The organism is Pseudonocardia hierapolitana, assembly GCF_007994075.1.
Classification (GTDB): Bacteria; Actinomycetota; Actinomycetes; order Mycobacteriales; family Pseudonocardiaceae; genus Pseudonocardia; species Pseudonocardia hierapolitana.
Genome location: NZ_VIWU01000001.1, coordinates 1,463,832 through 1,579,174, shown reverse-complemented (window position 1 = coordinate 1,579,174; position 115,343 = coordinate 1,463,832). Strand labels below are relative to the sequence as shown.

Genomic DNA, 115,343 nt, shown 5'->3' with positions numbered 1-115,343 from the left:
TGGTTTGGAAACAGTCTGTCGACGAAATCCGTCGGCGCGGTGGTGACCTCCTTATAGTGACTGGAGATGTCAAGGAAGATTGGTGGTGGCGGTACCAATCAGAGGTTATCGGTCCACGCCCGGAGCTCGTGTCAGAGCTGTTCGGCGCATGTAATGCTCAGCTATTCATGATGCGACCCACTGATCTCCTAAGGCGTTCTCACGTACTTCACGTCCACGTGAACGAGGAGTCGATTGACGACGCGGAGCGGGTCGGCCGCGAGGTGTCTGGCTCTTGGACGCCCGTCGGGGTCATCTCCTTGCTGGAACGTCTCGATGCAGAGGGGTGGGAGCACGCAGATGTCATCCGCGAAGCCGCCACTCTGGGCGGCCGCATTCCCCGTGAAGTAATCTATGAGGTATGCGGGTACGGTGACGACCGAATGCTTCGAGGTTTCACGCGGCCGGCAGCGCGAATCACGCGAGATCTGCAAATGGAAGGAATTGTTGCAGAGGGGGTCCCGCCTGTCCTAACTCCATTGTATGAAGGTGGCGTCAAGGCGATCGCCTTTGAGATTCCTGCCGAGGTAGTGACTATTGTGCGTGACATGCGCAAACGAGTCAGATGCAGGCTTTCAATGAATCTGCGTCCGACTTCTCCAACGCTTGCCTGCGTGCCAATAATGCGGGTGGTGCGCATTCGCGGGTCGGGCGCCCTGTTCACTGATTCCAGTCGGGCCCTTGTCCGCGTGCAGCTCGATGACCGGCTAATGGCGCTTCGCCATCGCCTCAGGCAAGCCGGCCTTTATCGGCTTCTTCAGCAGGTCGTGGTTCTCCTGAATTTGTGCGCGAAGGCGAGTTGGGGCATGCGCCACTTCTTCCGGATCGGTATATCGATCCCTTTGCGGAATCGCTCGTGATCTGTCGGGCCAGGGCTCGTAGGCCTACATTGTGACCGCTTTGGAGTGGCTGTAGTCGAGGAGGTCGACAACACCATCAGGTTAGATGAAGACAGTCGGGGCGATTGACACTGCCGACTTGACTCCAGCTGGTAAGCCGCAGCTTACGTGCGAAAAGAATATCATGTCCCGCAGTATGACGGCGCGGTGTAGCAGCGGGTGCAGTTGACTCCCGCCTCGCTCCCGCTTTCCGGGCATTTCCCGCAGCTGGTGCAGATGTAGCGGGCACCGACGGTTCGCGCCCAGCAGGGCGACGCGAGTGCCTCGTGGCCGAAGATGCGTTCGACCCATCCGGGACCGCGTACTTCTGGATTGAGAGGCTCGCGTTCCGGCTCGATGATCGGGACGCGGGCCTGGCAGGCCCCACATCGTTCATGGCCCCAGCGCGTGCCGCACGAACGACAGGTGATCGAAAAGAGGTCCTTCTCCCGACCCACCTGCTCAGGGCTCGCCTCGTTGCCGCATCCCGGACACGTGAGGAAGGTATTCACGGCCGACTCGGCGTTAGCGAAGCCTGACCGGAGGCGCAAGATCTCGTCGGCGATGTCACGTTCCCAACCAGGAGCCTTAGCCCTCCTGCTGATGTCGCGTAGGAGCGTGTCCAGCTGGGTGGACTCCGATGCGATCATCGGACGTCGCAGGTGGAGTTCGTCAGGGGTCGGTCGGTGGAAGATCGGGCTCATCCCGAGGCGGGGAGGGCCGAGGTCCATGAGCCGCTCGATGAGGCGCCGCGGTACGGGGCGACCGTCCAGCGAGACGGCCGGTGGGTAGCTCAGCAATGCCGGCGCCATTACCGCAGTAGCGACAGCGCGAGCCACTCGTTCCAAGCTGGTCGTCTCCAGCGGTGAGACGGGGATCGCCGTCGCGTCGCGCCGTCCCGCAATGTCGTCCTTGGCGGCGGAGATCAAGGGTGCCGCCAGCCGGGGCGGCAGCGCGCGGAGGGGTTCGCTTGCGGAGAGGTGCACGACAACCGTGGGCTTCGCCACCGCCCCGATCACCGACTGCCATCTCGCTTCGACCGTCGTCGGGTCGTCGTCCGGCCCGACGAGATCGATCAAGGGAACGAACCGCGTCGCCGTGCCGTGTGACTCAAGGGTGAGCGTGCCGTCGTCGTCCTTGCGGATGGTCGCCGTGCCCCACGCTCCGGTGAGGGTGACAGGGTGGCCGGGGGACGGGATAGTGTCGCCGTCAGGCGAGTAACCGAGCTCGGCGAACGCGCGAACGAGCAATCCCAGCGCGTACCGATCGAACGCCAGATGGCGTCGTCGTAGCCGCTCACTGCGTTCTTCGGGGTCTTCCTGAAGATCGGGCTTGCGGTCGAACGCCGACCACACGAGACCGGCAGCACGATAGTGGCGGTCATTGGCGATGACGTTCGTACGCCGGAGCGTCCGCAGTCCAGTTCGGCGGCCACGAAGCAGTCGTCCGAGGGTGCTACCGCGCAGGTTCTGCAACCGGGCTCCGAGCCCTTCCAGCTCCTCAAGTGTCCGCTCGGCGCGATCGGACGATTCCCCAACCCGGGCGGCGTCACCTCCCCAAAACCGGTACAGCAGGTCCCGGCGTCGATGCGTTCCCTCGTCGCGGGCACGTTCGAGATCGGCCAAGTCGGCGCGTATCCGTCGAAGGCGCTGAACACGGGCTGAGATCGCCGAGGTGAGGATCGGATGGACGAGCTCGATCACCATCCGGTTCTCGTAGAGGTCCGCGTCCTCATCGCGGGATACGGCGAGGGCTCGCCGTGGGATCGGGCCGCTCAGGGTCCTGGCCGCCCAGTCCTCGGTGTGCGCGGCCAGGCGGGCGAGTGCCTTCCGGGCAGGCCGCTTGACCTGGGCGACCGGGCGAAGCTCCACGAGTTCACCGAGCCGCGTGACGAACCGTTCACAGACCTGGGCGATCGAGGAGATGTTGTCCCGCAGGACGATCTCCCGCCGGTCGAGTTGGAGGCTCTCATCATCCAGCCCTGCGAGCAGCTGCGCGTCTCGTACGGCAGACCAGGATCCGGTGCTCACGGCCGCATGCAAGCCGGCCCCCAGCGTCGCGAGGGCGTCGAGATCATCCGAGGTGCTGTCGTCCCGAGAGGCGTTCCCAGCGTCGCGTCGATCGTCGAGACAGGGGATTCCCCCGGCTGCCCATCGCCCGGTCCAGTTCGGAAGTGGTTCGCTGGCGCGGCCCGACACACGGTCCCGAGGGGGAGTCACGAGCCGTAACCGCCCCGCAGCCGGGATGCCTCCCGCCGAATCCTGTCGAGCGTCTTCACCGGTTTTCCGCCGTCGAGGCTCCAGCGCTTTTCGATGTCGTCGGCCAACTCGGCGAGCTGGTCGGGAACGACGCCGAACCGATCTTCGAGCTTGCGCACCAGCTTGGTCGCCACCAGGTGATCCACCGCTTCGGTCATGTCTCCACCCGTCGCGAGGATGACAGGTACGAACCGCTCGGCCTGGCGTTCGAACCGGTTGCCCCAGCTGACCCCAAATCGGGCGAAGCGCTCGTGAAGGTGATCGTTCAAAAACTGTTTCACTGTGTCGGCGTCGGCGCGATGATCACGCATCGCCGCCTCGAACGCCCCTCTCAGCTCGCTGAACGCGATCGGAGCGGCAGGGGCTTGCTTGGATGCCGCGAATGGTTCGTGGCGGGCCGGGAGTTCTTGGACGTGGGCGCGATCGTAGGTCTTGTCCGCGAACGCGACCGTCGTCTCGTCGTGGTTGGCAGTACCCACGAACCAGACGTTGCGCGCAAGTGGGAGACGTGAACCCTCGAACCGCTCGGGCACCCCCTGCAACTCGTGCGTCAGGAGGTCGACATAGCCTGGCTCGCTCACCGCGGTCTCCAGGATCGAGAGCATCGACCCGAAGTACTGCTCAGGATGGGCGAGGTTCATCTCGTCGAGCACGATAACCATGGGGCGATCCTCGTTTGCCGGGAGCAGGGCCCGGTAGAGTGCCTTCGTGAACTCACTCTCCGCGAATCGCTTCTCGAACGCATTATAGTAGCCGAAGAGATCGTCCTTGTCTCGCCAGCCGGCCTGCACCTCGATCATCTGCGCGGCACCATCGCCGCTGAGTGCTTGGAAGAACTCGCGGGGAAGGCTGGTCTTGCCGGTTCCGGACATCCCTTGCAGCAGATGCAGGCGGCTCGCAGCAAGTCCCGCCATAAACAAACGGACGTCCGACTCGGTGTAGTAGAAGGCGACGGGCGACGCGGTCGCCATCCGGGCGCGGATGTCTACAACGAGATGGGCAAGCGTAAAGTCCGCGCCGAGATCGGAGAACTCCGCAGGCCACTGCTGCAAGCCGGAGTCACGATCGTAGGCGGAGCATGCCGGGAACGGCTCTGTAACGTTCTGGCTCGCCTGTAGGTCCTCCCATTCCTTGCGCTGCTGTGCAAGAGCTTGCCGGAGCGTTTCCCGTTGCGCGGCCAGCGTGTCGCGCTCGTCCCGGAGAACCTCCAGCTCGCCGACGTTCATCAGCTGGTACCGAAGCTGGCGGTCGATGCGGTCGTGTTGTTGCCGCCAGTACGTCTCCTGCTCTTGTGCCTCCTCGGCACGCTGCGCGCGCTGGCGCAGGTCGTCGACCTGCTCCTGGGACGGTCGACGGCTGAGTTCATCGCGCAAGTTGGCCACCTGGGACCGCAGCGCGTCGTTCTCCTCTTGGAGGATCTGAGGGTCGTCTCCATAGGTGTCAAGCTGGTTCCGCAGGTCGCGTAGTGCCTGGTCGCGGGATTGGCGGAGATCCCGCTCGATCTCGAGCATTTGCCGGGCCTCGTCGAGGTCCGCGCGGATGAGGGTGACACGCTCCTCTGTGCGTCGTTCCAGGTGCTCCGCGGCCATCGCCTCGCGGGTGCGCGCCCATTCGATCTCGTGCTCGAGCTGGGCCTTTTGCATGTTGAGATCCGCCTGCAGGTCGCGTAGCCGGACCGTCTCCGCGGTGATGCGTTCGCGTTCGCGCTGCACTTCGTCGTGGGCCGCGGATCTGATCGCATCCGCGCGTCTGCGGGCCTCGTCCTCGATCGTCGCGGCCTCGGCGAGGAGCTCGTCGCGGCGGCAGGCGGCGTCTTTCGTCATCGTCCGAAGCTCGTCGGCGAACCCCGCTTTCGCGGCTGAGCGCTGCGACTCGATCTCGGCCTCAGCGCGTGCGAGCGCGGCCTCACGTTCGGCGGCACGTTCCTCCCGCTCCGCCAAGGCTGCCCGGTCGGCCTTCAGCCGTTCCTGTTCGGTCGCGAGGTCGGCAAGGGCCTTGTCCGCTTTGTTCTTCGCATTAAGCCACTGCGTCTCTCTTTGCTTCACGTTGTTCCAGAGGTTTCGCAGCTTCAGAGCGGTGGTCACCTCGGCGTCGGCTACGTCGAAGCGGGGTGTTTCCGCCGCGATCTCATCCGGAACCGGTGTCGTCGAGGCCAGGCCCTTCTCGACCTCGGTGAGCAAGGCCGCTTCCTTCGCGGCGGGGTCCTTGCCCCTACCCGGCTTCGCGGCCATCGACTACCTCCGATGTCTGCAGGATCTCGTCGCACAACGCGACCACGTCGCGCGCGAGGGGGATGACGGAATTGGGGGGATCGGTCCGGGAAGCGGCCAGCCGCGTCCAGCGCGACGCGGCGCGTGCCAGCCTGCCCAGCACCGATGAGGGATGCGACACCATCAGTCGTTCCGCGGCAAGGAGACGGTTGACGGTGCCGTCGAGGCTGCCCGGCTCGGCTTTCACGAGCTGCGTAAAGGTCTCGTCGTCCAGCCCCAGCCGGCGCGCCACGGCCGCTCCGTCCGCCGGCTGGGCAGTGGGCCGGTTCGCGTCCCGATTCGTGTTGTACTCGAGGTGGTCGCACAGCCGGCGGAGCGTGAACTCGATACTGCCGAGAAGCGCGTGGGACGTCGCTGTGCTGATCTCGCGCGGAGCAGGCCCGGCACGGCGCCGCAGCTCGTCGAGCAGGTCGCGCAGCTCGTCCGCGGCTTCGCGTAGGGGTTCGGTCAGAGTGAGATCGGGCGCCGACCGGGGAATCTTCCGCAGCCAGTGGTCGATGTTCCGGTGCTCGGTCGCCAGCGTCATCAAGCGCCGGCTCAGGCCGACCTGTGGGGTCCCGAGCGTGGTCTCGACGACGAAACCGGCAGAGGTCGACCGGACAGGGCTGGCGACCAGGCAGCTCTCGTCGGAACCGACGATGACTGTGCGGCGGTGCGGGTCATCGGATGCCCGGCTAAAGCGCGCCAGCTCGACGTGCGTCGGCGCGACGGGCTTGCGATCGTCGACGGTGACGAGCAGACCTTCGACCCTGACGGGCCGGCCCGCGCTTCCCTGCGCCCACGAGCCTATGTGGCCGGCGAAGCGTACGGGCAGCGGGGGCCGTTCGTCGGCAGGCTGTGGCCAGAGCTCGCTGGTGGCGATGTCCCGGTACACCCACGCGACCCGCGTCCCGGCAGACGTCGTCCCGCCGTCGGGTGCGATGTTCATGCGCTCGGCCGCGACACGCGCGAGCAGGTGGCGAACGAGGTCGTCCGGCAGTTGCATCAGGTCGCTGATCCGTGCCGATGACTGCTCGCCCGCCCGGCGGAGCCTGAGCACGGTCTCGAGCAGGATGTCCTTCCCGGTGGGGACGGTCCATTCGATCACAACGCGCCACCGGTGGGCCGGTGTCAGCACGACGTGGTGAGTGCGGTCCGGCAGATCGGCCAACGTGAAGATCGGGAGGTCATGCGGATCGCCTGCAGCCATGCTCACCACCCGTCAGGCCGTGGAAGGCAGCCAGGGCTGGAACAGCGACCCGGCCGGACTCCGAGGTGAACATCGCGGCGTCGCCGACCGCGACGAGCAGCCGTCGCTGCCGGCTCATCGCCACGCACAGGCGGTTCGGCAGGACGAGGAAGCCGAGGTGGGGCGCCTTTCCTGGGCGGGGTCGGTTCGAGCGCACGGTGGACAGGTAGACGACGTCGAACTCGCGGCCCTGGAACGCGTCGACCGAGCCGATCCGCACACGGGGGAGCCCGCGGGCGTCGTGGAGCCACGGAACCGACGGGTTGAGGCGGTAGTCCGCGCCGTCCCGGATCGCCATCCCCTCGGCGTACATCGCTTCCCAGATCGCGGTGACCTGACCGGAGTAGAACGTGATGACGCCGAACGTATGCGCGGCCGAGGCCTGCAGACCGTCGGCGAGCTCGCGGACGATGATCTCGGCTTCGCGACGCCGCCGTATGCTGCTGCCGACACGCTCTTCCCGGCCGCGGTCGTGCGGGACGTCGATCCAGCCGCACACGGCCGTTCCATAGCCCGGAAGATCGTGCGCGAACGCTGTCCCGTCCGCCCGGCCGTTGGCGACGTGCTCACCGTGCGGCGCGTAGAACTGCTCGCTGACGAACGAGCCCAGAACCGGATGCATGCGGAACTGGCGGTCGAGTGTGATGACCCGCTTGGTGCCGTCGCGCCGTTCGCAGTCGCGCAGCTTGGTGAAGAGGCGTTCGAACAGGGACCGATTGAGCACGGATTCGACCACTGCAGAGTTGTGCCGGGACGAGAGCCGCGGAACGAGCTGGTCATCGAGCAGCTGAGGAAGCTGCCGGTGGTCACCGACGAGAACCACCCGCTCGCTCGCGAGGCTGATCGGGATCATCAGGTCGAGCGGGTTCGCGCGGGCCGCCTCGTCGACGATCACCGTAGCGAACGGCACCGACTGGGTGGCCCGCATCTGCCCGGAAACCGCCTGCTGACAGGTAGCCGCGAGTGCGCGCGTGTGCGCCACGATCGACGCCCGGAGCTCGTGCGGCTGGGTCTCGATGACCTTCCGGAACTGCTCGATCGCGAGATCGATCGGGCTTGCAGCGAGCATGACCTCGCGCTCCGCGTGGGCTGCGGCACGGTCGAGCAAGGCCTCGACCGCCGGGATAGCGGCGATGATCCCGGCCCGGGCGCGACCGTCGAGAAGTCGATCGATCACATCCTGTTTGACGGCCTTGAGCCTTGGCGCGGCATCCCGGGGTTCGACAGTACCGCGGGCTGCCTCTTCGACCGCGATCCGCTGGGCGTCGTCGAGGAGGTCGACGAACTCCCCGTCGTGTAGGACCCGGATGGCAGTGAGCGCGCCGTCGTCCGCGTATGCCTCGGGCGTCTCGCGGAGTGCGCGGGCGAGCCGGAGAAGGCGGCCCTGGGCGGCCTGCTGAACGTGTGCCCCTAGGGTATGCGCGAGCGTCTTCGCGAGCTTGCGGGCCTCGAACGCGACATCCGTTCCGACGAGCCCTGCCTGTTGCGCGACCCAGTTCAACAGGTCGACGGTGGCACTGACGTCGAAGGGCTGCTCACGATAGGCGGTCGTCCGGTCGAGCAACGCCTGCTGGGCCCGAACTTGTTGGTTGGGCCGGGAGTTGTCGTGACGTTGGGCCAGCCGTGCCGCGAGGTCCATGGTCCAGGCGTCGAGATGCGTCCGGTCCTCTTGCTCGTGGGTGCGCCCAAGCTTCACCGGCGGCAACGTCCCATCGTCGGCGGCCTGAACGAGGTTGGCGACGGCGTCGTGCTGGTAGCTGGTCAGTAGCACCCGCTTGCTGACCGCGGGCGCTTCCTTGTTGATCTCCGCGAGGCGCGCCTGGATCGCTGCGATGACACGGGTCTTACCGGTGCCGGGTGGTCCCTGGATGAGCACGACATCGCGTGAGTTGATGGCGAGGTCGATGGCTGCGACCTGGGCCTCGGTCGGCAGGCCCCCCAGGATCTCCTTCACCCGCGCCGACAACGGTGGGAAGCGCCGGGCTCGGCCGACCGGCTCCGGTCGCTGATCGCCGAGAATCAGCCCGACCTGGCGCGCGGGGAACGTCGCTCCCGTCATCATGGCGACCTGTGCCCGGTTCCGGCGGTCGATGCGGACCTTGTCGAGCGTGTAGGCGCCGGCGAGGTAGCCCCGTTGCGGCACAGCGTCGCGATCGACCTGGCGGGCGGGTTCCAGGATGATCGTGCCCCGGGGACCGACGACCGCGTCGCCGATGACAACGCGGTCCTTGGCGTGCGAAGGATCGGCGGAGCCGTCGAAGGCCACTCGGGAGCCGGCCTCGAGCCCCACCTTCTCCCTGCCGATGCTGTCCCGTAACACGTCCGAGCTGCGGTGCCGTACGAGCTCGAATTCCATGCGGCCGTCCGGGAGCAAGGTCCACCGGTCGTAGGGTGCCGATCCCATTGCGCGGGCCGCGGCCCGCGCGGCCTCCCGTTCGAGGTCGTTGTACTCGTTCCAGATGCCCAGATAGGCATTGTCGGCCTCGGCGAGGCGCTTGAGTTCTTGCTGCTCGCTGAACGACAGCTTCCCGAGCCGGGTCGCGTCGACGAACGAGACCGAGCCGTGGACGAGCGTGAGCCGCGACTCCTGGCCCTGGTCGCGCCGGGTGATGCGCTCCACCAGCAACATGTCGTCCACGAGCCGCACATCCACGACGACGGAGGCACCGACGAGGCGGAAGGCGTCGGCGCGCATGGCGGCCGATCCACCGGTGCCGATGACGCTCACCGGTCCACCACCACCGTCGAGCCGGAACTCGCCCGCGAGCCAGGCGGTGACGTCCGCGACCGTGCTGGTGGCGCGGGTGAAGCGGCGTGCGTCCTCGACCGCCTGATCGTCGACGCCGACCTGCCTGCCATCGGGCCACCGCTCGTCGCCGTCGTAGGTGAGTACCCGCACCGCAGCGGCGGGATCCGAGACCAGCAACTCGGCGAGGTACGCACCGGACGGGACAACCGCGGCGAGCCATTCATGGTCGTCGTGGTCCACGAGCCGACCGGCACCGACCCGCGCGCCGTGCCGGACCGTGATGCCGGCCTCCGAGACGTCGAGGCGCACCGGAGTGCCGTTTTCGATCGGCATCGGTCTGACGGGTTCGATGCGGACGACACGCTCGTCGCGGTGGGCGATGTCGTGGATCTTCACGCCGCCCCGATCGACCGTAGCGCCAGGACACGATCGGGCAGGCCGGGTGTCTCCAGACGGACCCGGACGACCTCCTTCGCACGGGGTGTCGGAAGACGCCGCACGTCCCTCCCCGACGCGTCGACCACGCGCGACTCCCCGTGTGACAGGACCGCGAAGCCCTCTCGCTCCGGGCGAAAGGTCACCACGGCGTCATCCGAGGTGTGCCGCCCCCACGCATGCCGCGGGAGGAGATCGACATCCATCTGCGGGGAGAGGACGAAGGAGTCGCGCGCGGCCAGCGGTTGCTCGAGGTCGCCGCCGTAGACGGTGACGAGCACCGTCGATCCGGCTGTGGCGCCGCAGTTCGGGCACTGCGGCCGCGACCGGTAGAACGTCCAGCCACACCCGTCCCGGCATTCGACGACGTTGTCGAGCGCGGTGTGCAGCACGTCCCGCCATCTGCTCGACCCGGGGCGCTTGGCCGGGGCGAGCCTGCCCGGGCCGAACGTGTCGCGGCAGAGTTCCTTGAGTCGGCCGCTGAGCACCAACTCGAAGAGCAGCGCAGGCAGACTGCCATCCGCCAGGCGGTTCGTGTCGTCGAGCGGGTCGCCGATGTAGGGCAGTTCGCCACGGTCGGCTGCCTTCTGTGCTTCGTTACCGTCCATCTCGTCGGCGGCGAATCCCATCAGCGGATGGGTCAGCACGAGCATCCGGAAGACCAGGACCCCGAGGCTGTAGGCATCGGCCAACGTCGACGGCGGCGACGCCTTGCGGGGGTTTCGTTCCGGTGCTAGGTAGCCGGGAAACCCCAGGATCTCCGAGCGGGGATCCGACAGCGAGGTCAGGTTGTCGGTGTCGATCAACCACGTGTTGTCCCGCTGGAGATCGTCCGACACCATGACGTTGTTCGGGTTGAGGTCGACGTACGCCAGCCCCCGGGCATGGAGTTCCGCCAGTGTCCGCGCGACGTTCGCTGCGATCGCCAGCCTGCGCCGAAGACCGCCCGTCCTGAGATACCACGCTGGGTTGTCCCCTCGGCCGAACTCGCGAGGCAGGTACTGCTCCCGCAGCGGCTTCATGTCGCCAGCGAGTCGCATGACGTATCCGGCCCCACCTTCGCGGATCAGCGTGAGGGGAGCGGCGACGGCGAGATCGTCGAGCGGCAGCCTCCGCACTGTCGCAATGCGCTTGAGATCCTGCTCGCGCTCGAGCAGTTTGATCGCGTAGTCCGGGTGGCGCACGACGCGGTAGACGGTGCCCTGCGCGCCTTTCGCGATCCGCTCACCCAGCGTGAACTCGACACCCGCCACGTCGGTCACGCGCACCGGATCAGAAGGCATCATCGCTCTGCAGCCGGCGCAGGGAGTCCGCGCTGTCCTCATCGGGCGCGACGTCGGGTTCGGACGCGGACAACGTCAGCTGCGAGACGGTGGTCGTGACGAACCGGAGGAAGTTGCGGATCTCGGCCGCCTCGCTCGCCTCGTGCGGTCGGTCACCGCTGAACGTTGCCAGCATCTCGCGGTCGGCGTCGGCGCCGATCGCGAGCGCGAACCGGGTGCTCTTCGCGCCCCGTTCGCTCGTGAGGAGGGCTTCGAGTTCCTTCCTCCATTCGCGGTCGGTGGGGATGCCGTCGGAGACCAGCGCGATCGTCGGCCGGTAGGAACGCGAGGGCAGCGCGTTGCGATCCTCGACCAGCTGCCGGGCGATACGGAAGGCCTCCCCGAGCGGTGTCCGGCCACCCGCGCGCAACGAGGAGAACTCGATGTCGCCGATTGGGGTGTGGGCAAGGACGATCTCGGCGGAGCTACCGCCGAAGGTGATGATGCTCAAGGTGATGTAGCCATGGCCGGCGTCAACCTCGGTGAGCTCCTCGATCATCTCCGTGACGCTGTCGTTCAGTACCTCGATCTTGCCGTCTTCACGCATGCTGCCGCTGGTGTCGAGCAGCAGGACGACCGGCAGGGTTCGGGCCGCCACAGGGGCATAGGAATCGAGCAGGGACATCCGCGATCCTTACGTATTGTCGCCGTGCTGACCGGTGAGCCACGGCGCGGTGGTCAGGTCCGGCGCGTACCGGCGGCGAACGCGCCGACGCCCGGACAGCCGAATGTGCAGGGTGTCCTTCGCGAGGCTGATCCGGTCCTCGTGCCGCAGTGCCTGTTCGACCCGAGGCGGCAGGCGCGACGGCGCGCTGCCGTCCTGGATCAGCATCGTGCCGTTCTTGGAGCCCAGCTCCTCGACGAAGAGCCTGCCCCTGCGGTTGGAGAGGCGAAGATGGTTGCGGCTAACCCGGGCCTGTTGACTCTCGTCGAGGATGTCGCGCACGTCGTAGCGGTCCTCACCTCGGCCCCGCCCCACCGTGAGCGACGCCCCGTCGGCGACGGGAATCCGATCGACCTCCGCGTCGTCAAGCAGCACGACGACCTCGCGCGTGTCTTCACGGGCACCGACCCGTCGCGCGGGTTCGTGGCATTCCGGACACACGACCCGGCCGTCACGGTAGGCGGGATCGGCCTCGATGATCGGGGACGCGGCCCAGTCGCACGCGGCCCGGTCGCGGGTGCACGCCCATTCGCTGTTCAGAGCGGCCTTCGCCTCCGGGGTGGTGACGCCCTTCGGCTTCAGCTCGGCATCCTCGATGCGCCAGGACACCTCGTGGTCCGGGATCGGGGGAAGCTCGAGCTTCTCGAACGCCACCGACGCCCCGGTGAACACGGGCTTGATGAAGCGGTCGCTCCCCTGAAGCCAGGGATGCTCCTTGCGGTGGTCCCGGAAGAGGTCCGTGGTGATGATCGTCGCGTCCGCGTACTTCTCGGCCATCTCCAGGATCGCCGGATCCGCCCAACTGACGGTCCGAGCCCGGCCCTCGCGCTTCCACTTCTTGAGGCACTGCTTGCCGTGGTCATTCAAGTGGTACGTGAGGCTGTTGTCGGCGATCCCGTAGAAGACGGCGTGCGGGTCGACCTGCTCGCGCCAGCTCTTCACGATCCACTCGACGTGCCGCCAGTCGTTCGCCTCGTCCGAGCGGACGACGGGCGAGAGATCGATGATCACCGTCGGCGACGAGCGGGTCACGGTGCCGCGCCTCCCGCGCCGAGCGCTCGGAACCCGTCCATCGGTCGTCCTCCCTCGGAACGGCGTCGATCGTGGCGTCGTCCACATTGGTACGTCTGTTTCTCTGCGTTTCGTTGCACTGCGTGTGTGGTGGGCTGCCGGCCGTGCTTGCCGGTACGCGCGTCCGGCGGAACGTGCGGTCTCTCATCGGCGTACTCATGCCCTGGCGGGGTGGCGGGGCCCGTCGCCTGCGGGGATGGCGGCGAGCGGCGTCCACGGCACGGTGCCCTCGATCGCGGCGGACATGCGGTCGTAGGCGTCGAGGACGAGGCGCTTGGTGCGGTACTCGCCGAAGTCGCGTTCCTCGTACTTGCGGACGACGAAGAACGAGTCCAGGACGTGTTCGGCCTCGGGGCGCGTGAGGCCGTAGACGTGGAGGAAGGCGGCGTCGAGATCGGCGCGGAGCAGGGCGCGGCGCTCGGGATTCCAGCGGAACGGGGGTCCGTTGTCGCCCATCTCGTTCGCGTAGGGCAACAGGCGCCAGGAGGTGTAGGACAGCTCCAGCACGTACGGGATCACCCACTTGGCCAATGACATCGATGGCTGCCACGGCGCTGGCTCGGCGAACGTGGCCGGGATGGGGCAGGCGAGCTGCTTAACCGTGAAGTACTTCATGTGGGTGCCGCTGAGCTTCTGGCGGGCGACATAGTCGAACCCCAGCGACGACCAGACAGCATGGAGTAGCGGCCCGTGGTCCGGCCTGGTAGGGAGCGCGAGGAGGAACGGATCGCCGACCGCGGCGGTGGGGAACACCGATGGGACGAACGTGCGCATGTCGCTAGTGCGGGCGATGTCGCGCCAGCCCAGCAGCCAGTCGCGGTCCCAGCGAGTGGCGAGCTGCTTGCGGACCTCGGAGCGGGCGACCCAGTAGCGGGCGAGTGGCTCCATGTCCGGGTCGTCGTGTTGGGTGTCGGTGGGGCGGGGCAAGGAGCCGACGTTGAGCTGCGCCTGCGTGGCGTCGCGGTAGGTCGAGAAGCGGTGATCGAAATGGCCCAGCAGCTTCGCCTCGTATAGCGGGAGGAACTCGGCGTCGCCGCGGTGACAGGACCAACCGTCGAAGTGGGCGTCGGCGAGGTCGTCGGGCTGGTGGAACAGCCCTGAGTCGTTCGCCATGTCGAACAATCGAGTAAACGACAGGCCCCACAGGTTCCGGCCATCACCGGTGTCGCGAACCAAGACCGGGTGGCGGCGGTAGATGTCGAGAGTGATCTCGGCGTCCGTGCGCGTGCGGAACATCGGGAGGGTGCCGGTGTTCGGGTTGATCGCGAGCACCTCATCGGCGGCGAGCTCGAACTGGCGCTCGGGCACGTCCTCGACGTGTCGGGTGAGGAACGCGAATCGGGTCTTGTCCGCGACCCAGTCAGTCCCGCTGAGCGCGGTGATCGCGAACCGCACTCGGTGATCGACTCCAGGGAAGATCTTGGCCTCGTTCTCGAAGTCGTAGAACGCGAGCAAGCGTTTCGAACCAAGGGTGTCGGCGAAGAACGGGGCGGTCGTCTTGTCGGTGGCGATGCCGGTCGGTGTGATGATTCCGCCCGTGCCATCGGCGGCGATGATCGTCCGGATGGTTTCGGCAAAGACGCTGTAGGTGTTGATGTCGCCCTGGCCGGTGAGCGGGTAGCGACCGCTGTTGCGCAGCAGGTGGCTGATGCCGTCGGACGTCCGCAGCGCGTCGAGGTAGGCGTCGTGCAACGGATCGCCGTCGTCTGCCAGCGCGCGAATCATCTTGCCGCGGATGGCGGCTGTCTTCGCGTTGACGATGTCCTCCCGGCCGTGGGCGCCGAAGAACTCCTTGTCCTGGATCTTGACGCGATCCCAGGGCGGGTTGCCGACGACGCAGGAGAAGCCGCCCACCCATCCGCTGCCGGGGTCGCCGTCCGCGCCCTCGGGCACGGCGAACACCTCAGGGAACTCCAGGTGCCAGTGGAAGAAGCGGTGCTGCCTTGCGAGCCGGTCGATCTCGTAATGGGTGCGCTCGGAGGCGGCGTCCACGTCCGGGTTCTGCAGGTTCCGGAAGACCTCCTCGGTGGGCGCCGCCGGCGCGTCGACGGTCTTACGCCAGAAGAACGCGGCGCACCAGGCGTTGGCGACATGCCGGGCGCGGGCGTACTCGGCGGAGTCGACGAAGTCCCGGTACTCGGCCTCCTGCTTGCGCACCTCCGCCAGGGTCCCGGCCGGGGCAGCGGTGATGCGGCGCAGCCCGGTGGCGAACGCGGCGTTGGCGACCTTGACCTCGGTGTCGAGGTCGAACATGCCGAGCTGGCCGTCGCGTTCCTGCGCGTTCTGTCTGGCCAACGCGCTCGCCCAGGCACGGTCGTCGCCCTCGATCGGTTTGAACGCCGCGTCCGGGATGCCATCGCGCAACAGCTTCGGCGTGGCGCCGACCAGCGCATTGCCGCAGTGCACGTGCGCGTCGAGGAAGCTCAGCGGTTTGCCGGGTTCGAGGGCCTCCAGCCATAGCGAGACCTTGGCCAGCTCCACCGCCATCGGGTTGAGGTCGACGCCGTAAACGCAGCGGGCGATCACCTCGTGCAGGGCGGTGCGGACGGCGGGGAGGGTCGGCTCGGGGTTGCCCTCGCGGACGGCGGCGACGCGCTTGGCGATGCGGCGGGCGGCGGCGACGAGGAAGTGGCCGGAGCCGCAGGCGGGGTCGCAGACGGTCAGCGACAACAGCTCGCCGGCTATCGACTCGGCCGGGTCGGGTATTCCGGCGGCGGTCGCCTTCAACTCGCCTCGCTTGACGGCGTCGTCGATCACCGGGTCGAGCGCCGAGTCGAGCAGGAGCTCGATCAGGGAGGATGGCGTGTAGTAGGAGCCGGTGGTCTTGCGGGCGTTGCCTGCGGCCGTGACGAGCTCGAACTCCAGGTCCACTGCGCTGTGCCGGGGGATCAGCTCCAGCAGCGACTCGTAGATCGAGCCCAGTTCCTCGGCGTCCAGGTGCTGGTAGTCGACGGCGCGCCAGCGCTTGGCGTCGGTGTCGTACACCTGGGAGAGGTGACGCACCGCGGTCAGCAGGTGGTCGTTCGACAGCCGCAGGTTTCGCAGTGGCTCGTCGGCGGGGGTCGGGTCGAAGATGCCGCCGAGGCCGGGCAGGCCCAGCTCGGGGCGCCCGTTGACGTCGCCGAGCGCGTTGAGGACGACCTGCAGGGACTCGTAGAGGTCGTGGTGGCCGGTGCCGCGACGGCGGCGGGCGTGGGCGCGCAGCTTGGCCGTCGAGAAGTAGGTGGCGTAGCGGGCGCGGGCCTGCCCGTCGGCATCGGGGTGGTGCAGGGCGTCGCGGTCCTCGGCGACGAAGGCGAACAGCATGCGGTACACCAGCCGCAACAGGGCCTGGTGCAGCGCGGCGACGTCGACGTCTTCACGCAGCGCCGTGTTGTCGGGATGCCGCAGGAACCCGGTGCCGAGGATGGTGATGGCCTTTTGCACGCCGTCGCGGAGCTGGTCGAGGGCCCGGGTGCCGGAGGCGATCGCGTCGACGCGCCACTTCTCCAGCCAGCACGTCGAGGGAGCAGCGTTCTCGGCGGTCGCGAAGCGGGAGACGTGCAGCAGCCGGTAGAGCAGCACGAACTCGCTGAACAGTTCGCCGTCGAAGATCGCTTCCAGGTCGAACTCGACGTAGGAAGCGGTGGCGAGCGCGCTGGAGTCGCGCAGCAGCCGCAGTTGGCGGCCGTTGGTGACCATGCCCCACAGGTGGGCATCGGTGCGGTTCAGGCATTCCTGCACCAGCGACTGGGGTGGCACGCTGCCTGCGCCGCCCGGGCGCTTGTCCAGGTCGGCGTTCCACGCGGTCAGGTGCACGGGCACGTGGTTCCAGCGGTGGCTGATCGGGAACGTCTTGCTGCCGTCGTCGGACGTGACGCCCGATGCCCCGATCGCGGTCAGCACGCCGAAGCCGAGGGTGTCGAACAGCGGCGCGAGCCAGTGCGTGGAGGCTGACCTCGTCGGGTCCGCAGGCAGGTCGTCTTCCGGCGCTGCGGGCAGCGTCTCGCGCAGCTCCGTCCACAGCGACCGGAGGTAGGCCCAGTGGCGTTCTGCCTCGTCACGGACGGAGCGGGAGCCGGCGATGCGGTAGTCGGCGGGCTTGCAGCCGCTGACATCCTTGCCTTCGGAGATTCGGACCAGCATGTCGGCGGGCAGCAAGCCGCCGACGGTGTGGACCGCGGAGAACACCTGGTTGCGGGCAATGGCAGACATCAGGCGGACCCTCCGGAAACCGGCAGATAGACGTAGGCGCCGAGGATGTCGGCGGGCTTCTGGGCGGTCACGGCCACACCGCGGACGATCTCGCCGGAGGCGACGCGGACCCGGCGGTGGGAAGCGAGCAGCTCGTCGGCGAGCTCGTCCCCGTATGCCTCCAGGTGCTGGTTTGTCGCGGGCAGCGCCTCCAGCACACGCTGCATGGTGCGCTCGCCGAACGCGCGGTCGGTGTTCTCGTCCGCGGTCAACTCGAGCAGCCGCAGCGCCTCCTCCGACGGCAGCCAGACGGCGTTGCTCGGCGCACCTCGGAAGGCGAGCAACCGGGCGTCCTCGGCAACCAGCTGCCGCTGGCCCAGCCGGGACGGCAACGTGAGATGGAACCGGTAGCGGACCAGTAGCAGCGTCGTGCGAGTGTCGACGCTCCGCGTGCGGATCACCCCGCACCGGCGCGCGGGCCGGGGACCGGTCGCCTTGCCGTCGAGTGCGGCGTTGAGGACGTATCCGGCGAGTGCGCCGACCACGGGGTCGGTGCGGACCAGGGCGACCTCGCCGCGCGCCACCGCGGCGGTTCCGCGGAACGCCACCGGGCGTCCCGCCTCGACGGCGCTACCGGCGAGCAGGGGTGCGACGGCGTCCCGGAGCCCGACGGGCGTGCCGCTCAGGTCCGCGGTGAAGCCGTTCTCGTCGCGGCGCAGGACGGCGTCGAGCGACGTCAGTGCCTGGCGGACGAAGTCGGTGGTCTCGCCCGCACGGCCCAAGGTGTCGCGCACCGCTGCGACCTCGCGGGCGACCTCCTCGGGATGGATGGCGCGCTGCGCGAACCGCGAACGGGACGCCCGCTCGCGCTCGGCCGCCGACTTCCACTCCAACTCCAGCGCCTCGGCCTTCTCGCCGGTGACCTGGTCGAGCTCGAACAGCCCTTCCTGCTCCGGCCGCCCGCCACGCAGCAGCAGCCACTCGACGATCGCATCGGTCACCGCGGAGGAGGCGGAGTCGGGGACCGAGACTGAGATGCCCAGGTCCTTCTGGATCTGGCGGTGCTTCTTGATCAGGACCTCGAGCACCTTGCCGTCGATGCCGTTGTCACTGCCGTACAGGGTGATGACCTTGACGACGTCGCGCTTCTGGCCGAAGCGGTCGACGCGGCCCTCGCGCTGGTCGTGCCGGGTGGGGTTCCAGGCCAGGTCGTAGTGGATGACGGCGTCGAAGTGGTGCTGGAGGTTCACGCCCTCCGAGAGGCAGTCGGTGGCGACCAGCACGCGGTGCGCGTCCCCGGCCGCCTCCTCGGCCAGCTCCTCGATGCGCTGCAGGCGCTGCTGGGGGGACAGCGTGCCGGTCACCGCGCGCATGACGGCCTTGCGGCCGAGCTTGCCCTCCAGATGGTCCGCGACGTACTCCGCGGTGGGGATGTAGCGGCAGAAGACGATCGGGTGGTAGCCCTCGGCGAGGAGATCCTTGAGGTGCTTGACCAGCGTCGCGAGCTTCTTGTCCTCGGCCGGGCCCTCTAGCTTCTCCGCCCGGTCGGCCAGCTCGGCGAGCCGGGCACCGGCGTCGTCGGTCTCGGCGCCGGGGGCCACGTCGAAACCTTCGAGGGTGTCGCTGTCGGACGAGTCACGGGTCAGCGGGGCACCGAGCTGGTCGGCTTCCTCCGCGGTCGCGGCGATCGCCGCGGCGGAGCGGGTGCGCAGCGTCTGGGCGGCGGCCCGCGGCGAGGAGACCAGTGAACGCAGCAGCGCGATCGCCGACCACCAGGCAATCCGCGCATCGCGCTTCCCGCGGTCGCCCGCCGCCGTGACGCGCTCGCTCGCGTAGGCGATGGCGTCGTCGAGCAGCGCACGGTAGGCCGGCGACAGCCGGTAGGTCAGGTCTGCGAAGTTCCGGTCCGACGGGAACGACGTGTCCTCGCGGAGGCTGTTGTCTGCCAGCCCGTCGTCCACGGTGAGGAACCGGCGCACGTCGGCGCGCTTGCGCTGCACGAAGTGCCGGGCGAGCAGCTGCCGGCCGGAATCTGTGTCGAAGTCTGCGGATTCCAGCTCCGGACGGACGAGACCGAGCAGGTTGCGGAACGCGCTCTCCTTGCCGCTGTGCGGGGTGGCGGTCACCAGCAGCAGGTGGCGCTCGGCGTCGGCCGCGATTCGCCGCAACAGCTCGTAGCGCAGCTGGCTCTGCGTGGACGAGGTGTCGTCGGCGGCGACGCACGTGTGCGCCTCGTCCACGATGACCAGGTCGGGGCAGTGCTTGACGAAGTCGTCCCGATGCCGGGTGGACTTGATGAAGTCGGTGGAGACCACAACGTGCGGGTACCGGTCGAACAGGGACTGTCCGAGGTCGAGCCCGCGTTCCAGCCTGCGCACCGTGGAGGCCAGCACCAGCTCGGCGTCGATGCCGAACTTGGTGCGCAGCTCGTCCTGCCACTGCTCGGCCAGGGCCGGCGAACACAGCACGGCCAGCCCGCGTGCGCTTCCCTGGGCGAGCAGCTCGCTCGCGATGAGGCCGGCCTCGACGGTCTTGCCGATGCCGACGTCGTCGGAGATCAGCATCCGCACGACCCGCTGCCGCAGGGCCATCAGCAGCGGGACGAGCTGGTAGGCGCGCGGTTCGACGGCGATCCCGGCGAGCGAACGGAACGGGCCGGCACCGGACCGGAACCCGATCCGCAGGGCGGACCGGAGCAGGCCGGCGGCCTGCGCGTCCCCGAGGTCGTCGGGCGACGGCGGCGCGAACTCGGCGGCGCGGATCTCCTCGATGCTCGGGAAGACCGCCGCGACGTCGTCATCGGCCCCGCCCAGTGGCCGCAGGACGAGCATGTCGTCGGAGCTCTCGGGCAGCACGACCCAGTCGCGCCCCCGCGCGGACACCAGGGAACCCACGGTGAAGGTGGTCATCTCAGCTCTTTCGTTCCTCACACACGGGTTCCGAAGCAGTACGAGTTCTGCTCGATGATCTTCGACCAGTCGGCGTCGTGCGGGAACCGCACCACGTCCCAACCGCTGTCCAGCAAGCGGTCCTCCGCATCGCGGTCACGGTTGGCGACCGACTCGTACTCGTGGACGGGGCCGTCGACGAAGATCGCGACGTTGGCGCCGGGCAGGCGGTAGACGAAATCGGGCTTGGCGAGCGCCTCGGGGATGAATGCCTGCGCTTCGTCAGGCAGCCGCAACCCGCGTTCCTTGAGCCAGGAGATGAGGTTCCCCTCCAGCTTCGTATCGGACTGCTCGGCGAGTCGGGTCAGCTGCTCGGTACGGGTCTCGCCCCGGCCGGTCTCGACGACGTCCGCGCCCGCCAACCGCAGGAGCAGGTCACGGACGGAATGGCGGTCGATCGCGCCGTGGTGGGTCTGGTTGCCGTAGGTGAGCAGGCAGTCGTAGCAGCCCCGCGCGCAGGGACGGTTGGGGTGCGGGCCACCGAGGTCGGTGCCGTCGGCAGCGAAGTGACAGATCTCCAGTGCCATCGCGGCCGCCGTGCGCAGCGCGGTCCGGTCCGACTGCAGCAGCCGCAGCACACCCGCCCCGCCCTCGGCGGCCTCGGTGAACAGCATCCGGTCCCGGTCGCCCTCGTCCGGCGGCAGGAGCTCACTCGTCAGCTCCGAATCCTCCAGCTCGAAGGCGGCCTCGATGCCCCGCTCCAGCGCGAACATGACCGACAGCGCGACTGGCTCCGGCAGCGGCTTCGCGAGCGTGAACACCAGGATGTTGCGGCGGTCCTCGACGTAGGGGAGCACCCGCTTCTTGCGGCGCCCCTCGTTGCCGTCGGCGTCGACGAGGGGCAGCTCGCTGGAGTCACCGGACGCCTCCGCGGCGTCGCGGTTGTTCATCCAGCGGCCGTCAGCGGGGTCGAGCCAGAAGCCGGGCGGCTCGTTCTCGGCCGCTCGCCACCGCCCGACGTTGGTGATCCGGACGGTGGCCGAGTCGCCGTAGGTCACCGCTGCGAACCGACCTCCGCTGTCGGAGACGAGGGCGTCCCGCCGGCCCGGACGCGCGCCGTGGTCGTGGAATCGGTACGAAGTCACCAGCCGGAACCCGGCCCGCCTGCGCTCCTCCTCGTCGGAGGAGATCCGCTCGCGGCGTTGGGTGTAGACGGTGTGCAGCTTGAGGAGCCCGACCGTCTTCTCCGGCAGCGGCTCCTTGCAGAACTCGCACTTGTCGGCGTTGTCGTTCACGTCGTGGTGGTAGCCGCAGGCTGCGCATCGCTTGGCCTCGGTGGTGTGCACGTCGCCGGTGACGTCCGGCGGCAGCTGGATCCGATTCACCACATAGCGGGAGCCCTCGTGGTAGATGAGCGCTCCCGGCCCGAACTCGCGGATCGCTAGGAACCGGGGTCGCTGCAGGTAGTCGCCCTCGTCGAACCGGCGGGACGCCGCGGGAATGTAGGCGGCCAGCGGCAGCCGGGGGAACGAGTAGCCGGGTAGGAACCCCTCGCTGGCCAAGTAGCGGTACGGGTTGAAGTCCGACAGCACCGACTTGCTGTCCACGCTCTCGTTCTTCAACAGGTTGAGCTGGGTCTCCGCCTCCCGCCGGCGTCGCACGGCGGCGTTGCGGTCGCGTTCGGAGAGCGTGTGGTCGAGCACCCGGCGGTTCTGTTCGGCCTGGTCGATCAGCGCGGCCTTGAACAGCTCGCGCCAGCGGTCGAACCCGCGGTCGAACTGCTCACCCGCAGCGCGCACGGCGTCGTCGATCCACCGATCGTGCCACCAGGTCGTCCGCGCGAAGTCCTCGATCAGGCCGCCGAACACCTCGCGGGCGGCGGCGGCGGCCCGGCGCTGCACGTCGGGATCGCTCAGCGTGTCGGTGATGTGCTCGTGCAGCCGCAGCGCCGGCGCGGGCGTGCGGGCGTCCTCCGGGTAGGAGATGTCGATGATCTCGGGGATGGCTCTGCCCAGCTTGAGCCGGGACTCGGCGAGCCAGACGGCCTGTACGTGGGAACGCACCAGGTCCTCGTTGGCGAGGTCCAGCCGCGGTGGGGCGACGACGCCGGCGACCATGCGATCGGAACGGCGGAAGTAGTACTGGTCGTGGCTGTTGCCGGTGGCGCAGTAGGTGGTGACGAGCGCCGGCTGGCCCGACCGGCCCGCCCGGCCGCTGCGCTGCGCGTAGTTGGCCGGCGTCGGCGGGACGTTGCGCATCATGACGGCGTTGAGCTCGGCGATGTCGACGCCCAACTCCATCGTCGGTGAGCAGTAGAGCAGCTTGAGCGCTCCCTTGCGGAAGTCCTCTTCGCGCTCCTCCCGCACCTTGGGGTCGACCTGGGCGGTGTGCTCGCGCGCCGCGAGGCCGCCGAGCACCCCGGCCGTGCTCTTGTAGAGGTCACGGAAGAACGGGTTGACGCGGGGACCCTCGCCGCTGCCGTAGGTGCGGGTGAGCGGATCGTGGGCGCCCCGCTCACCCGGGCCGGCCCGCCACACCAATGTCCGGGCGGCGATGCGGTAGCCCGTGATCGACTGCCCGGTGCTGCGCCGGTACTGCCGTGCGCGCTCCGGGACGTGCTCGACCCTGGTCACCAGCTCGGCCTGCGCCAGTACCTCCAGGAGGCCGGCGATGACGAGCTGCAACTCGTCCTTAGTCAGCTTCGGGAAATGCGTCCGGCGCAGGTACTTGCCGACCTTCCCACCGCCGGAGAGGAACAGACCCGAGCGGTCCATCCCCGGCTTCGAGCTCCGCGGATAGGCGGTGCCCACCTGTGGGCGGTCGTTGGTCGAGAGCCTCCACGGCTCGACGAGCCGTTCCTCGCTGGCGCGCTGCAGGGCGTCGAAGTCGTCGCGGAAATGCTGCACGTCGATCGCGAGTCCGCGGCGCATCTCGTCCAGCAACACCCGCATGATCTCGACCCGGCGGCCTGGCTCGGCGTCCCGCAGCTCCGGCTGGGCCTTGGCCCACCGGCCCTCCTGCGCGGCGAGCCAGTCGAGGTCCTCGTAGTCGACCACGAGCAGGCCGGTCTGCTCCAGGTTGGGCATGGTGACGCGCCAGCCGCGCTGCAGGTCGACGTAGAGCCGGAAGGCGATCACGTCCCGCAGCGTCTTCGCGGCGTTGCGGGCGAGCGAGGGGGCCACGTCGGCGGAACCGGTGTAGTCGGCTACATCCAAGCCGAGGGCGTCCGTCACGCGCGACGCGAGCTCCTCGTGCCGGAGGCCCTCCGGGCCCGCGTCGACCATCGCCCGGTACAGGGCCGAGCGCAGCTGGGTGATCTGCACGAAGTCGTTGAAATGGCCCGCCTGCAGTGAGGCGTCCTGCCGGTTGTCGACAAACGTGAGCAGCTTGCGCGCCTTCGGGTCCAACGCCTCGACGTTCTTGAGCGAACGCACGATCGAGGCCGACACGAGCGACGTCGCGGAGGAACGGCCCTCGTGGTTGAGGGAGGCCAACATCGCGAAGTCCTTTGCCCGGACCCGCTCGCTGCTGACATTACAGTTCAGGCAGAACAGGAACGGGGCCGGGATGAACGCTGCCTCGAGCTCGCCGCTGCCCTCGTCGCCGTAGGGGTCGACGGTGATCGCCCGAGGGAGCCGCTTCCGGTAGCTGTCCCGCACGACCTCCCGGTCGTGGTCGTCGGTCTCCAGCCAGGACTCCGGGAGCCTCCGGTCGGTGATCGCCTCGTCGAGGGTGCGCGGCCAGGGCCGTTCGCGGTCGATGTAGAGGTAGCCGTCGTCGCTCTTGCCGCCCGTGGCCACGGTGTCCTGCCGGGGCTCGTAGACGACCGTGCCGTCCTTCGTCGTCCGCCAGACGGCCAGGTACTCCTGCCCGCAGTCACGGCAGAAGGCGAGCGGCAGGAGGATCTTGCCGTCGGAGCCCGGCTGGACCCGCTGGTAGTCGCGGGTCATCTGGCGGGTCGCCTTGTCCTCGAGGGTGACGTAAACGGTGTCGCCCTTGGACAGGAACTGGTGGAGTCGGAACGCGAAGAGGGGGCGGTTCGTGACCGGGTGCCGCGCCTCCGAGCCTGCGCGCAGGGTCCGCCGGATCGCCTCCCCGCAGACCTCCGCCGACAGACCGGAGCTCACGGCGAGCTCCGCTGCCGCTTCCTCGATCTTGGCAGGCCGCTGGCGGACCAGGCGACCGTCGACCGTGGTGAGGCCGAAGTGCGTCTCGATCCACCGCGCGAGCGGATCGTTGCGCAGGTCGTCGTAGGACCGCGGGGAGTCGAGTCCGGCGAGCCGCTCGACCGGCACGGTGTCGGGGGTGTCGGCCGTGGCGCGGACCAGGGTCTCGCCGATGACGTTCGCCGGATCGACGGTGGTGCCGAACAGGATGGACGCGACCGTGGCGACCACCTTCTGCTGGTCGGCGAAGGTGCCCTCGCTGGACATCGTGGCCGACGTGCCCACGCACTGCAGCCGCTCGGCCTTGCAGGCTTCCCGGACCCGGCGGATCAGCAGTGCCACGTCGGCGCCCTGGCGGCCGCGGTAGGTGTGCAGCTCGTCGAAGACGAGGAACTCCAGCCCGCTCGCCATCTTGATCAACGAGCGCCGGTCGTCCGGTCGCGTGAGCATCAGCTCCAACATCACGTAGTTGGTGAGCAGGATGTCGGGCGGGTTGTCGCGGATCCGCTTGCGGTCCTCGTCGTTCTCCTGGCCGGTGTAGCGGGCGAAGGTGACCGGCTCGCGGCCCTTCCCGTAGCCGTCGACGAGGTACTTCTCCAGCTCCTTCACCTGGCTGTTGGCCAGCGCGTTCATCGGATAGACGATGATCGCGCGCACCCGCTTGCGGGCGTCCGGTCCCTCGCTCTCGCGGTCCCGGAGCACCTTGTCGACGATCGGCACGATGTAGGCCAGCGACTTGCCGGAGCCGGTGCCCGTCGTCAGCACGTACGACGCCCCGGACTTTGCGACGTCGACGGCCTCGCGCTGATGGCGGTGAAGCGTGAGCGGCCGCCCGTCGCACACCTGGCCGCCCTCGGTCTTCTTGGCCTGGAAGATGCGGGTGCACTCCTCGTGTAGCACCCCGGCGCTCGCCAGCTCCAGCACGGTGCCACCGGAGGCGAAGAACGGGTTCAGCGAGAGCCACGGGTCGGGCCACTGCGACTTCTCGTCGAGGTCTTTCTCCACGAACGCCCGGACGTCCGCGTCGCGGATCACGGTGCCGCTCTCGGTGAAGTCCCGGTAGTCCCGGATGAGTTTGCGGTGCACGTCGAAGACGTCCATGCCGGCCGCGGGCTGCCGGGCGACGAGCACCGGCTCGGTGTCGGGCTCGCGCGCGGGGGCGGTGGTGGCGAGCGCGGTGACCGGGTTGAGGTCCTCCCAGCCGTCGATCGTGTCGTCGCCCACCGCGAGGGGACGGAGGGCGTCCCGAACGGTGGCGGCGTCGACCGGCCGGTTCGCCGGATCCTTCTGCAGGAGACGCTCGATGAGCCGGTTCAGCTCCGGCGGGATGCCCGGACGCTGCGGCGCCAGCGGGGGCGGAAGCTCCTTGATGTGCTTCTGCCCGAGCTCATGAGGGGAGGCGTCGGTGAACGGCGGAACCCCGGCGAGCAGCTCGAACAGCACGCAGCCGAGCGCGTACAGGTCCGCGGCCGGGCCGACGGCAGCCCGGTGGAACTGCTCCGGCGCCATGTAGCGCGCGGTGCCCACGGTGACCCCGGTGCTGGTGAGGTGGGAGCCGTCGGAGTCACCGAGGATGCGGCCCATCCCGAAGTCGAGCACCTTCACAGTGCCGCTCCTCAGCAGCATGACGTTCGACGGCTTGAGGTCCCGGTGGATCACGTCGAGACGGTGGGCCGCCGCGAGGCCATCTGCGATCTGCGCGCCGATCGCCGCGACCCAGGAGAACGGCAGCTTGGCGTGCTCGTCGGACAGGTCCTGCAGCCGGCGACCGTCGAGGTACTCCATCGCCAGGTATGGCAGTCCGTTGCCGTCCACCCCGCCATCGATGGTGCGGGGCAGGTGCGGGTGGTCGAGCTTGTGCATGATGCGCACTTCCCGCTCGAACCGCTCCACCGCCTTGTTGTCCGCGGAGGTGTTGATAGGTGCCCCCGAGCGGCTGCGCAGGATCAGCTTGACCGCGACCACGCGGTCCTTGACGCCCTCCGCGGCCCGCTCGTCCACCGCCTGGTGGACCTCACCCATGTTGCCCTTGCCGATGGGGCCGAGCAGCCGGAACCGGTCCGCCACGACGTTCACGTTCGGGGACACTCGTTCCTCCCGGCAGGATGATCAATCGGTTCGGTGTGCTGCACGCCTGAAGCGGGCAAACGGCAGTGTACACACGGACAGGTGTCGAGCAAGAACCGATCTGTTAACCTCGTCAACGCGAAGCCCGACTCGCGGCATGCCTCACCGACGGCGTCTGGTTCAGTGATGGGAGCACCCGTTGTCCCCTGCTGATGTTGTCGTCCGGTCACATGTCGTTGTTCGGAGGCTCGGTGCTACAGCGACGACACGACGTCGGAGCTCCGGCTGGGAAGCGCTCACCCCGGCAGGCCCTGTGCAGAGAGATGCAACGCCTGCGCTCGCTGTAGCGAAGTGTGGCGTGGACCCGTACGAGGGCACAACCACTCGGCCGTCCGGCCGAGCGTGAACAGGGAGCAAGGGTGACAACAGCACAGGACCCGCCAGCCGTTTCGATCACCCTTGAAGCGCGGTCCGTCCTCAGCTACGCGATGGCGCACAACGAGATCCCCGTGATCTCTCGCCTCGCCATCGACCACGTGGTCCGGGACGTGCCGCAGGCCCGTCTCCAGCTGGAGGTGGCCGATGCGAGCGGCCTGATCGGGGTGGCGCAGGAGATACTCGTCGATCTGGAGGCCGGGCGCCCCACGGTCCTCACCGACGTCACGCTGCGGCTCGATCCGGCGGCGATGCTGCGGGTCGAGGAGCAGCGGCCGGCGGTGATCCGGGCACGCCTGGAGACCGATGGCCAGGTGCTCGCCGAGCAGGTGGTGCGCACGCGGGTTCTTGCCGCCCACCAGTGGCTGGCCGCGCCGCCGACGCTGGCACTTGAGATGCTGGCCGCGCACGTCATGCCGAACCACCCAGCGGTAACGGCGCTGATGAACGACGTGGCGCAGCGGCTGCAGATGACCACCGGCAGCCCCTCGCTGGAGGGCTACCAGTCCGGCGCGGAACGCGTGGACCAGATCGTCGCCGCCGTCTACGAGGTGATGCGGGCCCGCGGCATCCGCTACGCCGAACCGCCCGCGAGCTGGGCCGATACCGGGCAGAAGGTGCGGACCCCCGGCGAGGTGCTCGACGGTCAGGTCGGGACGTGCCTCGACACCGTCGTCGTGATGGCAGCCGCCCTCGAACAGGCCGGAGTTCGTCCGCTTCTGTGGCTCGTGGACGGCCACGCCTTCCTCGGCTACTGGCGGGAGGCGTCGTCGCTGGGCACCGTTGCCGAGTTCGACACCGCGGGCGTGGTGAACCGGATCGACCTCGGGCAGATCGGCCTCGTCGAGACGACGCTGCTCACCGAACGGCAGGGGCCCGTTCCCTTCGACGATGCGCAGCGCGCGCCGTACGTCGCTCACCTCACCGGCGACCTGGCAAAGGTGATCGGGGTCGTCGATGTGCACCAGGCGCGCGTCGACCGGGTCGTCCCGCTGCCCGCACACACCCGCGGCGCGGACGGGCAGGTCCTCGTCACGGTCTACACGCCTGCGACGGCCCAGCCTGCCGGGTACGTCGCGCCGGCAGCATCCGACCGGTCGCCGACGGGGCGGACGACGCAGGAGCCGCAGCGCGTCACGACGTGGAAGAACGCACTGCTGGACCTGAGCCTCCGCAACCGGCTCATCAACTTCACGGAGCGCTCCGCCCTCTCGCTCGTCGTCCCGAAGGAGCGGCTGGGGCAGGTCGAGGACCTCCTCAACGCAGGAACTGTCCTCACGCTCCGTCCGTCGGACGAGGTGGCGGCCGTCGAACGTGAGCGCGGGATCCGTCATGGACGCGACCTTCCGCAGGCGCAGCTCGTCGACCTGCTGGAGGGGAAACGCACGCTGCACGCCGACGTCACCGACGCTGCCTACGCCACGCGCATGCGCGGCATCGCGTACAAGGCCAGGACCGTCGTCGAGGAGACCGGCGCCAACAACCTCTACCTCGCTCTCGGCTCGCTGGTCTGGGAGCTGGACGGGCGCACGTTGCGATCTCCGCTGATCCTCCTGCCCGTCGTCCTGAAGGCGGCAGGCCGTGGTGGCCCGTACCGGCTCGGCGTCGACGAGGCGGGCACCTCCACCCCGAACTACTGCCTCATCGAGAAGCTGCGCCAAGTGCACGGTCTGCAGATCCCGGGCTTGGCCGAGCCCCCGGAGGACGGTGCCGGCATCGATCTCGACGCGGCCTTCGAGTCGATCCGGCGGACGATCGCTGCCCGTGGCCTGCGGTTCCGTGTCGAGCCGACCGCGGATGTCGCGATCCTGCAGTTCGCGAAGTTCCGACTGTGGAAGGACCTGGACGAGAACTGGGCGAGCTTTGCCCAGAACCCGCTCGTCGAGCACCTGATCCACTCTCCGGCCGAGGCATTCGCCGACCCGGTCCCCGAACCCGAGATGGGCAAGCTCGACGAGCTCGACGAGCAGTGCCCCGTCCCTGCGGACGCGTCCCAGCTGCGGGCCATAGCCGAGGCGACGGCTGGTCGCACATTCGTACTCGAGGGTCCGCCCGGCACCGGCAAGTCGCAGACGATCACGAACCTATTGACGCACGCGGTCGCCCAGGGCAAGTGGGTGCTCTTCGTCGCGGAGAAGCGGGCAGCGCTCGACGTCGTGCAGAAGCGCCTCGACGCGGTGGGCATGGGCCCGCTCTCGCTCGACCTGCACGACAAGGGCAGCAAGCCGGCCGCCGTCCGTGAGCAGATCAAGCGCGCACTCGAGCACGTCGCCGAGGCGGACCCGCAGGACCACACGATCAAGACCGAGGAACTGCGGTCGGCTCGCCGCTCCCTCACTCGATACGTCCACAACCTGCACCACCCGAACGCCGCGGGCCTCTCGCTGTACGCGGCACGAACCGCCGAGCTCGCCATCGGCGACGACGTGCTGCCGATGCCGATCCCCGAGTCGCTGCTCACCGGCGGCGACCCCGAGAGCGTGGCCCGGCTACGGCAGCTGTTCAGCACGTTGCCCGACCGGACGGACGCCGCACGCCCCCGACCCGAGCACCCCTGGGCGTTCATCGACTCGGCCGCGGGCATCGACGTGGAAGCCGTGCTGCACGCCGCCCGCCGCTTCGACATGGCGCTGCACCGGCTGCCCGGGGTCCTCGCCCCGGCTCTCGACGCGGTCCGGACCCCGGCGGACCTCGATGTCCTCGCCGAGCTCATGGATGCCGACATCCCGCTGCCGGTGCTCCACGAGTCGCGTTCCGCGAGGTGGGACGGCGCGGTGCGGGCGATCGTGGCCGAGGTTGCCGAGTTCGCCTCGACACCACATCCCGGGCTCGACGTCGTCACGCCTGACGTTCTCGGCCTGCCGATCACCGAGATCGACGCCGACGCGCGGACGGCTGCCGCCTCCCGCTACTTCGGCCGGAAGAAGCGCCTGATCGCCGTGCGCGACCAGTTGGCGTCCGTCGTGCGGCCGGAGGCGAAGGTCGTCAAGCCGAAGCGGCTGCCCGAGCTCACCGGGCATCTCGTCGACCTCGACAACGCCGTGCAGGAACTGGTGCGGAAGGTCGAGAAGATCCCGGGGCTGCTCCTGCCGCCGGGATGGACGCCGTTCACGCACGAGGGGCGCGGGGTGCTCGCCGCGCGCATTGACCGCGTACGCCGGGCCGGCCAGATGGTCGACCCGGGGAACCCCGACCCCTACCGAGCCCGGTTCGCGCCGGCCCTCCAGGCCGTCCTTTCCCGGGGAATGCAGGCCGATCCCGGCCCGCTCCGCGAGGCGGGCGCGGCCGCGCACCACCTGCTCCAGGTGTGCGCTGTGACGCCCGACGCCGTTGTCGAGTGGGCCGGCCCACTGGGGCTCCTGGTCCGCTGGCAGCAGACCGCCGCCGAGCGGCTCCTTGCCGATCCGCGGCTGGGTTCGCTGCGCCGCTGGCTCGACCTGCTCCATCACCTCGAACCCCTGCGGGCCGCACGTTTCGACGAGGCGCGCGCCGGGATCCTTGCGGGCACCATCAACCCCGACGACGCCACGAGGTCGTTCGAGCTCGGCCTCGCGCGGACGTCGCTGCGTGAGCGGCTGCGGGACACCGGGCTCGAGTCGTTCGACGTCACAGGCCATGAACGCTCGATCGCCCGGTTCGTCACCGCGTCGCAGGCGGTGCGCGGCCACCTGACGGGCGTCGTACCGCAGCAGGTCCTCGCGGCCCGGGGGTTCAACCCGCAGGCCGCCGGTGGTCAGGTGGGCCAGCTGCAGCGCCAGCTGTCCGTCCGCCGCGGCGGGATGAAGGTCCGCGAGCTGATGAGCCGGTTCGGTGACGTGATCACGCGCGCGCTTCCGTGCGTGCTGGTCAGCCCGGACTCCCTTGCCCGCTTCTTCCCGGCCGCCGCCGGGCTCTTCGACATCGTCGTGTTCGACGAGGCCTCACAGGTGCGCGTGGCGGACGCGATCGGTGCGATGGGCCGCGCCCGGTCGGTGGTCGTCGTCGGCGACAGCAAGCAGATGCCGCCGACATCGTTCGCCGAGAGCAGCTTCCCGGCCGACGACCTCGATATCGACGGCTCCGACGACGCTCCCGTCGAGGACGAGGAGTCGATCCTCACCGAGTGCGTCCAGGCGCGCGTCGGACGCCACCGTCTCTCCTGGCACTATCGCAGCCGGGACGAGTCGTTGATCGCGTTCAGCAACCACCACTACTACGACGGCGGGCTCTCGTCCTTCCCCGCGCCGACGGCAGCCGGAACCGGAGTCTCCCTCGTACGGGTGGATGGGCACTTCCACCGGTCCGGGCCGCGCAAGACGCTGCGCACCAACTCTGTCGAGGCCGAGGCCGTCGTTGCGGAGATCCGACGCCGGTTCGATGCGTCGCCGGATCGACCGCCATCGCTGGGCGTGGTGACGTTCAACCAGCAGCAGCGCGCGTACATCGAAGGCCTACTCCGCGACGCCGATGACCAGCGGCTGATCGACGCGCTGGAGGACCCGGACGGGTTGTTCGTCAAGAACCTCGAGAACGTGCAGGGCGATGAGCGCGACCTGATCCTCTTCTCGACGGCGTTCAGCGTGAACGACAAGGGCGTGTTGCCACTGAACTTCGGCCCGTTGAACCGCGCCGGTGGTGAACGTCGGCTCAACGTCGCCGTGACCCGAGCGCGCCGACAGGTGATCGTCTTCTCCAGCTTCGACCCGGGACAGCTGCGCACCGAGGAGACCTCGTCGGTCGGTCTCAAGCACCTGCGCACCTACCTGGAGATGGCGGCAAAAGGACCGGAGGTGCTGCCCCGGGACACGTCGAGCCGGATCCGCCGCGACCGGCACCGCGAGGACATCGCCGCGCGGCTGCGGGAGCGTGGGCTCACCGTGCGGACGAACGTCGGTCTCTCGGACTTCGTGATCGACCTGGTTCTGGGGGAGCCGGACGAGCCGCGCGTCGCCGTCCTCCTCGACGGGCCGGCGTGGGCGTCACGTCTGACGGCGCGGGACCGGGATGCTCTGCCGCATGAGGTCCTGGTCGACGTGCTCGGCTGGCCCGCGGTCGAGCGGGTCTGGCTGCCGACGTGGCTCGCCGACCCGGATGCCGTCGTCGCACGACTGGCGACCGTGGCCGCGCAGGCCGAGCGACGTGCGCCGGTCGACAGCGGACCACCGGCGCGCGTCGAGGCCGCGCCACCCGGGCCCCGCCACGCAGCGAAGGACGGGCCGACCCCGCAACCCGAGAGGCAGGCGGCTCCGGTGTTTGCCGCGGCGGCCCCCGCCAGGCCCGACCTGATCTGGCCCACCGATGCCGAGATGTTCGTCCCCTGGACCCCACGCCCCCTCGGCACCCGCGACGTCCTCGACGCACTCCCGTCGCGCACCGCGGCGGGCGCCGTGGCCGCCGCACTCGACGAGGTCGTGGCCGCAGAAGGCCCTATCCACCTCGACCGGCTCGCCCGCCTCGTCGCGAACGGCTTCGGGCTGAGCCGGGTGGCGGGTCCCCGAAAGGAAAAGATCCTGCGACACCTTCCGCGCGGGCTGCGCCGAGACGCGTTCGAACCGGTCGTGTGGCCGGCGACCCGGATCCCCGAAGAATGGACCGGCTACCGGCGATCGCCCGAGGGACTTGGACGCCCACTCGAGGAGATCCCGCTGCGCGAGATCGTCAACGCGATGGCCGGGGTGGCCCGAGCGGCGGCCGGGGCGGAGCGCGGGGACCTCCATCGGGAGGTTCTGGCGGTCTTCGGGTGGAAGCGACGGACCGCGGGGGTGACCGAACGTCTCGACCTCGCCCTCGATCTCGGCGTGCGAGCCGGGCGGCTCCGGTTCGATGGCGAGATCGTCGTTTCGGCATCCGACCAATGATCTAAGGATCCATCGGCCCGCCCGGCGCCGCCGTCGTCGCAGGCCTTTAGCCTGGCGGATCAGCGATTGACTAATTCGAAGGAGTGCAGATGGCGCGTGTTCGATTCCTAGGCCCGTCCAACCAGCGCTTGAAGCCGCACCCGACTGAGGTGGACTGCGAGTATGCCGTCGTCGACGACAACGGCATACGGCTGCTTCATCTGAGCACGTTCGGCAGCGATGATCGGGCAAGTGAGAGGAAGTCGAGCCAGAGCCTCCAGTTCGACGCGGAGCGTGCTCGACAACTCGTCGAGATCATCCAGCGCACATTCCCACACCTGAGCTCGAGGCCGCATTAGCTGCATCGTTAGTGGCACGGCACGCAGCGTCGGCCAGATAATTGATCTTCGTGCTTCCTCCGAGAGGCTGCTCGCGCGTCGAGTGCCGGAGGTGGGTATGGCTCGCAGACCGAGCGTGTTCGTGCGGCCGTTGTGGATGGACGAGGCGGCCGCAGGCTGGCGCGCATCCCGGACCGGCAAGAACCCGGTCCGGATGCGGCGATCGTGGTCTTGATGTCGGCCCAGGGCGCGGCGGTGCGCGACATTACGTCCTTGCTGCAGATCGGCGAGGATCATGTGCGGGATGTGATCCACGCGTTCAACGAGCGGGGTTCGATGCACTGGACCCAACCGGGCGGGGGGACGACCGAAGAAGATCGGTGAACGGGTCCACGCGTGGATCTGTGCGGTCGCTCGGACGTCCCCGCCGGCTGGGGCATCACCGGGTTCTCCACCCGGTCGCTGACCAAGCTGCGCGAACACCTGCTCGCCGAGGGCATCGTTGCCGAGGTCAGCCGGGAGACACTGCGCCGGATCCTGCGCGCCGGCGGCGTGTCCTCGCAGATCACGACCACCTTGAAGCCCTCCACCGACCCGGACGTCATCGGAAGAGATGGGCCGGGTCCTGACCTCATGACCACCTACGCGACGACGGCCGCAGGTCCGCGTCGACGCCCCCTGAACACGCACTCTCGCAAGGACACGGCCTGGCGGCCCAGGGCCGGCCGCGTCGACAGCGAGCGACCTACACCCGCACCAGCTGGGGGATGACATGCTTGCCGCGCTGGATCTGGCCACCGGCCGGCCTTTTCTACCGCGTGCGGGGGCGATCTACGTCAGCGGGTGTACCGAGCTTTGTCCGTGCCGCAGCGACCGGGTGGCCAGCGGCAACCGATACCGGACGAGAACCGCGTGGCGAGCGGTGGAACCGGCAGGCGTGCGGGATCGTCCATGCCGGCCATGGAGAACCCCCACCGTTCAACCTGCCACCCACTCCTCGTCGAGGCCGCCGGCAGGGGGATTCGACCGGGCTCGGCGGCGTCGAGGTCGGCGCCGAGGGTGAGCGCGGAGCCGCTCATTCCCCTGTTGGCGCAAGGCGTTCCGGCGCGACGGCAGACCCGAGTGCTGTCGTCCTACGCGAAGGGCCGGCAGGCCTGGCCGACGGGCATCGATCCGCAGTTGCTTGGTCACGCGGCCATGAGTGCGGGCGTGACCAGCTGGCGGACACGGCATCTCTCGCACGCCGCCCACATCGACTGGGCCGAGGGCGCTAGCCTGATCACCGTGAGCGAGGCCGGAAGGTGAGAACTGATGATCCGATCCTGAGCCTGTTCTCGGGCGTTGGGGGCGTCGAACACGGCCTGTCGGAGGCCGGCCTCCGCAACACCGTTGGGTTCTATGAGTCGTGGGAAGCTGCTCAGGCGGTGTTGAAGGACAGGTTCGAGGACATCCCCCAACATGGGGATATCTCGTCGATGAAAAACTTTCATGGGGCTCGGCTTGTCACAGCAGGATTTCCCTGTACTGACCTTTCGCAAGCGGGTCGAACCGTAGGCTTGGACGGCGCAGCTTCCGGATTGATCAGACGCGTCCTGGAGCTCCTTCCACAAGAGAAGCCTGACTGGCTGCTGATCGAGAACGTTCCTAACATGCTTCACCTGGGATCGGGGCGGGCGCTAGGAGAAATCACTCTTGCGCTTCAGCAAGCCGGCTACGACTGGGCCTACCGAGTGATGGACTCCAGGGCTTTCGGATTGCCGCAACGCCGCCGCCGCGTGTACCTGCTCGCCTCGCATGTGTACGATCCCGCCGCGGTCTTGTACCGCTCCGACTGTCCATCGCTTCGGAAGGATGGCGGCGTCACGGGGGCGCGATCGGACGCGTTCGGGTTCTATTGGACAGAAGGAAATCGTGGCATTGGTTGGGCAATCGACGCAATTCCGGCGCTCAAGGGATCGACAACAGTTAGTATTCCGAGTCCACCCGCAATCTGGCTGCCCCGAGCAGTCGTCGGCCACAAGATCGTTCGACCTTCGATAACGTCCGCGGAACGCTTGCAGGGACTGCCTGAAGGTTGGACTGCAGCCGCTCCGACACGTGACCGCTGGAAACTGCTCGGGAATGCCGTCAGCTCTCCTGCCGCACGATGGATCGGCGAGGGCCTTGTGTCGCTCCCTGACCCCAGCCTGGTCGATGGACTCCAACGCTATTTGCAGGTAGAGGGGGCGCGATGGCCACTTGCAGCCCATTATCGTGACGGGAAGACCTGGCGAACGGACGTGTCTGAGTGGCCTACTCAACCATCCGGTCGGCACCGGCACCTCTCAAGTCTGCTCCGCACGTATGGATCCGAACCGCTGTCGTTGCGTGCGACGACTGGCTTCCGGAATCGCCTCGCACGAAGCACTCTCCGTTATTCGGAGGACTTCATGCGCGACCTCAACGAACACATCGCCGCGGTGAGCGTCTGACAATGATGCCCTCTGCCTCCTCTGAGACGATCCGGCGACGCATGGCGATGCAGCGTCGCAGGGACACAAAGCCTGAGATGGAGATCCGCCGCCGGCTCCACGCGGCGGGACTGAGGTACCGCGTCGACGTACGCCTTGAGGCGGATATGCGCGTGCGTGGTGACATCGCGTGGAGGCGCGATCGCGTTGTTGTGTTCGTCGACGGGTGCTATTGGCACGGATGTCCGCTTCACCGAACCACGCCGCGTGCGAACGCGTCTTGGTGGCGCCAGAAGCTCGATGACAACATCGCCCGAGACCGCCTAGTCGATGGAATCCTCGAAGAGCGCGGCTGGCTCGTCCTTCGGTTCTGGGAACATGAGGACCCTGAACAGGCCGCAACCACGGTTAAAGATCAACTCGCTGCGCGGAGGAAGTCGACCCGCCAGCCTGCGAGGCATCGCGCACGTCCTTCACCTGGTCGCGGTTGCGGAGCGTGAGAACCCAGGCGCCGTTCCTTTTGATCAAGCTTATCCTGTCGGACCTACGCGATGAGGGGATCCCAACTCATGTGCGCTGAGCCGGGTTAGAAGTCAAAATATGCGACCTGGAGTCGCTTCATTCCCCTAGCAGTGCGGAGGAACGCATCCCCTTGGCCGGCCAGGGTCTCTGCCCCGGTCTCATCCAATATGATCCGGCTGTCTGTTGCCGTCTTGACTCTTAGGGCAAGCTGAGCCGGAAAGTTTGACCGAATCGTGGTCGACACGACGTCCGCACTTGGTCGTTGGGTCGCGACGATGATGTGGATCCCGGCTGCGCGCGCCTTCTGTGCCAACCGCCGTAGCAGCCTTTCGATCGAGGTCTTGTCGTCCGGGTCGCTGGTCAGGTCCGCGTACTCGTCTAGGACGACCACACGCCACGGCAGAGGCTGCTCGGTCGACACCGACCGGTTGTAATCTGCGAGGCTTCGGGCCCGCACCGTCCGGAACAGCCCGTAGCGGCGCTGCATCTCCTCGACCGACTCCTCCAGGATCGCGATCGCGTCCTGTGCGTCCATCCCGATCTGCCCCACCACCCGCGGGTCGTCGGCGAAGTCGAGCAGCTCGGTCCCCTTTGGGTCGACCAGGAACAGCGAGATCCGCTCGGCCGAGTAGCGGCAAAGTGCATGCAGGACTGCCTCTAACGCGACCGACTTCCCCGAGCCCGTTGTACCGGCGACCAAGAGATGCGGCGAGTCGGGCGAGGAGAACTCCAGGGTGACCGGTCGCCCCTGGATGTCCTCGCCGAGTGGAACCACCAGTGCCTCCTCGACCAGCGGCGAGCGCGGCCACAGCAGCGAGGTCAGGACCGGATAACGCTCCTCCGTCGCCTTCGGGACCTCGAAGACAATCGCGCCGCGGTCCTGGATCGCCCGTACCCTTGACTCAGCGGGCAACGACAGCGCGAGCTGGATCTCGCTGACCCGGTTCATCACCCGGTCCACCGTCACCCCCGGACGGGGCACGACACGCAGTACGTAGAACCCGGGGCCCTCATCCCAGGCGCCCACCTCGGGGGGTGCGACCGGGACGTTGTGCTGGCTGAAGACATCCAGCAGCCGCTCGTAGCGACCACGCAACTCCAGCTCGCCGAGGCCGCGCCCGGCAGGCGTGTCGCCCGAGCCCGTGGGGACCACCGCGGCGGCCGACGTTCCACCAGATCGCCTCTCCGGCTCTGACTCCTCGCGCCACCCGGCCGGGCTGTCGACGATGGCGAGGTCGGCCGGGGTCGCCGTGTCGGCGATGGTGCCGGACAGCTCGATCTGGGACGTCTCCTCTCCGGTTGCGGGCGCCTCATGTGCGAGCAGACACTTGAGGATGGCGAGGAGCTCCATGTGGTGGACGCGGTGCAGCACATGCCGGCCCAGCCGCGTGGGTCCGGGCGCCGGCCCTGGCAGGTCCGAGCTGATCGCCACGGCGACACCGCCTATGTCGGTGAGTTCGACCTGGCCGGCGCGGATCGCCTGAAGAATCACCGCGCCAGCGCCCTCCGCGGCCGGCCCGAACAATGAGCGCGCAGGCAGCTCGCTGGGCGGCAACCCGATCTTGCTTTCCTGCTCGACCGCAGCCGCCAACTCACGCCACCAGAACTTGGTGTCTGCCGCGCGCTCGCGGCCGAACGCGTTCGCGCACAACTCGACCGTGCGGTCGAGCTGGCTCTCGGCCGCTCCAAGGTCCTCTGTGCGGCGGAACTTCGATTCGACCACCAGGATCGCGAGCCGCACCGCGCCGTCGGGCTCTACCGTGAACACGAACCGGCCGAGGTCCGCCCGCATCCGCTGCGTGCGACCGAACCACCCGAGGTGCTCGTCGAAGCTGATCCACACTTCCATGCCCGACGTCGCCCGGTCCACCGGCGCGGAGCGCGCGACATCGTGACGGCTCACGACCAGCCCGAGGATCTCGTGCGCCGCCCGGCCCAGCCCCAGCGCCCGCAGCACAGCACCGGGCACCACGTTGCGGCCCACCTCATATAGCCGCAGCGCCAGCTCGTCGATCGGGAGCTCGTCGCCCAGGCGCAGGTCGTGATGCAGCTTGCGGCGCAGCCGATCTACGACGAACCGCCGACCTGTCATCGAACTGACGATCAGGGTGTAGGCCTCGTTCTTGCCCACTCCGGTGCGAACAAGGATGACGTCGGGGCGGTCGGGCAGGGCATCGATCTGGTCCCGTCCGATGAACGAGTCGAGCGTCACCACCCAGTGCGCCACCTCATGTAGCCCGGTAAAGACGCGCTGCTGCCGATCGAATCTGACCTGTAGCGCGAAGTAGTCCGTGTTCGCATCCTCCTGCGGCGCCACCGGGGAATGCGCCTCGTGCCGTACACACAGTGTCGACCATGCCTCCAGGACTGGGTCCTGCTCGGTGGGCAGCAGGACCCGCACCACGTTCTCGCTGCTCTCGGCGAGATCGTGGAAGGGTGAGCTGATCCACGCGTCGAAGCCGCCCGACAGCGAGGCGTTGGGTGATCTTGTGAGGTTCTTCAGCGACGTGCGGGTGCCGAACACCGCCGGCGCCAGAGCGATGTCGACTCGGTCGCGCAGCTCTGCCAGCGGCGGATCCTCATCGGGGGCCCAGCCCTTCAGGACCAGCTGGACGTCGGGGAAGAGCCGGTCGGGGGCGGTCTCCTCGTCCCCGAAGGTGTCCTCGAAGGCCTGCACGATGTCGTGGTGAGTGGCGCGCGGCGCGCACAGGTTCAGCTCGACGCGGACTCCGCCAACCCGGCCGCGCAGCCGCTGCACCAGCCTCACCGGCAGCCGGGCCGAGCCGTCTCGCGACAGTAGCAACACTACGACCCCGTCGCGCTTGTGCGGATACGAGTCAAGGTAGGCGACGATCACCGACACCATCTCGTCGACGGCCGTGTCGTCGACATTCGCCAGCCAGTCCCGGTCCTCCCCGCCGTCCCGACGGACCGCGGCGTACTCCTCGTGCCACCCGTACTCCCGGACCGCGACCGCCACGACCTCGTCGGCGCCGACGACGAACGGGGGCAGCCCGTGGGGGGAGACGCGATCGAGCCAGTCGAAGAACAACTCGGTGTTCTCCGGGTTGAGGCTCAGTCCGTCGGCCAGCGCCCGGACCAGCAGCTCGGTCATTCGGTGCAGGTGGCTCACGATCCACCGCAGGCGCAGCGGGTGGGTCGCCAACATGACTAGGCGATCGCCCGGCAACTCCACGACGTCGGTGAGCACGACCTCCTTCAGTTCGGGCAGCGGCGAGTTATGGGGGACCAGCACGTCGCGCGCCTTGCCGAGGAAGACTTCCCACTCGTTGAGATAGTCGTCGAGGGTCTCCGGGGCGAACCCGTCCCGCAGGTCGCGCAGCCGGCGGGCCCGGATCTGCGCGAACTCCTCAGCGGTCGGGCCAGACATGGCGGAGACGCCGCCATCGCCGAGCCTCCCCCAGCGCCGGGGGTCGAGCAGGGACTCGCACCACGTCTCGAAGTCGGTGTCGAGCCGGTAACCGCAAACGAGGTTGTCGTCAAATATCACCGCGGCCAGTGCGACCAGACCCGGGTCGGACTGCGGGTCCCACCGGAACCGTCGGATCCCCGACTCGGGGATACTGACCGCCAGCCGTAGCGGCGCCCACTCGACGGACGGCTCGAACTCCTCGTTGTCCTCGGGGTCAGGTGGGCGCTCGGCCTCGCGCAGCACCTGGTCGATCGTCAGCGCCAGCCCAATGCCGGACGAGGACTGTTCTACGACGTCATCCAGGACTCGCCCGTACAGGAACCGGAACAGCCACCGCGTCCACCTGCCCTGTTCGGGCGGGCCCTCCATGACCAGCGAGACCTTTGACGCAACAGGTTCGGCCTCGCCGTCCTGCGAGGTCGGAACCTCGTGCAGGACGTGCAGGCTGTGCAGGAGCGCGCGGAGCGGATCCGGCTCGATACGAGCGTCGGGGTATGCCAGCTTCTCGACGCGGCGCCGGAGGGGCGCCGGGAGAAGTTCGACGATCGAGGGGGCGGCGTCCGCGGGCTCAGCGTTGACGAGCCGCTCGGCGGCGTCCTGCTCACTGCGGTCCAGGCCGGGCTCGACCTCTAGCTCGTCGAACTCCTCGAGCCGGGTCGGATGGTGGGAGGTGATCCTCGAGCGGATCTGGGCGCCAAGACCGTCCTGCGCCCGGCGCTCGAACAGCTGCAGCCAGACCTCGAGCTCGATTCGCTGCCGCGCCGCCTCGCGTTCCCCCCGCACGACCTCCCGCATTGCCTCTCGTACGGCGGCCTCGGACAACTCGCCGGTCAGCTCGACTAACCGCTCGTCGAGTCGGACCGACTCGATGCGCATCAGCAGGTCGTCCTCGGTGATCTGGGCACCGGTCGGTTGGCGAAGTGCGGCCGATCTGAGGTTCTTCACCAGCCTGCTGCGAGATGATCGCTCGTCAAGGAACAGCAGCGAATCGGGAAACATCCCGACCACCGCCAGGCGACGACCCACAACGCGGTCGATCTCGCCCGGTGTAAGGAGCGCGACCCTCGAAAGATCTGTGCAGATCGACCAGACGAACCGGACCCAACGCCGCAGCGATATGCCTTCGTCTTGGGTGACAGCCTGGCGGATCACCTCAAGGCCAGATTCCAGACGATGCTGCGGCCTACTCTGCCGGCCGGCCATCCGCCAGGCGTGCCGCAGGACGATGTCGTCGCCCATCCCGTCGGTATCGCCTGGGGAACGGGTGAGGACGTTCTGGTCGTTGAGCTGATGCAGGGAGCCACGCAGACCGGCCTCGTCGCCCTGCGGGTCGAGGTCGATGATGATCAATGCCGAGACGTCTGCGTTGCGCCACTTCGTCAAGGTCTCGTCTGCAGACAACACGGCGTTCGCCGGCAGGCCCTCGATCGAGCGGCGCGTGCCCACCTTCACGGTGGCGGGCGCAGCACGCCCGGGGACCTGAAGACCGTCGAGTCGCGCGGCGATGGCGACGACCTCGCGCTCGGAGAAGCCGCTGATCCGCAGCCCCGGCCTGCCACCTCCTGCAGACGATCTGTTGATCTCGGTGCGGGCGATGTCGGCGACGATCTCGCCGATGAGCAAGTCGGTGTCTGTCACCGGATCTCCCCGTGCACGAGGTCGGTCGCGTCTGAGTATCGGGTCAGCAGTCCCGAAGCCTCGAGCCGTTGCCGGAACCCGATGAGGTTGCTGGTGAACGACTCGCCGTCGATGTCGTTTGTGAGCCGGGCTGCGCGCGCCTCCGCTGGACCGATGACGAGGCCGAGCTTCTCATGGAGCGACCGGCAGTAGGTCTCGAACTCGGGCTCCTCGCCAGGAGGCGTTGTCGCGGCCAGCAGGGCCTCCAGCATCTCCGGCTTGAACGTGAAGTGCCGTCGCCCCGCCGTCGCGTTCAACGCGCCCACCGCGGCCAGCGTCTCAGTGAAGAACGCGCGAGGGCTGGCCGCGAACGCCGGGTTAGAGCCTGTGAAGCGACGCCAGATCTCCGCGGTGGGATCGCCGGACGCTTCCGCGTGGCGTCTGGCGACCTGGGCAAGCGCCGACACGATATTCCACCGGAACTCCGTTAGGGCCTCCTGTGAGCGCTTGCGGATGGGGTTCGCCGCGTAGGTCATGTCGATCGGGCACAACCCCTCTGGCAGCCCGAGTTCCAGGCGGGCCAGACTTAATTGATGCCGAGCCAGGCAGTACGGAACCCAATGCAGGAGCTGTTCGATGCGCTTGGCACGCGGCACCCCGGTACGGCGCCCAATGTGGTCACAACCTGCGCGGATCAGCTCCGGCCACGGACTGTGCTCGTCGTCGACCTCTGCAGTGCGTTCGGACTCGTCGACGAATTCGCCGTCGGGCTTCGCGACGTCGTGGGCGCGCAGCGCAGCAGCGACCCGACCGAGCGCCGTGCCACTGTCCTGGACCAGGTCGCGCAGCGCCTCGCGCACACGGGCTCGTCGCTTCTCGTCCGGGTCTGTCCGCAACGTTCGATAAACGAATCCACCGCCATCGCGGAACACGTAGCGTTCGATCGCAGGCACGCCGCGTCGCTCGACGGCGTCGTAGTGGACGAGCTCGCCAACGAACGGATACAGATGCGCTGCGAACCACCGCGGCTCGACGCGCCTGCCCGGGATCTGCACCACGAGCGAGGAGAAGAGCGCCTGCAGGGTGGCGGCGGTTCCCGTGCCCTCGACCGCACCGCTGAATTGAACTGCCGGTATCGGAGTCCCGGTCGCCAGTCTGCGTGCCAGGTCGTGCGAACGACGCCGGTAGCTGACCGTCTCCTCGGGATCCGCGAGGAGCTCCCCGCCGGCCTCGATCACCCCCTTGCAGATTGCCAACAATTCCAAACCGACATACAGGCCCCTGCCCTGCTGTTGGAGGTTCGAGCCGAACAGATCGAGCACGATCTCCGCGCCTCGGCGGTCTCCCCGTGTCGCCGTCACCGCTGTCCCGTCGTTGTTCTTCCCGTCACTGCTCTCCTCGGATCCGATCGCCGAGGTCGATCGAAAGTGTTCTCCGTTCGCCGCCGACGAGCACGGCGATCTCGTCCTCCTCGCGTGACTCCGGCACGAGCGAGGCGAGCAGCCCATTGATGAAGCGGATCGCGGCCGCGTGCTCGGTCCTCGCTGACAGACCTGTCGCCCATCGGTGCAGGAGCTCGAAGCGAACCAGATCAACCGGTATTGCCGCCGCCTCTCCAGTAGGCGCCACGATCCGCACGATCGCGGCCCGACTTAGCCAGTCGACGGCGGCCGGCAGCGTTGGTTGCCTGTCTTGACGCCGCCAATGGGCGACCTGCCCCTGAACGACTACGTTCCGGCTCGACAGCCGTGCCCCTACGACCGCTGCCCTGCTTCGGTGGTTCGCGAAGGCCGGATCCAGGATCAACAAGTCTGCGGGGTTCCCCGACCGGCGGACCCCCTGGACGGCCTCAAGCCCGCGGATCAGCACATCGCGGGTGTGAACTCCCCGCTGATCGCTCATTTCCCCCGTCGCGGCGGCCCGGAAGTCCTCGCCTGCCCGCAGCCCCATGCGCTCGAAGGAGCCGACTGCCTCGGAGCCGTCGAAGTACCAGCGGCGGCGCAGATAGGCGAACAGGTCATGCATCGTCGCGCTCTCCCGTTGAGCGTCCCGGCGCGACTGCGGCGTCCCACCGTCCATTATCGGGAGGGCGGGAAGGAACTTCTCCCCGCCGTCCAAGGGGTCCAGCAGGTCGTCGACCGCTCTGATCGCCGTCGCGCCCGGATCCAGCCGCCGCAGCGCGGCGAAGGTGGGTACCTCGCTCCGTTGCCGCGGGGTGAGGCGATCGCCGAAGAGCGCCTGGTGAAACAGATGCCGGTACTGCCAACCGCGATCGGCACGATTCCGCGTGTACCGCCGGTGCACCTCGGCGCATCGGATCCCCCCGGTCACCGCGTAGGCGACGGTCGCCAGCGCATGCCGGATCGTGATCACCGTCCCCGATCGCTCCGCAGTGGCGAACAGCTCCTTGATCGCGCTTCTGCGGCTGGCGCCACGCTCGGTGTCCGCGAGCAGGACATGGTTGCGAAGGATCGGACAGACCTCGCGGGCGTCACATCTCTGGCAGCTGCGCCAGCGACGGCGGTCCATCGCCCACGAGCTGACCGCCCACTCCAGCAGCCCGTCTCCCTCGTCCTTCACGACCGACTGATAATTTAGGTTGACGACGTGAACGGCTGGGGTCACAGAGGAGCAACTGCCGTTGTCGATTCCGTCCTCAAGCGTGCGGATGAGCGCTGTGGCGAGTTCCTTGTCCTCGATGACGCCCACGGCGCGCCGGAGCCGGCCCTCGTTCGCACAGACGATCCCGACAGCGGTGTCATCTGCGGCGAGCCGCTCGAACAGGTCCGCGCCCGTCTCGACCGAGAAGTCGCTGAGGTCTTTCACGATGCGAAGCGGGCGAGACCTGCCAGGTGTGCGCGCGAGCACTTCATCGCCACGCGCACGGTTGCGAACCATGTCCTGGACGATCGCGGGGGGCACATCACACGCATGCAGCACCTGGGCGCATAGATGGGTCTTGCCATGGCCGGCGTCGCCAGTCAGCACGACCAGCCGCACCGAAGGGTCGTCGATAACCTGGAGCACGTACCGGAAAGCTGCGGTCTCGAAACCAGACTCGCTCGAATCGGCCTGCTCGTGGACAAGCTCGGCAGCGTCTGCGTTGAATGGCTGGAAGCGGCTCAGTCGCTCCACATGAGCGTTTCGCTCCAACGCCATCATGCCTCCGTGCGTTCGTTCGCCGTGCGCGGGCACTTCATGGCGCACCGTAGCAGCGCGCGCCTGAAGGGTCACCCTCCTGGAGGACGCTGACCTCGCACCTCTGGATAAGTAGTCAGTGCAACGAGTCGACAGTCGATCGGCAGCGACGACATTAACCCTCTAGTGGGATCCGACCTGCCGCCGATGCGCGGGCTGCGTGATGGAGTGCTACTGCCCCGGCCGCTGTGTCACGATGGAAGTCGCGACTGAGCCGATCGGCCCCGCATCGCCCTCCACCGGGGCTGCCGTGGCCTCGGTCAAGCTGCCGTAGCCGGGCTGGTCGGCCGATCGGAGTCGTGGCTATCCCAGGTCGAGCGCGGCCGACCGCCTCGGGGTGGACGCCAACCACCGTTGGACGGCCTTCGTCGTCACCGACGCGGCACGTCAGTGGTTCGCCGAGCCGTCCGAGCACGATCGGCCGCGGCCTGATCTCGTCGTTGCCTGACCGCTTACGTCCACCACGGCCAACAAGGTCGCAGCGGGGATCGTGGACACCAGCGCGGTGGGCGCCCTCTGCGACGCGCTCGGGCCAGCGTTCCGGTCGTCGCGGTGCCGATTGTGAACAACCGGCTCTGGGGCACCACATGTGGTCGTCGACGCTGCCAGACCCTGGCAGCTGCGGGTGCCCGATTAGTTGATTCCCAGGCGGGCGAAGTAGGTGCGCCCAAGCCCGTGCAGTCGGGTTCTGGTCCGGAGATCGCCGCGCTCGCGCGGTTGCGGCCGGACGAGGGTCCGCTCGCGGTCGTCGCCATGGTGTCGTACGTCGGCGAGGGCTTCGACTGCCCGGCGCTCGACACGCTGTTCCTCGCCACGCCGATCGCGCGTTCAAGGGGCGGCTCGTGCAGTGCGTCGGCCGGGTGCTGCGGCCCCACCCCGGCAAGACGACCGCCGAGGTGCACGACTACCACGACGTCGGGACCGGGGTGCTGGCGTCGTCCCTGGCGAAGCGGGCGCCGGGCTACGTCGGCATCGGGGTTTCCGGACCCGCGCACCATGCGGGCGGTGCCGGTCTGAGCTCAGGCGTAGTCGTACAACCGCCATGCCGGATACCGGAAGGCGGCATGGCCGGGCCCAGCGCCGTCCAGCAACGCCCGGCGGTGCAGGGCCAACCGCAGGTGTCGGGCCTCGTCGGAGCCCGCTCGGGCCCCTCGGTCGAGAAGGACCGCGGTCGTGGTGCCGTTGCCGCCTCGTACGACGGCCTCGACGGGGTGGCCGTTGACCCGCTCACCGAGGGACACCGCGCTCCCCGGCTGCATGGTCAGAACGTGGTAGAGCCGCTGCAGCAGGTCGTCTCCCATACCCGGGCCGGCGGTCGGTACGGCGCCGGTGGAGGCCTCCAACAACGCGGCCGCGACCCCTCCTCGCCTTCGCCAGAGGTCCTTGTCACCCACGACGATCAGATTGCTCCTGGCTCGGGTGATGGCGACGTTCCAGAGGTTGAGCTGGCGATCGACCCAATCGATCGCCCCGCGATGCATCCCCGTCGCCGCGACGAGCGAGAACACCATGACGTCGCGTTCGCCGCCCTGGAACGTGTGCACCGTTCCGACCCTGATCCGCTCCTGGCCGTGTCGCCCCAGGCGACGTCGCAACGCGTCGGCTTGGCCCGTGAAGGGCGTGACCACGCCGATGGTGGCTTCGGCCGGCAGGCATTGCAGCATGCTCGCGACGATGTCGTCCACCCGGACGATCTCGTCCCGGTTGACCCAGGAGCCGCCGCCCGCCGGGCGCGCTGCCCGCCCCGCGACGTGCTCCCAGACGATCGGTCGCGAGGCGAGCGACGGGCGGTTGCGCATGTCGGTGAGGACCGTGAGACCGCTGTCGTAGAAGAGGTCGTTGGAGACGGCTGCGATGTCGGGGTGGCAGCGGAAGTGCTCGTCGAGCAGCAGCGTGCCTCCCGCGGAGCGGGCGGCGGCATGGAACGCCGAGTGCCTGCGGTAGGCGAGATGATGTTTCTCGAGCCAGTCGGCGCGCACGCCGCTCCTGTGTCGGCTGGCGGCCTCGCGCTCGGCACCGATGTTCGCGATGTGCGGTAGCTGCATCGCATCGCCGATGACCAGGGCTCGTCGGGCCCGGAAGAGCAGGGGCAGGACATGCGGAATGCCGCACTGGCTCGCCTCGTCGATGATCACGAGGTCGAAGAGACCCGGTTCGGGCGGGAAGCGGCGGGCCATGAGACTGGTGACCGCCCAGCCGGGCACCGTGGGCGACGTCCGCCTTCCGTGGCCGCCGCCCAGAATGTCCTTCACCGCGGGCCAATCGCTGCGATCGTTGTCCCGCGCGGTCAGCAGGGCGAGGATGCGCCTGCGCCCGAGGCGGGCGTTCGTGCGGAGAGTGCTCTCGAGCAGATCACGGGACGCCGTTCGGACGTCCGCCTGCGCGTGCTCGAGGGCCGCCGCGATCGCGGCGTCCTGGTTGCTCATACCTCGTTCCCGCAGTGCTCGCCACGTCGTCTCCGCCGAGGCGAAGCGGGCGAGCGTGTGGCATCGATCGGCCAGGTCGCCACCGTCGAGGTGAATCCCGACCTTGCGCAGCAGGGAGGCGCGGCGCCATCGCCCGAGGAAACGGGCGCGAGCCAGCCGCGTCGCCTTGAGAGCCATCCGATCCCACGCGGCCGCATCGGCGAGTCGGTGGACGAGCTCGGCCACCGGCACCCCGAGCTGCCCGGCGTGGTTCTCCCGCGCCTGGCCGGCCACGAGCAGCGCTCGTTCGTCTGCACTGACGCGAGCCATCTCCTGGCGAATGCTCTGCAGGCGGCCGTCCGCTGCGTCGAGCTGTGCAGCGGCCGTCTGTGGGTTGCGGGCGGGCTCCGGGGCCGCTCGAAGCGCATGCAGGGCAGCGTTCTCGGTCTCGGTGTAGTCGCGGGTCCGGGACCGGGCCGAACCCGTGCGCACCAGGCTGCCGGGGACGAGTTGCTCGCAGCGACGCCAGACCTCGTCGACCGCTTCGTTGTTGTTGGACGCCACGAGAACGGTCTGCACGTTCGCGATCGCGGTCGCGACGACGTTGGCGACGAGTTGGCTCTTCCCGGTACCCGGCGGCCCGGTCGCCACCGTCAGTCGTCGGGTCATGGCCGAGCAGATGACCGCTCTCTGCGCCTCGTTGCAGCTGAGCGGAGTCACCAGACGGGCTGGTGTCGGCTCGGCCTGTGCCGATGCCTGCGCTCGTTCCGCAGCATCGGGCGACAGGACGGCGAGTGCAGTGGACCGGATGTGCGCGGCCCGCGCCATGATCGTGTCGAGATCGTCGACGAGCTTCTTCGTGAACTTCGAGTTGCGAAGCGCGGTGAAGAGGACAGCCACGTTCCGTGCGCCGTGGCCGGGTGTGCGGACGTCGATGCGTTCGGCGAGCCGATCCGGCCGGAGCTCCTGCACGCAGGGCAGTTCGAACTCGTTCGTGATGAGATTGCGGATGTCGACCGCCATGCGATCGTGCTGTCCGCTGTGCCAGGTGTGGTGGTACGACTCCGTCAGGTTCGCGGCCTCTTCCGCGCCCAGCCACTCCCGGGCCAGGCCCGGGTGCGGCTGCACCGGGCCGTAGGGCTTCAACCGCACCGTGCCGTCCGTGTCGACGATCTCGACGCGGCGCACGAGAAGGGGTGCGAACTTCGGGTGGCGCCACGGCTGTCCACCGCGTGGTCCGGTGAGGACCACGGCGGGAAACCCCGCCCAGAGCTCGGCGTCCTGTTCCGTCGCCGCCGCGACGAGCGAAGCGGCCTCAGCCGGGAGGTCCGCGCAGCCGTTGTCGTCCACCTCGCCCGCCAGGAATCGTTCCTGGCCGGTCAGGCAGACGTAGGACCGGGCATGGTCACCAACGGACATGAGCGGCATCTCGGTGCCGTCGGAGAGCACGCAGTCCTTGTAGTAGGCGAGGAGGTCGGTCCAGGTCGGCTGCCGGTGTGAACGGGGAAGAGGGCGGGCCGCGCCGGGTGCGGCAGCCGGGTTCGCGCTCACCGGCACGAGGACCGGCGCAGCGCCCAGCGGGCAAGAGGCGATGACGATGCGGTCGTCGACCCCCAGCGCGGAGTGCACCGGGATCTGGCGGGCTCCGTTCTCGCGCATTTTCCGATTGACGTAGTGGAACAGGTCGGACACGGACACTTCGCCGCTGCCGTCTGTGCCCACCCGCCCGGTGCGGAGCGCCTCGATCACTTCTCCCGTGAAGGCGGACGGGCGAACCTCTCCGGGGCCGGCATGGGCGTAGGAGTCCTCGCCTGCGCGGGACGAGGAGAGCACGTAGACGGCCCGGCTGGTCAGCAGGGCGTCCTCACCCGACTTCGCCACCATCCGCGCGAGCTGCTGATCTGACGTGCGCAGGCCCACCGCGAAGCCGCCGCTGCGGCAGCAGTCGATCATGACTACCTTCTGCGGGGCCCAGCACGCCTCGAGCCGCTCGTTGATGAACCCGGCGGCTACCCCGGTGTCCGCGATACGGTCGAAATCCGTGTCCCGCGCGACGAAGTAGAACTCGCCGCCCGTCTGGACGAGCCGCGTTCCGTGTCCCGACACGTACACGAGGGCGAGGTCACCCTCCCCGCAGTCCTCCAGGAACTCGCCGATGGCTTGACGCATGTCATCGGCCGTCAGATCGGACATGGTCGTCGCGGACCAGAAGTTGCCGATGCTGGGGTGACGCAAGACCTGACTGAGTCCCGCGATGTCCGCCCGGGTCGACGGCAGCGGCGGAAAACGGTCGTCATCGTGGTGTTCGTTGCCGATGAGCAGCGCCTTGCGTCGGATCAAGGGGCTCATTCGGCGCTGCCGTCCCCGTCGCTCACAGTGTCCAGGAATTCCTTGACCATCCGTTCCTGGCCGGGGTCTGGCCGTCCGCTGATCGTGATGGACCTGCCGCGGTAGGAGATCTTCACGGATCGATTCCGCTCCTTTGCCGCCCACTCCTTGATCAACGTCGTGGCGACGCGAGCGGCGGGGACAGATGCCGTTGCCACCCAGAGGGCTACCTCAGCGGCGGCACCTTTGCGGCTGAGGTCAACGGATGCGTTGTCCTCGTGGAAACCGACGTCGAGATCGTTTCGCTGTCGCAGCGTCTCGTGCAGGTCTCGGGTCAGCCGCTCTTGCCGCAATGCGTCCCCGCCGGTGGACACGACGAGCCGCCACCGGTTCCCTCCGTTCTGCATCGATCACTCCCTGCCGATGTGCGAGTGGGGCCGACCGTAGGAGAGCGAGTGGAGGCGTGGCGGGCTTCGGAACATCGTCACCCGATCGGACGTGCATGACGCCCGATGCGTCAGCGGTTCCGGTACGTCATCAGCGCCGTCCGCGAAGGCCTTCTCGTCGTCGACGCGCACCCGCACGAGCCCGCGGTCTGCCAGTTGGCTGATGCTGGCGATCTCCGGCCCCAGTTCCAGTTCCGGCAGATCACGCCGACGGCGCTCGTGGGGCGGGCGTGGACGGGGTGCTGTCGAAGCTCCGCTCGGCCGGATTCGCGCCGATGCCGGAGGACGACGATGGCGCCGTGATCGTTGCGCGCCGGACGGGCCCAACCCCGGCCCGAGCGCGGAAAGTTCTGGTCCGGTGCCGGGTGCCGGCCGCCGACCTCGCCGCGCGGCTGCTCGCCGCCGGGACTGCGCTGCCGGCCAACGATGCGCGTCGCCGGTCCGCCACGGCGTGGGATCGGGGCAGTTGAGCCAGCTCTGCCTCGCCTGCAGCAGCGTTTCCAGACTGCTGATCGCATTCCTGCCGGGCTGCCATTCGGCACGAGCCGCACGATGGTCAGGCTGGTCGAACAGCCATTCGCGAACGTCTGGGACAATCGTGGCGCCACTCGATCGAGCATGGCGGGAGGGTGGCGAAACCCATCGACGGATGCCGGAGACCAGTCCGAGCGGTGGTGGTCTGCCGAGCCGAACTTCGCGGACGTGCAGACCGGAGCGTGATCGGGCCGCTACGGTCGGGGCGTGACTCGGATCGTGGGGGCGATGCTGGTCGGAGTTGTGTTGCTCGTCGGGGGGTGCACGACGATTGCGGGGCAGCCCTCCCCGGCGAACCCGACGGGCGGCGCCTCGGCGGAGGCGAACGGGATCGACCTCCCGCCCCGGCCGCGGGAGGTGCGGCTGGACGGGGTGGATCCGTGCGAGCTGCTCACCGAGGAGCAGCGGGCCGAGATGGGGTTGGACGGACGGCCGTCGTTCAGCGTGGCGCCGTCGCAGCTGTACGGCGGCGAGGTCCCGGCCTGTGTGATCAGCGGGTCCGAGCCGCAGGAGGTCGTCGTCGGCATGAGCGTGGTGACGTCGGCGGGGATCGAGCGGTTCACCACGTCCCGAGAGCTGGCGGCCGAGTTGCGGCCGGTCCAGGTGCGGGGGTTTCCGGCCTTGGTCGTGGTACCGGCCCAGTTCAACGATTCCTGCACGGTGGTCGTGGACGTCGCCCCTGGCCAGCTGATCGACGCCCAGTTCGGCGACGGTGGCGGCCGACCAGCCGTCCCGCAGCCGCAGCTGTGCCAGGGCGCCGAGGCCCTGGCCAATGCGGTCGCCCCGACCAGCTCCAGGTGATCTCTACCGTCGCCGGTGGGGCTCACGGAGGTGAGGGAGTGGTCGATGCCCGATCAGTTCTCGTCCGGCACGTTTCGCGTCGTGGATATGGGCAGATCCCGGCCGTGCGCGCCGCCGTGGAGGAGTCGCTCATCGAACTTCGCGATCAGCTCTTCCGCCTGCGGCAGGAGGGGTGATCCAGCAGTGGCTCGGCGATCCGGTCGGCGAGGACGTCGTCCTGCACGACGATCAGCGACCTGGCCGAGATCGCGGATCTGGTCGAGGAGTTCGCGTTGCGGCCGGTGTGGGTCGTGCCGCACGCGACGACGCCCGGCGCCGTGCTCGACGGTCAGCAGCGCCTGGCCGACGTGGTGTTGGGCCGGGGCTGGAACCTGAGCCCCCGGCTGCACATCGGGTCGTGACCAGCAGCCCGGCCTGCGTTCCGCGGAACGCGAGTTCACGGTGTCCGGGATCGAGTCGGTGAGCCCGGTCGGGTAGGAGCCATGTTTCGTCGGCGGCCTACGGCCAGGTGCGGAGCGCAGCGCGCGCGAACGTGACCCCGTCCGGGGTCGATCGTTCGTCGCTCGAGTCCCCGGTCAGCGCGTCCAGCCGCCGGAGCACGGCCCTGGTGTCCCAGGCCGCGTTGGCGGCGTCGAACTCGGTGAGCGGTTCGCCGTCGCCCCGCACCCAGCCGATGGCGGTCAGCGTCCTGGTGATGATCGCGTCGACGTGCTCCATCGCGCCGGCTGCGACGGCGATCAACAGGACGACACCCGCCTGGGATTCGATGCCCTCCCGGGAGCCGAGGGGAGTGCGCTCGGCGACGTGCCACCACAACGCGACGGGGTCGGCGAGCAGCCGGCGCCCGCGGGCGGTGAGCTGCAGCTTGCCGCCGTGCTTGCGGAGCAGTCCCAGCTTCTGCGCGGACTCCCGCAGGCTCAGCACCGGCATGGCGTGGTTCTCGCGGTTGAGCTTTCCAATCCCGTCCTTCGCCATTCCGAGCTCGGCCACCGCGGCCTCCACGTGCACGGGCGGGAGGTAGCCCGCCCCGGTGAGCGTGATCCCGTCGTCGCCGACCCGGTCGAGCAGCCAGGTGTACGGACGGACCATGCGCGCCGCGGTGTCCGCGTCGATCACCGTGGGTTCGTCGAGCGCGGCGGCATCGATCAGCTTGCGCAGGCGGATCTGCTCGCCGCTGTCGCGCATGACGTGGACGAGGTCGGCGAGCGGTCCGGGCAGCCGGCCCGTCGACCGGGCCGGAAGGCCGGCCAGCGCCTCGTTGATCTCGTCGATGGCGAACGGTGTGGGCGCGAGTCGTTCGACGTCGAGGTCGGATCCGTAGGTGTGGATGATCTCGGCGCGCGCGGCGGAGTGGTGCGGGTGGGTCGGATCGGTTGCCGCGTCGAACAGCTCGTAACCGGGAACGCCGCCGCAGTCCTCCGGTGGGCCGGGACGTCGCCCGGCGGTGCACGCCGCCCGCGGCGCCGTGTCGTCGCGCGGCAGGACGGCTTCGAGCTTCAGGCTGTGCAGCCAGTCGTCGCCGAAGTCGTAGACGTAGTAGAGCGTGTCGCCGACGTCGGCGAGCACCTCGTCGATGCGGACCTCGCTCTCGGGGGTTCCCCGCTCGCCCTCCTCGACCTCGAAGGGCGACAGGTAGTGCTCGGTGTCGGGGTCGTAGGTGCTCGGACCTGCGCTGAACCGGTGCAGGTGGCTGTCCGTCCAGCCGAACGCGATCTGGAGGACGTCGTGCAGCTCGTCGAGGTGCATGTCGGAGGCGAGTTCGAGGCGACGCCACAGCGGCGGTTTGGTGCCGGTGAGGTCGACGCGAACCCGGTAGGTGACGACGTCGGTACGGCGCTCGCGTCGTAGTGATCGACCCGTGAGGAGGCGGCCGGGTTCGTCCATGGGCGAGCCGGGGCGCGACATGGCCCAACGCTACGAGCATCGCTCCCGTCGCGAACGGGCTACCACTCGGCCCGCCGCACGACCTGCTCGAACGCCGCCCGCTCGGGCACGGCCTGCGCCGGGTCGTCGGGCCAGTGCTCGACCTGCCCGGCCGCCCAGTCCGCCCACTCGGCCACCATCCGGTAGAACTCCGTGAGGAACGCGCCGGCGAGCAGGTTCTGCGCCGCCCGGTGCTGGAACGGTCCGCGGCCTTCGAGGTAGGCGCGCCCGGCGGCGAGGTTCTCCACGTTGCGCTCCTCCGCCCACGCGCGCGCGGCCGTGAGTGTGGCGAGTGCGTCGGCCTTCGTCCCGTTCTCCGCGAAGGAGATCTTCAGCAGCTGCTCGAACTCGAGCACCGGTCCGGCGCCCGGCGACCGCAGCCACTCGGCGAGCGCCCGCCTGCCGTCCGGGGTGATCGAGTAGACGGTGCGTGGCCGCTTGCCCACCCGTTCGGTCGTCGACTCCGCCAGCCCGTGCTCGACCAGCTTCTTCGGCTCCTCGTAGAGCTTGCTCTGCGCGCGGGGCCAGAGCCGGCCCAGGCTGCGGTCCATCTGCCGGGTCAGCTCGTAGGTGCTCCACGGTTGCACCGCGAGCAGCCCGAGGATCGCGAAGGACGTCGTCGTGAGCGGACCCCTTGACACATCTTCCCCTTGGGAGTACCTACGCATAGTCCCAAAGGGAGTATAGGGAGGTGGGCCATGGCCGGCACCCACCAGGTCGACCCGGCGAACGCGGAACAGCTGCGGGCGTGGGACGGGACCGAGGGGGCCTACTGGGCCGCCCACGCCGAGCGGTTCGAGCAGGCGCTCCGGGAGTACGACCCCCCGTTCTTCGAGGCCGCGGCCATCGCGCCCACCGATCGCGTCCTCGACATCGGATGCGGCACCGGTGGGAGCGCCCGCGCCGCCGCGCGGCTCGCGATTGCGGGTTCGGTGCTCGGCGTCGACCTGTCCTCGGCGATGCTGGACGTGGCGCGCGGAGCGGCGGAGCGCGAGGGGCTGGCGAACGTCTCGTTCGAGCAGGCCGACGCGCAGATCCACCCCTTCGACGAGGGGGCGTTCGACGTCGCGATCAGTCGGGCGGGCGCGATGTTCTTCGGCGACGCCCACGCCGCGTTCACCAACATCGCCCGTGCGCTGCGTCCCGGCGGGCGGCTGGTGCTGCTGGTCTGGCAGCCGTTCCCGCGGAATGAGTGGGTCGTCGAGATCATGGGCGCGCTCGCCGCCGGCCGTGACCTCCCGGCACCCCCGCCCGACAGGCCGGGCCCGTTCTCGATGGGCGATCCCGACCACGTGCACGCCCTGCTGACGTCGGCCGGGTTCGGCGACGTGCGCGTGTCCGGGCTGGAGGGGCGGACGTTCTTCGGCCGCGATCCCGACGACGCCCACCGGTTCGTCGCCGGCCTCATGCCGTGGATGCTCGACGGGCTCGACGACGCGGCCCGGGCCGGCGCGCTGGACGCCCTCCACCGCACCATGCAGGCACACCACACGGCGGAGGGCGTCGCCTTCCGGTCCGCCGCCTGGCTCGTCACCGCACACGCACACCCGGACCCGGCCTAGGAGCGCCCTGAACAACTCAGGCCTACTGCGCGACGCCCAGGCGGCGCCCTCGCCGCGTTGGACGATCGCGCCGATACAACAGCGGTATCGGCCCGATCGTCCGCCTTGCGAGGACACCACCTGGACGCCGCTCGCTACGGCCTGAGTTGCTCAGGACCCTCCTAGATCGTCGGCCTACTGTTGCCCCATGGAGTGGACCTTCAGCGCAGACGTCTTCGCCTGGGGCGAGGACGGGCCGTCGTGGCGGTTCCTGCGGCTCCCGCTGGACGTCGCCGACGAGGTCCGCGACCTCGCGGGTGAGCCGGCCGGATTCGGGTCGGTGCGCGTGCACGCGCGCATCGGCCAGACGGTGTTCGCGACGTCGGTGTTCCCGGAGAAGGCCAGCGGCAGCTACCTGTTGCCGGTCAAGAAGTCCGTGCGTGAGAGGGAAGGGATCGACGACGGCGACCGGGTGACGGTCCGGCTCGACGTGGCGAGCTGACGAGCCCGGGCTTCGGTGTTCCGATCAGATCGACGGGCTCGCGTGCTTCATCAGCGCCTTGCGCGCGGCCTTCGCCACCGTCTTGGACGGGTGGTGGGAGCCGATCGCCTCGAGCACGTCGGGCAGCCGGGGGTGGTCGAGCCGCCAGATGCCGTCGAGTATCGCCGCGCCGCCGTCCGGGGCCCCGTTGCTGAGGACGGCGACGACCTCCTCGGGGCCTGCGGTGTCCAGGCCCACGGCGAGGAAGTCGACCAGCCCGGCCGCGAGCCGGGTGGGATCCACCGACCCGGGGTCGAGCGCGTCCTGGTCGATCAGCCATTGCAGGACGAGCCCGTCGTGCGGGCCCTCCAGGTGCGGCCGGACCGCGTCGACGGCGTGGTCGGCGGCGAACCGGCTGACCAGGGCGATGCCGGTCATCGCGGTGACGGTGTCACGGTGCGCCGCGAGGCTCTCCGCGATCAGCTCCGTGGCGGCGGTCCGCCGCTCCGGCCGTGCCGCCAGCCACTCGTCGACCTCGCGACGGAGCTCCTCGTCGCCGAGGTGGGGGAACAGGTCGACGATCTCCGCGACGCCCGCGTCGGCGGGTTCCGGGCGGATCGGCACGTCGAGGCCGGCCTGCCGCAGCAGCTCGACCGCGACCGGCACCCCGGCCGGCGTGAGCGAGATGTGCCCTGCCTCGCGGCCGAGCACCCCCAGGTCCAGCAGCTCGTCGAGCTTGCCGTGGGCCAGCTCGGCCACGGCAGTGGTCATGAAGTCCGACATGCCGGGTGCGACGGTCTGCGCGAACTCGCCGGTCAGCGCGTCGACGAGGCCTGTCTCGATGCCGTTGCTCCCGTGGCGGAGCATCTCGACGAGCAGGGCGATGGTCCACGCGTGGGCGACGGCGTCGAACTCGGCGAAGGCGCCGAGGAGTGAGCTCCTGGGCCGTTCGTCGGAAACGGCGGCGAGCGCGACCTTCTCGTGCGCCGCGCACTCGTCCAGGGCAGCGAAGCTCGCCACGGCGACCAACCGGCCCTGGTGCCGGCGCACCACTCCGGCCTCACACGCGAGGTCGAGCAGCCGGCTGAGCTCGGGCAGCTCCTCACTGGACCGCAGGTTCCCGGCGCCGCCGAGCTCCGGGTCGTCGCCGGTCCCGAGCGCGGCGACGAGGTGCCGAGCATCGGCGAGCTGCGGGTTGCCCTTCGGCGTGAGCTTGCGGCCGGGCGGGGCGCAGTACTCGGCGAGGTCGCGCAGCTGCCGCATCACCGGGACCGCGCGCACCGCGGCGAGCCGCTCGCTCTCGGGAGGGATCCGGACCGGCGGGATGTCCGGCATCTCCGACTCCTCCGCCGTCTCGAACACGTCCTCACCCGCCAGCAGGTTCGCGGGATCGCTCATCTCGGCGACGAACCTGTCGGTGGTGCGCGCGCAGTGCGCCCGGACGTCAGCCGGCGTGGCGCTTCCCGGCGCGAGCAGCCCGGCGTCGGCGAGGAACCCCACGAACGCGGCCACGGAGATCGGGATCTCCACGCACTTCTCGGCCGGTGCCACGACCTTGGCCGGGCACCATTCGAGCAGGAACTCGTCCACGTCGGGGACGGACCAGTGGTCGAGCCGGCCGTCGGCGTAGGCCCACTTCCAGTCCATCAGCAGGCCGGCGTCGTTCGGATCCCCGGGCACGTCGTGCTCGTTCAGCCACTGCGCGAACCGTTCGCCGAGCTCGTCGCGCCTGCGGTGGTAGGCGTGCTCGTCCCGCGCGTCGAACGTCATCTGCATCGGGGCAGTGTTCCGCAGAACCACCGTGCAGGCAGATCGCGGGCGGGTCGCCGATCTGCAGCCCGGAGCCATCGCGCTACCCGCCCCCGAGCAGTACGAGCGAGATCGCCGGGACGTAGGTCACCAGGAACAGCGCGGCCAGCAGGACCAAGGCCGTGGGTATCGCCGCCCGCGCGACCTGCAGCACGCTCATCCCCGACATGCCGCTCGCCACGAACAGGTTCAGGCCCAGCGGCGGGGTGACCATGCCGATCTCCAGGTTCATCACCATGATGATCCCGAGGTGGATCGGGTTGACCCCGAGCTCGAGCGCGATCGGCAGCAGGATCGGCGCGAGGATGAGGATCGCGCTGGACGTCTCCATGAAGCAGCCGGCCACCAGCAGGATGATGTTGACGAGGAGCAGGAACGTGAACGTGTTCAGCTCGTAGCTCAGGAGCAGTTCGGTGATCTCACCGGGGATCCGTTCCGAGGTGAGCACGAACGAGAACAGGATCCCGTTCGCGATGATGAACATGATCATCGCGGAGGTGCGGGAGGACGAGAGCAGGATCCCGCCGAGGTCCTTGAGATCCAGCTCCTTGTAGATGAAGACGGACACGATGAGCGCGTAGAACACGGCCATGGCGGCCGCCTCGGTCGGGGTGAACACACCGCCGTAGATGCCGCCGAGGACGAGCGCGGGGAGGGCGAGGCTCAGCACCGCGTCCCGGAGGGCACGGACCTTCTCGGCCGTCGACATCTCGATCGCGTGGTCGCCGGTGCCGTAGCCGCGGCGGTGGGAGACCAGGAACACCAGGCCGAGCAGCATGAAGCCGGCGAGGAGACCGGGGAGGACGCCGGCGACGAAGAGGTCGCCGATCGACTCCTCCGTCGCGATCCCGTAGACGATCATCGGGATCGACGGGGGGATGAGGATGCCGAGCGACCCGGACGTCGCGATCAGGCCGGTGGAGAAGCGCCTGGGGTAGCCGCTCGCGATCATCGCCGGGATGATGAGGGTGCCGACGGCGACGACGGTGGCCGGGCTGGACCCGGAGATCGCGGCGAAGAACATGCACGCGAGCACACCGGTCATCGCCAGGCCGCCGCGGAACTGGCCGACCACCGCGTTGCACGCGGCGATGAGGCGTCTGCTGATCCCGCCGCGGCTCATGATGCTCGCCGCGAGCACGAAGAACGGGATCGCCATCAGCGGGAACGTGTTCAGGGAGTTGAACAGGCGTTCCGGCACCTGGGTGAGCGGGATCGTCGTGTAGTAGAAGAAGTAGGCGAACGAGGTCAGCCCCAGCGCCACCGCGATCGGGGTGGAGGAGAACAGCAGCGCGAAGAGGGTGATGACCAGCGCGATCGAGGCCTCGGTCACCGATCGTTCTCCTCGGGGTCGTCGCCGAGCTCGCGGCGGGTCCGCTCGACCTCACGTACGTCGAGGCCCGTTGCTTCCGCTTCGACCTCGAGGATCGAGCGCTTCGCCTCGGCGAAGGCGTCCTCACCGCGGGCGTTCCGCACGAGCATCTCCAGCGCGCGCAGGAGCATCAGCGTCAAGCCGATGGGGACCGCAGCCTCGACGACCCACAGCGGCAGCTTGAGCGACGGGGTGATCGTCGAGGTGGAGAACGGCTCGAACAGCAGCAGCCATGCGAAGTAGCCGATGCACACGAGATAGAGGACGGTGAGGGAGGCGGCGAGCACGGCGAGCGCACGCCTGCCGCGTGCCTTCAGGAACGCCCCGAAGATGTCGACGTTGACGTGCTCGTTGTGGCGCAGCGTGATGACGGCGCCGAGGAACGTCGAGTAGATGATCAAGTAGATGATCGCCTCCTCCGACCAGAAGAGGAAGATCCCGAAGACGTAGCGGAGCACGACCGCGACGACGGCGATGACCGCCGCCAGGCCGAGGGTCGACGCAGCCAGTACGTTCTCGATCAGGGTCAGCACCCGGTCGAAGCGCTGCAAGCTGACCTCCATACGGGGGACGGGGATGGCCTTCTCGGCCATCCCCGTCCCGTGGCGGGTGCTACTGGGCGTTCTGCTGGGCGAGCAGGTCGTTGACGAGGTCCGGCCCGATGACGTCGGCGTACTGCTGCCACACCGACGGCACCACGCGGTCCTTGAACGCCTTGCGCTCCTCGGGGGTCAGTTCGAGGATCTGCGTCGTGCCCGCTTGCTGGATGGTGGCCTTGGCCTCCTCGTTCAGCTTCGCGGCGACCTCGCGGTTGTAGGTGCTCGCCTCGTCCGCCGACTCCTGGACGATCGTCTGCAGGTCGGCGGGGAGGCTCTCGAGGAACTGGTTGTTGATCACCAGGACGTACCCGATGTAGCCGTGGTTCGACTCGGTGATGTGGCTCTGCACCGTGTGCATGTTCTGCGACTCGATGTTCGAGTACGGGTTCTCCTGGCCGTTGACCACGCCCTGCTGGAGCGCGTTGTACACCTCGGAGAACGCCATCGGGGTCGAGCTTGCGCCCCAGTTCTCGAACTGGCTGCGCAGCACGTCGGACGGCTGGATGCGGAAGCTCAGCCCGGCCAGCGACTCGGGCGTGCGCATCTCGGTGTTCGACGAGAGCTGCTTGAGGCCGTTGTCCCAGAGACCGATCACCTTGATGTTGTTGCTCGCGAGCGCCTCGTTCTCGTAGATCGCCCGGCCCGCCGGGGAGTCCGGCGACACGACGGCCGGGATGTCGTCGACGCTGTCGAACAGGAACGGCAGGTCGAGCACCTGCAGAGCGGGCGCGATCGTCGTGAACTTGGCGCTGGCGGGCGCCAGCATCTGAACGCTGTTCGACTGGAGGGCCTGCAGCTCGTCCTTGTCGCCGTAAAGCTCGGAGTTCGGGTAGACCTCGACCGTGATGCGGCCGCCGGAGCGCTGTTCGACGACCTCCTTGAACTTGTCCGCGGCCTGGCCCTTCGGTGTGGCCGGGGTCACGACGTGCGAGAACTTGATCGTGAAGGTCTCGCCGCCTGCCGCGTCGCCGCCGGCGGCGCCTGCTCCCCGCGCGCCGCACGCGGCCAGGGTGACCACCCCGGCGAGTGCGAGCACGGCGAGCAGTGCACGACGTCCTTGTCGTCCCATAATCTCGTCCTTCCACGCGGACCGTTGCCGCGGATACTCGCGGAGGTTGTCCCGGCTTGGGAAGGTTCAGTCGCTAACGGTCCGATCCCAGGTTCACCTCCATCACGGTGTGTGATCTCCCGGTCGTCGCCCGACTTGTGGACAACTCCGGCCGAGCCGTCCGGCACCGTCGGTGCACGCGGGCACCGTCGGCGCCATGACGAACTTCTTCGACGACCTGCCCCGGTACGACCACGACGACCTGGCCGACCTCGCCGATCAGCCCGACCTGGGCCTCCCGCTGGAACAGCAGGCGGCGCTCGCCGACGCGGTCCAGCAGCGGCGGCGCTCGTGCGACGGCACGCTGCGCGCCGCGCGGGAATGGGCGCAACGGGCCGGGGTCGACTGGCCGCGGTTGCGGCGCGAGCTGGAGGAGAACGGCGGCTACTGCGACTGCGAGGTCGTCCTCAACGTCTTCGGCGGCGATTTCGACCGGAGCTTCGACGTCGACGGGGCTTAGCGCGCGCCGGACGCGCCGGCGCGCCTACTGTGAAGCGGTGGAGCGCTCGTTCGCTGCCTACGGCGCCTCGCACTGGGTGGTCCTGATCCTGTTGGCCGCGGGTGTCGGGGTGCTCGCCTGGTCCGGACGCAGGTACCGCGACACCGGGGCCGACCGGAACGTGGGGCGCGTGTTTGCCGCGGTGCTGGTCGCGTTCCACGTTCCGATCCTGGTCTACGACCTGTCGCCGGCGCGTTTCGACATCGAGCATTCGCTGCCGTTCCAGGTCTCCGATCTGGCGTGGATTGCGGCCGCGGTCGCGTTGTGGTCGCGGTGGCAGTGGGCCTACGTGTTGACCTACTACTGGGGGCTCACCCTGGTTCCGCAGGCGTTGCTCACGCCGGCGTTGGACGCGCCGGAGTTCCCCGGCATCGACTTCGTCAGCTTCTGGGGCCAGCACCTGTTGGTCCTATGGGCCACGGTCTACCTGACCTGGTGGGTGGGGATGCGTCCGAGCTGGGGCGGTTTCACCTTCGCGGCGGTGGTCACCGTCGGGTGGGGTCTGGTGATGGTGGGCTTCAACGCGGTGGCAGGCACCAACTACCTGTTCGTGAGCCGCAAGCCGGACAACCCCTCGTTGCTGGATCTCATGGGTGACTGGCCCTGGTACCTGGGCGTGGAGCTCGCCGTCGGGCTGGCCGGCTGGGCGCTGCTGACCTGGCCGTGGACCCGGGCCCGGGGCCGGGCCGCCGAACCCGCTGCGGGCTGAGCACCACCGTCCCCCTCACACAGGTGTGGCCAAGGCCGCACCCGATCACGTATCAGGCTCGGTGCCGCCCGAATCGCTCTCCGTGACCGGTCGGCGATGGTTCAATCGATCGGGGGGACCGAGTGGGGGACTCATGAGCGCCAACTGGTCGGCGGACGTCATCGCGGACGTCGAGCAGTGGGGCGCCGAGGAGGGCTGCCCGGCGGCGGGGTGGGTGGACCTCGGCGTGGCGGAGCCCCGCGAGGACGGCCTGCTCGCGCTCGCCCGGCGCGACCGGAACGTTGACGTCTGCGACCCGTGCCTCGCCGGGGAGAAGGGGCCGGATCGCGAGCAGCGCCACCCGATCGAGGAGCTGCGCGACGAGGACGGACTGCTCGTGCTGCGCCCGCCGCCCGACCTGCCGGAGCACGACCGGCACGTGTGGGTCCGTCGGGCGCCTGCGCTGGACGGTCTTCTCGACGGCCTGCGCGCCGCGGGCCCGGCTCCACTGGCGCAGGCGCTGGTGGAACGGCGGCTCGCCGGGCCGCCGACGTCGGGGGCGGAGGCGGACGGGCTGGCCGGGGCCCAGGTCGAGGCGTTGCGGGCGTGTCTCAGCCCGGGCCTGCGCGCGGTCTGGGCCCCGCCGGGCTCCGGCTCGACGGACGTGCTGACCCGCGCGATCGAGGCGCTGCTGGGCGAGGGCAAGCGGGTGCTGCTGGTCGCGCCGTCGGACACTGCGGTCGACGAGGCGATGGACACCCTCGTCCGCCGGATGGCGCCGGAGGCCGGGGTCGCGGTCCGGGTCGGGGACGAGTCGGAGGAGCTCGCCGCCGATGCGTCGCGCGAGGTCGACGAGCAGCGGGCGGTGGTCGCCGCCGAGCTGGCCGAGATCGCGGTGATCGACGCCGAGATCGAGCGCCTCCGCGCGGAGCTGGGCGACTACGACACGGTGACCTACCGCGCCGCCGCGGCCCGGTTGGACGCGGAGCGTGACCTCGACGAGCTGCGTCCGCGACTGCAGGAGGCGGAGGCGGCGGCCGACAGGGCGCGCCGGGCCGTGGTCGATGCCGCCACCGAGCTGCGGGAGGCGGTGGACGCGCAAGCCGCGCTCGGTCCCCTGCGTGAGGCGCTCGAGAACGAGCGGCTCGCGATCGAGGGCCTCGCCGCGCTGGAGCAGCGGCAGCGCGCGCTGCGGGACGGCCGCGTCGCGCTCGACGAGGAGGCGCGGTCCGGCGGTTGGCGCGAGCGGCGTCAGCACCGTCGCCAGGTCGAGGCCGCCGACGCGGAGCTGCGCCGCTTCACCTCGGTGGTCGCGGAGGGGCGACGGCGCTGGCTGGACGTCCAGTTGCGGGCGCGGGCGGCGATCGGCGAGCACAGCTGGGCCGAGGTCGACGCGGCCGACCGGCGAGCCGCGGCCGCCGAGCGGGCTGTGAGCGGCGCCGACGAGGCGTACCGGCGTGCGCGGGAGCTGCTGATCGGGCTCCGGCGTGCGGTCGAGGAAGCGGAGGCGTGGGGGCCGCCCACCGAGGACGACCGGCAGCTCGTCGCCCGCAAGCTGGTCTCCCGCCAGGCGCGGTTGCGCGAGCTCACCGCCTGGCGGGACGCGTCGGGGGCGCGGCGACAGGCCCTCGACAACCGGGAGCGCGAGCTCGCCGAGCGGGCACAGGCGCTGCGCGCCGATGCCGAGGCGGAGATCGTCGGGCAGGCGCGCGTGGTCGTGACGAGCCTCGCCCGGTCGCGGGTGCACCCGGCGCTGGCGGAGGCCGACTTCGACGTCGTCCTCGTCGACGGGGCCGGTGCCGCCATGCTGGCGGAGGTCCTGCTGGTGCTGTGCCGGGCCACCGCCGCGGCCGTGCTGTTCGGCGACTCCGAACAGACCGGGTTCGCGACCTGCTTCTCGCACCTGGGGATCGAGTCGGCCGCCGATGCCGAGGCGCACGAGGGTTGCGTGGTCCTCCAGGAGGTCGGCATCCCGGAGCAGCGGCACGATTCGCCCCGGTCGCCCGCGCCCGACCGGTCCTGATCCGGCTGATCGGACGGTCAGGGTGATCCGACGACGTCGTCGCGGGCGGCGGTCACGGTGGCGGCGAGGTCCTCGAGCACGGCGGCGAAGCCCTGCGCGCTCAGGCGCGCCTCGGCGCTCCACCTGCCCACCTGCCCGGCCTGCACCGCGGGCAGCGCGGCCCACGTGGGGTAGGCGGTGAGCTGGTCGGGCTGGAGGCTGAACGCGCGGGTGTCGTGGAGGATGAGGTCGGCCGGGTACCGCCCGGCCTGCTCCCAGCTCAGCGTCTCGTAGTACTGCTCGCCCCCCTCGGGCTCGACCAGGTCCAGCCCGAGCGCACGGAAGCTGAGCAGGTCGGGGAACTGGCTCGGACGGGCGATCGAGATGCCTTCGGAGTCGGCGTAGGTCACCAGGACGCGCAGGTTCGGCTTGGCCGCGACGGCGGCCCGCGCCGCGGTGGATGCCTGGTTCAGCCGCACCCGCGCGTTCATCAGCTCCGGGGTGGCGGTCTCGGCGCCGAGCAGCCGGGCGAACCGCTCGTAGCCGGCGACGATCTGCTCGGCGGGCACGCCATAGCCTTCGAGAGCCGCCAGCGGCGCGATCCGGGTGACGCGCTCGATCGCGTCGGCCCCGATCACCCACATGACGTCGCGGCTGGTCATGCCCGTGACGACCAGGTCGGGGCGCAGGGCGGCCAGCGCCTCGAAGTCGAGGTTGTCGTAGCCCTCACCTGCGGAGCCGACCGAGGTCAGATCGATGTCGCCGACGGTGGAGTCCGGGGAGCCGTCCTCGCGGCGCTGCGGCCCGAAGATCCCGACGGGCCGGATGCCGTAGTCCCAGAGGACGGCCGCCACACCCGTGTACGCGACCACGCGCTCGGGTCGTCGGGGAAGCTGCACCTTCACCCCGCGCGCGTCGATGAATCTCCAGCTCGGGTCGGGGGGCCGTGGGGCCGACGTCTCGTCGGAGCCGCAGGCGGGAAGGCCGAGCAGCGCGCCGAGGGCGGCCGAGCCGGCGAGGAGCCTGCGACGGCTGATGCCGGCGGGGAGCGTCGGGACCACGGTGACCTCCGGGGATACGCTGGTTGCCTACCCTAAGTTGCATAGGTGATCATCGGAAGATCGGGCGGGGCCCCGCGCTGCGGGCCCAGCCCACCTTCGCCGCCCTCGCGGCGTGGCCGTGGCGGCGCCCCACCTGCTCGTCTTCTCCTACGGTGAGGCGCTCGCCCTGCTGGATCAGCTCGAGGCCGTGCTGCGCGGAGGCGGACGGCCGGGCGGCCGCTCAGGCCGCGACCACGGCGACGCTCGTCCGACCGCCGTCGACGTCGATGACCGTGCCGTGCACGAACGAGGCGTCGTCGCTGGCGAGGTAGACGGCCGCCTTCGCGATCGCGTCGGGCGTGCCGGCGGCGTTCGCCGGGGTGCCGTGCATCAGGGTCTCGCCCGGGGTCTCGGCGCCGTCCGGGATGCCCGCCGAGCGGATGACGCCCGGCGAGATCGCGTTGACGCGCACTCCGGACGGGCCGAACTCGGCCGCCCAGGCCCGGGTCAGCGTCTCGACCGCGCCCTTGGTCGAGCTGTAGAGCGCGGAGATCGGGATGCCGAGCCGGGCGATCCACGACCCGAGGTTGATGATCACGCCGTTGCCTGCCGCGACCATCGCGGGGGCGACCGCGGCGGTCAGGAAGTACGCGGCGCCTTCACGTTGACCCCGTACACCTGGTCGAAGGTCGGCTCGTCCGTTGCCTGCGTGGTGGTGGGCGGGTAGATCCCGGCGTTGTTCACGAGGATGTCGATGCGCCCGCCGAGCACCCGGGTCGCCTCGTCGGCGAGCGCCCGGCTGCGGGCGGCGCTGCCGTCGAGGTCGGCCCGGACGAAGTCGGCGCGCCCGCCCGTCCTCCGGATCGCGTCGACGACCTCCTGGCCCCGCGCGGCGTTGCGGCCCGACACCGCGACGTGGGCGCCTTCCGCGCCGAACGCGATCGCGATCGCCGCCCCGATGTTGCTGGTGGCACCCGTGACCAGCGCCGTCCTGTCCTTCAAGCGTCCGCTCACGGCCGCTGCCTCCCTGCTCGGTTGGACTGTCCAGTCCAAGGTAGCCGCAGATTGGACTGTGTGGTCCATGACGTCGGTTACAGGGACGCGGTTGTCGCTGAGGCCTTCGACGCATCGGGTTCGTCTCGCGAGGGTCGAGAAGTTAGCCTCGACAAGTGATCCTCACGCGTCGGCGTCACGTCGACCACTGCACGCAGCGCGCCGCGGCCTGTCGTCCCTGACGACCCGCCGCCCTCTCCCTGCGTCCCCCGAGGTTCTCGTCGTGACGACCGCACCTGCCCGCTCGTTCCTCGCACCCGCGCCCACCTGCGCGGTCCCGCCCGTCCCCGATCCCGCCGCGCCCGCACAGTGGCGCCCGCTCGCCGCGATCGGCGTGCTCGGCGCCGCGCTCGTCAGCTATGTCGGGCTCGCCCACGGCGCCCGGCAGGCGGTCCTGCTCGCGCTCGGCGTCGGGCTCGGCGTCGCCCTCTTCCACTCCCGCTTCGGCTTCACCTCGGCCTGGCGCCAGCTCGTGGCCGTCGGCAACGGGGCGGGCCTGCGCGCCCACGCCGTGCTGCTCGGCACGACCGCCACGCTGTTCGCCCTGATCATCGGCACGGGCACGGGCCTGTTCGGGTCGGAGCCCGCGCCGTCGGCCGGGCCGCTCGGGGTCGGGCTCGTGCTCGGCGCGTTCCTGTTCGGGATCGGCATGCAGCTCGGCGGCGCCTGCGCGTCCGGCACGCTGTTCGCCGTCGGCTCCGGCCAGAGCACGATCGTGCTGACGCTCTTCGGCTTCATCACGGGATCGGTCCTCTACACCTGGGCCTACCCGCTGGTCTCCGACCTGCCTGCGCTGCCGGCCTTGGTCCTGTCCGAGCACATCGGCTGGTTCGGGTCGTGGGCGGTCACGATCGTGGCGCTGCTCGCCGTCGTCGCGGTCAGCCGGGCCGTGCAGGCCCGCCGCAACCCGCCGCCCACCGGCGTGCCGCCCACGGCGCGGGGTGCGGCCCGGATCCTGCGCGGGTCGTGGCCGCTGTGGGTCGGTGCGGTGACCCTCGCCGTGCTCGGCGCGGGTGTGCTCGTGGTCTCGGGCGGTGCCTGGGGCATCACGAGCGCGTTCGCGCTGTGGGGCGCCAAGGCGCTGCAGGCGATCGGCCTGCATCCGGAGACGTGGGCCTACTGGCAGCAGCCCGCGCAGGCCAAGTCGCTCGCCGGCCCGGTTCTCGCCGACAAGACCTCGCTCACCGACATCGGGATCATGATCGGGGCGGCGCTCGCGGCCACCGCCGGTGGGGCCTGGGTGATGCACCGGTCCATCCCGTGGCGCACAGCGCTGGCCGCGGTGATCGGCGGGATCGTCATGGGGATCGGCGCGCGGCTGGCCAGCGGCTGCAACATCGGGGCGTACCTGGCCGGCATCGCGTCCGGCAGCCTGTCCGGCTGGGTCTGGGGCCTCGCCGCACTGGCCGGCACCTGGGTGGGCCTGCGCGCCAGGAGCCTCTTCGGCCTGGCCAACCCGAAGCCGTCCGACTCGGTCTGCTGAGGGGACCGACGGGTTCCGACGAACGGCGCGTTCGTCGGATAGGTACCGACGAACGCGCCGCTCGTCGGATTTCTAGTGGGCTACGGGGCGGTCGCCGCCTCCGGCGGGCTTCCCCGAGCGCAGGAAGAGCGCCAGGACCACGCCGACCAGCGTGAGCGAGCCGGCGATGAAGAACCCGCTGCTGTAGGCCGCCGCCTGGACCTGCCCGGCCATCTCCTGGTACATCGGGAGCAGGCCGGTGGTCCCCTGCTGCTGCATCTCGATGTACTCGGGGCTCGATCCGGATTCCATCAGGTTGGACCGGTCGGCCATGAACTGCGCGCTGTTGTCCTGGACGAGCGCGGTCATCATGGCGAGGCCGAGCGCGGAGCTCACGCGCTGGGTGAGCGTGTTGAACGCGCTGCCGCTGTCGGAGACGTCCGGCGGGAGGACGGACAGGCCGCCGGTCATGATCGGCATCATGCCCAGTGCCATCCCGGTGGCCATGACGACCATCCCGAGGATGAGCTCCCCACGGGTGATGTCGACGTTGATCCGGGACAGCAGCAGGATCCCGCTCCCGACCAGCGCCAGCCCGAAGACGGCCGGCAAGCGGGCGCCGATCTTGTCGTAGAGCAGGCCGGCGAACGGCATCAGCAGCGCCATCGCGAGGGCCTGCGGCAGCAGGGTGATGCCGGTGTTCAGCGGGGTCCAGCCCTGCGCGTCCTGCAGGAAGGACGGGACGTAGAACAGCACCGCGAACAGGCCGATCGACATCGCGCTGATCAGCAGGAGCGAGTTGACGTACGGCCAGTACTTGAAGACCCGGATGTCGAGCACGGGGTGCTCGACGTGCAGCTCGACCACGATGAACAGCGCCATGAACACGGCCGCGCCGAGGAACAGCATCACGGTGCGGTAGTCGGTCCATCCCCAGTTGTCGCCCTCCTCGAGCGCGAGCAGCAGGGAGAACAGGCTGGCGGCGATGCAGAGGAACCCGACGTAGTCGAAGGGCTTGCTCTTCTCGGCCGGGAACTTCGTCAGCCAGAGGGCGGCCGCGATCGCGCCGAGGATGCCGACCGGCACGTTGATCAGGAAGATCACCCGCCAGTTCGTGTGCTCGACGAGGTACCCGCCGAGCGTGGGGCCGATGCCCGGCGCGACGACGATGCCCAGCCCGTACATGCCCATCGCGGCGCCGAGCTTCTCCTTCGGCACGATGCGGAAGAGGATGGTCATGCAGGTCACGGGCAGGACCCCACCGGGGATCGCCTGCAGGATCCGGAACCCGATCAGCCCGCCCAGCCCGGTGGACAGGGCACACAGGAGCGACGCGATCGTGAAGAGCACGATCAGCGCGACGTAGAGGCGCTTGAGGCCGAACCGCGCGCCCAGCCACGCGCTGGCCGGCACCATGACGCCCTCGGTGAGGCTGTAGGCGGTGCTGATCCACTGGACGCTCTCGATGCTGGCGCCCAGGTCCTTGCGGATCGACGGGATCGCGACGTTCACGATGCTGAGGTCCAGCACGGACATGAACATGCCGGTGATCAGCACGGCGAGCGGGAGGCCCCACCCCGTCGCCGGGGGAGCGGGCGGCGGCGGAGGGGCCGGCGGCTTGCTGGGCGGCGGGGTGGGGCGCGCGCCGTCCGTGCGCCGCTCATCCGCGCGGACGAGCTCGTCGTCCAGCGACTTGGTCATGAACTTGCCCCTCGAAACCCGGAGGTGGTGCCGTGCGACGCTGCCCGACAGAAGCGGGGGTCCTCCCCGGTGAACTGCGGACACTGTACCGGCGGAATCGGGGGGCCTGCCACGTTTTGTTGATATAATCACGACCGATGACCGCACTCCCCGATGCCCGGCCCGGGCTGCGCAGCGACGCTCGGCGCAACCGCCGCCGCCTGCTGGAATCCGCCCGGGAAGTGATGCGCGAGCAGGGTCTCGACGCCTCGCTGGGGGAGATCGCGCGCCGAGCGGGTGTGGGCAACGCCACACTGTATCGGCACTTTCCGACCCGGGAGGTGCTGTGCGAGGCGGTCTTCGCGGAGTATGGCAGCGAGCTGGAGGAGATCCGCGAGCGCGTCCTGCAGATCCCCGACGCGTGGGACGCGTTGACCACCTGGCTCGAGGAGACCGGCGCCGCGTTCGCCACCGACAAGGCGTTCGCCGACCTGGTCACCCGCGGTATGGCGGAGTCGCCCGCGCTCAACGAGCTGTGCATGCGCGCGATGGGCCTCGCCGAGACCCTGTTCCGCAACGCGCAGCGCCAGGGCGCGGTCCGCGCCGACGTCGAGTTCACCGACCTGATGGTCGTCATGTACGCGCTGCAGCAGGTGGTGGCCGCCACCGCGCAGGTGGCTCCCGACGCGTGGCGGCGCCACCTGGCCATCGCGCTCGACGGGCTCCGGCCGCGCGACGGTGGTGCCCCGCTGCCGCCGGTCGCGGTCACCTTCGAGCAGCTCGTCGCGATCGGGGAGTGTCCGCAGCCCCGCGACGCCGTCGAGCGCGCCGCGGATCCGGAGCCGTGTCTCCCGATCGCGGGGGTCGAGCGCGTGCCCGCGATCAGCGACGAGCTGTGGGAGCTCATCGAGCCGGCGCTCCCGTCGAGTGCGGGCCGGCGGGGACGGCCGTCGCGCGACCACCGCCAGACCCTCGAGGGCATCTTCTGGCGCTACCGCACCGGCTGCCCGTGGCGGGACCTGCCCGTCGAGTTCGGCCCGTGGCAGACGCTGTGGAAGCGCCATCGGCGCTGGTCGGCGGAAGGGGTCTACCAGCGGATCCTGGAGCGGCTCGTCCAGAGCTGATCCTGGACGAGTGAGTCCGAACTCGATCAGTGGACGTAGGCGATCCTCTGGTTGCGCTCGCGGCCGTCCGAAGCCGCGGGCGGTCAAAGGGGCCACCGGGCCCGGTCCAGGGGTCGACCTCACGGATCTTCCGGGGAAGGGCTGAGTGGCGGGGTCGCAAGACCCGGTGATGCGGCCTCGTCCAGCCGGGTGCGGGCGGGGCGACGTTCCGGAACGCACGCCCTGCGCGGACCCGCCGCGAACCGCGTCAGCTCATCGAGCCGGCTTGCGGGCGAGCAGCACTCCCCGGTCGCCCGCCGTCGGCCGGTGCTCGACGTCGACGAACCCGGCGCGCGCGGCCATCTCGGCCAGCTCGCGCACCGACCAGCACTTTCCTGGCGTCGAGTGCATCAGGAGTACCGAGTACTCGGCCACGGCGAGCGGCCCGCACTTGTCGGCGTCGACGTGGGTGTCGTGCTCGATCAGCCACCCGCCGGGCGCCAGCGCCACGAACGACGAGGCCATGAGCCGCTCGACGCGGGGCGCGTCCCAGTCGTGCAGGACGTGCGAGTACAGGTGCGCGTCGAACCCGGCGGGGAAGGGATCGGCGAACATGTCACCGGTGATCACCTCGATGCGGTCCGCCAGTCCACGGGACCGCAGGAGGGTCCGCGCGGCCGCGTCCACCGGTGGGCGCTCGAACACCGCGGCACGCCCATGGGCGCGGTCGGCCAGCACAGCGGCCGAGTACACGCCCGAGCTGCCCGCGACGTCGAGGAGCGCCGTGACCGGGAGGTCGCGGATCGCTGCGGCGAGTGCGGGGGCGAGGAAGGCACCACGTGCGTCCATGGCCGCGGTGATCCGCTCGGCGAAGGCCGGGTCGTCGAGGCGGCCCGACCAGTCCTGGTCCCCGCCCGCACCGGTGCTGGCCCATGCCGCGGGCGACCCCGTCCGCAGCACCTTCGCCAGCTCGCGCACGGCGGGCCGTTCGACCAGCGAGCCGTAGTAGGCGCGGAGGTCGAACGGTGAACCCGCCACCAGGTGTAGGCGGCCGAGCTCGGCGAGCGCGATCCGGTCGTCCGCGTCGACGTCGCGGTCAACGAGACCGAGCGCGGCGCAGTACGTCAGCAGCACGTCGGCCGGCCGCTCGGCCAGCCCCAGTCCGGCGCACAGCTCGGTGGCGGGTACCGGGCCGTGGCCGGCCAGCCACGTGAAGAGGTCGAGCTCGGCGACGGCGGCGATGAGGAGGTCCGCGGCGTACACGCTGTCGCGTACCCGATAGAGGACGGTCGGATCGGGGATGTCGACCACGCCGACGACGCTAGCCGGTGGCGGCGCGCAGCTGCGTGTAGCGCTTCTTGAGCCTGTGGTCCTTGTTGACCGGGTTCTGGGCCTCGTCCGGCTCGACCCCCGCCTCGACGGCGATCCGGTTCATCCGGCCCACCATGCGGACCAGGTGGGCGATCCGGGCCTCGTCCGCGTCGACGGGCCGGGCGACGCCCGCGGCGAGCGCGAGCGTGCGGTCGACCCAGAGCGTCTCGGCGTGCAGCCCGGCCTCCTGCAGCACCCGGCGCAGCCGCCGGCCGAGCTCCCGGGGCGGCAGGTCCTGCCATCCGGAGAGGGTGCGGGCGTCGACGGGGAAGAGGTGCCCGCGGTCACGCAGGTAGATCAGCTCGAGGGCGAAGGCGTGGCCATAGGCGCAGTACGTGCAGCCGTTGTGCAGTGAGACGGCGACGGCGGCCAGGTGCGTGCGCAGCGGGCCGAGGACGTACATCGTCCACAGCAGGCGAGGCATGTTGGCGGCGAACCACAGCACGGACCGGCCAGGACCAAGACTGCGGACGATGTGCGGGATCATCCGCGGGGCGAAACCCCACATCTCCCGGCACAGCGCTTCCAGCATCCGGGCGACGAACCGCTCGAGCTCGTCGTGCGTCATCCGAGCTCCTCACGACAGGTGATCGGCAGATTACCGAACGGCATCAGCAGGAGGTAGCCCACCGCTCATGGTCGTTTACGGGCTGCTACCGCCGCGGCCCGACCGCGAGCGTGCGGGGCTCCGTTGTGGCGATGACCGCGAGGACCGTCCAGGCGGCGCCGCGAGGTGGACGAGCGCGCTCGCCGCACCGGACGGCCTGCGCGTCCCTGGGGCCACGGGTCGCTATCGTCGACCGCGCCGGCCCGCTCGCGGGCCACCTGGAGCGAAGCGGAGGCACAGTGACACGGCCAGACGTCACACGGTCCGACGCATCCGCCCCCGCCGTCGGCCGCGTGGTCGGCACGGAGGACTCCACGCCGCTGCAGTTCAGCGTGGCGCTCGCGCCCGAGCAGTACCTGCAGCTCGACGACGTCGTGGTCACCGTGCGCCCGGTTCCGGGGATCGGGCCGGTGATGACCGCAGGCGTCGTCACCGAGGTCCGTGCGCGGCACGAGGGGGCGACGTTCGGCTCGGACGTCTTCCTCATCGCCGACGGCGTGCTGCCCGCGCAGGTGCAGGAGATCGCCGAGGTGACCACCACGCGGGTGGAGCCGGAGTGCTACGTGCCGCCCACGCCGGGTTCGATCGCGACCCGGGCGACCGGTGAGGAGCGGGCGCGGGCGCTGTACTTCGACCAGATGGACCTCAAGGTCCCGGTCGGGCTCGGCCGCGACGGCGCCCCGATCTACGTCAACCTCGAGTTCCTCGACGGCACGCGCGGCGGGCACGTCTCGATCAGCGGAATCTCCGGCGTCGCGACGAAGACCAGCTTCGCGCTCTTCCTGCTGTACTCGATCTTCCGCAGCGGGGTGCTCGGGCGCCGGTCGGTGAACGCGAAGGCGCTGGTCTTCAGCGTCAAGGGTGAAGACCTGCTGTTCCTCGACCACGCCAACACCAAGCTGGACGAGGACCTGATGTCGGCCTACGCGACGGTCGGGTTGCCCGCGGGCCCGTTCTCGTCCGCGGGCTTCTTCGCCCCGCCCACGCCCGACGACCTGTCGGGTCGCCCGTTCGTCTCGGGCCGCACCAGCGGGGTGAGCGCGTTCTGGTGGACGCTCGCCGAGTTCTGCGCCGAGGAGCTGCTGCCCTACGTCTTCGCCGACGCCGAGGACGAGCGCAACCAGTACACGATGGTGATCCACCAGGTTGCGGCCCGGCTGCGGCGGGAGGCCATGCCCGTCGGCGACGGGGGCGTCGTCATCGGTGGCCAGGTGCTGCGCACCTACGACGACCTGATCGAGTTCGTCTCCGACCGGCTCACCGACGAGGACGAGCGCCGCGACTGGGCCGGCCCGGTCACCGGAACCGGCACGATCAACGCGTTCCTGCGGCGGCTGCGCTCGAGCCTGCGGCCGCTGCGTTCGATCGTGCGCGGCGACCTCACCGACGCGCCGGGCCGCCGGGTGAGCACCGACGCCCACCAGGTCACGGTCGTCGACCTCCACAACCTCCCCGAGCGCGCGCAGCGGTTCGTCGTGGGTGTGGTGCTCGCGGCCGAGACCCGCAAGAAGGAGGCCGCCGGGCCGGGCGGGCTGCTCTTCACCATGATCGACGAGCTGAACAAGTACGCCCCGCGCGAGGGTTCCAGCCCGATCAAGGAGGTGCTGCTGGACATCGCCGAGCGCGGCCGCTCGCTGGGGATCATCCTGATCGGCGCCCAGCAGACGGCGAGCGAGGTCGAGCGGCGGATCGTCTCGAACTCCTCGGTGAAGGTGGTCGGACGGCTCGACCCCGCCGAGGCCGGGCGGCCCGAGTACGGCTTCCTGCCCCCGTCGCAGCGGCAGCGCGCCACCCTCGCCAAGCCGGGCACGATGTTCGTCTCGCAGCCGGAGATCCCGGTGCCGCTCGCCGTCGAGTTCCCGTTCCCGGCCTGGGCCACCCGGCTCTCGGAGTCGGCAGGGCCGCCGCCGTCCAGCTCCAGCGCGAACGGGAGCGCGCCACGTGACCCGTTCGCCCGGCTTCCCGCTGCGCCGGCCGACGAGGACGACGACGCGCCGTTCTGACGGCGGCCGTGATCGTTGCGAGGTGCGCCGGAGCGCCCAGCGAAGGGCGGAAGCCCAGCTCTCGGAACGATCGATCGATCCGAGACTCGCTGTGCGCCCCGCGGAGGGCCGTCAGGCCGATCTCGGACCGATCATGCGCGGCCGGTCCCGCGCTGTCAGCCGTTCTCCCACAGACCGAGGGTGTTGCCCTCGGGGTCGGTGAAGTAGGCGTACGCCCCCATCCCCGGGATCTCGGTCCGCTCCCGGACAACCCGGCCGCCCGCCGCCTCGACCTGCTTGAGCGCCTGGTCGATCGACTCGACGTCGATGGTGAGCACCGGCGCCGGGGTGTCCTGGCTCCGGCGCATCAGGCCGCCGTTGACCGCGCCCGGCGCGGCGGGCATCTGGGTGGCCTCGTCGACCTCCGTGGTCCGGACGATCGTGTAGTCCATCTCCGGCATGTCCTGCATCTGCCAGTCGAAGACCGACCTGTAGAACTCCTTCGCCCGTGCCACGTCATCGGCGGGGATCTCGAAGTGCACGACGCTGCGCATGGCGTCGCTTCTACTCCTGTCGCGGGGGCTTGAACAGGCCTGTTCAACGGGTTGACGACATCGGGGCCACCGGCGGGTTGCCTGCATCACCCCTGCGGCCGAAGGGATGGCCATGGAGTCCGTCTACCGTGTGCTCGCCTACCTGATCGCGATCGAGGTCGTGATCCAGGCGTCGGCGATCGCGTTCGCCCTCGCGGGCCTCGGCAAGTGGATCATGGAGGGTGGCGTGCTCGACGCCGCCGCGATGGAGAGCGAGCCGACCGAGTTCACCGGCATCGCCGGGTTCATGGTCCACTGCATCAACGGGCCGGAGTAGTGGGGGAGCGCCTCTCAGCGCACGCGAACGTCTGTTCGGCCGACGCACCGGCGCGCGTCCCCGGGACCGCGGGGCATCACCCTTACGATCCGCTCGATGCGACTGCTGCACACGTCCGACTGGCACGTCGGCAAGACGCTCAAGGGTCGCTCCCGGCTCGAGGAGCAGGAGCAGGTGCTCCGCGAGATCGTCGGGATCGCGCGGGAGCACGAGGTCGACGCGGTGCTCGTGGCCGGCGACCTCTACGACACCGCGGCGCCGTCGGCGCAGGCCCAGCAGCTGGTGGTCCGCACGCTGATGGGCCTGGCCCGCGACGGCGCCGAGGTCATCGCGATCGCGGGCAACCACGACCACCCCGCCGCCATCGACGCCTACCGGCCCCTGGCAGGCGCCGCCGGCATCACGCTGGTCGGCACTCCGCGCACGGCCGCCCGCGGCGGCGTCGTGGAGTTCACCGCCAAGTCGACGGGGGAGCGGGCCACCGTCGCGGTGCTGCCGTTCCTGTCCCAGCGCTTCGCCGTGCGCGCCGCCGAGCTGGTCGCCAACACCCCCGCCGAGAACACCGGGGCCTACGACCAGCAGCTGCGCGACATCCTGAGCACGCTCACCGCAGGCTTCGGCGACGACTCGGTCAACCTCGTGATGGCCCACCTCACCGTGCTGAACGGCGTGTTCGGCGGCGGCGAGCGGGCCGCCCAGTCGATCTTCGAGTACGCGGTGCCCGCCACGATCTTCCCTGTCGAGTCGCACTACGTCGCGCTCGGCCACCTGCACCGCCGCCAGCGCATCGACGCCCCGTGCCCGGTGCACTACTGCGGCGCGCCGCTGGCCATCGACTTCGGTGAGCAGGACAACACGTCGGTCGTCTGCCTGGTCGAGGCATCGCCGGGCACGCCTGCGCAGGTCACCGACATCCCGATCACGTCGGGGCGCAGGCTGCGCACGGTCCGCGGCACCGTTGCCGAGCTGGCGGCGCTCGCGGAGCAGGCGGGCGAGGACTACCTGCGCGTCTGGGTGCGCGAACCCGCCCGCGCCGGGCTGCGCGAGGAGGTGGTGGCGTTGCTGCCGAACGCCCTCGAGGTGCGGATCGACCCCGAGTTCGCCGCGCCCGTCACCGCGTCCCGGCCCACCTCAGGGCCCGAGCGCACGTCGTCGGAGCTGTTCCGGGAGTACCTCGGCACGCGGGGCGTCGCCGACCCGCGCGTCGAGCAGCTGTTCGCCCGGCTGCACGACCGCGTGACGGGAGCGAGCTGATGCGTCCGGTCCTGCTGGAGATGGCGGGCTTCGGCTCGTTCCGCGAACCCACCACCGTCGACTTCACCGGCGCCGACTACTTCGCCTTCGTCGGCCCCACCGGTGCCGGCAAGTCCACGGTGATCGACGCGATGACCTTCGCGCTCTACGGGTCCGTCCCGCGCTGGGACAACGCCCGCACCGTCGCGCTCGCGCTCGCCCCCACGATCAACCGCGGCACCGTCCGGCTGGTGTTCGACGTGGGCGGCGACCGGTACGTGGTGGCGCGGGAGCTGCGGCGGGCCGCGAGCGGCGGGGTGTCGGTGCGCGGGGCGCGGCTGGAGAAGCTGCGCGACGCGTCCGGCACCGGGGGCACCGACGAGGAGAGCGAGCCGCTCGCCGACGGCGCGGGCCCCGTCACGAAGGCCGTGGAGGAGCTGCTCGGGCTGCCGTTCGGCGACTTCTGCACGTGCGTGGTGCTGCCGCAGGGCGAGTTCGCGGAGTTCCTGCACACCGAGCCGCGCAAGCGGCAGGAGAAGCTGGTGCGCATCCTCGGGCTCGGCGTCTACGACGTGATCGCCCGCGAGGCCAACAGCGAGGCCGCGGCCCAGCGCCAGCGCGCCGAGGTGCTCGGCGAGCAGCTCGCCGGGTACACCGACGCCACCGACGAGGCCGAGCAGGAGGCCGCGGCGCGGGTGGCCGAGCTCGCGGAGCTGGCCGACCGGGTCGACGCGGCCGTGCCGGAGCTCGCGGCGGCGTCGGCGGCGCTCGAGTCCGCCGAGGCGGGCGCCGGGCAGCTCCGCGCGGAACAGGCCCGGCTGGCGGCGCTCACCGTGCCGGACGGCCTCGCCGACCTGGACGCCCGCCACCGCACCGCGGCCGAGCAGCGGGCACTGGCCGCCGAGCGCGCAGGTGCCGCCGAGGCCGCCGACACCGCCGCCCGCGAACGGCTCGCCGCCGCTCCCGCCCGCGGTCCCCTCGAACACGCGCGGCGCGACCACGCCGAGCTCGCCACGATCACCGCGGAGCTGCCCGGGGCCCGGGAGCGGCACGAGAAGGCCGCCGCGGCCTACACGACCGCCGCGAACGACGCCGCCGACGCCCGTGCGGGCATGGAGGAGGCGCGCACCGCCCGCGACGCCGCCACCGCGTTGCTGGCCGAACGGCAGGACGTCGTGCGCAGGCTGGTCGCCGAACGCGACGCCCTCCGGGCGATCGCCGTTCCGGCCGGGCTGGACGCCCTGCAGCAGCGCCGCGCGGCCGCCGACTCCGCGCTGGCCGATGCCACGGCCGCGCTGGGACGCACCGAGGCCGCCGACGCCGCCGCCCGCACCGCGCTCGCGGCCGCTCCCGCCCGCGGCCCCCTCGAACAGGGCCTGCGCGACCGCCGGGAGCTCGACCGCACCGAGGCCGAGCTCGCGGCCGCGAGGTCGCGGTCGGCCGAGGCGGAGCGGGACGCGCAGGCCGCTGCCGCCGCGGTCGCCGAGGCCACGCACCGGCTCGACCACGCCCAGGACCGGCACCGGCTCGCGCTGCGCGCGGACCTCGCCGCGTCGCTGCGCCCCGCGCTCGCCGTGGGCGACCCGTGCCCCGTGTGCACCCAGGCCGTGGCCACCCTGCCGCCACCCGCCGACCCGGGCGAGGACCTCGCCGCCGCCGAGGAGGCGGTCGCCGCCGCGTCCCGCGCCCACGACGAGGCACGGCGCGAGGAGGCCACGGCGATCTCTGCGCGGGAGCGCGTCCGCGGCGAGGTGGAGCGGCTCGACGCCACCGCGTCCCGGCTGCGCTCGGCGCTCGCAGGCGTGCTGCCCGGCGGCGACGCGGATTCGGGGCGCATCGATGCTCCGGACGACGGCGGCCTGTGGCCGGCGGACGACGGTGCACCACCACTCCCGGCCACCGACGTCCCCACCGTCGCCGATCTGCACGCGGTGCTCGCCGACCTCGACCGGCTCGGCCACGAGGCCGAGGAGGCCGCCGAGGCGGTGCGAGCGGCCCGGCGGGCCAGGGACGCTGCCGCTGCCGCCGTCGAGGAGCTGCGTGCAGAGGTCGACGCGGCCGCTGCGGGCCTGCGGGCGGCGCGCGACCCGCTCGTGCCCTTCGGCGCCCCCGCCCCGGCCGTTCCCGACGTGCTCGCCGGCTGGACCGCGCTCGTCGACTGGGCCCGCACCGAGGGCACCGCCCGCGAGAGCGCCCTGCCCGCCGCTCGCGCGGCCGTCACGGAGGCGGAGCAGCAGCGGGACACCACCGAGCGGGCGTGGCGGGCCGCCGAGCGGGCCGCGGCCGAGCGGCACCGCGACGAGACCGCCGCCGCGCGGGCCGAGCAGGAGGCGCGCAGCGCCGTCGACACCGCGGAACGCCGGGTCGCCCAGCTGCAGGCAGTGCTGCGCGGCGCCCCCTCCGACGAGGACGCCGCAGCGGCCCTCGAACGGCTCGACGCGCTCGAGGCCGCCGTCCGGGAGGCCGACGCGCAGCTGCGCACGGCCCGGGCGGCCCTGCGCTCCGCCGAGAGCACCGCGGCCGAGGTCGCCCGCGAGGTCACCGCCGCGTGGGACGCGCTGCGGGCGGCCCGCGACCCCCTCGTGCCGCTCGGCGCGCCTGCCGTGGGCGGGGACGAGCTGCTCGCGGCCTGGCAGGAGCTCACCGGCTGGGCTCGACGGGAGGCCGAGGCGCGCGCCGGCCGCCTGGCGGAGGCGGCCACCGCCACCCAGGACGCCCGCGCGGCCCGCGACGCCGTCGAGCACCGGATCGCCGACGACCTGGCCGCCCACCAGGTGCCCGTCGCCGCCCCGCTCGGCGCAGGCGCACCGGCGGCCGTCGCCGCGGCGCTCGCCCGGGCCCGTGCGGGTCAGGACCGGGTGGCGGAGCGGCGGGCTGCGGCGGAGCGCCTCCGGGCCGACCGCGACGAGGCCGAGTCCGCCCAGCAGGTCGCGAAGCTCCTCGGCAACCTGCTGCGCTCCGACGGCTTCCCGCGCTGGCTCGTCGCGTCCGCGCTGGACGCGCTGGTGGCCGACGCGTCGGAGAGCCTCGCGGAGCTCTCGGGCGGCCAGTTCGCGCTCACCCACGAGGGCGGCGAGTTCCTCGTCATCGACCACGCCGACGCCGACGCGCGGCGCCCGGTCAAGACCCTCTCCGGCGGCGAGACGTTCCAGGCGAGCCTCGCGCTCGCGCTGGCGCTCTCCGCGCAGATGACGGGGCTGGCCGCGCAGGGCGCCGCCCGCCTGGAGTCGATCTTCCTCGACGAGGGCTTCGGCACGCTGGACGAGGCCAACCTGGACGTCGTCGCGAGCACGCTGGAGAACCTCGCCACCCGCGGCGACCGGATGGTCGGCGTGGTCACGCACGTGCCCGCGCTCGCCGAACGCGTCCCCGTGCGGTTCGTGGTGAGCCGCGACCAGCGCACCTCCACCGTCACCCGGGAGTCATAGTGCCCCCCGCCGGGAGTCCGCCACGCATCTCGACGGCCCAGCTTCCCGCTGGGCGCACCGGCGAACCGGCCGTGTACGTCCAGTGCGAGGCCGGCCCGCCGGCACACCCGGCAGAAAGCTGGATCCGCCGATATACGCAACGGACTCCCGGCGGGGGGCACTGGTGAAGTTCGCGGTCGACCCGTGGGACCCGTCCTACGGCACGAGCCTGGACACCGAGCTCGGCGAGTCGGCCGCGCAGGTCGCGCTGGACGTCGAGCTGCCGGCGGCGGAGTGGCGGCCGATCGACCCGGATCCGGCCGTCCTCCCGCCTGACGCCGTGCTGTTCGTCGACGGGGTGCGCCGGGTCGACGCCCAGCTCTGGGTGGAGGACGGGAGCCCGGAGGCGTCGCCCGCGCTCTGCGCGTCCTACGCGGCGGGCGTGGTCTGCTGCTGCCGCGAGGGCGGCGCGCACCTGCTCACCGCCGACGTCCGCCGGGGGCTGTTCACCACGGCCGAATCCGCGGACGACGTCCGCACCACCGCCGGGACGTACCGGGCCACCCGCACGGCGGCCCACCCCGACGTCGCCCCCGCGCAGCTGCTCAGCCTCGCCGTGCAGCGCGAGCTGGCCGACACCGAGCTGGCCGCGGCGGCCGCCGCCCGCAGCGGTCACGGCGTGGCCGACGACCTGCTCGTCGTCGACGGCCCGCTGCGTGGGCGCCAGCACCTGCCGCGGGTGATCGGGTTCGTCAAGACCCACCGCAGCGACTACCTGCCCCCACAGCTGGGTGGGGTCGTCGCGTCGCTGCGCACCGGGCAGCGCACCCCGGTGTTCCGGCTGGGGAGCTCGTGGGAGCGGCACACGTGGTACCTGCGGCTGCCGTGCCGGCCGGGGGCACCGTGGGCGGGCATCGTGCGGGTGGAGTGCAGCTCCGACCTCCCGGCCGCGGAGGCCGTGGCCCACGCCGCGCGCAGCCAGGCGACCCTGCCGAGGTTCGCCTCCACCGAGTACAAGGACTCCCGCGCCCCCCAGAACCTGTACCCCATCGCGGGCCTGGAACGCGAGCTGCGCAGGCGCCTGGGCGAACCCAACCTGCTCTACCGGGCGCTGCGGAAGGCAGCCGCGGCCTGAGCCCGGTGTCGCTCCGGAGTTGACGCAGAGTGCCGGGCGGAGAACCGTGGTATGTGCGAGCGGGCCGGTGCTGCTCTGCGGGGGAGGCGCGCAGGGAGCGAGGAACGAGCGACCGAGCACCGGAGGAGCAGGGCAGCACGCCAAAGGCCCGCGAGCCGCCGGAGCGCAGCGGAGGCAGAGGAGTCACTGTGCAGGAGATGCGAGTGGTCGCGCTCGGCAGGGACCCGATGGCCGTGCAGCCGGTGCTGCTGCTGCAGGAGACCGGCGGACGGCGGCGCGTGCTGCCGGTGTGGGTGGGAGTGCCCGAGGCGACGGCCATCGAGCTCGCCCGCCGCCGCGTCGAGCTGCCCCGGCCGCAGACCCACCAGCTGATCCTCGAGGTCGTGCGCGCGTTCGACCGGCGGCTGCAGCTGGTGCGCATCACGATGCTGCGCGACAGCGTCTTCCACGCCGAGCTCGTGTTCGACGGCGACGTCCGCGTGTCGGCACGGGTGAGCGATGCGGTGGCGATGGCGCTGCACGTCGACGTCCGGATCGAGGCCGAGGACGCCGTGCTGGACGAGGCCGCGGTGGCCGAGGTCGGGATCGTCGGCCCGTCCGACGAGGCCGAGCCCGGTGCCGAAGGCGAGACCCCGTCCGAGCACGAGGAGGTGGAACGCTTCCGCCGGTTCCTCGACAACGCCTCACCCGAGGACTTCGGCAGCTCCAGCTGAGCGGTCGGCGAGCCGCCCCGACGATCGGCCAGGAAGCACACCCGCGCGGGATCGACGACGCTCGCGTACAGCTCGGAGCGATCGATCGGTGCGAGAAGCGCACCACCGCTGTACCTGCAGCGGCACCGTGCTTCTCGGCGCGATCATGTCTGGTTGACACGTTTCAAGCGAGGATCGATGATCGGCCGCATGCGCATCGCGGTCACGGGGAGCAACGGCAAGGTGGGGCGGGCCGCCGTGGCGCGGCTCCTGGCCGATGGCCACGACGTGATCGGCTTCGACCTCGATGGCACGCGGGGCGCGGGCTTCACGCGCGTCGAGCTGTCCGACTACGGGCAGACCCTCGACGCCCTCCTCGGGGTGACCGCGCGCCACGACGGCGTCGACGCCCTCGTCCACCTCGCCGCGATCCCGGTCAACGGGCTCGTCCCCGACGCCACCACGTTCCACCACAACATGGCGGTCTCGTTCAACGTGTTCCACGGCGCCCACCGGGCCGGGATCAGGACGATCGTCTACGCCTCCAGCATCAACGCGATGGGCTACCCGTTCGACGAGCCGCCGCCCTACCTGCCGCTCGACGAGGAGCACACGGCGGCGAACAACACGTACGGCCTGGGAAAGGTCCTGGAAGAGGCCATGGCCGGGCAGCTCGTGCGGTGGGACCCGGCGTTCTCGATCACCGCGCTGCGCTTCACGAACGTCGTCGACGAGTACTCCTCGTTCGCCCGGGCAGGCGAGTTGGACTACCGCCGTGACCTGCTCGGCTCCTACGTCGACGTGCGCGACGCGGCGCTCGCGATCTCGCTCGCCCTGGACAGGGCGTCGCCCGGGTTCGAGGTCTACAACGTGGCCGCGTCGGACACCGGCCTGACCATCCCGTCCGCGCAGCTCGCCGCGGCGTGGTTCCCGGGCGTTCCGCTGCGCAAGGAGCTGGGGGAGTTCGAGACCTTGCTGTCGATCGACAAGGCGGCCGACCGGCTCGGGTACGTGCCCCGCCACCTGTGGAGAGAGAACTGAGCCGGCAGCCGGTGACCGAACGCTGGGGCGTGTTCGAGGCGCGCTTCGCCGGGCCCGAGGACGCCACGTTCGAGGCCACCTTCACCCACGGCGACCGCACGGTGCGCGTGCCCGGCTTCCCCGACGGCGACGGCACCCACGTCGTGCGCTTCTCGCCCGACGTCGAGGGGGAGTGGGCGTACGTCACGACGTCCGGCGCGGCGGAGCTCGACGGCTGCACCGGCGGCTTCCGCGCCGTCCCGCCCTCACCGGGCAACCACGGCCCCGTCTCCGTCGCCGGCACGTACCACTTCGCGTACGCGGACGGCACACCGTTCCGGCCGGTCGGCACCACCGTCTACAACTGGGTGCACCAGCCGGAGGAGCGCTACCGCGAGACCCTGGAGGCGGTCGCCGATGGGGGTTTCACCAAGCTGCGCTTCCTGGTGTTCCCGCAGGGCGGCAACCACGTCGGGCACGTGCCGGACGCGTTCCCGTTCGCGAAGGACGGCGAGGAGTGGGACGTCTCGCGGATCGACGTCGCGTTCTTCCGCAAGATCGACCGCGCGGTCCGCGACCTGCTCGAGGCCGGCGTGCAGGCGGACGTGATCCTCTTCCACCCGTACGACTCGGGGCAGTTCGGCCTCGACGGTCTCACCGCCGAGCAGGACGCGGCCTACCTGCGCCATCTCGTCGCGCGGCTGTCGGCGTACCGGAACGTGTGGTGGTCGCTCGCGAACGAGTACGACATCCTCTCCCGGCCCGAGGAGCGGTGGGACGAGGTCTTCCGCACCCTGCAGGAGACCGACCCGCACGGGCGGCTGCGCTCGATCCACAACTGGATCCGGCTCTACGACCACAACAAGCCGTGGGTCACGCACGTGTCGCTGCAGAACGGGTCGGCGGTGGCCGAGTTCGGCCGCGCCCTGCTGTACCGCGACGCCTACCGGAAGCCGATCGTGCTCGACGAGATCAAGTACGAGGGCGACACGGCCGAACGCTGGGGCAACCTGTCGGCCCGCGAGCTGGTGCACCGGTTCTGGATCGCGACCGTGAGCGGCACGTACGCGAGCCACGGCGAGAGCTACCTCGTCGACGGCGGCACGCTCTCGGTCGTCGCCGGTGGGCCCTTCCGCGGCCAGAGCCCGCCCCGCCTGGAGTTCCTGCGCCGGATCCTCGAGGAGGTCGGCGGCGCGGGCCTCGACCCGATCGACAAGTGGGACGACCCCACCTACACCGCCGGCATCCCGCGGCAGATCTACCTGCAGTACCTGGGCCTCGACGCCCCGCAGGCCTGGACGTTCCGGCTGCCACAGGGGGTGCGGGGCGAGCGGCTCCAGGTGGGGGACAGGTTCGCCGTGGACGTCATCGACACCTGGAACATGACGGTGGAGACGGTCGATCGCGAGTTCACGCTGACGTCCGTGGAGCGCAACACGGCCACCGCCGACGCGGAACCCGTCGCGCTCCCGGCAGGCGAGGCGCTGGCGCTGCGGATCCGGCGGATCGACGTCGACCCGGGCTGAGGTCCGGCCACGCCCGCCGTGAGGTCCTGCGTCGTGCGCGCGACGATCGCCGGGAATGGTGTCGGAGTGACATTCCTCTGACGCTCCTGCATCACGTGTAGCGCTCACGAGACGAGCTCGGGCAGCAACGGAACGGGGCCGGGATGGGTAGGCAGGCAGACTGGGACGAGGACGAGGAGCGGGATCCGCCGCAGCAGCTTTCCGCTCGTGAGCTGGCTCTGTGGGTTCGCTCGGAGGCTGTGCGCGGCATCGTGTGGGCACAGCCGCGCAAGAAGCGGTTTCGCTCCGCGGCTTCCATCACACGGATGGTGACGCTCGGACTCTCAGGTGCGTCGACCGTGATCCTGGGTCTTCAGGATCTCGACTTCTGGGCGAGTCTCGGGTTCTCGCTCGTCGCGTTGTCCACGGTGGTCGCGGCCGTCGAACCGTTCTTCAACTGGCGGTCCCGGTGGGTGCTGATGGAGGAGGCGCAGGCCGAGTTGCGCCGGATCCGGGACGAGCTGGACTACCTGCTGGCGACCAGGGGCGACGACGAACTGCGTCGTGAGGACATCGAGCCCTTCTTCGAACGCTCGCAGCAGGTCTGGCGGCAGACGAGCACGCGGTGGCTCGATCAGCGACGGCGGGGGGAGGTCGTGCAGTAGGACCACTCTCGAATCAGCCGTGATCGAGCCCGCCCACTCCGTTGAACAGTCTTTCGAGCTCCGTCCGGGGCTCGACCAGCGCGTTCGTGCGTCAGGCGGCCGGGGTGCCCGGGTAGATTGAAACGATACGACGGCGCGAGGAGATCGGGATGGGCCGCGTGACGATCCGCGACGTCGCGCTCCGTGCGGGCGTGGCGGTCGGCACGGTGTCGCATTACCTCAACCACCCCGACAAGGTGTCCGACGAGAAAGCGCAGCGCATCCGCACTGCGATCGACGCGCTGGGCTTCGTCCGGAACGACGCGGGTCGCCTGCTGCGACTGGGCAGGAGCAGCGCGGTCGCCTACATCGCGCCCGACGTGAGCAACCCGTACTTCGCGGCGATCGCGGAGGGGGTCGAGCAGCGGGCCTCGCAGCGGGGCCTCGCCGTCTTCATCGCCAACTCGCGCCGCAGCCGGGAACGCGAGGACGCCTACCTGCAGCTCTTCGAGCAGCAGCAGGTGAGCGGCATGCTCGTGGCCTCGAACGGGCCGATCGAGGACCGCCTGGCCCGCATCCGGTCGCGCGGCACCCCGTCGGTGCTCGTCGGGCAGGCCGCCCAGTCGCCGGAGCAGCCGTCGCTGTCGATCGACGACGTCACGGGTGGGCGCCTCGCGGCGTCACACCTGGTCGAGCTGGGACGCCGCCGGGTGGCGTTCGTCGGCGGACCCCTCGGGGTGCGGCAGGTGGCCGACCGGCTGGCCGGGGCGAGCGACGCCGTGCGCGGCGAACCGGCGGCCACCCTCGAGATCATCGACGCCCGGGACCGTACGATCCGCGGCGGCAGCGAGGTCGGCAGGGCGCTGCTCGCCCGGCCGGAGTCCGCCCGGCCCGACGCGATCTTCGCGGTGAACGACCTCCTCGCGCTCGGCATCCTGCACATCCTGGTGGCGGGCGGGGTCCGGGTGCCGGAGGACATCGCGCTGATCGGCTACGACGACATCGAGTTCGGCGAGGCGTCGCTCATCCCGCTCAGCTCGGTGCGCCTTCCGCACGAGGCCTTCGGCTTCGCGGCCGTCGACCTGCTGCTGGAGGAGATCGCGGGCACCGTCGGCGAGCGGCACCTCGTCTTCGAACCGGGGCTGGTGATCAGGGCCAGCACGGTCAGCGGGTAGCGCCCGGTTACCGCAACCGCGCCAGATCCAGATAGGCACAGCTGTTGACCAACAACAGCCGCAGATCGGCGAGGAGGCCGTGCAGCGCCTCCGCGGCGCCGGTCGGCTCGTTCAGGTCGGCCGCGACCTTCACCCGCACGTCGCAGGTGTGCCGGATGCTGGGCGCGATGTGCCCCCACTGCCACAGCTCGTAGCTGCCCGCGGGCACCACCGCCACCGGCTCGTCCAGCAGCGGGAAACCCAGGGCGTAGCTGTCCGGGTCGGTCCCGGTGTTGCCGAGCCCGACGAGCAGGGGCGTGAGCCGGTAGGTCTCGGCGAACGCCACCGCCTTGCGGCCCCCGTCGGCGGGCACCAGCGCGAGGAGCCCTCTCGCGGTCAGTTCCTCGAGATGCCGTCCGGCGTCGTCCGGCCCGGTCTCCTCGGCGAGGGCGAGCAGGTCGTCCGTGGTCCATGCCGTCGAACCGCCGACCGGCGCACCGTGCGCGAGTACCCACACCCCGAACTCGTCGTCCGTGAGCGCGTGGTGCGCCCCACCGACGCGCACCACCTGCACGCCCTCCGGGTGCCGCTCACCGACGTAGTGGCCGATCGGGAACACCAGGTTGCTCACGCCGACACCCACATCCGCAGGTCCAGGCACGCCACCCGCGCCGTGAGCAGCTGGGGCAGCACGCTCATCGCCCCGGCCAGCATCTGCTCCGGATCGGTGTACTGGTCCTCGGTGGCCCCGGCCTGCCGCGCTGCCGCGGCCGCCTCCTCGCACGCCGACCACAGATCGGGGGAGAGGCCGGCCCCCTGCCACAGGTCGTACATCCCGCCGGTCATCACCGCCAGCGGCTGGTAGAGCAACCCGACCGAGAACAACCACGGGTGCTCCGCGCTGTTGCCGAGTCCTTGCGCGAGCGCCAGGAGCCGGTGACCCTCCGCGAACTCCGCATGCGGGACGATCGCGGCAAGCAGGCGGTCGCGGACCAGGCCTGCCACGACCTCCTCGCCGTACACGGCACCCAACCCGCCCACGGTGACGACGGGCGCCGCGCCGTCCTCCGTCGGCGCCCCGTGCGCTGCCGTCCACGCGGCGAAATGCACCGGGTCGAGGTCGATGATCTCCGCACCGACGCGCACCTGTTGCACGGGCGCCGTCACGCCGTCCCCGGCGTGGAAGGCGCCCAAGTCGTGGCCGACGGGGAGTACCGGCGTACCGCTGTCCACCGCGCCACTTCCAGGCATGCACGCGATCATCAACCGGGACGGGGGTCGTCGCTATCGGGTGGCGAGCTTTCGTTCGAAGCTGGCAGGAATCGGCGCGTGGATCCGCCGCTCGGCGTGGCGGATCGGGCGGCGGTCCGTCAGGACAGGCGTCGCGCGTGGATGACGGCGTCGACGCCGGTGCCGGCCTGGGCCCGCGGGCGGTCCTCCGCGACGACGAACTCCCAGCGGCCGGTGCCGAGCGCGGCGACCGCCTCGTCGACGGAGACCTGCACCTGGCCGGCCGCGGGCGTCGGGGCGCCGGTGGCCGGGTCGATCGGGCGGTGGCCGACCAGGAACAGGGTCCCGCCGGGCGCGACGCCCGCCGCCATCCGCTGCACCATCTCCTCCACCGATCCCGCCACGTGGACGTAGAGGCAGGTCACGAGGTCGTAGCGCCCCGACCGCGGGGTCCAGCCGGCCAGATCGCCCTCGACCCAGTCGATGCGTCCGGCGACGTCCGCCCCGATGGTCTCGGCCGTCGACCGGGCGTGCGCCAGTGCGGCCGTGGAGAAGTCGACCGCGGTGACCTGCCATCCGCGCGCGGCGAGCCATAGGGTGTCGGATCCGTGGCCGCAGCCCGCGTCGAGGGCGCGTCCGGGGCGCAGGTCGCCGACCGCCTCCGTGAGCCATGCGTTCGGGGGGATCTTCGCAACCTTGTCCCCGTGCTCGCGCAGGACCTGGGACCAGCGTCCCTCCCAGAAGTCCCGATCCAACGTCACCGCCTCAGATCACCTCCGATCCCATCGTGCCGCAGGACCGTGCGGGACGGGTGTGCGGGCCGAGCTATCGGCCGCTCCGCACCCGACCCTGAGGCATTCGGAAGTCCGCCGCCCGCCGCGTCAACAGGAACACCGCGGTGACGAGGACGATCAGCATCGTCACCACGCCGGTCTCCGTCGTCGTGTAGGCCATCGCGGCGGGCGAGGTCGCCACCGCGACCCCGGCAGCGGCCTGCAAGGCGTTGTTGAAGGCACTGTGGGACAGGCCCACCGGCCAGATGCTGCCGGACCAGAGCCGCAGCCAGCCGTACCAGACACCGGCGAGCGTCAACGTCACCATCACCATCGGCACGACGATCCACCGGTTCCCCTCCGCCTGGTACGTCGTGGTGAGCGTCAGCAGCGGTAGGTGGAAGGCCGCCTGGCAGGCGCCCGCGGCGAGTGCCGCGCGGCGGCCGGACATCACGGCGCCGAACCGGAGCAGCAGGAACCCGCGCCACCCGATCTCCTCACCGAGGAGGATCACCCCGAACACCGGGATCCCGATCACCAGCTCGAGCAGCCAGCCGCCGATGCCGCCGTCCGGGACCGCGAAGCGGACGACGCCGACCGCAGCGGCGATCGCGAAGCTCACGCTGATGATGACCAACGGTCCGGCCACGGCGACGAGCAGTGCGCGCCAGGCCGGGCGCCCGAACCCCACCTCCGCCCACGCCGCTCGCCGCCGGCCGCGGGGAATCATGACGAGCACGGTGATCGCGACCGCGACGACCGGCATGATCATGCTGATCAGCGGGGCGATTCCGGCGCGCGGAAGCGCGATCGCGATCGCCAGCGCGAGCGCGTAGCAGATCGCGAGGAAGACCCCGGCCTCGCGGAGGGCGGACGAGCGCGTCGACGAGCCGGACTGTGTCATGCGAGTGGCTCGGCGGAACTGCAGGAATGGTTAGCTCACGCGGAATGTGCCGACGGAACTCGTCAAGGCTGACCCCTCCACTTTCGTGACGGGTTCTCGCCCGAGCCCCCTGTCACGATCTGGGGTGAGCCGGTACTACGGACGTACGGACGACCATCGGAGCGCGCATGGTGACGGATCGGGGCACGGTGGACCGGACGGCGGAACGGGCGGCCGGGATCGAGGTGAAACCGGTCGCGGGGTACATCGGTGCCGAGATCGCAGGCGTCGATCTGGCCGGGGACCTGAACGACGCCCAGGTCGCGGCGATCAGGGCGGCGGTGCTGCGCTGGAAGGTGGTCTTCTTCCGCGGGCAGCGGCTGGACCACGCCGGGCACGTCGCGTTCGCGCGGCGGTTCGGGCAGCCCGTCGTGATCCGAAGGCGCGGGAGCGCGTCCCCGATGGAGTTCCCGGAGATCGAGACCACGGCCGACCGGTTGGAGCTGGGCGGCCGGTTCGGCATGGAGCACGACGAGTGGCTGCAGCGCCGCCGGCACACCCTGCTCCGCGGCTGGCACTGCGACCACGGCGCCCGCATCGACCCGCCGGCCGCGACCATCCTGCGCGCCGAGAGCGTGCCGCCCTACGGTGGTGACACCACCTGGTCCAACCTGGCCGCGGCGTACGCCGGGCTGTCCGCGCCGGTGCGGGAGTTCGTGGCCGGTCTGAGGGCCGAACACCGGCTCGGCGTCGGCTACCAGCCCCGACCGGGCGATGACGCCTACGTCCGCCACCTGCTGGAGCACCAGGTCGCCTCGGTGCACCCGCTGGTACGCGTCCATCCGGAGACCGGGGAGCGGGTGCTGTTCGTCAACGGCTACTACGTCGAGCAGATCGTCGACGTCTCCCGCGCGGAGAGCCGAGCCGTCCTGGACATGCTGCTGGAGCAGGCCGTCCGGCCCGAGTACACGGTCCGCTTCCGCTGGGAACCGGGCAGTGTGGCCTTCTGGGACAACCGGGCTGCGATGCACCTGGCCCCCCGTGACCACGGCCACCTCGGTTCCCCGAGGATCATGCACCGGGTGATGCTGGCCGGTGACGTGCCCGTCGGCGTCGACGGCAGGCCGTCCGAGCCGATCATCGGGAGCGAACCCGGACGCTGGTGACGACAACATCCATGGGGATCACCAGAAGGCGAGCTTGCGTTCGAAGTCCCTCTGGAAGCGGCGCATGTAGCCGGTGTCGTCACGGCGGCGCAGGCCGCACCGCAGGTACTGCTCGTGCAGGGCGGAGAGGGCGTCCTCGTCGACCTCGATACCGAGCCCCGGCCCGGACGGCACCGCGACGGCGCCGTCGACGAACTCCAGCACGCCCGGCCGAACGACGTCCTCGGTCTTCCACGGCCAGTGCGTGTCGCAGGCGTAGGTGAGGTTCGGGGTGGCGGCGGCGAGATGGGTCATCGCGGCGAGGGAGATGCCGAGGTGGGAGTTCGAGTGCATCGAGAGGCCGATGCCGAACGTGTCGCAGGTGCCGGCCAGTAGCTGCGATCGGCGCAGCCCGCCCCAGATGTGGTGGTCGCTGAGCACCACCTGCACGGCGCCGGCCGCGACCGATGCCGGCAGCTGGTCGAACGCCACCACGGCCATGTTCGTGGCGAGCGGCATCGGGGCCTCGGCCGCGACCCGGGCCATGCCGTCGATGCCGGGTGACGGGTCCTCCAGGTACTCGACGAGCCCATCCAGGGCCTTCGCCACGCGGATGCCGGTCTCGGGGGTCCATGCGGCGTTCGGGTCGAGGCGCAGCGGCACGCCGGGGAACGCGGCGGCGAGCGCGCGTGTCGCCTCGATCTCGTCGTCGGGCGGGAGCACGCCGCCCTTGAGCTTGATCGCGGGGAAGCCCCAGCCGTCGATCATGCGGCGGGCCTGCGCGACGAGCTGGTCGGGGGTGAGCGCCTCGCCCCACTCGTCGGCGTCGGCGCCGGGGTGCGCGGCCCATTTGTAGAACAGGTACGCGCTGTACGGCACCGCGTCGCGCACGCGGCCGCCGAGCAGGTCGACGACCGGCCGGCCGATCGCCCTGCCCTGCACGTCCAGACAGGCCACCTCGAACGGGGAGAACACCCGGTCCACCGCACTGGCGCCGGTGATCATGCCGGCGACGCCGTCGCCCCCGCGCGTGCCGGACCCGAGGACACCGGCCACCACCCGCCGCAGCCGCTCGGTCTCGAACGCGTCGTGGCCGGCCAGTGCGGCCGCCACCGCGGTCAACCGCTCCAGGTGGACGTCGTCGGCGTAGGTCTCGCCCCAGCCGACCAGGCCCTCGTCGGTGTCGACCCGCACGATCGCCCGCAACGCGTACGGCTCGTGCACGCCGACGGAGTTGAGCAGCGGCGGATCGGCGAACGCGACGGGGGTGACGGTGACCCGGCTGATCCGGGCGGTGGCAGGGCTCATGCCCGTGATCCTCTCGTACTCGTGGCCGGCAGCCGGGGGAGCGCCTGGCGGAACGGCGGCTTCGGCCGGGTTCAGGACGGCAGCCGCAGTCCTGCGACGAGCAGTCCGACCAGCCGGCGTGCGTCGTAGCGGGGGTCGCTGTCGGCGCCGATGCAGAGGTTCCCGACGCCGCGCATGACCTCGTAGGCCTGCAGGTCGGAGCGGATCTCGCCGGAGGCGGCCGCGGCCTCGAGCAGCCGGGTGGCCACGGGCAGGAGCCGGTCGAGGAAGTAGGCGTGCAGGGCGTCGAACTGCGCGCTGTCGGGCCGCAGCGCGGCGGCCAGGCCGTGCTTGGTGACGAGGAGGTCGACGAACGTGTCGATCCACCGCGTCAGTGCGACGTAGGGGCTGGATGCCTCGGCGAGGAGTGTCTCGCCCGCCTCGGCGCACGCCTCGATCTGGTGCCGGTAGACGGCCACGACCAGGTCGGCCCGCGTCGGGAAGTGGCGGTAGACCGTGCCCACGCCGACGCCCGCCCGCGCGGCGATGTCGCGCACCGGTGCCTCGACGCCCGAGGTGACGAAGACCGCTGCTGCGGCGTCGAGCAGGGCGTTCTCGTTGCGTCGGGCGTCGGCCCGCCTGCGCGGGGCTTGCGTTGCCATGTCCGCCACCTCTGCAGCCTCCGGTCCGAGGCCTCATCATCCACCTTGTCAATCGGAACATCGTTCCGTATCGTTCCGGAACAACGTTCCGCTTGAAAGGATCGATGCCCCATGCCGGACACCGCACCCCGCTTCGGGATCATGACCGCTCCGTCGCAGGTCGACTACCAGGACGTCCTGCGCCTGTGGCGCGAGGCGGACTCGATGCCCGAGATCGAGCACGCCTGGCTGTTCGACCACCTCATGCCGATCTTCGGCGACCCGGACGGACCGACCTACGAGGGCTGGACGCTGCTCACGGCGCTCGCGGCGCAGACCCGGCGGCTCCGGGTCGGTGTGCTCGTCAGCAGCAACCGGTTCCGGCCGCCCGCGATGCTGGCCAAGATCGCCACGACCGTCGACATCGTCTCCGGCGGCCGGCTCGATTTCGGCATCGGTGCCGGCTCGCGGCCCAGCCACCCCCTGGCCCGGCGCGAGTACGAGGCACACGGCCTGCCCTTCCACGACTTCGCCCACTCCGTGGAGAGCCTCGCCGAGGCGTGCACGGTGATCCGGCGGTTGTGGACCGAGACCGAGCCGTTCGACTTCCGCGGCACCCACGTCCAGCTCACGGGGGCGTTCGGCAGCCCCAAGCCCGTTCAGCGGCCCCACCCGCCGATCATGATCGGTGGCCGCTCGTCCGCGACGCTGCGCGTGGTGGCCGAACACGCCGACCTGTGGAACATCCCCGGCGGCGACATCGACGACGTCGTCGCCCGCAGCGCGCTGCTGGACCGCTTCTGCGCCGAGATCGGTCGCGACCCCGCGTCGATCACCCGCTCGATCCACCTGCAGGTCGCCTACGAGCAGGCCGACGCAACGCGGAAGGCGATCCGTGAGGCGCTCGACGCCGGCTTCGGGCACGTCATCCTCGGGCTGCCGGCGCCCTACCCCGCCGACGTCGCCCATTGGGTCGCCGAGGAACTGATCAGCCCGTTCGCGCAGCTCCCAGCCGGTGGCGCAGCCCGCTGGCCCGGCTGACGGGGCGGGCCACCGCCGCGCGCACCGCCTCCTCGGTGCCGACGACCCGGACGAACTCGGCGGCCCGCGTGACCGCCGTGTAGAGCAGCTCCCGGGTGAGCAGCGGGGACTCGGCGGGCGGCAACACCACCGTGACCCGCCGGAACTGGCTGCCCTGTCCGCGGTGCACGGTCATCGCGTGCACGGTGGCCACCTCCGACAGCCGGGCAGGCGGGTGCAGGGTCGGCAGCCCGCCACGGGCGAACGCGACCCGCAGTCCCTCCGGCACGGCGACCGCCACGCCGGTGTCGCCGTTGAACAGCCCCACGTCGTAGTCGTTGGCCGTGACGAGCACCGGCCGCCCGGGGTACCACGGCCCCGTTGGCGCGTCGGGGAGGGCCGCCCGCAGCCACCGCTCGATCTCCGCGCTCCAGCGCGTGACCCCGTACGGCCCCCTGCGGTGGGCGCACAGCACCCGGTGGCGTTCCAGGGCCGCGAGCGCGGTGGGGACGTCGCCGCGCATCGCCGCATCGGTGAGCTCGCGGCCGGCGGCCACGACGTCCTTGCGCACTCCGGTGACGTCGTCGGGCTCGACGAACTCCAGGTCGGAGTGGTCACCGCGGAGCAAGGCGGCCGCGGCGTCGGCGTCGCCGGCCTGCACGGCGCGGGAGAACTCGGCGATGGCGCCGCCGAAGCGCCACACATGCCGCAGCGTGACCACACCGTTGATCACCGGACCGCCGACGAGGCCGCCGGGGATGCCCGTGGCCTCGAGGGCCGCGTCGAGGGCCGCCTCCGGCTGCCCCGGTGCCCTGGCCAGGTCGCCGAGGACCGCGCCCGCCTCGACCGAGGCCAGCTGGTCGGGGTCGCCCACCAGCACGATCCGGGCGTCCGGCCGCACGGCCTCCAGGAGCCGGGCCATCAGCGTGAGTGACACCATCGACGTCTCGTCGACGACGACCACGTCGAAGGGCAACCGCTGGGTGCGGCCGTAGCGGAAGCGCCCGCCCGGCCGCCAGCCGAGCAGCCGGTGCAGGGTGGCCGCCTCGGGTGTGCGCGACCGCAGCTCGGCGGGCAGCTCGGCCGCGACCGCCTCCTGCAGCCGGGCGGCCGCCTTGCCGGTGGGGGCGGCGAGCGCGACCCGCGGCGGCGGGCCCGGCTGGTCGTGCAGCAGGGCGAGCAGCCGCGCGACCGTGGTGGTCTTGCCGGTTCCCGGACCGCCCGCCAGCACCGTGACCCGCCGCAGCACGCTCACCGCGGCCGCCAGGCGTTGCCGCTCCGACCCGGGCGCCGAGAAGTGCCGCTCCAGGCCGGCCCGCAGCCGCGGGATGTCGACCGAGGGCGGCGCGGCCGCGGCGCGCTCGGCGAGCGAGCGGCGCACCACCTCCTCCTCGCCCCAGTAGCGCGCGAGGTAGAGCAGCCCGTCGACGATCCGCAGCGGACGGCCGCTCGGCGCGTCCGGCCCGTCGGCCACCACCGGGCTCGCCGCGCACGCCGCGAGCCACCGCGGCGGGTCGGGCCACGGCAGCGCGGAGACGTCCACGAGCTCGTCACCCTCGCCGAGCACGGTGTGGCTCACCGAGGCGAGGTCGACGCACACCGACCCGAGGCGCACCGCGCGCACGGCGAGCGCCACCGCGAGCAGGACCTCCTCGTCGGTCTCCCCACCGAGGCGCCCGATCCGAGCGGCCACGTGCGCGTCGGCCGGATCGAGCACGCCCGCGGTGTTGAAGACGCCGAGCAGGCGGTCGGCGGCACGGGCCAGGCGAGCATCGCCGAGATCGACCGTCATGCCACACCGCCCATCAGCTGGGAAAGCTCCTCCACGAGCGGGGCAGGCGGCACCCAGCTGAACACCCCGCACGGCACGCCGTCGACCGCCGGGGTGTCGGGCCCGCACATCCCGCGGACGAACAGGTACAGCACCCCACCGAGGTGGCGCTCCGGGCTGTAGCCGGGCAGCCGCCAGCGCAGGTACCGGTGCAGCGCGACGCTGTAGAGCAGCGCCTGCAGCGGGTAGTGCGAGGCGATCATCGCCTCGGCCAGCCGCGGTGGCGCGTAGTGGGCGGACGTGAGCGGCTCGCGCCCCTCGGGCCCCATCGGCCCGAGCCAGTTGGTCTTGTAGTCGACCACCGCGAACCGCGAGCCCGGCAGCCGCAGCACCGCGTCGATGCTGCCGGTGAGGTAGCCCCGCAGCGGTTGCTCGGCGAGCCCGGCGAGCGCGTCGGGGTAGGAGCGCAGCGGGTCGTCGGCGGGCAGGTGCCGGCACAGGAGCGGGGCGAGCGCGCCGAGGAACACGGGTGGGCCGGGGGTGTCACCGGCGGCGAGGGGCAGCTCGAAGTCGAGCTCGGCGAGCCGGTCGCGCGGCGCGATGTCGGCCAGGCGCAGTCCGCCTGCCAGTGGACCGAGCGGGGTGTGGGCGGCCGGGAGCAGCGCAGCCGCCAGCAGCTCGGCCTCGACGCCCGGTACGGGGTGGTGCACGAGTTGATCACGGGCGTGGGTGGTGAGCTCGCCGGGCAGGTCGGCGGCGGTGAGGTCGGCCGCTTCGAAGATCCCGTGCACCAGCGTGCCGAAGCCGGCCCCGAGTGGCAGCTCCGCCATCGGGGACGGGAGCGCCGCGACCCCGTCCGGTTCGGATCCGGGGGGCAGCTCGACCGCCGCCTCGTCGTCGATCCCCGCAGCCTCCGGTTCGCTGCCGACGCCCGGCCCGTGGCCCGCGCTCGCGGTGAGCGCGCTGTAGGACGTGCGCCGCCAGGCGATGTCGAGCCGGCGGGAGAACTCCGCGGCGCGCAGCTCACCCGCTGCGGGCTCGGACGCGGGCAGCGTGAGCGCGCTCTGCGCGAACCCGATCTCCTCCACCGAGATCCGGCTCCCCGCGAGCTCGCGCAGCGCGTGCAGCGCCGCGTTGTCGGCGGGCACGCGGTAGGCCTCCGCCGGCTCGCGGCCGGCCGGGGGCCGCCCGATCAGCAGCCGGTGCAGCGGGGACGTGGCAGTGGTGGTGGCCGGCACCCACCACGTGACCACCTGGCAGCGCGCGCGGGTGAGCGCGACGTACAGCAGCCGCAGGTCCTCGCCCGCCTCCTCCGCGCGGTGCCGCGCGACCCGCTCCTTCCACCCGTCGCCGGACTCGCCGCCGACGTCGAGCACCCGGGCGCCGGACTCGTCGTGCAGGAGCGGGACGTCCGGGTCGCGGACGTTGCGGTCCCACCCGAACGGCACGTAGACGATCGGGAACTCGAGGCCCTTGCTGCGGTGGATCGTGATGATCTGCACGGCGTCGGCGTCGGACTCCAGCCGCCTGCTGCGCTCGACCACCACGTCCTGGGCGGCGTCGGTGATGCGGTGGCGCAGCCACTCCACCAGCGCGGCCGGGCCGAGGTGCTCGGACACCGCGGCGGCGTGCAGCGCCTGGGCGATGTGGCGCAGGTCGGTGAGCAGCCGCTCGCCGTCGGCGACGCCGAGCAGGCGGCCGGGGAGTCCGGGTCCGGTGGTGGTGCGAGTTGTCATGGCCTCCAGCAGCGCGGCGATCCCGCGCTCGTGCAGCACCACCGCCCACGCGCGCAGCGTGGCACCGACCTCGTCGAGCAGGGCCTCGGCGCCGGGCCCGCAGAGCTCGGCGACCGTGTGGCCGAGGAAGGGGGTGAGCGCGGCGGCCCGCACCCGGGCCGCGCGCGGCTGCTCCAGTGCCTCCAGGAGCGTGAGCCACTCCCCGGCGACGGGGGTGCCGAACACGCTGGCCGTGCCGGACAGCACGGCGGGCACCCCCGCGGCGGCGAGGGCCTGGCGGATCATCGCGCCCTGGTCGTTGGTGCGCACCAGCACGGCGACGTCGCCGGGGGCCACCGGCTCACCGGCGACGGTGGCCCCGCTCGCGAGCAGCGCCGCGATGTCGGACGCCGCGTCGCGCGTCACGAGCTCGCGGGCCGGGCCGACGACGGCGAGGTCGCGGCGCGGTGCCTTGGGCAGCCCGGCGCGGGACGCCACGCGCAACCGGAACGGGGTGTCGACCGGCGCGCCGCGCAGCCGGCTCCCGGGATGGGCGGACTCCACGTGGTGCACCGTGATCCGCGGGTCGCCGAGAGCCGCGCCGGCGAACACCGTGTCGAGCGCGTCCAGGAGCACGGCGTCGCTGCGCCAGTTGCGGGCCAGCGTGGCGTGGTGGTGCGCGGCATCGGTGGCGTCGAGGTAGCTGACGACGTCGGCCCCGCGGAACGCGTAGATCGCCTGCTTCGGGTCGCCGATCAGCACGAGCGTGGTGGACCCGTGGAAGGCCGTGCGCAGGATCTGCCACTGCACCGGGTCGGTGTCCTGGAACTCGTCGACCAGCACCACGCGGTAGCGGGCGCGCAGCCGGGCGGCCGCGCCGCGCGCCGGGTCGGCCAGCGCGTCGGCCAGCCGGGTGAGCATGTCGTCGTAGGTGTAGATGCGCCGCACGCGCTTGCGCCGCGCCACCTCGGCGCGCACGGCCGTGGCGAAGCGGTGGCGCACGTGGGCGGCGCTGCCCGGCTCGGCGCCGCGCGGTTCGAGCCGCGCCTGCCCGTCGTGCACGGCCCTGCGGGCCAACGCGAGCGCCTCCGCCCGGCTGAACGCCGGCGTGCCGGCGCCGCGCGCGCCGTACTTGCGGACGTAGAAGTCGTCGACGACCTCCGTGAGGATGTCCTCGATCGACTCCACGAACACCGCGTCGCGGTCGCCGTCGCCCGCCACGCCCAGGCCGGCGAGCATCTGCTGGCAGAACTGGTGGGTGGTGGCGATCGTGGCCGCGTCGAACTGGGTGAGGGCGCGGGCGAGCCGGCCGCGTCGGGCCGCGACCTCGGCGTCGGGCGCCTCGGCGAGCAGCCGGAGCACGTCGTCGGCGCAGGCGCGGGCGGCAGCGGGATCGGCCAGGCCGCGCTCGGCGGTGACGAGGCGCTCCCGCACGCGTTCGCGCAGCTCCTGGGTGGCCTCCCGGCCGAACGTGACGAGCATGAGCTCGGGCAGAGCGGCGTGGCCCTCTGCGACGTAGCGGGCGGCGAGCGCCGCGATGGTGAAGGTCTTGCCGGTGCCGGCGCTCGCTTCCAGCACCGTGGTGCCGGTGGGCAGCTCGCCGCAGACGTCGAACGCGGTGGGCGCGAGCACCGGGGCGGGGAACGGGATGACGGTCACAGCCTCACCACGTCCTCTGCCGTGAGCAGGGGGGACCAGACCTGCAGCGCGAGCGTGCCGAACCGGGTGGGCTCCCCGCCCGGCGGCCCGGGCGCGGTGAGCACCTCGGGACCGGCCTGCGGGCCCCATGCCCGAACGTGCGCGGTGTCGGCGCGCTCTGCTCCCGCGCCGCTCGTCCACTTGCGCAGCGCCTCGTCGAGCGCGCCCGCGGGATCCGCGCCGCCGCGGCGGACGGTGGCGTAGGTGTGGCCGGCCTGGGTGGGCAGCGGCAGCGGCTCGCGCAGGCCCGCCCGCCGCAGCGCCACGAGCTCGGCGATCTCGGCGGTGGCCCGGTCGGGGTCGAGCGGGCCCGCGGTGGCCATCGCCAGCCCGAACTTCTGCCCCCGCCCGATCGTGACGGCGCGCCACGGCTCGCGGGTGGCCGCGGTGAGCGCGAGCAGCCGCACCCACGCGCGTACCCGCTGCTTGGCCGCGAGCCGGGAGAACTCGACGCGCAGCAGGACGTTCCCGTGCAGCCCGCCGACCGTGCCGACGACGCGGCTGCCGTCGGGCAGGGTGACGTCGACGTCGCGGTCGCCCGCCTCGCCCACCAGGTACGGCTGGGCGGCGGAGACGATCGGTTCGACGTCGTCGAGCACCCGCAGGAGCACCTGCTCGCCCAGCGCCCCCGGCGGCAGCTCCCCGCGACGCCACTCGGCCTGCCGGCAGCGGTCGAGCGGCCGCCCCGCCAGCCGGTCGCGCAGCAGCCGGTCGCCGATCGACCACAGCGCGAGCCCGTCGAGGTCGACCGGCAGCGAGTCGGTGTCCTGCTCCTCCGCCGTGAACAGCGAGAGCCCCACCCGCTGGCGCAGGAACTCCTTGACGGGGTGCTCGACGAACGACACCAGTTCGTCGAGGGCGATCACGTCGTCGTCGTCGGGAGGGGGCAGGGGGTCGGCGAGGAACGGTGCGGGCGGCGCCTTCGTGCCGCCCGCCGCCACCGCACCGGCCAGCTCGGCGCGGTCGAAGCTGAACGGCCGGGGGCCGGCGAAGTTGCGCGGGTCGAACGGCTGCAGGGGGTGGCGCACCACCACCTGATCGAGCGCCTCGCGGCCGGCAGTGGCGGCGACGGCGTCGAGCAGTTCCCCGAGCGGAACGGCGGGCGGGCGGCGGGCGCCGGTGCGCTCGTCGGCACCGGAGTGCACCACGACGAGGTGCTCGGTGGCGGCGCAGATCGCGTCGAGGAAGAGCTGCCGGTCCTCGCTGCGGGGGTCGCGCTCGCCCACCAGGGGGTCGCGGGCGAGCAGGTCGTCGCCGTCGGGCACGCCTGCGCGGGGGAAGGCGCCGTCGTCGAGCCCGAGCAGGCAGATCACGCGGTGCGGCACCGACCGCATCGGCACCAGCGTGGCGACGGTGAGCGTGCCCGTGCGGAAGTTGGCGCGGGTGGGACGGCCGCGCAGCCGTTCGGCGAGCAGGCCGCGCACGTCGGCCAGCCCGAGCTCGACGGTGGCGGCGTGCGGCCCGGCCGCTCGGACGGCGGCGGCGAGCTCGGCCCGCGCCTGCGTGCCCTGCCACTCGTCGGTTCCGGTGACGAGGGTGAGCGCGTCGAGGGCGTCCTGGAGCACCGCGACCCACCGTTCGAGGGGCTGCTGCCCGGCCAGCCGGGCGAGGACGGCCGCGACCCGGTCGACGAACTCCGCGAGCCGGCCGACCCGGGCGACGTCGCCCGACTCGACCTCGTCCAGGGGCAGCGCGGTGCCCAGCCACTCGTGTTCCGACCCGGACATCGCGACGCCCAGCAGCAGCCGGTCGAGGCCCGCGGACCAGGTGTTCTGCGGGAACCCGTCGAGATGGAACGGCGCCCGGTGCGCGCCGTCGAGCCCCCACCGCACTCCCGAGCGGACCACGAGCTCGCGCAGCCGCTCGAGGTCGGTCTCGTCGAGGTCGAAGCGGCTGCGCACCGGCCCCGTGCCGAGCAGGTCGAGCAGCTGCGACGCCGTGGCCCGGGCATCGGCGAGCTCCAGCAGCTGCGCCACCGTGTCGAGCAGCGGGTTGACCTGGCGCAGCGCGCGGTCGGCCAGCCGGACCTGCAGGCGTTGACCGGGGTGGGCGTCGGGGCCGTCGGCGAGACCGAAGCAGGCCGAGACCAGCGGGGCGAACGTCTCGACGTCGGGACACATCACCAGCACGTCGCGCGGCTCGAGGGTGGGATCGGCCTCCAACAGGCCGAGCACGATCTCCCGCAGCACCTCGACCTGCCGATCCGGCCCGTGGCAGGAGTGCACCTGCACGCTGCGGTCGTCCGGCCGCAGGGCGAACCCGCCGTCGGGCGTGCGGTCGTCGCGCAGGTCGGCCTGCAGCCGATGCAGGAGCGTGACCGGTGGGCTCAGCTCGGCCGGGTGGTGCGTGTCGACGCACCCCGCGGGGAGCCGGAGCTGCAGCTCACGGGCGTCGCGCCCGAGGGATCCCAGCAGCGGGTGACGGGCCGCGCTCGCGGTGGGATCGGTGCGGCGGAGCGGGATCTCGCCCGGCGCCACGACGGCCGCCCACAGCGCGGGCGACGGATGGGGCAGCCACAGGTGCACGTCGCGGTGCTCGGCCAGCGCGCCCAGCACCGCGAGGTGCTCGGCGGGCAGGCGGGTGGGGCCGAAGATCGACACCCGCTCCGGCAGCGCGACGGCCGCCGGGTCGGAGCGCAGCGCCGTGCACGCCGCCTCCACGCGCTCGGCCGGCGAGGGGACGCCGATGCGCTCGCGCAGCCGCCGCCACAGCTCCGCCTGCCATGCGAGGTCGGCGGCACCGCCCTCCGGGGCCCCGGTGCCGCTGAGCCAGCCCCTCAGCAGGGCGGGCCGGTGGGTGGCGTAGGAGGCGAAGAGATCGGTGAGGTGGCGTGCGACGGCGTACCGGCGGCCCCGCCCGGCGTCGCCCACGTGGGCGCCCAGCGGGGCGCAAAACTCCTCCCCGACGCTCGCGTCGATCACCTCCAGCATCGGCCACACCGCCCGTTCCGGCTGCCAGGGGTCGTCGGCGGGATCCAGGCCGGCGGCCGCCGCGACGACCTCGGCCACCACCGCGGCGGGGGAGGGGAAGGCCACACCCGCGCACACGCCGTCGCCCCCGCCGCCCGCCGCTCCGAGCCGGTGGGCCAGCCGCTGCGCCAGCCACCGCTCCACGCCCCTGGCCGGCACCGCCACGACCTCCGAGGCGAACGGGTCGGCCGGCGGCTCGGCCAGCAGGTCGCCCAGCGCGCGGGCCAGCGTGTCGGCCCGTTCGGCCCGGTGCAGGTGCCACATGGCTGCGCCCCCCTCGTTCACGTTCTGCGCACACGCTAGGCGCGGGCGGTGACAGTCCCGACGGGGGCGCGCCGCTTGTCCACAAGTAACGGGTGTGAGCGCGTCGAGCAGCACGTCAGTGCGGTCCCCGCAGCGGCGGCGCACTTGTCGGGTGATCACGCTCCGGTGATAACTACCCAGAGTGATCAGGACCGGGAAACAACACGATGGTGTCATCCCGCTCCTGCCCGGATAACGGAAAGCTGGGACCCGCGCGATCACCGGTTACAGGACGCGGAGGAGGGATCACGTGAACGCCGACAGGAGCGACGCGACGACCGGGCCGATGGTGCCGGAGCAGCGAAGCGTGCGTGATCTGGCCCGCGCCGAGGTCCTGTGCCGCCACGCCCGGCTGACCAAGGCGGGCCGTCCGATCTTCTGCCGGCCCAGCCGCGCCGAGATCGAGGGCCGGGTGTTGCCGCGCCAGGGTCCCGGTTCCGACGGCAAGGTGATCTACTCGACGCGCGAGGACGCCGAGGCCGCGGCCCGCGAGTTGGAGGCGCTCGGCGCCCGGCCGCTGCGCTCGTACATCTGCGCGCGGTCCCGGGGCGGCCACTTCCACCTGACGACGGACTCGACCCCGCGCACCGGCCACCTGCCGCTGCACCTGCGCATCCCCCAGCAGCGCACCCCGCTCTCCGCGTAGTTGACCTGAAGTCAGGTTGAGCTCCTAGCGTCGTCCGCGACGAAAGGAGTTCGACAGTGACGACACTTGTCACGGGCGCCACCGGGAACACCGGCCGCCATGTGGTGGCCGAGCTGGTCCGCCGGGGCGAGCGCGTTCGCGCGTTGACCCGCAATCCGGCCGCGGCCGCGTTCCCGGCCGAGGTGGAGATCGTGGGCGGCACACACACCGCTCCGGAGGAGTTGGGTGCGGCTCTCGACGGGGTCGACCGGCTGCACGTCACGGTGACGGCGGGGCTCGCCGAGGTCGGGCCCGAGCTGGTGCGGCGGGCCGTCGACGCGGGGGTGGGGCGCATCACCGTCGTGTGGGGCGGCTGGGTGGGACCGGTCGAGCAGGCCGTTGCGGAGTCGGGCGTGGAATGGACGCGCCTGGAACCGCAGGAGTTCATGTCGAACACGCTGACGTGGGTCGAGTCGATCCGGACCGAGGGCGTCGTGCGCGAGCCGTACGACTTCCCCAGCGCGCTGGTGCACGAGGCCGACATCGGGGAGGTGGCCGCGATCGCGCTGCTCGAGGACGGCCACGCGGGGCGCGCCTACAACCTCACCGGGCCCGAGTCGCTGACCACGCGGGAACGGATCGCGATCCTGTCCCGGGCCACCGGACGCGACATCGCCTTCGTCCCGATCACCCACGAGCAGGCCGTCGAGCGGCTGATGGCCACGGGTGTGTCCCGCGCGGACGCCGAGTACGTGATCGGCTGGTACGCCGCTCCCACGGAGGACGCCACGACCGTCGTCGACACCGTCGAGCGGGTGACCGGTCGCGCGGCGCGCACGTTCGCCCAGTGGGTGGCCGAGCACTCGGCACGGTTCGAGGAGCCCCGCATCCCGGTGTGATCCGCGCGCTCCCGGTGTTCCGGAGCGGAGCTGCCGATCCCGTGCCGGCGCGACGGTTCGATGGGGCGGGGACCGGGGAGAAGGCGCATCGCCTGATCCGGAGCGCGCGAGGGGGCCGATCTCCGCAGCGTTGATCGAGGGAGTCCGCCCGCGCGTCCCGTGTCGGCCCACGCACCCCGTCGACGGGGCGCGTGCGCCGAGAACGGGCGCGAGCGGCGGAAGACCATTCCGATCAGCACACCACGGGCTCGGCGGAGACGCTGACGTACTCCTCGGGCCGATTACGAGAGCGTTTTCCCCGCCGATGACCACTTCACACACCCAGTGGCCACTTCACACAAGGCCGGCCTTGTGTGAAGTCCGTACTGGGTGTGTGAAGTCGGCTGTTGGCGGCGCTACGAGCGGCATGATCGGCTGTTCGGCGCGTTGCCGTGTCGTTTTCGCCCGTTTCCGCGCCGAAGCCTCGATCATCGCCGTGGGACCGCCTTCGGTGGCGCCGCGCGCCCTCCGGGCAGGCCCCTGGCCTGCGCGCATGGCTTGCCCTCAGGGGTCGCAGAGGCTCAGAGGTCAAGGGTCGCGCAGCGATCGCGGAGCGACGCCGGAGGCGCCCTTGAGCTCTGAGGGGCGGCCCCGCAGAATGCGCGGCGCCACCGAAGGCCTTGGTCAAGGGGCGCTACGAGGATCGAGGGTTGTCGCTGGAGGTGCTGGTCTGCGGGACGTGCGGCGCCGCTTCGGCCGGTGTCGGGGGTGCTGCGGGGTTGAGGGTCGCCACCGGAGGCGCTGGTCGGGGGGTGCTGCGGGGTTGAGGATCGCCACCGAAGCCCCCTGGTCAGGCCGAGGAGAGTGCTCGCGGAGCCGCACAGGAGCGGCTGTCGCCACAGCCACGGCGATCCGAATCCACGGATCATGCGCAGGGCACGGGGTCGGCCGATGCAACGGAGCTGCGGCTGCGGGTGCAGGACTGCCGTTCGCGGTGGCAAGGTGACCGGGAACCCGCCGCAGCACCCCGGGAGCGCGCCATGCCGACCCACCCCCGCGCCGGAACGCCCGCGCAGCCCGAGGACCTCGTCGACGTCGAGACCCTGCTCGCCGCCTACCACGACCGGGTCCCTGACCCGGACGACGCGGCGCAGCGGGTGGCGTTCGGGACCTCGGGGCACCGCGGTTCCTCGCTGCGCGCCACGTTCAACGACGCCCACATCGCCGCCACCAGCCAGGCGATCTGCGAGTACCGGGCGCAGCAGGGCACGGACGGGCCCCTCTTCATCGGTCGGGACACGCACGCGCTGTCCGAGCCCGCATGGACCACGGCGATCGAGGTGTTCCAGGCCAACGGCGTGCACGTGCTGGCCGACGCCGACGACGCGTTCACGCCCACCCCCGCCGTCTCGCACGCGATCCTCACGCACAACCGCGGGCGGACGGACGGGCTCGCCGACGGGGTGGTCGTCACGCCGTCGCACAACCCGCCCCCGGACGGCGGCTTCAAGTACAACCCGCCCAACGGCGGCCCCGCCGACACCGACGCCACCTCGTGGATCGCAGGCCGCGCGAACGAGCTGCTGCGCGCGGGCCTCGCGGGTGTGCGCCGCGCGCCGCTCGACCGGGCCGGGCTCGCCCGGTACGACTTCCTCGGCGCGTACGTCGCCGACCTGCCCTCGGTCGCGGACCTGGACGCGATCCGCTCCGCGGGCGTGCACATCGGCGCCGACCCGATGGGTGGGGCGAGCGTGGCGTACTGGGGCGCGATCGCCGAGCGGCACCGGCTGGACCTCACCGTCGTCAACCCGGCCGTCGACCCGCAGTTCGGGTTCATGACGCTCGACTGGGACGGCAAGATCCGCATGGACTGCTCGTCGCCGTTCGCGATGGCCTCCCTCGTGGAGCGGCGCGGCGAGTTCCGCATCGCCACCGGCAACGACGCCGACTCCGACCGGCACGGCATCGTCACCGCCGACGGACTGATGAACCCCAACCACTTCCTCGCCGTCGCGATCGGCTACCTCTACGCGCACCGGCCGGGCTGGTCACCGGACGCGGGCGTGGGCAAGACGGCCGTCAGCTCCTCGATGATCGATCGGGTCACCGCCGACCTCGGCCGCAAGCTCGTGGAGACCCCCGTCGGGTTCAAGTGGTTCGTGCCCGGCCTGCTGGACGGCTCGATCGGCTTCGGCGGCGAGGAGAGCGCGGGCGCGTCGTTCCTGCGCACCGACGGCGGCGTGTGGACCACCGACAAGGACGGCATCATCCTCGCGCTGCTCGCCTCGGAGATCACCGCCGTGACCGGCCGGACGCCGAGCGAGCGCTACCGGGAGCTCACCGAGCGGTTCGGCGAGCCGGCCTACGCGCGCACCGACGTGGCGTGCAGCCCGGAGGACAAGGCGAAGCTCGGCAAGCTCTCCGCCGACGACGTACGGGCCACCGAGCTGGCCGGCGAGAAGATCACCGACCGGCTCACCGCCGCGCCGGGCAACGGCGCCCCGCTCGGCGGGCTCAAGGTCGTCACGGAGGGTGGCTGGTTCGCGGCCCGCCCGTCGGGCACGGAGGACGTCTACAAGGTCTACGCCGAGAGCTTCCGCGGCCCCGACCACCTCGCGCGGATCCAGGAGGAGGCCCAGGGCGTCGTGTCCGCCGCGCTGGGCTGAGCCGATCCGACGAACGGCGCGTTCGTCGGATAGGTGCCGACGAACGCGCCGTTCGTCGGTTGGTTCAGCGGGCGGCGGCCACCAGTTCGTCCACCTGCGTGGGGGAGAGCACGCGTTCGACGACCATGACCGCGGCGCCGATCACGCCGGCCCGCTCGCCGGAGCGGCTGGGCACGATCCGCAGGTGCTGGGTGGCCAGGGGGAGCGAGCGTCGGTAGACGACCTCGCGCACGCCTGCCAGCAGGTGCTCGCCCGCCGCGGCGAGCGCGCCGCCGATCACGATCACCGACGGGTTGAGCAGGCTGACCGCGGTGGAGAGCACCTCGCCGATGTCGCGGCCCGCCGCCCTGACCAGCTGCACGGCCTCCACGGAGCCGCTCCTCGCGAGCGCCACCACGTCGCGGCTCGACCTCGTGTCGTGACCGCGGGCCCGCAGCGCCGCGGCCAGTGCGGCGCCGGAGGCGATGGCCTCCAGGCAGCCGGTGTTGCCGCAGCGGCACGGCACGTCGCCCCCACCCGGCACGGCGACGTGCCCGAGGTCGCCCGCGGCGCCCTGCGCGCCCCGGCGCAGCGCGCCGTCGCTGATGATCCCGCTGCCGATCCCGGTGGCGACCTTCACCAGCATCAGGTGCTCCGTGCCGGGCCAGTGGGCGAAGTGCTCGCCCAGCGCCATGACGTTGACGTCGTTGTCGACGAGGGTCGGCGCGCCGAGCTCGGCGGTGAGCCGGGCCGGCACGTCGAAGCCGTCCCAACCCGGCATGATCGGCGGGTTGACGGGGCGGCCGGAGGAGTGCTCCACCGGGCCGGGTAGCCCGACCCCGATGCCGGCGAGCAGCTTCGAGTCCCACGGCGCGAGCAGGTCGCGGGCCAGCGTGACGACGCGGCCGAGCACCACGTCCGGGCCGAGGCCGATGTCGAGGTCCTCGTTCACCTCGGCGAGCACGGACCCGGCGAGGTCGGTGACCGCGAGCCGGGCGTGGGTGGCCCCGAGGTCGGCGCCGAGCACGACGCGCACTCCCGGGTCGAACCGGAAGCGCGTGGGCGGCCTGCCGCCGGTGGAGGTGGCCTCGCCCGCGTGCCCGACCAGGCCGCAGGCCAGCAGGGCGTCGACCCGCGCGGCGACCGTGGAGCGGGCCAGACCGGTGCTCGCGGCCAGCTCGGCCCGGGTCCGGGCCTGTCCGTCGCGCAGCAGCTGGAACAGCTCGCCCGTTCCGGCCACAGAGCCGGCGGGCGCCGCCACGACGACCCCGCCCGGCTCACCCATGTGCTCAGTCAAGCACACCTTCTAGAGGCAGGCTGGCCGCAACTTCGGCACGAGACCGGCAACTTTTGATTGTGCACTGGCAGAAGTACCGCTAGCTTTCGGCACGTGACCCACGCCACTGCCGGAGCTGGCACGACCCTGGCGATGGCGGGCATCAGCAAGTCCTTCCTCGGCGTGGGCGTGCTGCACGGCGTCGACCTCGACGTGCGCTCCGGCGAGGTGCACGCCCTGGTCGGGGAGAACGGCGCCGGCAAGTCGACCCTGCTCAAGGTGCTCTCCGGCGTCCACCAGCCGGACGCGGGCACGATCGCGATCGACGGCGAGGTGCGCACGTTCGCGAACCCGCGCCAGGCCCAGGACGCCGGGGTCGCGATCATCCACCAGGAGTTCACCCTCCTGCCCGAGCGGACGGTCGCCCAGAACGTCTTCCTCGGCCGCGAGCCGGTGCGGCGCGGTCTGGTGGACACCGTCGCGATGGAGCGCGCCACCGCCGCGCTGCTCGCCGAGATCGGCGAGACCGGGTTCGGGCCGGACGCGGTGGTGCGCAGGCTGTCGGTGGCCCAGCAGCAGGTGGTCGAGATCGTCAAGGCGCTCGCCACCGACGCCCGGATCGTCGCGATGGACGAGCCGACGGCAGCGCTCGCCGAGCACGAGGTCGCACTGCTCACCGATCTGGTGCGCCGGCTCACCGCCCGCGGGATCGCCGTGCTGTACGTGTCGCACCGGACGCCGGAGATCTTCGCGCTGGCCGACCGGATCACCGTGCTCAAGGACGGCGCCCGGGTCACCACGCGGCCCGCCGCCGAGCTCGACCCGCCCACGCTCGTACGGCTCATGGTCGGCCGCCCGCTCTCCGCCTACTACCCGCCACGGGCCACGGAGTTCGGCGACGTCCGGCTGGAGGTTCGCGGCGGGACGGCACCGGCGATCACCGGCATCGACCTCACCGTGCGGGCCGGCGAGGTGGTCGGCGTCGCCGGCCTGCAGGGCGCCGGTCGCACGGAGCTGCTGCGCGCGATCTTCGGGGCCGACCCGTTCACGGCAGGCGAGGTGCTGCTGGACGGTCGAGCGGTGCGCCTGACGTCGCCGCGCCGCGCGATCGCCGCCGGCATCGCCATGGTCACCGAGGACCGCAAGGCCGAGGGGCTGGCGCTGGCGCAGTCGGTGCGGGAGAACGCGCTGCTCGTGCTGCGCGCGGTCTTCCGGCGCCGGGCCCGTGCAGGCGCCGTGCGCACCCGGGACCTGCTGGCGACCGTCGGGCTGCGGTCGGCGGGGGAGGACCAGGAGGTGCGGTTCCTGTCCGGTGGCAACCAGCAGAAGGTCGTGCTCGCCAAGTGGCTGGCCGCCGACCCGCGGGTGCTGCTGCTCGACGAGCCGACCCGCGGCATCGACGTCGGTGCGAAGGCCGCGGTGCACGAGCTCGTACGGGAGCAGGCCAAGGCCGGGATGGCGGTGCTCCTGGTCTGCTCGGAGCTGCCGGAGCTGATCGGGATGAGCGACCGGATCTGCGTGCTGCACGAGGGCAGGCTCGCGGGTGAGCTGCCCGCCGGTGCATCGGAGGAGGACGTGATGGCGCTGGCCACCGGGCACGGGGTGCCGCACGCGGAGGTGCCGCGGTGACGGCGCTGGCGGAGCGGGTCCGGTGGGCGCCGCGGCTTGCGGCCGGGCCCGCGGCGGGCACGTGGATCGCGCTCGGCCTGGTGGTGCTGCTCGCCGCCGCGATCGTGACCGCGCGCGGCGGCGACTACCTCACCCAGGCCAACCTGCTGAACATGCTCTCGCGCACGACCGTGTTGGGCATCGTCGCGGTCGGGCAGACGATCGCGATCCTCGCCGGGTCGCTGGACCTGTCGGTGGCCTACCTGATCGGGCTGACCTCGCTGATCGCGGCCGAGATCATGGCCGGGGACCCGGCCATGATCGGGCCCGCCGTGCTCGCGGTGCTGGCCGCTTCCGCGCTGGTCGGGCTCGTCAACGGGCTGGTGATCACCAAACTGCAGGTCAACGCGTTCATCGCGACGCTCGGGGTCGGGCTGGTGATCAAGGGGATCCTGGAGAGCCGCTACGAGGGCCCGGCCGGCTCCGTCCCGGTGCTGTTCCAGCGGCTCGGATACGACCGGATCGGCCCGATCCCGGTCTCCGTGCTGCTCATGCTCGCCGTGGCAGGGGCGGCGGCGTTGTTCCTGCACCGCACCCGCCCCGGCCACCACGTCTACGCGGTCGGCGGGAACGTCGAGGTCGCCCGGCTCTCCGGGGTGCCGACCACGCGCACGACGGTGCTCGCGCACGTGATCTGTTCGCTGTGCGCCGGTGTGGCCGGGCTGTACCTGGCCAGCCGGCTCGGTGCGGGTGCGCCGTACGTCGGCACCGACGGCGGGTACGACCTGGAGTCGATCGCCGCGGTGGTGCTCGGCGGCACGGTGCTCGCGGGCGGGCGCGGCGGGGTGAGCGGCACGGTGGCCGGGGTGCTGCTGCTCGCGGTGCTGGACAACCTGTTCGACCAGCTGGTCCTGGACGCGTTCTTCAAGGACGTCGTGCGCGGCGCCGTGATCATCCTGGCCGTCGCGGTGTACGCGCGGCGGCAGCTGCGGGCCCGGGCCCAGCGCGCAGTGCGGGTGCCGCGATGAGGGCGCTCCGGGATCGGGTGGGTGCCGCCGCACCGGTGTTCGGCGTGCTGCTGCTCCTGCTCGTGGCGATCGCCGTGGTCAACCCGAGCTTCCTCGAACCCGCATCGCTGCTCGCGTACCTGAAACGGGCCGCCCCGCTCGCGATCCTCGCGGTCGGGCAGTACTTCGTGATCGTCTCCGGCGAGTTCGACCTGTCGGTCGGCTCGCTGGTCACCGTGCAGGTGGTCGTCGCCGCCCGGCTGATCGACGGCGACGAGTCGGCCACCCTGCCGGTGATCGTGCTGCTCGTCGGGCTGGGCCTGCTGGTCGGGCTCGCGAACGGGCTGATCACGACGCGGCTGCACGTGCCGTCGTTCGTCACCACGCTCGGCATGCTGCTCGTGCTCTCCGGTGCGGTGTTCCTGTGGACGGGCGGCGCTCCGCGCGGGTCGCTCTCGCAGGCGTTCCGCGTGCCCGGGCGGCAGGGCATCGACATCCCCGGGTTCGGCCAGGTGCCGTGGTCGGCGCTGATCCTGATCGCGGTCGCGGCAGGCGCCGCGGTGCTCATGCGCTCGGCGTGGGGGCACACCCTCGTCGCGACCGGCGACAACGACCGGGCCGCCGTCCTCGCCGGCGTGCCGGTCGCGCGGGTCCGCACCACGGCGTTCGTGCTCTCGGCGCTCGCGGCAACCGTCGCGGCGATCCTGCTCGGCGGGTTCGCCGGCGTCTCGGCGCAGGTCGGTGAGGGACTCGAGTTCTCCGCGATCACGGCCGTCGTGCTCGGCGGCGTCGTGCTCGGGGGCGGGCGCGGGAGCGTGCTCGCGGCACTGGCCGGCGCGCTCGTGCTCGAAGCCCTCTTCACCCTGCTCAACCTGCTCGGGGTCTCCGGCGCGCTGGAGTCCACCGTGCAGGGCGTGATCATCATCGCCGCGGTCGCCTACGCCGCGCGACGGGCGGGCCGCAGGCGCAGGCCACCCGTGCCCGAACCGACCCCTCAGCCCGCCTGACGAAGGGATCACCCATGAAGCGATCGACGGCGCTCGCGACCGCGGCGGCAGGAGCCGTGCTCCTCCTCGCCGCGGCCTGTACCAGTGACGTGCCGCCGGGCGGCGCGGCGCCGACCGGCGCTCCCGGCACGTCCGCGCCGCCGGCTGCCGACCAGTTCTTCGACCAGGCCGAGCACGACCGGCAGCTGGCCCTGCGTGACCAGACCGCGCAGGGCCCCGCCGACCAGCCGTGGGTGCAGATGCTGGAACCCGAGATGGTGGACACCGCGCAGTACGCCACCCAGGGCCCGCACAACGTCTGCTTCTCCAACGCATCGGTCGACAACCCCTGGCGGCAGGTCGGCTGGACCACCATGCAGGCCGAGGTCGACCTCCACCGCGACGAGATCGCGAACTTCACCGCACTCGACGCGGGCGCGAGCGACGACAAGCAGATCTCCGACATCCAGCAGCTCGTCGGCGGCGACTGCGACGCGCTCATCGTCTCCCCGAACACCACCGCCACGCTGACCCCCGCCGTGGAAGCGGCGTGCGGCCGGCTGCCGGTGATCGTGTTCGACCGCGGCGTCGACACCGACTGCCCGGTGACGTTCATCCACCCCGTCGGCGGCTACGCGTTCGGCGCTACCGCGGCGGAGTTCCTCGCCGGGGAGGTCGGCCAGGGCGGGAAGGTGCTCGCACTGCGCGTGCTGCCCGGCGTCGACGTGCTGGAGAACCGGTGGGCCGCGGCCGAGCGGATCTTCGCCGCCCGCGGGGTGGACGTGGTCGGCGTCGAGTTCACCGAGAACGACACGGCAACGGCCAAGAGCATCGTGTCGGACTACCTGCAGCGCGAGGGCCAGATCAACGGGATCTGGATGGACGACGGCACCGCGGCCGTCGCGGCCCTCGAAGCGTTCGAGGACGCCGGGCAGCCGCGCCCCGCGATCAGCGGCGAGGACCAGCAGCAGTTCCTGGAGAAGTGGAAGGCGGAGAACCTGACGGCGCAGGCGCCGACGTACCCGACGTTCCAGTGGCGCACCGCGGTCATCGCCGCGCTGCAGATCCTGCGGGGTGAGCAGGTGCCGCGCGAGTGGATCCTGCCGCAGCCGGTGATCACCAGTGCCAACCTGGACCAGTACCTGCAGCCCGGACTCCCGCCGCTGCACTACGCGCTCTGCGGCTGCCGGGAGATGCCCGACTTCCCGGCGCGTTGGGGTGCGTGAACCGTGCACATCGGCGTGAGCACCTGGGTGTGGGCCTCGCCCTGTGACGACGCGACGGTCGCTGCGCTCGCCCCGCGCGTGGCGGCCTGGGGGTTCGACGTGCTCGAGCTGCCGGTCGAGCAGCTGGGCGACTGGGACCCGGCGCGCACCGCGACCGTGCTCGGCGACCTCGGGCTGGGCGCGAGCGTCTGCCTCGTGATGCCGCCGGGGCGGGAGCTGGTGGCCGCCGACGCGGCCACCGTCCGCGCCACGCAGGACTACCTGCGCGGCGTGCTCGACGCGGCCGCCGCGGTCGGCGCCCCGGCGATCGCCGGGCCGGCCTACACATCGGTGGGCCGGACCTGGCGGATGTCGGACGCCGAGCGCCGGGCGGCGTACGAGCAGCTGCGGGAGAACCTGGCGCCGGTCGTGGAGCACGCGGCGCAGGTCGGCGTGCGGATCGGGGTGGAGCCGCTCAACCGGTACGAGACCAGCCTGCTCAACACGATCGACCAGACCCTCGAGGCCCTCGACGGCCTGCCGCCTGAGCACATAGGGCTCGGGCTCGACACCTACCACCAGAACATCGAGGAGCAGGATCCCGCCGCCGCGACCCGGCGGGCGGCCGGGCGGATCGTGCACGTCCAGGTGTGCGCCAACGATCGTGGCGCGCCGGGCGCCGACCACCTCGACTGGCCCGGTTTCCTGGACGCGCTGTCCGACGCGGGCTACAGCGGCCCGGTGTGCATCGAGTCGTTCACCGCGGAGAACGCCACCATCGCGACCGCGGCCTCGATCTGGCGGCCGCTGGCCGACAGCCAGGACGCCCTGGCAACGGAGGGCCTGGCTTTCCTCCGCGGCCTGGCCGTCACGTAGGGAACTGCGGTCACCCGTTCGCGTCCATCTTCTCCAGCTCGGGAACGACCTGGTCCAAGGCGTACGGAATGCTCAGGACGGTGTTGAAGCTGATCGCGGCCCCCGGCAACGGCGGCGTGGTGTAGTCGAAGTAGCCCACCCGGCCGGAACGGACGACGTCGAGCCGGTTGTACATCGGGTCGTCGCGCAGGGCCTGGATCGTGTCCGGATCCGAGGTCCAGGCCAGCCGGTCGACATCGAGCAGCGTGAACTCCTCGGCGCTGACCGTGGCCACGTTGTCCTGCACCCGCCCGGCCAGCCACGGCGGCTCGGTGACCGGACGCCCCGGCGACGGAGGGCCTGGCCTTCCTCAGCGGACCGGAGGTCAAACGCTCCACGTGACCGGCGGCTGGGGCCGGTAGCGGCAGTACGTGCCGGTCGCAACGGACGCGGCGAGGTGCTCGGCCAACTCGGGGTGCACCGACCGCAGCCGCCGGATGGTGTCGCGGATCCGGGCGGTGACGGCCTGGCGGGCCCGCTCGGTGTCGTCGCCCAGCCGGCGAGCCCGCCCGCCCAGACCGGCGGACCGGCGCAGCTCGTCGAGCAGTGCGGCGCGCTCGCGGTCCAGCGAGGCGGCCCGTCGGTCGGCACCGCGGTCGAGGGCGTCGCGGATCTCGCCGTCCAGGGCGCGCAGCCGGTTGCGGTAGGCGTCCCGCGCCTGCTCGTCGAGCATCGGGTCGGCGCCGAACCGGCGGCGTGCGGAGACGGCCGGGTCGCCGTCCGGGTTCAGCAGGTCGACGGCCGCGACCTCCGCGCAGGGCCTGGCGACCAGCACGCGCAGGTCGCGCATGCCCTTCGCATCCTTGACGTGCGCGGTGCGCCCCGCGAACCGCACCGTCCACACCCCGCCCTCGAGCCGCAGCACGTTCCCCGCGGACGGCGGCTCGTCGACCGGTGGCAGGGCCGCGGCCATGCCCAGCTCGGCGGCCTCGCGGCGCGCCGCGGCGAGCAGGTAGGCCGCACGCTCGGCGTCGTCCGGTGATCCCGTGCCGCGCAGGGCCGCGGCGAGGTGGGCGCGGGCCAGCACCGACCAGGGCCTCGCCCCCAGCCGGTCGGCCGCCGCGACGGCGCTGCGATACCCCTGCACGGCGTCGTCCCAGCGCTGCTCGGCGGCGTCGACGAGGGCCAGCCACAGCGCCATCGGGCCCCAGACGATCCCCCCGCCCGAGTGGACGGCCCAGCCGTCGGCGAGGGGCGCGAGCGCGGCGCGTGCGGCGGCGCACCGCGCGGGGTCGCCGGTCGCGGCCGCGACCTGGGCGTCGAACACCAGCCGCATCGAGTGGAACCGTCGGGGGAGGTGGCGGAACAGGTCGTCGATGTCGCGGCCGCGGCGCAGCGCCTCGTCGACGTCACCGCGGTGCGCGGCGGTGAGCGCCTCCAGCACCCGGGTGAACGGGTCGCCGGGCAGGACACCGCGGGCGGTCGTGAGCGCCTCGTCGACGTCGCCGCGCAGCAACTCCAGCGACCAGACCTGGTCGCGCCACATCCGCGCCCGGTCCACCTCGCCCGTCCGCTCCCCGAAGGTGAATGCGTCGTCGAAAGCGGCGTGGGCCGCATCGAACCGCCCGGCCAGCAGGTCGATAGCGCCGCGGCGGGACAGCGCCAGGAAGCGGTGCCGCGGCAGCCGGGTCTGCTCGGTGAGCGCGGTGAACGTGGCGAACTCGTCCAGCGCCTCCGGGCGGCCCTGCTCCAGCAACGCGAGGGAACGCAGGAACGCGGCGAGCGCCTCGAGCTCACGGTCGGGTGCGCGGCGGGCGGCCGCGGAGAGCTCGTCGAGCACGGCGATCCGCGCGACCGCGGCGCCGGGCTCCCAGATGCTGTCGTGGTGGGCGAGCAGGCACCAGCCCAACGTCTCGTCGTCGGCGGCGGCCCGGGCGAGCGCGACGGCCCGTTCGCCCAGCTCAGCGGCGGCCTCCGGCTCCACCGCGGCGTGGGTGCGGGCCATGCTCGCCGCGGCGAGCACGCGGGCGGTGAGCGCGGGATCCACCGCGTCGCCGCCGCGCCCCATGAGGTCGAGCACCTCGTCCATGCGTTCGACCTCGCGGTGGCCCTCCGCCTCGGGGTTGCCGAGGCGGTGCAGCCCGAGCGCGGCCCTGGCCACCAGCTCCGCATCGTCCAGGGCTCGGCCCGCGGCGTCGACCTCGGCGTACACCTCACGCGCGGCGCCGAGCTCCCCTGCGCGGTCGAGCTGGTCGCCGAGCTGCAGCTGGAGGTCCGCCCGCCGGGCAGCGGCATCCTCGGGCAGCAGGGCGAGCGCTGCGCGCAGGTGCCCGATGGCCTCCTCGGTGGCCCGCCGGCCCCCGGCGTCGCGCGCCGCGGCCAGGAGGTGCCCGACGACCTCGTCCGCGGGCAGCGCGGGCACCGCCCGCCGAGCGTGGTGCGCGGCGACCGCGGGGGAGAGCCTCACGGATGGGAGCGCCCGCACGACCGCTGCGTGCAGCGCCCGCCGGCGCTCATCGGACAGAGCCGTGTAGAGGCACTCGCGGACCAGGTCGTGGGTGAACGCGTACCTGCTGCCCCGGGCTCGCCCGACCAGGCGGCCCGCGAGGGCGGGCGCGAGCACGTCGTCCACGGCCGTCGCGGGTGTTGCGGACACGGCGGCGAGCACGGCCGCGTCGAACTCGTGGCCGATCAGCGACGCACATCGCAGGACGTCCGCGACCTCCGGCGGGAGCAGCGCGATCCGCTGCTCGACGGCCTCGCGGACCCCGGTCGCCACCGGAGCACCCGGTTCCAGCTGCGCGGTCTGCTCGATGAAGAACGGGTTGCCGCCGGTGCGCCGATGCATGTCGGCGGCCTGGTCCGGGCCGGGCGCCGCACCCGTCACGCGGGTCATGAGTGCGGCGACGCCGTCGGGGTCCAGGCCGCTCAGCCGGACCGTGGTGGCACGGGAGAGCAGCGGGGCCAGCAGGGGCCGCAGCGGGTGGTCGGGCGCGTCGACCTCCACGTCGCGGTAGGTGGCGACGACGAGGATCGGCTCGAACCAGGTGTGCCGGACGAGGAAGTCCAGCGTTCGCAGCGACGCCGGATCGGCCCAGTGCAGATCGTCGAGCACCACGAGCGTCGGGCGCGTCTTCGCGGTGGTGACGAGGAGCGTGGTCAGCGCGTCCTGGACGCGGAAAGTGGGACGGTCGGCGGCGGCCGGACCGTCAGCAGGCGCGGACTCGCCGAGCAGCACCGGTAGCTCGTCGCCGACGGCGGCGGCCGCGGCCGTCCACTCGGACCCGTTCGCGGTGCGGGCGAGGTGGCGTACGACCTGGATCCACGGCCAGTTGCCGGGCGCGCCGTCCCCTGGCCAGCAGGACCCGTTCAGCACCCGCACGCCGCGCAGCGCCGCGTCCGCTGCGACCTGCCCGACGAGCGCGGTCTTGCCGATCCCCGCCTCGCCGGTGACGAAGACGAGCCCGCCGCGTCCGTCCACCAGCCGATCGACTTCGGCGTGCAGCAGCGCGACCGGATGGTCGCGCCCGATCAACGGGGATGCCGCCACCACCGACCCGTCCCCTCCCTCGCCCACGGGCCGCGAGATCCGTTCTCGCCGGGTGTGAGACCGGATCTCACGCCACCCGGTCGAGAACCGACGCTACCCGGGAGGAAACCATGACAGGAACTGATCGGCCGCTGCGGCTCGCGGTCCTGGTCGGCAGCACCCGCGAGGGCCGTGCCGGCGCCCCGATCGCCCGCTGGTTCGTCACGCACGCCGACCAGCACGCGGGCTTCGAGATCGACGTGCTCGACCTCCTCGACGTGCCGCTGCCGACCAGGCTGCTGGACAGCGCGACACCGGAGCAGGAGGCGTGGGCGGAGCGGATCGCGCGCGCCGACGCGTTCGTCCTGGTGACGCCGGAGTACAACCACAGCTTCCCCGCGCCCCTCAAGCAGGCGATCGACTGCGTCCACCACGAGTGGTTCGCCAAGCCGGTCGGGTTCGTCTCGTACGGCGGCGTGGCCCGCGGCCTGCGCGCGGTGGAGCAGCTCCGCCTGGTCTTCTCCGAGCTGCACGCCGTGACGATCCGCGACGGGGTGTGCATCGGACTCGACGACGGCGTCGACGGCACCGGCTGGGTCTGCGACCCGGCCGCGGGTCGAGCCGCGAAGGTGCTGCTCGATCGCCTGGAGTGGTGGGGCCGCGCGCTGCGCTCCGCCAGGGCCGAGCGCCCGTACGACGCATGAGCGCGGCGCCGACGACCCGGCGGACGGCGGACGCCCCGATCGCCCCGGCCTGGCTCGCGCTGCTGGCCGGTCCGCTCTC

79 protein-coding genes (2 of these 79 cut by a window edge) are annotated in these 115,343 nt (G+C 71.3%); 38 read left to right on the top strand and 41 right to left on the bottom strand.

What is annotated here, in order from left to right; translation table 11 throughout:
- On the top strand, window positions 1–899 hold the 3' portion of the coding sequence (locus FHX44_RS07515) for a PIN-like domain-containing protein (RefSeq protein WP_170308813.1). The gene continues 658 nt to the left of window position 1, outside the view; 899 of the gene's 1,557 nt are visible here — the last part of the coding sequence; its start codon lies off the left edge, out of view; its stop codon occupies window positions 897–899.
- Window positions 900–1,060: 161 nt separating this feature from the next.
- Here FHX44_RS07515 and FHX44_RS07510 read toward each other — a convergent pair whose 3' ends face one another.
- From FHX44_RS07510 to FHX44_RS07465, 10 genes are all read right to left on the bottom strand, one after another.
- Complete coding sequence (locus tag FHX44_RS07510; protein ID WP_147254809.1) at window positions 1,061–2,947, bottom strand: zinc ribbon domain-containing protein; 1,887 nt, start codon at window positions 2,945–2,947, stop codon at window positions 1,061–1,063.
- Between the two features lie 185 nt (window positions 2,948–3,132).
- Window positions 3,133–5,406, bottom strand: coding sequence for an AAA family ATPase (locus FHX44_RS07505; RefSeq protein ID WP_147254808.1), 2,274 nt, complete (start codon window positions 5,404–5,406; stop codon window positions 3,133–3,135).
- Window positions 5,387–6,634, bottom strand: a complete 1,248-nt coding sequence (locus FHX44_RS07500) for a hypothetical protein (protein WP_147254807.1) — start codon at window positions 6,632–6,634, stop codon at window positions 5,387–5,389. The genes FHX44_RS07505 and FHX44_RS07500 overlap by 20 nt, the downstream gene beginning before the upstream one ends.
- Window positions 6,612–9,818 carry a DEAD/DEAH box helicase gene (locus FHX44_RS07495; protein WP_147254806.1) on the bottom strand — a complete coding sequence of 1,069 codons (3,207 nt, stop codon included), beginning with the start codon at window positions 9,816–9,818 and terminating at the stop codon, window positions 6,612–6,614. Before FHX44_RS07495 ends, FHX44_RS07500 begins: the two co-directional genes overlap by 23 nt.
- Window positions 9,815–11,119 carry a serine/threonine protein kinase gene (locus FHX44_RS07490; protein ID WP_170308812.1) on the bottom strand — a complete coding sequence of 435 codons (1,305 nt, stop codon included), beginning with the start codon at window positions 11,117–11,119 and terminating at the stop codon, window positions 9,815–9,817. The genes FHX44_RS07495 and FHX44_RS07490 overlap by 4 nt, the downstream gene beginning before the upstream one ends.
- A gap of 10 nt (window positions 11,120–11,129) precedes the next feature.
- Complete coding sequence (locus tag FHX44_RS07485) at window positions 11,130–11,804, bottom strand: vWA domain-containing protein (protein ID WP_147254804.1); 675 nt, start codon at window positions 11,802–11,804, stop codon at window positions 11,130–11,132.
- A 9-nt stretch (window positions 11,805–11,813) separates the two neighbouring features.
- Window positions 11,814–12,875 (bottom strand): FHA domain-containing protein, encoded by a 1,062-nt coding sequence (locus FHX44_RS07480; protein WP_170308811.1) that lies wholly within the window; start codon window positions 12,873–12,875, stop codon window positions 11,814–11,816.
- A 195-nt stretch (window positions 12,876–13,070) separates the two neighbouring features.
- Window positions 13,071–17,108 (bottom strand): Eco57I restriction-modification methylase domain-containing protein, encoded by a 4,038-nt coding sequence (locus tag FHX44_RS07475; RefSeq protein WP_147254802.1) that lies wholly within the window; start codon window positions 17,106–17,108, stop codon window positions 13,071–13,073.
- Window positions 17,108–19,996 (bottom strand): DEAD/DEAH box helicase, encoded by a 2,889-nt coding sequence (locus tag FHX44_RS07470; RefSeq protein ID WP_147254801.1) that lies wholly within the window; start codon window positions 19,994–19,996, stop codon window positions 17,108–17,110. Before FHX44_RS07470 ends, FHX44_RS07475 begins: the two co-directional genes overlap by 1 nt.
- 17 nt (window positions 19,997–20,013) lie before the next feature.
- Entirely contained in the window at window positions 20,014–26,229 is a 6,216-nt protein-coding gene (locus FHX44_RS07465; RefSeq protein ID WP_147254800.1) for a protein kinase domain-containing protein, read from the bottom strand.
- Between the two features lie 488 nt (window positions 26,230–26,717).
- On the opposite strand from FHX44_RS07465, the gene FHX44_RS07460 reads away from it, so the two are divergent.
- A complete protein-coding gene (locus FHX44_RS07460) occupies window positions 26,718–32,480 on the top strand; it encodes a DUF3320 domain-containing protein (protein ID WP_212612374.1) in 5,763 nt (1,920 codons plus the stop codon).
- Window positions 32,481–32,587: 107 nt separating this feature from the next.
- On the opposite strand, the gene FHX44_RS42015 is transcribed toward FHX44_RS07460, so the two are convergent.
- Entirely contained in the window at window positions 32,588–33,094 is a 507-nt protein-coding gene (locus FHX44_RS42015) for a hypothetical protein (protein ID WP_170308810.1), read from the bottom strand.
- A gap of 99 nt (window positions 33,095–33,193) precedes the next feature.
- On the opposite strand from FHX44_RS42015, the gene FHX44_RS42010 reads away from it, so the two are divergent.
- The 4 genes from FHX44_RS42010 to FHX44_RS07435 all read left to right on the top strand — a co-directional run bounded on the left by FHX44_RS42010 (window position 33,194) and on the right by FHX44_RS07435 (window position 35,747).
- Window positions 33,194–33,568 (top strand): hypothetical protein, encoded by a 375-nt coding sequence (locus tag FHX44_RS42010; protein ID WP_170308809.1) that lies wholly within the window; start codon window positions 33,194–33,196, stop codon window positions 33,566–33,568.
- 288 nt (window positions 33,569–33,856) lie between these two features.
- The gene (locus FHX44_RS07445) at window positions 33,857–34,102 is read left to right on the top strand and encodes a hypothetical protein (protein ID WP_147254797.1); all 246 of its coding nucleotides are present in this window, start codon (window positions 33,857–33,859) and stop codon (window positions 34,100–34,102) included.
- Window positions 34,099–35,268 (top strand): DNA cytosine methyltransferase, encoded by a 1,170-nt coding sequence (locus FHX44_RS07440; protein WP_147254796.1) that lies wholly within the window; start codon window positions 34,099–34,101, stop codon window positions 35,266–35,268. Before FHX44_RS07445 ends, FHX44_RS07440 begins: the two co-directional genes overlap by 4 nt.
- A gap of 2 nt (window positions 35,269–35,270) precedes the next feature.
- Entirely contained in the window at window positions 35,271–35,747 is a 477-nt protein-coding gene (locus tag FHX44_RS07435; protein WP_147254795.1) for a DNA mismatch endonuclease Vsr, read from the top strand.
- Between the two features lie 86 nt (window positions 35,748–35,833).
- Here the strand turns inward: FHX44_RS07435 and FHX44_RS07430 are convergent, their stop codons facing one another.
- The 3 genes from FHX44_RS07430 to FHX44_RS07420 form a co-directional block, all read right to left on the bottom strand.
- The gene (locus FHX44_RS07430) at window positions 35,834–40,840 is read right to left on the bottom strand and encodes an FtsK/SpoIIIE domain-containing protein (RefSeq protein ID WP_147254794.1); all 5,007 of its coding nucleotides are present in this window, start codon (window positions 40,838–40,840) and stop codon (window positions 35,834–35,836) included.
- On the bottom strand, window positions 40,837–42,141 hold the full coding sequence (locus tag FHX44_RS07425; RefSeq protein ID WP_147254793.1) for a hypothetical protein: 1,305 nt from the start codon (window positions 42,139–42,141) through the stop codon (window positions 40,837–40,839). The genes FHX44_RS07430 and FHX44_RS07425 overlap by 4 nt, the downstream gene beginning before the upstream one ends.
- Before the next feature lie 64 nt (window positions 42,142–42,205).
- A complete protein-coding gene (locus FHX44_RS07420; protein WP_212612373.1) occupies window positions 42,206–43,978 on the bottom strand; it encodes a hypothetical protein in 1,773 nt (590 codons plus the stop codon).
- Between the two features lie 267 nt (window positions 43,979–44,245).
- Here FHX44_RS07420 and FHX44_RS44020 point away from each other — a divergent pair, with 267 nt between their 5' ends.
- The gene (locus FHX44_RS44020; protein ID WP_342793508.1) at window positions 44,246–44,449 is read left to right on the top strand and encodes a helix-turn-helix domain-containing protein; all 204 of its coding nucleotides are present in this window, start codon (window positions 44,246–44,248) and stop codon (window positions 44,447–44,449) included.
- A 587-nt stretch (window positions 44,450–45,036) separates the two neighbouring features.
- Here FHX44_RS44020 and FHX44_RS07405 read toward each other — a convergent pair.
- Together FHX44_RS07405 and FHX44_RS07400 are read right to left on the bottom strand one after the other, a co-directional pair.
- Window positions 45,037–48,771, bottom strand: a complete 3,735-nt coding sequence (locus FHX44_RS07405; protein ID WP_147254791.1) for a caspase, EACC1-associated type — start codon at window positions 48,769–48,771, stop codon at window positions 45,037–45,039.
- On the bottom strand, window positions 48,768–49,157 hold the full coding sequence (locus tag FHX44_RS07400) for a hypothetical protein (protein ID WP_147254790.1): 390 nt from the start codon (window positions 49,155–49,157) through the stop codon (window positions 48,768–48,770). The genes FHX44_RS07405 and FHX44_RS07400 overlap by 4 nt, the downstream gene beginning before the upstream one ends.
- 780 nt (window positions 49,158–49,937) lie before the next feature.
- On the opposite strand from FHX44_RS07400, the gene FHX44_RS07395 reads away from it, so the two are divergent.
- Together FHX44_RS07395 and FHX44_RS43785 are read left to right on the top strand one after the other, a co-directional pair.
- Entirely contained in the window at window positions 49,938–50,531 is a 594-nt protein-coding gene (locus FHX44_RS07395; protein WP_147254789.1) for a DUF3558 domain-containing protein, read from the top strand.
- Between the two features lie 272 nt (window positions 50,532–50,803).
- The gene (locus tag FHX44_RS43785) at window positions 50,804–50,932 is read left to right on the top strand and encodes a hypothetical protein (protein ID WP_281287876.1); all 129 of its coding nucleotides are present in this window, start codon (window positions 50,804–50,806) and stop codon (window positions 50,930–50,932) included.
- A 97-nt stretch (window positions 50,933–51,029) separates the two neighbouring features.
- Here the strand turns inward: FHX44_RS43785 and FHX44_RS07390 are convergent, their stop codons facing one another.
- Window positions 51,030–52,436 carry a plasmid pRiA4b ORF-3 family protein gene (locus FHX44_RS07390; RefSeq protein ID WP_147254788.1) on the bottom strand — a complete coding sequence of 469 codons (1,407 nt, stop codon included), beginning with the start codon at window positions 52,434–52,436 and terminating at the stop codon, window positions 51,030–51,032.
- Window positions 52,437–52,474: 38 nt separating this feature from the next.
- Complete coding sequence (locus tag FHX44_RS07385; RefSeq protein WP_212612371.1) at window positions 52,475–53,095, bottom strand: PadR family transcriptional regulator; 621 nt, start codon at window positions 53,093–53,095, stop codon at window positions 52,475–52,477.
- A 57-nt stretch (window positions 53,096–53,152) separates the two neighbouring features.
- Here FHX44_RS07385 and FHX44_RS07380 point away from each other — a divergent pair, with 57 nt between their 5' ends.
- Window positions 53,153–54,016: a class I SAM-dependent methyltransferase gene (locus tag FHX44_RS07380; protein WP_147254786.1), complete on the top strand. Its 864-nt coding sequence runs from the start codon at window positions 53,153–53,155 to the stop codon at window positions 54,014–54,016.
- A 187-nt stretch (window positions 54,017–54,203) separates the two neighbouring features.
- Window positions 54,204–54,497 carry a DUF1905 domain-containing protein gene (locus tag FHX44_RS07375; protein ID WP_147254785.1) on the top strand — a complete coding sequence of 98 codons (294 nt, stop codon included), beginning with the start codon at window positions 54,204–54,206 and terminating at the stop codon, window positions 54,495–54,497.
- 24 nt (window positions 54,498–54,521) lie between these two features.
- Here the strand turns inward: FHX44_RS07375 and FHX44_RS07370 are convergent, their stop codons facing one another.
- From FHX44_RS07370 to FHX44_RS07355, 4 genes are all read right to left on the bottom strand, one after another.
- Window positions 54,522–56,252 (bottom strand): hypothetical protein, encoded by a 1,731-nt coding sequence (locus FHX44_RS07370; RefSeq protein ID WP_147254784.1) that lies wholly within the window; start codon window positions 56,250–56,252, stop codon window positions 54,522–54,524.
- Between the two features lie 76 nt (window positions 56,253–56,328).
- Window positions 56,329–57,618 (bottom strand): TRAP transporter large permease, encoded by a 1,290-nt coding sequence (locus FHX44_RS07365; protein ID WP_147254783.1) that lies wholly within the window; start codon window positions 57,616–57,618, stop codon window positions 56,329–56,331.
- Window positions 57,615–58,208: a TRAP transporter small permease gene (locus FHX44_RS07360; protein WP_212612370.1), complete on the bottom strand. Its 594-nt coding sequence runs from the start codon at window positions 58,206–58,208 to the stop codon at window positions 57,615–57,617. The genes FHX44_RS07365 and FHX44_RS07360 overlap by 4 nt, the downstream gene beginning before the upstream one ends.
- Before the next feature lie 61 nt (window positions 58,209–58,269).
- Window positions 58,270–59,325: a DctP family TRAP transporter solute-binding subunit gene (locus FHX44_RS07355; RefSeq protein ID WP_147254781.1), complete on the bottom strand. Its 1,056-nt coding sequence runs from the start codon at window positions 59,323–59,325 to the stop codon at window positions 58,270–58,272.
- Window positions 59,326–59,521: 196 nt separating this feature from the next.
- On the opposite strand from FHX44_RS07355, the gene FHX44_RS07350 reads away from it, so the two are divergent.
- The 3 genes from FHX44_RS07350 (at window position 59,522) to FHX44_RS07340 (ending at window position 62,574) form a co-directional block, all read left to right on the top strand.
- Window positions 59,522–59,824: a DUF2695 domain-containing protein gene (locus FHX44_RS07350; RefSeq protein WP_147254780.1), complete on the top strand. Its 303-nt coding sequence runs from the start codon at window positions 59,522–59,524 to the stop codon at window positions 59,822–59,824.
- Between the two features lie 37 nt (window positions 59,825–59,861).
- Complete coding sequence (locus FHX44_RS07345; RefSeq protein ID WP_147254779.1) at window positions 59,862–60,572, top strand: YwaF family protein; 711 nt, start codon at window positions 59,862–59,864, stop codon at window positions 60,570–60,572.
- A 133-nt stretch (window positions 60,573–60,705) separates the two neighbouring features.
- Entirely contained in the window at window positions 60,706–62,574 is a 1,869-nt protein-coding gene (locus tag FHX44_RS07340; RefSeq protein WP_147254778.1) for an AAA domain-containing protein, read from the top strand.
- 17 nt (window positions 62,575–62,591) lie between these two features.
- Here the strand turns inward: FHX44_RS07340 and FHX44_RS07335 are convergent, their stop codons facing one another.
- From FHX44_RS07335 to FHX44_RS43775, 3 genes are all read right to left on the bottom strand, one after another.
- Window positions 62,592–63,614, bottom strand: coding sequence for an ABC transporter substrate-binding protein (locus FHX44_RS07335; RefSeq protein WP_147260990.1), 1,023 nt, complete (start codon window positions 63,612–63,614; stop codon window positions 62,592–62,594).
- A 220-nt stretch (window positions 63,615–63,834) separates the two neighbouring features.
- Window positions 63,835–64,212 carry an SDR family NAD(P)-dependent oxidoreductase gene (locus FHX44_RS43780; RefSeq protein WP_281287875.1) on the bottom strand — a complete coding sequence of 126 codons (378 nt, stop codon included), beginning with the start codon at window positions 64,210–64,212 and terminating at the stop codon, window positions 63,835–63,837.
- 20 nt (window positions 64,213–64,232) lie between these two features.
- Window positions 64,233–64,607: an SDR family NAD(P)-dependent oxidoreductase gene (locus FHX44_RS43775; RefSeq protein ID WP_281287874.1), complete on the bottom strand. Its 375-nt coding sequence runs from the start codon at window positions 64,605–64,607 to the stop codon at window positions 64,233–64,235.
- A 262-nt stretch (window positions 64,608–64,869) separates the two neighbouring features.
- On the opposite strand from FHX44_RS43775, the gene FHX44_RS07325 reads away from it, so the two are divergent.
- Window positions 64,870–66,129, top strand: a complete 1,260-nt coding sequence (locus tag FHX44_RS07325; protein WP_246170259.1) for a YeeE/YedE family protein — start codon at window positions 64,870–64,872, stop codon at window positions 66,127–66,129.
- Window positions 66,130–66,201: 72 nt separating this feature from the next.
- On the opposite strand, the gene FHX44_RS07320 is transcribed toward FHX44_RS07325, so the two are convergent.
- Window positions 66,202–67,809 (bottom strand): MDR family MFS transporter, encoded by a 1,608-nt coding sequence (locus FHX44_RS07320; RefSeq protein ID WP_147254776.1) that lies wholly within the window; start codon window positions 67,807–67,809, stop codon window positions 66,202–66,204.
- Between the two features lie 137 nt (window positions 67,810–67,946).
- Here FHX44_RS07320 and FHX44_RS44160 point away from each other — a divergent pair, with 137 nt between their 5' ends.
- Window positions 67,947–68,912 carry a transposase gene (locus FHX44_RS44160; RefSeq protein WP_147254775.1) on the top strand — a complete coding sequence of 322 codons (966 nt, stop codon included), beginning with the start codon at window positions 67,947–67,949 and terminating at the stop codon, window positions 68,910–68,912.
- A gap of 252 nt (window positions 68,913–69,164) precedes the next feature.
- Here the strand turns inward: FHX44_RS44160 and FHX44_RS07310 are convergent, their stop codons facing one another.
- Both FHX44_RS07310 and FHX44_RS07305 read right to left on the bottom strand, forming a co-directional pair.
- Complete coding sequence (locus FHX44_RS07310; protein ID WP_147254774.1) at window positions 69,165–70,202, bottom strand: methyltransferase; 1,038 nt, start codon at window positions 70,200–70,202, stop codon at window positions 69,165–69,167.
- A 10-nt stretch (window positions 70,203–70,212) separates the two neighbouring features.
- Window positions 70,213–70,830: a carboxymuconolactone decarboxylase family protein gene (locus FHX44_RS07305; RefSeq protein ID WP_147254773.1), complete on the bottom strand. Its 618-nt coding sequence runs from the start codon at window positions 70,828–70,830 to the stop codon at window positions 70,213–70,215.
- A 278-nt stretch (window positions 70,831–71,108) separates the two neighbouring features.
- Here FHX44_RS07305 and FHX44_RS07300 point away from each other — a divergent pair, with 278 nt between their 5' ends.
- The gene (locus FHX44_RS07300; RefSeq protein ID WP_147254772.1) at window positions 71,109–72,872 is read left to right on the top strand and encodes an ATP-binding protein; all 1,764 of its coding nucleotides are present in this window, start codon (window positions 71,109–71,111) and stop codon (window positions 72,870–72,872) included.
- Between the two features lie 155 nt (window positions 72,873–73,027).
- Here the strand turns inward: FHX44_RS07300 and FHX44_RS07295 are convergent, their stop codons facing one another.
- Window positions 73,028–73,405 (bottom strand): VOC family protein, encoded by a 378-nt coding sequence (locus FHX44_RS07295; protein ID WP_147254771.1) that lies wholly within the window; start codon window positions 73,403–73,405, stop codon window positions 73,028–73,030.
- A gap of 112 nt (window positions 73,406–73,517) precedes the next feature.
- Here FHX44_RS07295 and FHX44_RS07290 point away from each other — a divergent pair, with 112 nt between their 5' ends.
- The 9 genes from FHX44_RS07290 (at window position 73,518) to FHX44_RS07250 (ending at window position 84,532) form a co-directional block, all read left to right on the top strand.
- Window positions 73,518–73,721 (top strand): hypothetical protein, encoded by a 204-nt coding sequence (locus FHX44_RS07290; protein ID WP_147254770.1) that lies wholly within the window; start codon window positions 73,518–73,520, stop codon window positions 73,719–73,721.
- Window positions 73,722–73,817: 96 nt separating this feature from the next.
- Entirely contained in the window at window positions 73,818–74,975 is a 1,158-nt protein-coding gene (locus FHX44_RS07285) for a metallophosphoesterase family protein (protein ID WP_147254769.1), read from the top strand.
- Window positions 74,975–78,382: an AAA family ATPase gene (locus FHX44_RS07280; protein ID WP_147254768.1), complete on the top strand. Its 3,408-nt coding sequence runs from the start codon at window positions 74,975–74,977 to the stop codon at window positions 78,380–78,382. Before FHX44_RS07285 ends, FHX44_RS07280 begins: the two co-directional genes overlap by 1 nt.
- A gap of 163 nt (window positions 78,383–78,545) precedes the next feature.
- Window positions 78,546–79,496, top strand: coding sequence for a hypothetical protein (locus FHX44_RS07275; protein ID WP_147254767.1), 951 nt, complete (start codon window positions 78,546–78,548; stop codon window positions 79,494–79,496).
- Window positions 79,497–79,684: 188 nt separating this feature from the next.
- Window positions 79,685–80,209, top strand: coding sequence for a bifunctional nuclease family protein (locus FHX44_RS07270; protein ID WP_170308808.1), 525 nt, complete (start codon window positions 79,685–79,687; stop codon window positions 80,207–80,209).
- Between the two features lie 189 nt (window positions 80,210–80,398).
- Window positions 80,399–81,229, top strand: coding sequence for an NAD-dependent epimerase/dehydratase family protein (locus tag FHX44_RS07265; protein WP_147254766.1), 831 nt, complete (start codon window positions 80,399–80,401; stop codon window positions 81,227–81,229).
- Between the two features lie 11 nt (window positions 81,230–81,240).
- Window positions 81,241–82,734 carry an apiosidase-like domain-containing protein gene (locus FHX44_RS07260; protein ID WP_170308807.1) on the top strand — a complete coding sequence of 498 codons (1,494 nt, stop codon included), beginning with the start codon at window positions 81,241–81,243 and terminating at the stop codon, window positions 82,732–82,734.
- A 143-nt stretch (window positions 82,735–82,877) separates the two neighbouring features.
- On the top strand, window positions 82,878–83,378 hold the full coding sequence (locus tag FHX44_RS07255) for an SLATT domain-containing protein (protein ID WP_147254764.1): 501 nt from the start codon (window positions 82,878–82,880) through the stop codon (window positions 83,376–83,378).
- Window positions 83,379–83,527: 149 nt separating this feature from the next.
- A complete protein-coding gene (locus tag FHX44_RS07250; protein ID WP_147254763.1) occupies window positions 83,528–84,532 on the top strand; it encodes a LacI family DNA-binding transcriptional regulator in 1,005 nt (334 codons plus the stop codon).
- A gap of 7 nt (window positions 84,533–84,539) precedes the next feature.
- Here the strand turns inward: FHX44_RS07250 and FHX44_RS07245 are convergent, their stop codons facing one another.
- From FHX44_RS07245 to FHX44_RS07230, 4 genes are all read right to left on the bottom strand, one after another.
- A complete protein-coding gene (locus FHX44_RS07245) occupies window positions 84,540–85,142 on the bottom strand; it encodes a hypothetical protein (protein ID WP_147254762.1) in 603 nt (200 codons plus the stop codon).
- Entirely contained in the window at window positions 85,139–85,762 is a 624-nt protein-coding gene (locus FHX44_RS07240; protein WP_147254761.1) for a hypothetical protein, read from the bottom strand. Before FHX44_RS07240 ends, FHX44_RS07245 begins: the two co-directional genes overlap by 4 nt.
- A gap of 119 nt (window positions 85,763–85,881) precedes the next feature.
- Complete coding sequence (locus FHX44_RS07235; RefSeq protein WP_212612369.1) at window positions 85,882–86,502, bottom strand: class I SAM-dependent methyltransferase; 621 nt, start codon at window positions 86,500–86,502, stop codon at window positions 85,882–85,884.
- A 64-nt stretch (window positions 86,503–86,566) separates the two neighbouring features.
- A complete protein-coding gene (locus FHX44_RS07230) occupies window positions 86,567–87,418 on the bottom strand; it encodes a CPBP family intramembrane glutamic endopeptidase (RefSeq protein ID WP_147254760.1) in 852 nt (283 codons plus the stop codon).
- A gap of 167 nt (window positions 87,419–87,585) precedes the next feature.
- On the opposite strand from FHX44_RS07230, the gene FHX44_RS07225 reads away from it, so the two are divergent.
- Complete coding sequence (locus tag FHX44_RS07225; protein ID WP_147254759.1) at window positions 87,586–88,563, top strand: TauD/TfdA dioxygenase family protein; 978 nt, start codon at window positions 87,586–87,588, stop codon at window positions 88,561–88,563.
- A gap of 18 nt (window positions 88,564–88,581) precedes the next feature.
- Here the strand turns inward: FHX44_RS07225 and FHX44_RS07220 are convergent, their stop codons facing one another.
- Window positions 88,582–89,850 (bottom strand): glucarate dehydratase family protein, encoded by a 1,269-nt coding sequence (locus FHX44_RS07220; protein WP_147254758.1) that lies wholly within the window; start codon window positions 89,848–89,850, stop codon window positions 88,582–88,584.
- A gap of 71 nt (window positions 89,851–89,921) precedes the next feature.
- Window positions 89,922–90,491, bottom strand: coding sequence for a TetR/AcrR family transcriptional regulator (locus FHX44_RS07215; RefSeq protein ID WP_147254757.1), 570 nt, complete (start codon window positions 90,489–90,491; stop codon window positions 89,922–89,924).
- A 111-nt stretch (window positions 90,492–90,602) separates the two neighbouring features.
- On the opposite strand from FHX44_RS07215, the gene FHX44_RS07210 reads away from it, so the two are divergent.
- On the top strand, window positions 90,603–91,511 hold the full coding sequence (locus FHX44_RS07210; protein WP_147254756.1) for an LLM class flavin-dependent oxidoreductase: 909 nt from the start codon (window positions 90,603–90,605) through the stop codon (window positions 91,509–91,511).
- Here FHX44_RS07210 and recD read toward each other — a convergent pair.
- The 3 genes from recD to recC are packed head-to-tail and all read right to left on the bottom strand — an operon-like array spanning window position 91,459 to window position 99,928.
- On the bottom strand, window positions 91,459–93,282 hold the full coding sequence (gene recD / locus FHX44_RS07205; protein WP_147254755.1) for an exodeoxyribonuclease V subunit alpha: 1,824 nt from the start codon (window positions 93,280–93,282) through the stop codon (window positions 91,459–91,461). The two genes, FHX44_RS07210 and recD, sit on opposite strands and share 53 nt — an antisense overlap.
- The gene (locus tag FHX44_RS07200; RefSeq protein WP_212613135.1) at window positions 93,279–96,635 is read right to left on the bottom strand and encodes a UvrD-helicase domain-containing protein; all 3,357 of its coding nucleotides are present in this window, start codon (window positions 96,633–96,635) and stop codon (window positions 93,279–93,281) included. Before FHX44_RS07200 ends, recD begins: the two co-directional genes overlap by 4 nt.
- On the bottom strand, window positions 96,632–99,928 hold the full coding sequence (gene recC, locus FHX44_RS07195; RefSeq protein WP_246170258.1) for an exodeoxyribonuclease V subunit gamma: 3,297 nt from the start codon (window positions 99,926–99,928) through the stop codon (window positions 96,632–96,634). The genes FHX44_RS07200 and recC overlap by 4 nt, the downstream gene beginning before the upstream one ends.
- 268 nt (window positions 99,929–100,196) lie before the next feature.
- Between recC and FHX44_RS07190 the strand changes: the two genes are divergently transcribed.
- The 3 genes from FHX44_RS07190 to pgm all read left to right on the top strand — a co-directional run bounded on the left by FHX44_RS07190 (window position 100,197) and on the right by pgm (window position 104,115).
- A complete protein-coding gene (locus tag FHX44_RS07190; RefSeq protein ID WP_147254754.1) occupies window positions 100,197–100,592 on the top strand; it encodes a hypothetical protein in 396 nt (131 codons plus the stop codon).
- Window positions 100,593–100,648: 56 nt separating this feature from the next.
- Window positions 100,649–101,470, top strand: a complete 822-nt coding sequence (locus tag FHX44_RS07185; RefSeq protein WP_147254753.1) for an NmrA family NAD(P)-binding protein — start codon at window positions 100,649–100,651, stop codon at window positions 101,468–101,470.
- Window positions 101,471–102,489: 1,019 nt separating this feature from the next.
- A complete protein-coding gene (gene pgm, locus FHX44_RS07180) occupies window positions 102,490–104,115 on the top strand; it encodes a phosphoglucomutase (alpha-D-glucose-1,6-bisphosphate-dependent) (protein WP_147254752.1) in 1,626 nt (541 codons plus the stop codon).
- Between the two features lie 64 nt (window positions 104,116–104,179).
- On the opposite strand, the gene FHX44_RS07175 is transcribed toward pgm, so the two are convergent.
- Window positions 104,180–105,391: an ROK family transcriptional regulator gene (locus tag FHX44_RS07175; protein ID WP_212612368.1), complete on the bottom strand. Its 1,212-nt coding sequence runs from the start codon at window positions 105,389–105,391 to the stop codon at window positions 104,180–104,182.
- Between the two features lie 132 nt (window positions 105,392–105,523).
- Here FHX44_RS07175 and FHX44_RS07170 point away from each other — a divergent pair, with 132 nt between their 5' ends.
- Genes FHX44_RS07170 through FHX44_RS07150 form a run of 5 tightly spaced genes read left to right on the top strand, consistent with a single transcriptional unit; the run spans window position 105,524 to window position 111,052 of the window.
- Window positions 105,524–106,999 (top strand): sugar ABC transporter ATP-binding protein, encoded by a 1,476-nt coding sequence (locus FHX44_RS07170; protein ID WP_147260984.1) that lies wholly within the window; start codon window positions 105,524–105,526, stop codon window positions 106,997–106,999.
- Window positions 106,996–108,006, top strand: a complete 1,011-nt coding sequence (locus tag FHX44_RS07165; protein WP_342792472.1) for an ABC transporter permease — start codon at window positions 106,996–106,998, stop codon at window positions 108,004–108,006. The genes FHX44_RS07170 and FHX44_RS07165 overlap by 4 nt, the downstream gene beginning before the upstream one ends.
- Window positions 108,003–108,992, top strand: coding sequence for an ABC transporter permease (locus tag FHX44_RS07160; protein WP_147254751.1), 990 nt, complete (start codon window positions 108,003–108,005; stop codon window positions 108,990–108,992). The genes FHX44_RS07165 and FHX44_RS07160 overlap by 4 nt, the downstream gene beginning before the upstream one ends.
- Window positions 108,993–109,006: 14 nt before the next feature.
- Complete coding sequence (locus FHX44_RS07155; RefSeq protein WP_147254750.1) at window positions 109,007–110,197, top strand: substrate-binding domain-containing protein; 1,191 nt, start codon at window positions 109,007–109,009, stop codon at window positions 110,195–110,197.
- Between the two features lie 15 nt (window positions 110,198–110,212).
- Entirely contained in the window at window positions 110,213–111,052 is an 840-nt protein-coding gene (locus FHX44_RS07150; RefSeq protein WP_246170257.1) for a sugar phosphate isomerase/epimerase family protein, read from the top strand.
- A 10-nt stretch (window positions 111,053–111,062) separates the two neighbouring features.
- On the opposite strand, the gene FHX44_RS07145 is transcribed toward FHX44_RS07150, so the two are convergent.
- On the bottom strand, window positions 111,063–111,326 hold the full coding sequence (locus FHX44_RS07145) for a TroA family protein (protein WP_147254748.1): 264 nt from the start codon (window positions 111,324–111,326) through the stop codon (window positions 111,063–111,065).
- A gap of 90 nt (window positions 111,327–111,416) precedes the next feature.
- A complete protein-coding gene (locus tag FHX44_RS07140; protein ID WP_147254747.1) occupies window positions 111,417–114,608 on the bottom strand; it encodes an AAA family ATPase in 3,192 nt (1,063 codons plus the stop codon).
- Window positions 114,609–114,691: 83 nt separating this feature from the next.
- Between FHX44_RS07140 and FHX44_RS07135 the strand changes: the two genes are divergently transcribed.
- Together FHX44_RS07135 and FHX44_RS07130 are read left to right on the top strand one after the other, a co-directional pair.
- A complete protein-coding gene (locus FHX44_RS07135) occupies window positions 114,692–115,264 on the top strand; it encodes an NADPH-dependent FMN reductase (RefSeq protein WP_147254746.1) in 573 nt (190 codons plus the stop codon).
- On the top strand, window positions 115,261–115,343 hold the beginning of the coding sequence (locus FHX44_RS07130) for an MFS transporter (protein ID WP_147254745.1). It continues 1,117 nt past the right edge of the window; only the first 83 of its 1,200 coding nucleotides appear in the window; it begins with the start codon at window positions 115,261–115,263; its stop codon lies beyond the right edge, outside the window. Before FHX44_RS07135 ends, FHX44_RS07130 begins: the two co-directional genes overlap by 4 nt.

Bases quoted from the DNA above. Each gene is read 5' to 3' on its own strand.
- FHX44_RS07505 (WP_147254808.1), bottom strand. From the start codon at position 5,406: ATGGCCGCGAAGCCGGGTAGGGGCAAGGACCCCGCCGCGAAGGAAGCG.
- FHX44_RS07500 (WP_147254807.1), bottom strand. From the start codon at position 6,634: ATGGCTGCAGGCGATCCGCATGACCTCCCGATCTTCACGTTGGCCGAT.
- FHX44_RS07485 (WP_147254804.1), bottom strand. From the start codon at position 11,804: ATGTCCCTGCTCGATTCCTATGCCCCTGTGGCGGCCCGAACCCTGCCG.
- FHX44_RS07475 (WP_147254802.1), bottom strand. From the start codon at position 17,108: ATGTCTGCCATTGCCCGCAACCAGGTGTTCTCCGCGGTCCACACCGTC.
- FHX44_RS07470 (WP_147254801.1), bottom strand. From the start codon at position 19,996: ATGACCACCTTCACCGTGGGTTCCCTGGTGTCCGCGCGGGGGCGCGAC.
- FHX44_RS42015 (WP_170308810.1), bottom strand. From the start codon at position 33,094: ATGATCCTCGCCGATCTGCAGCAAGGACGTAATGTCGCGCACCGCCGC.
- FHX44_RS07435 (WP_147254795.1), top strand. From the start codon at position 35,271: ATGATGCCCTCTGCCTCCTCTGAGACGATCCGGCGACGCATGGCGATG.
- FHX44_RS07420 (WP_212612373.1), bottom strand. From the start codon at position 43,978: ATGGCGTTGGAGCGAAACGCTCATGTGGAGCGACTGAGCCGCTTCCAG.
- FHX44_RS07405 (WP_147254791.1), bottom strand. From the start codon at position 48,771: ATGAGCCCCTTGATCCGACGCAAGGCGCTGCTCATCGGCAACGAACAC.
- FHX44_RS07400 (WP_147254790.1), bottom strand. From the start codon at position 49,157: ATGCAGAACGGAGGGAACCGGTGGCGGCTCGTCGTGTCCACCGGCGGG.
- FHX44_RS07390 (WP_147254788.1), bottom strand. From the start codon at position 52,436: ATGTCGCGCCCCGGCTCGCCCATGGACGAACCCGGCCGCCTCCTCACG.
- FHX44_RS07380 (WP_147254786.1), top strand. From the start codon at position 53,153: ATGGCCGGCACCCACCAGGTCGACCCGGCGAACGCGGAACAGCTGCGG.
- FHX44_RS07375 (WP_147254785.1), top strand. From the start codon at position 54,204: ATGGAGTGGACCTTCAGCGCAGACGTCTTCGCCTGGGGCGAGGACGGG.
- FHX44_RS07370 (WP_147254784.1), bottom strand. From the start codon at position 56,252: ATGCAGATGACGTTCGACGCGCGGGACGAGCACGCCTACCACCGCAGG.
- FHX44_RS07355 (WP_147254781.1), bottom strand. From the start codon at position 59,325: ATGGGACGACAAGGACGTCGTGCACTGCTCGCCGTGCTCGCACTCGCC.
- FHX44_RS07350 (WP_147254780.1), top strand. From the start codon at position 59,522: ATGACGAACTTCTTCGACGACCTGCCCCGGTACGACCACGACGACCTG.
- FHX44_RS07340 (WP_147254778.1), top strand. From the start codon at position 60,706: ATGAGCGCCAACTGGTCGGCGGACGTCATCGCGGACGTCGAGCAGTGG.
- FHX44_RS43780 (WP_281287875.1), bottom strand. From the start codon at position 64,212: ATGGTCGCGGCAGGCAACGGCGTGATCATCAACCTCGGGTCGTGGATC.
- FHX44_RS07320 (WP_147254776.1), bottom strand. From the start codon at position 67,809: ATGACCAAGTCGCTGGACGACGAGCTCGTCCGCGCGGATGAGCGGCGC.
- FHX44_RS44160 (WP_147254775.1), top strand. From the start codon at position 67,947: ATGACCGCACTCCCCGATGCCCGGCCCGGGCTGCGCAGCGACGCTCGG.
- FHX44_RS07305 (WP_147254773.1), bottom strand. From the start codon at position 70,830: ATGACGCACGACGAGCTCGAGCGGTTCGTCGCCCGGATGCTGGAAGCG.
- FHX44_RS07295 (WP_147254771.1), bottom strand. From the start codon at position 73,405: ATGCGCAGCGTCGTGCACTTCGAGATCCCCGCCGATGACGTGGCACGG.
- FHX44_RS07290 (WP_147254770.1), top strand. From the start codon at position 73,518: ATGGAGTCCGTCTACCGTGTGCTCGCCTACCTGATCGCGATCGAGGTC.
- FHX44_RS07285 (WP_147254769.1), top strand. From the start codon at position 73,818: ATGCGACTGCTGCACACGTCCGACTGGCACGTCGGCAAGACGCTCAAG.
- FHX44_RS07280 (WP_147254768.1), top strand. From the start codon at position 74,975: ATGCGTCCGGTCCTGCTGGAGATGGCGGGCTTCGGCTCGTTCCGCGAA.
- FHX44_RS07265 (WP_147254766.1), top strand. From the start codon at position 80,399: ATGCGCATCGCGGTCACGGGGAGCAACGGCAAGGTGGGGCGGGCCGCC.
- FHX44_RS07255 (WP_147254764.1), top strand. From the start codon at position 82,878: ATGGGTAGGCAGGCAGACTGGGACGAGGACGAGGAGCGGGATCCGCCG.
- FHX44_RS07250 (WP_147254763.1), top strand. From the start codon at position 83,528: ATGGGCCGCGTGACGATCCGCGACGTCGCGCTCCGTGCGGGCGTGGCG.
- FHX44_RS07240 (WP_147254761.1), bottom strand. From the start codon at position 85,762: ATGCCTGGAAGTGGCGCGGTGGACAGCGGTACGCCGGTACTCCCCGTC.
- FHX44_RS07230 (WP_147254760.1), bottom strand. From the start codon at position 87,418: ATGACACAGTCCGGCTCGTCGACGCGCTCGTCCGCCCTCCGCGAGGCC.
- FHX44_RS07225 (WP_147254759.1), top strand. From the start codon at position 87,586: ATGGTGACGGATCGGGGCACGGTGGACCGGACGGCGGAACGGGCGGCC.
- FHX44_RS07220 (WP_147254758.1), bottom strand. From the start codon at position 89,850: ATGAGCCCTGCCACCGCCCGGATCAGCCGGGTCACCGTCACCCCCGTC.
- FHX44_RS07215 (WP_147254757.1), bottom strand. From the start codon at position 90,491: ATGGCAACGCAAGCCCCGCGCAGGCGGGCCGACGCCCGACGCAACGAG.
- FHX44_RS07210 (WP_147254756.1), top strand. From the start codon at position 90,603: ATGCCGGACACCGCACCCCGCTTCGGGATCATGACCGCTCCGTCGCAG.
- recD (WP_147254755.1), bottom strand. From the start codon at position 93,282: ATGACGGTCGATCTCGGCGATGCTCGCCTGGCCCGTGCCGCCGACCGC.
- pgm (WP_147254752.1), top strand. From the start codon at position 102,490: ATGCCGACCCACCCCCGCGCCGGAACGCCCGCGCAGCCCGAGGACCTC.
- FHX44_RS07170 (WP_147260984.1), top strand. From the start codon at position 105,524: ATGGCGGGCATCAGCAAGTCCTTCCTCGGCGTGGGCGTGCTGCACGGC.
- FHX44_RS07160 (WP_147254751.1), top strand. From the start codon at position 108,003: ATGAGGGCGCTCCGGGATCGGGTGGGTGCCGCCGCACCGGTGTTCGGC.
- FHX44_RS07155 (WP_147254750.1), top strand. From the start codon at position 109,007: ATGAAGCGATCGACGGCGCTCGCGACCGCGGCGGCAGGAGCCGTGCTC.
- FHX44_RS07135 (WP_147254746.1), top strand. From the start codon at position 114,692: ATGACAGGAACTGATCGGCCGCTGCGGCTCGCGGTCCTGGTCGGCAGC.